This is a genomic window from Arthrobacter sp. MSA 4-2 (assembly GCF_016405885.1).
Lineage (GTDB): Bacteria > Actinomycetota > Actinomycetes > Actinomycetales > Micrococcaceae > Arthrobacter_D.
This window is the reverse complement of the sequence record NZ_JAEKGC010000010.1, coordinates 1-114,380: the sequence shown is the minus strand read 5'-3', so window position 1 is coordinate 114,380 and position 114,380 is coordinate 1. Positions and strand designations below refer to the sequence as shown.

General features: G+C 67.3%; 105 protein-coding genes, 2 tRNA genes, 1 pseudogene and 1 riboswitch (1 of these 109 running past the window's edge). Of the genes and pseudogenes, 59 read left to right on the top strand and 49 right to left on the bottom strand.

Annotated elements, in window-relative coordinates:
- A protein-coding gene (gene pknB / locus I6N91_RS12520; protein ID WP_198813008.1) for a Stk1 family PASTA domain-containing Ser/Thr kinase crosses the window boundary here: on the top strand, positions 1-963 show its 3' portion. It extends 954 nt beyond the left edge of the window; only the last 963 of its 1,917 coding nucleotides appear in the window; its start codon lies beyond the left edge, outside the window; it ends in the stop codon at positions 961-963.
- 130 nt (positions 964-1,093) lie between these two features.
- Here pknB and I6N91_RS12515 read toward each other — a convergent pair whose 3' ends face one another.
- Positions 1,094-1,738: an aminodeoxychorismate/anthranilate synthase component II gene (locus tag I6N91_RS12515; protein WP_198813005.1), complete on the bottom strand. Its 645-nt coding sequence runs from the start codon at positions 1,736-1,738 to the stop codon at positions 1,094-1,096.
- 271 nt (positions 1,739-2,009) lie between these two features.
- Here I6N91_RS12515 and I6N91_RS12510 point away from each other — a divergent pair, with 271 nt between their 5' ends.
- Entirely contained in the window at positions 2,010-2,255 is a 246-nt protein-coding gene (locus I6N91_RS12510) for a cell division protein CrgA (RefSeq protein ID WP_198813002.1), read from the top strand.
- A 15-nt stretch (positions 2,256-2,270) separates the two neighbouring features.
- On the top strand, positions 2,271-3,287 hold the full coding sequence (locus I6N91_RS12505; RefSeq protein WP_198813000.1) for an SDR family NAD(P)-dependent oxidoreductase: 1,017 nt from the start codon (positions 2,271-2,273) through the stop codon (positions 3,285-3,287).
- A 394-nt stretch (positions 3,288-3,681) separates the two neighbouring features.
- Here I6N91_RS12505 and I6N91_RS12500 read toward each other — a convergent pair whose 3' ends face one another.
- Positions 3,682-4,551 (bottom strand): rhomboid family intramembrane serine protease, encoded by an 870-nt coding sequence (locus tag I6N91_RS12500; RefSeq protein ID WP_198812998.1) that lies wholly within the window; start codon positions 4,549-4,551, stop codon positions 3,682-3,684.
- A gap of 5 nt (positions 4,552-4,556) precedes the next feature.
- Complete coding sequence (locus tag I6N91_RS12495) at positions 4,557-5,099, bottom strand: peptidylprolyl isomerase (RefSeq protein ID WP_198812997.1); 543 nt, start codon at positions 5,097-5,099, stop codon at positions 4,557-4,559.
- 121 nt (positions 5,100-5,220) lie between these two features.
- Here I6N91_RS12495 and I6N91_RS12490 point away from each other — a divergent pair, with 121 nt between their 5' ends.
- The gene (locus I6N91_RS12490; RefSeq protein WP_233091807.1) at positions 5,221-6,150 is read left to right on the top strand and encodes a hypothetical protein; all 930 of its coding nucleotides are present in this window, start codon (positions 5,221-5,223) and stop codon (positions 6,148-6,150) included.
- Between the two features lie 93 nt (positions 6,151-6,243).
- On the opposite strand, the gene I6N91_RS12485 is transcribed toward I6N91_RS12490, so the two are convergent.
- From I6N91_RS12485 to dnaA, 12 genes are all read right to left on the bottom strand, one after another.
- Positions 6,244-7,158 (bottom strand): DMT family transporter, encoded by a 915-nt coding sequence (locus I6N91_RS12485; RefSeq protein ID WP_198812991.1) that lies wholly within the window; start codon positions 7,156-7,158, stop codon positions 6,244-6,246.
- A 122-nt stretch (positions 7,159-7,280) separates the two neighbouring features.
- Positions 7,281-7,353, bottom strand: a tRNA-Ala gene (locus tag I6N91_RS12480).
- A gap of 44 nt (positions 7,354-7,397) precedes the next feature.
- The gene (locus I6N91_RS17180) at positions 7,398-7,514 is read right to left on the bottom strand and encodes a DLW-39 family protein (RefSeq protein ID WP_210252841.1); all 117 of its coding nucleotides are present in this window, start codon (positions 7,512-7,514) and stop codon (positions 7,398-7,400) included.
- A gap of 37 nt (positions 7,515-7,551) precedes the next feature.
- Positions 7,552-7,625, bottom strand: a tRNA-Ile gene (locus tag I6N91_RS12475).
- 86 nt (positions 7,626-7,711) lie between these two features.
- Positions 7,712-8,239: a DUF3566 domain-containing protein gene (locus tag I6N91_RS12470; protein ID WP_198812988.1), complete on the bottom strand. Its 528-nt coding sequence runs from the start codon at positions 8,237-8,239 to the stop codon at positions 7,712-7,714.
- The gene (gyrA, locus tag I6N91_RS12465) at positions 8,236-10,893 is read right to left on the bottom strand and encodes a DNA gyrase subunit A (RefSeq protein ID WP_198812985.1); all 2,658 of its coding nucleotides are present in this window, start codon (positions 10,891-10,893) and stop codon (positions 8,236-8,238) included. The genes I6N91_RS12470 and gyrA overlap by 4 nt, the downstream gene beginning before the upstream one ends.
- A gap of 81 nt (positions 10,894-10,974) precedes the next feature.
- Positions 10,975-13,050: a DNA topoisomerase (ATP-hydrolyzing) subunit B gene (gene gyrB / locus I6N91_RS12460; protein WP_374058948.1), complete on the bottom strand. Its 2,076-nt coding sequence runs from the start codon at positions 13,048-13,050 to the stop codon at positions 10,975-10,977.
- A 240-nt stretch (positions 13,051-13,290) separates the two neighbouring features.
- Complete coding sequence (locus tag I6N91_RS12455) at positions 13,291-13,944, bottom strand: DUF721 domain-containing protein (protein ID WP_198812982.1); 654 nt, start codon at positions 13,942-13,944, stop codon at positions 13,291-13,293.
- On the bottom strand, positions 13,928-15,112 hold the full coding sequence (gene recF, locus I6N91_RS12450; protein ID WP_198812979.1) for a DNA replication/repair protein RecF: 1,185 nt from the start codon (positions 15,110-15,112) through the stop codon (positions 13,928-13,930). Before recF ends, I6N91_RS12455 begins: the two co-directional genes overlap by 17 nt.
- A 10-nt stretch (positions 15,113-15,122) precedes the next feature.
- The gene (gene gnd, locus I6N91_RS12445) at positions 15,123-16,019 is read right to left on the bottom strand and encodes a phosphogluconate dehydrogenase (NAD(+)-dependent, decarboxylating) (RefSeq protein WP_198812976.1); all 897 of its coding nucleotides are present in this window, start codon (positions 16,017-16,019) and stop codon (positions 15,123-15,125) included.
- Positions 16,020-16,067: 48 nt separating this feature from the next.
- Positions 16,068-17,192, bottom strand: coding sequence for a DNA polymerase III subunit beta (gene dnaN / locus I6N91_RS12440; protein WP_198812973.1), 1,125 nt, complete (start codon positions 17,190-17,192; stop codon positions 16,068-16,070).
- Between the two features lie 555 nt (positions 17,193-17,747).
- Complete coding sequence (gene dnaA / locus I6N91_RS12435; RefSeq protein ID WP_198812971.1) at positions 17,748-19,157, bottom strand: chromosomal replication initiator protein DnaA; 1,410 nt, start codon at positions 19,155-19,157, stop codon at positions 17,748-17,750.
- Between the two features lie 480 nt (positions 19,158-19,637).
- On the opposite strand from dnaA, the gene rpmH reads away from it, so the two are divergent.
- The 8 genes from rpmH (at position 19,638) to I6N91_RS12395 (ending at position 25,670) form a co-directional block, all read left to right on the top strand.
- Positions 19,638-19,775: a 50S ribosomal protein L34 gene (gene rpmH / locus I6N91_RS12430; protein ID WP_055854070.1), complete on the top strand. Its 138-nt coding sequence runs from the start codon at positions 19,638-19,640 to the stop codon at positions 19,773-19,775.
- Positions 19,776-19,859: 84 nt separating this feature from the next.
- On the top strand, positions 19,860-20,222 hold the full coding sequence (gene rnpA / locus I6N91_RS12425; RefSeq protein ID WP_198812969.1) for a ribonuclease P protein component: 363 nt from the start codon (positions 19,860-19,862) through the stop codon (positions 20,220-20,222).
- Positions 20,216-20,578: a membrane protein insertion efficiency factor YidD gene (gene yidD, locus I6N91_RS12420; protein ID WP_198813122.1), complete on the top strand. Its 363-nt coding sequence runs from the start codon at positions 20,216-20,218 to the stop codon at positions 20,576-20,578. The genes rnpA and yidD overlap by 7 nt, the downstream gene beginning before the upstream one ends.
- Before the next feature lie 6 nt (positions 20,579-20,584).
- Complete coding sequence (gene yidC / locus I6N91_RS12415; protein ID WP_120165924.1) at positions 20,585-21,547, top strand: membrane protein insertase YidC; 963 nt, start codon at positions 20,585-20,587, stop codon at positions 21,545-21,547.
- Positions 21,544-22,089, top strand: a complete 546-nt coding sequence (locus tag I6N91_RS12410; protein WP_198812967.1) for a R3H domain-containing nucleic acid-binding protein — start codon at positions 21,544-21,546, stop codon at positions 22,087-22,089. The genes yidC and I6N91_RS12410 overlap by 4 nt, the downstream gene beginning before the upstream one ends.
- On the top strand, positions 22,082-22,756 hold the full coding sequence (rsmG, locus tag I6N91_RS12405) for a 16S rRNA (guanine(527)-N(7))-methyltransferase RsmG (RefSeq protein ID WP_120165926.1): 675 nt from the start codon (positions 22,082-22,084) through the stop codon (positions 22,754-22,756). The genes I6N91_RS12410 and rsmG overlap by 8 nt, the downstream gene beginning before the upstream one ends.
- A 331-nt stretch (positions 22,757-23,087) precedes the next feature.
- Complete coding sequence (locus I6N91_RS12400) at positions 23,088-23,975, top strand: ParA family protein (RefSeq protein ID WP_198813120.1); 888 nt, start codon at positions 23,088-23,090, stop codon at positions 23,973-23,975.
- Between the two features lie 447 nt (positions 23,976-24,422).
- Complete coding sequence (locus I6N91_RS12395) at positions 24,423-25,670, top strand: ParB/RepB/Spo0J family partition protein (protein WP_374058949.1); 1,248 nt, start codon at positions 24,423-24,425, stop codon at positions 25,668-25,670.
- A gap of 2,853 nt (positions 25,671-28,523) precedes the next feature.
- Here the strand turns inward: I6N91_RS12395 and trxA are convergent.
- The 5 genes from trxA to I6N91_RS12370 form a co-directional block, all read right to left on the bottom strand.
- Positions 28,524-28,850, bottom strand: a complete 327-nt coding sequence (trxA, locus tag I6N91_RS12390) for a thioredoxin (protein WP_120165928.1) — start codon at positions 28,848-28,850, stop codon at positions 28,524-28,526.
- A gap of 19 nt (positions 28,851-28,869) precedes the next feature.
- Positions 28,870-29,916, bottom strand: coding sequence for a thioredoxin-disulfide reductase (gene trxB, locus I6N91_RS12385; protein ID WP_307843346.1), 1,047 nt, complete (start codon positions 29,914-29,916; stop codon positions 28,870-28,872).
- Positions 29,917-30,064: 148 nt separating this feature from the next.
- Entirely contained in the window at positions 30,065-31,606 is a 1,542-nt protein-coding gene (locus I6N91_RS12380; RefSeq protein WP_198812965.1) for an ABC transporter substrate-binding protein, read from the bottom strand.
- 83 nt (positions 31,607-31,689) lie between these two features.
- The gene (gene murJ / locus I6N91_RS12375) at positions 31,690-33,465 is read right to left on the bottom strand and encodes a murein biosynthesis integral membrane protein MurJ (protein ID WP_198812963.1); all 1,776 of its coding nucleotides are present in this window, start codon (positions 33,463-33,465) and stop codon (positions 31,690-31,692) included.
- Between the two features lie 34 nt (positions 33,466-33,499).
- Positions 33,500-34,030, bottom strand: coding sequence for an NUDIX hydrolase (locus tag I6N91_RS12370; protein WP_120165932.1), 531 nt, complete (start codon positions 34,028-34,030; stop codon positions 33,500-33,502).
- Between the two features lie 149 nt (positions 34,031-34,179).
- Between I6N91_RS12370 and I6N91_RS12365 the strand changes: the two genes are divergently transcribed.
- From I6N91_RS12365 to I6N91_RS12340, 6 genes are all read left to right on the top strand, one after another.
- Positions 34,180-35,622, top strand: a complete 1,443-nt coding sequence (locus I6N91_RS12365) for a CCA tRNA nucleotidyltransferase (protein WP_198812961.1) — start codon at positions 34,180-34,182, stop codon at positions 35,620-35,622.
- On the top strand, positions 35,619-36,269 hold the full coding sequence (locus I6N91_RS12360; protein WP_198812960.1) for a histidine phosphatase family protein: 651 nt from the start codon (positions 35,619-35,621) through the stop codon (positions 36,267-36,269). Before I6N91_RS12365 ends, I6N91_RS12360 begins: the two co-directional genes overlap by 4 nt.
- Before the next feature lie 449 nt (positions 36,270-36,718).
- Positions 36,719-36,964: a hypothetical protein gene (locus I6N91_RS12355; protein ID WP_133404269.1), complete on the top strand. Its 246-nt coding sequence runs from the start codon at positions 36,719-36,721 to the stop codon at positions 36,962-36,964.
- 96 nt (positions 36,965-37,060) lie between these two features.
- Complete coding sequence (gene mshA, locus I6N91_RS12350) at positions 37,061-38,308, top strand: D-inositol-3-phosphate glycosyltransferase (RefSeq protein WP_198812957.1); 1,248 nt, start codon at positions 37,061-37,063, stop codon at positions 38,306-38,308.
- Positions 38,309-38,331: 23 nt separating this feature from the next.
- Entirely contained in the window at positions 38,332-39,114 is a 783-nt protein-coding gene (locus I6N91_RS12345; protein WP_198812955.1) for a phosphatase, read from the top strand.
- Positions 39,115-39,126: 12 nt separating this feature from the next.
- Complete coding sequence (locus tag I6N91_RS12340; RefSeq protein ID WP_198812953.1) at positions 39,127-40,794, top strand: formate--tetrahydrofolate ligase; 1,668 nt, start codon at positions 39,127-39,129, stop codon at positions 40,792-40,794.
- A 173-nt stretch (positions 40,795-40,967) separates the two neighbouring features.
- On the opposite strand, the gene I6N91_RS12335 is transcribed toward I6N91_RS12340, so the two are convergent.
- Positions 40,968-42,053, bottom strand: a complete 1,086-nt coding sequence (locus I6N91_RS12335) for an inositol-3-phosphate synthase (RefSeq protein ID WP_159617404.1) — start codon at positions 42,051-42,053, stop codon at positions 40,968-40,970.
- A gap of 280 nt (positions 42,054-42,333) precedes the next feature.
- Between I6N91_RS12335 and I6N91_RS12330 the strand changes: the two genes are divergently transcribed.
- The 6 genes from I6N91_RS12330 to I6N91_RS12305 all read left to right on the top strand — a co-directional run bounded on the left by I6N91_RS12330 (position 42,334) and on the right by I6N91_RS12305 (position 51,270).
- A complete protein-coding gene (locus I6N91_RS12330) occupies positions 42,334-43,479 on the top strand; it encodes a peptidoglycan bridge formation glycyltransferase FemA/FemB family protein (RefSeq protein WP_198812951.1) in 1,146 nt (381 codons plus the stop codon).
- Positions 43,480-43,494: 15 nt separating this feature from the next.
- Positions 43,495-44,937 (top strand): NAD(P)/FAD-dependent oxidoreductase, encoded by a 1,443-nt coding sequence (locus tag I6N91_RS12325; RefSeq protein WP_198812948.1) that lies wholly within the window; start codon positions 43,495-43,497, stop codon positions 44,935-44,937.
- A 40-nt stretch (positions 44,938-44,977) separates the two neighbouring features.
- Positions 44,978-45,418 (top strand): DUF1810 domain-containing protein, encoded by a 441-nt coding sequence (locus tag I6N91_RS12320; protein ID WP_198812946.1) that lies wholly within the window; start codon positions 44,978-44,980, stop codon positions 45,416-45,418.
- Positions 45,419-45,624: 206 nt separating this feature from the next.
- Positions 45,625-45,726: riboswitch (glycine riboswitch) on the top strand.
- A gap of 159 nt (positions 45,727-45,885) precedes the next feature.
- Positions 45,886-48,747, top strand: coding sequence for an aminomethyl-transferring glycine dehydrogenase (gcvP, locus tag I6N91_RS12315; RefSeq protein ID WP_198812943.1), 2,862 nt, complete (start codon positions 45,886-45,888; stop codon positions 48,745-48,747).
- Between the two features lie 5 nt (positions 48,748-48,752).
- Entirely contained in the window at positions 48,753-49,859 is a 1,107-nt protein-coding gene (gene gcvT / locus I6N91_RS12310; protein WP_198812940.1) for a glycine cleavage system aminomethyltransferase GcvT, read from the top strand.
- 37 nt (positions 49,860-49,896) lie between these two features.
- Complete coding sequence (locus I6N91_RS12305) at positions 49,897-51,270, top strand: L-serine ammonia-lyase (protein WP_198812937.1); 1,374 nt, start codon at positions 49,897-49,899, stop codon at positions 51,268-51,270.
- A 45-nt stretch (positions 51,271-51,315) separates the two neighbouring features.
- Here the strand turns inward: I6N91_RS12305 and I6N91_RS12300 are convergent, their stop codons facing one another.
- Together I6N91_RS12300 and I6N91_RS12295 are read right to left on the bottom strand one after the other, a co-directional pair.
- A complete protein-coding gene (locus I6N91_RS12300; RefSeq protein ID WP_198812934.1) occupies positions 51,316-51,759 on the bottom strand; it encodes a MarR family winged helix-turn-helix transcriptional regulator in 444 nt (147 codons plus the stop codon).
- A gap of 102 nt (positions 51,760-51,861) precedes the next feature.
- Positions 51,862-52,668, bottom strand: coding sequence for an alpha/beta fold hydrolase (locus I6N91_RS12295; RefSeq protein WP_198812931.1), 807 nt, complete (start codon positions 52,666-52,668; stop codon positions 51,862-51,864).
- A gap of 93 nt (positions 52,669-52,761) precedes the next feature.
- Between I6N91_RS12295 and I6N91_RS12290 the strand changes: the two genes are divergently transcribed.
- Positions 52,762-53,487, top strand: a complete 726-nt coding sequence (locus I6N91_RS12290; RefSeq protein WP_198812928.1) for a response regulator transcription factor — start codon at positions 52,762-52,764, stop codon at positions 53,485-53,487.
- Positions 53,488-53,508: 21 nt separating this feature from the next.
- Here I6N91_RS12290 and I6N91_RS12285 read toward each other — a convergent pair whose 3' ends face one another.
- Positions 53,509-55,395: a glycerophosphodiester phosphodiesterase gene (locus I6N91_RS12285; protein WP_198812925.1), complete on the bottom strand. Its 1,887-nt coding sequence runs from the start codon at positions 55,393-55,395 to the stop codon at positions 53,509-53,511.
- 122 nt (positions 55,396-55,517) lie between these two features.
- On the opposite strand from I6N91_RS12285, the gene I6N91_RS12280 reads away from it, so the two are divergent.
- The 12 genes from I6N91_RS12280 to dnaB all read left to right on the top strand — a co-directional run bounded on the left by I6N91_RS12280 (position 55,518) and on the right by dnaB (position 67,662).
- A complete protein-coding gene (locus tag I6N91_RS12280) occupies positions 55,518-57,200 on the top strand; it encodes an ABC-F family ATP-binding cassette domain-containing protein (protein ID WP_198812922.1) in 1,683 nt (560 codons plus the stop codon).
- 114 nt (positions 57,201-57,314) lie between these two features.
- Positions 57,315-58,517 (top strand): MFS transporter, encoded by a 1,203-nt coding sequence (locus I6N91_RS12275; protein WP_307843345.1) that lies wholly within the window; start codon positions 57,315-57,317, stop codon positions 58,515-58,517.
- Positions 58,518-58,563: 46 nt separating this feature from the next.
- Positions 58,564-59,556, top strand: coding sequence for an ATP-binding cassette domain-containing protein (locus I6N91_RS12270; protein ID WP_198812919.1), 993 nt, complete (start codon positions 58,564-58,566; stop codon positions 59,554-59,556).
- Complete coding sequence (locus I6N91_RS12265) at positions 59,553-60,401, top strand: ABC transporter permease (protein WP_120165962.1); 849 nt, start codon at positions 59,553-59,555, stop codon at positions 60,399-60,401. Before I6N91_RS12270 ends, I6N91_RS12265 begins: the two co-directional genes overlap by 4 nt.
- Positions 60,402-60,532: 131 nt before the next feature.
- A complete protein-coding gene (locus tag I6N91_RS12260; protein ID WP_198812916.1) occupies positions 60,533-61,486 on the top strand; it encodes an ABC transporter ATP-binding protein in 954 nt (317 codons plus the stop codon).
- Positions 61,483-62,367 (top strand): ABC transporter permease, encoded by an 885-nt coding sequence (locus tag I6N91_RS12255; RefSeq protein WP_198812913.1) that lies wholly within the window; start codon positions 61,483-61,485, stop codon positions 62,365-62,367. The genes I6N91_RS12260 and I6N91_RS12255 overlap by 4 nt, the downstream gene beginning before the upstream one ends.
- Positions 62,368-62,461: 94 nt before the next feature.
- Positions 62,462-63,754 carry a M18 family aminopeptidase gene (locus I6N91_RS12250; protein WP_198812911.1) on the top strand — a complete coding sequence of 431 codons (1,293 nt, stop codon included), beginning with the start codon at positions 62,462-62,464 and terminating at the stop codon, positions 63,752-63,754.
- Between the two features lie 173 nt (positions 63,755-63,927).
- On the top strand, positions 63,928-64,233 hold the full coding sequence (gene rpsF, locus I6N91_RS12245) for a 30S ribosomal protein S6 (RefSeq protein ID WP_120165970.1): 306 nt from the start codon (positions 63,928-63,930) through the stop codon (positions 64,231-64,233).
- Positions 64,234-64,292: 59 nt separating this feature from the next.
- Positions 64,293-64,853, top strand: a complete 561-nt coding sequence (locus tag I6N91_RS12240; RefSeq protein ID WP_198812909.1) for a single-stranded DNA-binding protein — start codon at positions 64,293-64,295, stop codon at positions 64,851-64,853.
- Between the two features lie 116 nt (positions 64,854-64,969).
- Positions 64,970-65,209, top strand: coding sequence for a 30S ribosomal protein S18 (rpsR, locus tag I6N91_RS12235; protein ID WP_005273147.1), 240 nt, complete (start codon positions 64,970-64,972; stop codon positions 65,207-65,209).
- Between the two features lie 17 nt (positions 65,210-65,226).
- On the top strand, positions 65,227-65,676 hold the full coding sequence (gene rplI, locus I6N91_RS12230; RefSeq protein ID WP_159617422.1) for a 50S ribosomal protein L9: 450 nt from the start codon (positions 65,227-65,229) through the stop codon (positions 65,674-65,676).
- A 609-nt stretch (positions 65,677-66,285) separates the two neighbouring features.
- Entirely contained in the window at positions 66,286-67,662 is a 1,377-nt protein-coding gene (gene dnaB / locus I6N91_RS12225; protein ID WP_133404248.1) for a replicative DNA helicase, read from the top strand.
- A gap of 13 nt (positions 67,663-67,675) precedes the next feature.
- Here dnaB and I6N91_RS12220 read toward each other — a convergent pair whose 3' ends face one another.
- The gene (locus tag I6N91_RS12220; RefSeq protein WP_159617423.1) at positions 67,676-68,095 is read right to left on the bottom strand and encodes a MarR family winged helix-turn-helix transcriptional regulator; all 420 of its coding nucleotides are present in this window, start codon (positions 68,093-68,095) and stop codon (positions 67,676-67,678) included.
- Between the two features lie 187 nt (positions 68,096-68,282).
- The gene (locus tag I6N91_RS12215; RefSeq protein ID WP_198812907.1) at positions 68,283-69,182 is read right to left on the bottom strand and encodes a YsnF/AvaK domain-containing protein; all 900 of its coding nucleotides are present in this window, start codon (positions 69,180-69,182) and stop codon (positions 68,283-68,285) included.
- 488 nt (positions 69,183-69,670) lie between these two features.
- On the opposite strand from I6N91_RS12215, the gene I6N91_RS12210 reads away from it, so the two are divergent.
- Positions 69,671-69,997 carry a hypothetical protein gene (locus I6N91_RS12210; protein WP_198812905.1) on the top strand — a complete coding sequence of 109 codons (327 nt, stop codon included), beginning with the start codon at positions 69,671-69,673 and terminating at the stop codon, positions 69,995-69,997.
- Between the two features lie 326 nt (positions 69,998-70,323).
- Here the strand turns inward: I6N91_RS12210 and I6N91_RS12205 are convergent, their stop codons facing one another.
- Genes I6N91_RS12205 through I6N91_RS12195 form a run of 3 tightly spaced genes read right to left on the bottom strand, consistent with a single transcriptional unit; the run spans position 70,324 to position 72,214 of the window.
- Complete coding sequence (locus I6N91_RS12205; RefSeq protein ID WP_198812903.1) at positions 70,324-70,998, bottom strand: DUF3618 domain-containing protein; 675 nt, start codon at positions 70,996-70,998, stop codon at positions 70,324-70,326.
- Positions 70,995-71,447 carry a phage holin family protein gene (locus I6N91_RS12200; RefSeq protein WP_198812901.1) on the bottom strand — a complete coding sequence of 151 codons (453 nt, stop codon included), beginning with the start codon at positions 71,445-71,447 and terminating at the stop codon, positions 70,995-70,997. Before I6N91_RS12200 ends, I6N91_RS12205 begins: the two co-directional genes overlap by 4 nt.
- On the bottom strand, positions 71,447-72,214 hold the full coding sequence (locus I6N91_RS12195; protein WP_198812898.1) for a hypothetical protein: 768 nt from the start codon (positions 72,212-72,214) through the stop codon (positions 71,447-71,449). Before I6N91_RS12195 ends, I6N91_RS12200 begins: the two co-directional genes overlap by 1 nt.
- 571 nt (positions 72,215-72,785) lie before the next feature.
- Here I6N91_RS12195 and I6N91_RS12190 point away from each other — a divergent pair.
- From I6N91_RS12190 to I6N91_RS12170, 5 genes are all read left to right on the top strand, one after another.
- Positions 72,786-73,241 carry a DUF4383 domain-containing protein gene (locus I6N91_RS12190; protein WP_198812895.1) on the top strand — a complete coding sequence of 152 codons (456 nt, stop codon included), beginning with the start codon at positions 72,786-72,788 and terminating at the stop codon, positions 73,239-73,241.
- Positions 73,242-73,446: 205 nt separating this feature from the next.
- Positions 73,447-74,478 carry an iron-containing redox enzyme family protein gene (locus I6N91_RS12185; protein WP_198812891.1) on the top strand — a complete coding sequence of 344 codons (1,032 nt, stop codon included), beginning with the start codon at positions 73,447-73,449 and terminating at the stop codon, positions 74,476-74,478.
- Positions 74,475-74,726 carry a CDGSH iron-sulfur domain-containing protein gene (locus I6N91_RS12180; protein WP_198812886.1) on the top strand — a complete coding sequence of 84 codons (252 nt, stop codon included), beginning with the start codon at positions 74,475-74,477 and terminating at the stop codon, positions 74,724-74,726. The genes I6N91_RS12185 and I6N91_RS12180 overlap by 4 nt, the downstream gene beginning before the upstream one ends.
- A gap of 79 nt (positions 74,727-74,805) precedes the next feature.
- Entirely contained in the window at positions 74,806-75,555 is a 750-nt protein-coding gene (locus I6N91_RS12175) for a LamB/YcsF family protein (RefSeq protein ID WP_198812883.1), read from the top strand.
- Positions 75,556-75,583: 28 nt separating this feature from the next.
- Positions 75,584-77,179, top strand: a complete 1,596-nt coding sequence (locus I6N91_RS12170; protein WP_307843344.1) for a carboxyltransferase domain-containing protein — start codon at positions 75,584-75,586, stop codon at positions 77,177-77,179.
- A 93-nt stretch (positions 77,180-77,272) separates the two neighbouring features.
- On the opposite strand, the gene I6N91_RS12165 is transcribed toward I6N91_RS12170, so the two are convergent.
- Entirely contained in the window at positions 77,273-77,560 is a 288-nt protein-coding gene (locus I6N91_RS12165; RefSeq protein WP_198812880.1) for a MoaD/ThiS family protein, read from the bottom strand.
- Between the two features lie 10 nt (positions 77,561-77,570).
- Positions 77,571-78,665, bottom strand: coding sequence for an exo-alpha-sialidase (locus I6N91_RS12160; protein WP_198812879.1), 1,095 nt, complete (start codon positions 78,663-78,665; stop codon positions 77,571-77,573).
- 155 nt (positions 78,666-78,820) lie between these two features.
- On the opposite strand from I6N91_RS12160, the gene I6N91_RS12155 reads away from it, so the two are divergent.
- Positions 78,821-79,726 (top strand): DUF4031 domain-containing protein, encoded by a 906-nt coding sequence (locus I6N91_RS12155; protein ID WP_198812878.1) that lies wholly within the window; start codon positions 78,821-78,823, stop codon positions 79,724-79,726.
- Here the strand turns inward: I6N91_RS12155 and I6N91_RS12150 are convergent.
- Positions 79,723-80,082, bottom strand: coding sequence for a hypothetical protein (locus tag I6N91_RS12150; protein ID WP_198812877.1), 360 nt, complete (start codon positions 80,080-80,082; stop codon positions 79,723-79,725). The genes I6N91_RS12155 and I6N91_RS12150 overlap by 4 nt on opposite strands.
- A 257-nt stretch (positions 80,083-80,339) precedes the next feature.
- On the opposite strand from I6N91_RS12150, the gene I6N91_RS12145 reads away from it, so the two are divergent.
- The 3 genes from I6N91_RS12145 to I6N91_RS12135 all read left to right on the top strand — a co-directional run bounded on the left by I6N91_RS12145 (position 80,340) and on the right by I6N91_RS12135 (position 84,866).
- Entirely contained in the window at positions 80,340-81,734 is a 1,395-nt protein-coding gene (locus I6N91_RS12145; RefSeq protein WP_198812876.1) for an NAD(P)/FAD-dependent oxidoreductase, read from the top strand.
- Positions 81,735-81,838: 104 nt separating this feature from the next.
- Positions 81,839-83,221, top strand: a complete 1,383-nt coding sequence (locus I6N91_RS12140; RefSeq protein ID WP_198812875.1) for an APC family permease — start codon at positions 81,839-81,841, stop codon at positions 83,219-83,221.
- Between the two features lie 31 nt (positions 83,222-83,252).
- Positions 83,253-84,866, top strand: a complete 1,614-nt coding sequence (locus tag I6N91_RS12135; RefSeq protein WP_198812873.1) for an amidohydrolase — start codon at positions 83,253-83,255, stop codon at positions 84,864-84,866.
- 291 nt (positions 84,867-85,157) lie between these two features.
- Here I6N91_RS12135 and I6N91_RS12130 read toward each other — a convergent pair whose 3' ends face one another.
- Positions 85,158-86,210, bottom strand: coding sequence for an LLM class flavin-dependent oxidoreductase (locus I6N91_RS12130; protein WP_198812870.1), 1,053 nt, complete (start codon positions 86,208-86,210; stop codon positions 85,158-85,160).
- Positions 86,211-86,373: 163 nt separating this feature from the next.
- Between I6N91_RS12130 and I6N91_RS12125 the strand changes: the two genes are divergently transcribed.
- The 3 genes from I6N91_RS12125 (at position 86,374) to I6N91_RS12115 (ending at position 88,699) form a co-directional block, all read left to right on the top strand.
- A complete protein-coding gene (locus tag I6N91_RS12125) occupies positions 86,374-86,889 on the top strand; it encodes a MarR family winged helix-turn-helix transcriptional regulator (protein ID WP_198812867.1) in 516 nt (171 codons plus the stop codon).
- On the top strand, positions 86,886-87,551 hold the full coding sequence (locus tag I6N91_RS12120) for an NADPH-dependent F420 reductase (RefSeq protein WP_198812864.1): 666 nt from the start codon (positions 86,886-86,888) through the stop codon (positions 87,549-87,551). Before I6N91_RS12125 ends, I6N91_RS12120 begins: the two co-directional genes overlap by 4 nt.
- Before the next feature lie 80 nt (positions 87,552-87,631).
- Positions 87,632-88,699 carry an LLM class flavin-dependent oxidoreductase gene (locus I6N91_RS12115; RefSeq protein WP_307843343.1) on the top strand — a complete coding sequence of 356 codons (1,068 nt, stop codon included), beginning with the start codon at positions 87,632-87,634 and terminating at the stop codon, positions 88,697-88,699.
- A gap of 104 nt (positions 88,700-88,803) precedes the next feature.
- Here I6N91_RS12115 and I6N91_RS12110 read toward each other — a convergent pair whose 3' ends face one another.
- The 5 genes from I6N91_RS12110 to I6N91_RS12090 all read right to left on the bottom strand — a co-directional run bounded on the left by I6N91_RS12110 (position 88,804) and on the right by I6N91_RS12090 (position 94,863).
- Positions 88,804-91,374, bottom strand: a complete 2,571-nt coding sequence (locus I6N91_RS12110; protein ID WP_198812861.1) for an ABC transporter permease — start codon at positions 91,372-91,374, stop codon at positions 88,804-88,806.
- Between the two features lies 1 nt (position 91,375).
- A complete protein-coding gene (locus I6N91_RS12105) occupies positions 91,376-92,155 on the bottom strand; it encodes an ABC transporter ATP-binding protein (protein ID WP_198812858.1) in 780 nt (259 codons plus the stop codon).
- A 133-nt stretch (positions 92,156-92,288) separates the two neighbouring features.
- Positions 92,289-93,008, bottom strand: coding sequence for a response regulator transcription factor (locus I6N91_RS12100; RefSeq protein ID WP_198812855.1), 720 nt, complete (start codon positions 93,006-93,008; stop codon positions 92,289-92,291).
- A gap of 48 nt (positions 93,009-93,056) precedes the next feature.
- Positions 93,057-94,277 carry a sensor histidine kinase gene (locus I6N91_RS12095; RefSeq protein ID WP_198812854.1) on the bottom strand — a complete coding sequence of 407 codons (1,221 nt, stop codon included), beginning with the start codon at positions 94,275-94,277 and terminating at the stop codon, positions 93,057-93,059.
- 67 nt (positions 94,278-94,344) lie between these two features.
- Entirely contained in the window at positions 94,345-94,863 is a 519-nt protein-coding gene (locus tag I6N91_RS12090; protein ID WP_198812851.1) for a GNAT family N-acetyltransferase, read from the bottom strand.
- A gap of 137 nt (positions 94,864-95,000) precedes the next feature.
- On the opposite strand from I6N91_RS12090, the gene I6N91_RS12085 reads away from it, so the two are divergent.
- Positions 95,001-95,546 carry an adenylate kinase gene (locus I6N91_RS12085; protein ID WP_198812848.1) on the top strand — a complete coding sequence of 182 codons (546 nt, stop codon included), beginning with the start codon at positions 95,001-95,003 and terminating at the stop codon, positions 95,544-95,546.
- A 16-nt stretch (positions 95,547-95,562) separates the two neighbouring features.
- Here the strand turns inward: I6N91_RS12085 and I6N91_RS12080 are convergent, their stop codons facing one another.
- Positions 95,563-96,210 (bottom strand): LysR family substrate-binding domain-containing protein, encoded by a 648-nt coding sequence (locus I6N91_RS12080; RefSeq protein ID WP_233091805.1) that lies wholly within the window; start codon positions 96,208-96,210, stop codon positions 95,563-95,565.
- Positions 96,211-96,262: 52 nt separating this feature from the next.
- Positions 96,263-96,442: pseudogene (locus I6N91_RS17610) on the bottom strand (LysR family transcriptional regulator); the annotation flags it as partial.
- Positions 96,443-96,551: 109 nt separating this feature from the next.
- Here I6N91_RS17610 and I6N91_RS12075 point away from each other — a divergent pair.
- Positions 96,552-97,607 carry an aldo/keto reductase gene (locus I6N91_RS12075; protein ID WP_198812844.1) on the top strand — a complete coding sequence of 352 codons (1,056 nt, stop codon included), beginning with the start codon at positions 96,552-96,554 and terminating at the stop codon, positions 97,605-97,607.
- 56 nt (positions 97,608-97,663) lie between these two features.
- On the top strand, positions 97,664-98,050 hold the full coding sequence (locus I6N91_RS12070; RefSeq protein ID WP_198812842.1) for a hypothetical protein: 387 nt from the start codon (positions 97,664-97,666) through the stop codon (positions 98,048-98,050).
- A 31-nt stretch (positions 98,051-98,081) separates the two neighbouring features.
- Here the strand turns inward: I6N91_RS12070 and I6N91_RS12065 are convergent, their stop codons facing one another.
- Positions 98,082-99,833 carry an MOSC and FAD-binding oxidoreductase domain-containing protein gene (locus I6N91_RS12065; protein ID WP_198812840.1) on the bottom strand — a complete coding sequence of 584 codons (1,752 nt, stop codon included), beginning with the start codon at positions 99,831-99,833 and terminating at the stop codon, positions 98,082-98,084.
- A 173-nt stretch (positions 99,834-100,006) separates the two neighbouring features.
- A complete protein-coding gene (locus I6N91_RS12060; protein WP_198812838.1) occupies positions 100,007-100,708 on the bottom strand; it encodes a hypothetical protein in 702 nt (233 codons plus the stop codon).
- A gap of 158 nt (positions 100,709-100,866) precedes the next feature.
- Between I6N91_RS12060 and I6N91_RS12055 the strand changes: the two genes are divergently transcribed.
- The 5 genes from I6N91_RS12055 (at position 100,867) to I6N91_RS12035 (ending at position 106,011) form a co-directional block, all read left to right on the top strand.
- Complete coding sequence (locus I6N91_RS12055) at positions 100,867-101,688, top strand: ABC transporter substrate-binding protein (RefSeq protein ID WP_198812835.1); 822 nt, start codon at positions 100,867-100,869, stop codon at positions 101,686-101,688.
- A gap of 71 nt (positions 101,689-101,759) precedes the next feature.
- Complete coding sequence (locus I6N91_RS12050; RefSeq protein ID WP_133404209.1) at positions 101,760-102,596, top strand: amino acid ABC transporter permease; 837 nt, start codon at positions 101,760-101,762, stop codon at positions 102,594-102,596.
- 2 nt (positions 102,597-102,598) lie between these two features.
- Complete coding sequence (locus I6N91_RS12045; RefSeq protein ID WP_198812834.1) at positions 102,599-103,417, top strand: amino acid ABC transporter ATP-binding protein; 819 nt, start codon at positions 102,599-102,601, stop codon at positions 103,415-103,417.
- An 85-nt stretch (positions 103,418-103,502) separates the two neighbouring features.
- Positions 103,503-104,945 carry a diaminopimelate decarboxylase gene (lysA, locus tag I6N91_RS12040; protein ID WP_198812832.1) on the top strand — a complete coding sequence of 481 codons (1,443 nt, stop codon included), beginning with the start codon at positions 103,503-103,505 and terminating at the stop codon, positions 104,943-104,945.
- A 133-nt stretch (positions 104,946-105,078) separates the two neighbouring features.
- On the top strand, positions 105,079-106,011 hold the full coding sequence (locus I6N91_RS12035; RefSeq protein ID WP_198812830.1) for a MurR/RpiR family transcriptional regulator: 933 nt from the start codon (positions 105,079-105,081) through the stop codon (positions 106,009-106,011).
- Here I6N91_RS12035 and I6N91_RS12030 read toward each other — a convergent pair.
- From I6N91_RS12030 to eat, 5 genes are all read right to left on the bottom strand, one after another.
- Positions 105,998-106,780, bottom strand: a complete 783-nt coding sequence (locus I6N91_RS12030) for a 3-oxoacyl-ACP reductase (RefSeq protein ID WP_233091804.1) — start codon at positions 106,778-106,780, stop codon at positions 105,998-106,000. The two genes, I6N91_RS12035 and I6N91_RS12030, sit on opposite strands and share 14 nt — an antisense overlap.
- 33 nt (positions 106,781-106,813) lie before the next feature.
- A complete protein-coding gene (locus I6N91_RS12025; protein WP_198812828.1) occupies positions 106,814-108,181 on the bottom strand; it encodes an aldehyde dehydrogenase in 1,368 nt (455 codons plus the stop codon).
- Positions 108,162-108,920: a gamma-glutamyl-gamma-aminobutyrate hydrolase family protein gene (locus I6N91_RS12020; RefSeq protein WP_307843342.1), complete on the bottom strand. Its 759-nt coding sequence runs from the start codon at positions 108,918-108,920 to the stop codon at positions 108,162-108,164. Before I6N91_RS12020 ends, I6N91_RS12025 begins: the two co-directional genes overlap by 20 nt.
- Positions 108,901-110,277 (bottom strand): glutamine synthetase family protein, encoded by a 1,377-nt coding sequence (locus tag I6N91_RS12015; protein WP_198812826.1) that lies wholly within the window; start codon positions 110,275-110,277, stop codon positions 108,901-108,903. Before I6N91_RS12015 ends, I6N91_RS12020 begins: the two co-directional genes overlap by 20 nt.
- 86 nt (positions 110,278-110,363) lie before the next feature.
- Entirely contained in the window at positions 110,364-111,794 is a 1,431-nt protein-coding gene (gene eat, locus I6N91_RS12010) for an ethanolamine permease (RefSeq protein WP_198812823.1), read from the bottom strand.
- 210 nt (positions 111,795-112,004) lie between these two features.
- Here eat and I6N91_RS12005 point away from each other — a divergent pair, with 210 nt between their 5' ends.
- On the top strand, positions 112,005-112,748 hold the full coding sequence (locus tag I6N91_RS12005; RefSeq protein ID WP_198812821.1) for a FadR/GntR family transcriptional regulator: 744 nt from the start codon (positions 112,005-112,007) through the stop codon (positions 112,746-112,748).
- Positions 112,749-112,810: 62 nt separating this feature from the next.
- Here I6N91_RS12005 and I6N91_RS12000 read toward each other — a convergent pair whose 3' ends face one another.
- Both I6N91_RS12000 and I6N91_RS11995 read right to left on the bottom strand, forming a co-directional pair.
- Complete coding sequence (locus I6N91_RS12000) at positions 112,811-113,302, bottom strand: MarR family winged helix-turn-helix transcriptional regulator (protein ID WP_198812819.1); 492 nt, start codon at positions 113,300-113,302, stop codon at positions 112,811-112,813.
- A gap of 134 nt (positions 113,303-113,436) precedes the next feature.
- Positions 113,437-114,012, bottom strand: a complete 576-nt coding sequence (locus I6N91_RS11995) for an NADPH-dependent F420 reductase (RefSeq protein ID WP_198812818.1) — start codon at positions 114,010-114,012, stop codon at positions 113,437-113,439.
- Positions 114,013-114,380 lie beyond the last annotated feature (368 nt).

The window sequence follows — 114,380 nt, the reverse complement described above, 5'->3', positions numbered from 1 at the left end:
GATGGATCCCCCGCCACCCGCACCATGGATCGGGTGCCCTCCTCCGGAGCCTCACCGCTCGCCTCCCTGACCCACCGTGAAGAGGACCTGCTCCCGGCACCCGGTGAGGACTACGACGACGGCGCGCACCGCAATTCTCGCCGCCGGGCTTGGATTGTGGTGTGGGTCCTGGCCGCCCTGCTTGTGGTTCTCGCGGCCGGCTATGCCCTCCTGTACTCCGTGGGCAGGACAGAGCCGGAGGCTCCACCCCGGATCGAGGTTCCCGCTGTAGCCAGCATGACCGAGGCCGACGGGGTCGCGACGCTTTATGAAGCCGACCTCATCCCGATCGTTGAAGAGCGCTTCCATGCCACGACGGAGGCGGGGCTGATCATTGACTCCGACCCTGCCGCCGGTGCGCAGGTGGAAGCCAAGTCCCGGGTGACCATCTCGATCTCCAAGGGTCCGGCCAACATCGCGGTACCCGAGGGGCTCGCCGGACTGACAGAGTCCTCGGCCCGGGAGGCCCTTGAGGCCGTCGGCCTCAAGGGCGGTGAAATTTCCGAGACGCTGAGCCCCGACATGCCGCAGGGCCGCGTGGTCTCCACGGATCCGGAGTCCGGGCAGTCAGTCCCGGCCGGCAGCGCAGTAAACCTCGTGCTCTCAAACGGCAAGGTGAGCGTTCCACAGCTCATCGGGCTGACCCGGGCGGAGGCGGAGGCCGCATTGGCCGATCCCGCGGTGAAGCTGCCCTTCAGGGTGGAGGTCGCCGAAGACAAGGATGCGGAGCCCGGCACGGTCCTGGAGCAGAGCTCTCCGGCGGCCTCCGAGGTGAACCAGGGGACTGAAATTGTCCTCACCGTTTCCCGTGCGCCGGAGCCGGAGCCGGTCGAGGATCCTACGCCTGAGCCCGCCCCCGAGACGGAGACCAGCCCTCCGGGCTCGGGAAAACCAAGCGATAAGCCCAAGCCGAACGATCCCTGACCGCTGTACCGTGACCGCACAATACCGACCCCCGAACCCGGCGGGAAGAGTCCACGCGCCCCGGGAAGCCGGGCCACGGACAGCGGCCCGGTCAGTGAGTGAGGTCAGTGAGTGAGGTCAGTGATCGGGGTCAGCGGGAGATCAGTGGACTGAGCGTTGCGGCCTTCGCCGCCGCGCCCTCAAGCCCCAGCGACTCAAGCCAGGTGCCAAGCATCTGGTAGCCGCCCTCGGTGAGGACGGACTCCGGGTGGAACTGCACCCCGCACAGCGGTGCGGTTCGATGCTCCAGGCCCATGATGATTCCGCTGGCAGTGCGGGCCGTCACCTCGAGTTCGGCCGGAAGGTCCTCGCTGACGGCCGCCAGCGAGTGATAGCGGGTGGCGGTCAGGGGCGACGGGAGGCCCGCGAAGACGCTCTGGGAGGTGTGCTCGACGAGCGAGGTCTTCCCGTGCATCAGTTCCGGTGCGTGGGTCACCGTGCCCCCGTAGGCCTCGGCGAGGGCCTGATGGCCCAGGCAGACCCCGAGCATCGGCTTCGCATGGTCGCCGCACCAGCGGATGAGGTCGACGATGACGCCGGCGTCGGCGGGCGTGCCGGGGCCGGGGGACACCAGGACGCCGTCGCGGCTCTCGGCCAGGGCCGCGGCTTCGGCGAGGGTGACGTCGTCGTTCCTCACGACGGTGGTCTCCGCCCCGAGTTCCTGAAGGTACCCCACGAGGGTGTAGACGAAGCTGTCGTAGTTGTCGACGACGAGAATCCGGACTGAATCAGCCATTTCACAAATGCCAATCGTTGCTGGGTGATAGATCCAATTGTGTCACCGTCCAGACCTGCCGACAGCATCGGGGCCGTGGAACGGGGCACTGGACGCGTCTTCCGGCGCCGGCCCTGCAGTCCCCGCCCCGACCGCTGGATTCTTGGTTAGAATCGACAGCAGGAACCGTGCCCGCGCCGGAGTCCGCTCGAGCCGGCGCGGAAAATCGTCGGGCGGCCCCGCCGCGCCATTGAAGGCCGGCCGTTCCCGCCCGGCCCGTCAAGGAGGATAAGTGCCCGAGTCAAAGCCCCGCAGGAAGACCGCACCGGTCAGGACTGCTGTCGCAGCGGAGCCCAAGCCCAACCCGGTCTGGTACAAGCCGGTCATGTTCGGGCTGATGATCCTTGGCCTGCTGTGGATCATCGTCTACTACATCTCCGAAGGCACCCTGCCCGTGCGGTCCTGGGAAGGACTGAATATCGTCGCCGGCTTCGGTATTGCGATTATCGGGTTCCTCATGACCACGCGCTGGCGCTGACGGAGCCGATGTCCGGTGGGGACGCGCGCCGGCCCTCCTGAGGGGACGCCCGCGCCCGGGGACGTCGTCGTCATCACCGGAGCCTCAAGCGGAATCGGCCGGGCCACGGCCCACGCCTTCGCCGGAAACGGCGCCCGGCTCGTCCTCGCCTCGCGCTCGCCCGAGAGCCTCGGAGACGTCGTCGCCGAATGCGCCGCGCTCGGCGCCCGGGCCGTAGCCGTTCCCACCGATGTGACCCGTGAGGCCGACGTCGAGGCCCTGATGGAGGCGGCCCTGCGCGCCTACGGGCACGTCGACGCCTGGATCGGGTGCGCGTCCACCTACAGCTATGGGACCTTCGAGGACACACCGTCAGCCGTCTTCCGCCGCATCGTCGAGACCACGCTCTTCGGCCAGGTGCATGGAGCCCGCGCCGTCCTTCCGCACTTCCGCGCACAGGGCCGCGGCACCCTCGTCCTCGTGGGCTCGGTGTTCTCCAAGGTCTCCGCTCCCTATATCTCCCCGTATGTCACAGGCAAGTTCGGGCTGCTCGGCTTCGCCGAGGTGCTGAGGCACGAGTACCGGGACGCTCCGCAGATTTCCATCTGCGCCGTCCTGCCGGCCACCATCGACACCCCCATCTACCAGCATGCCGCGAACTACACCGGCCGGGAGGTCCACCCTCTTCCCCCGGTGGTTGCCCCTGAACGCGTCGCCCGCGCCATCGTGCGCACCGTGCGCCGTCCGCGGCCGGTCCGGGTGGTGGGACGCCTCCAGGGCGCCGCTATCCCGCTCGCCCGCTTCCTGCCGGGCCTCTACGCCCGCTGCATCCACCCCCTGATGGACATCCTGGCCCTGCGCCGGGAGTCGACCTCCCCGGCCGCCGGGACGGTCTTCGTATCCGACCCCTCGACCAACCGCGTGACCGGCGGGTGGCGTACCGCGGGCGCGCTGCGGTCCTGGCCGTACGGCCTACGGTCCGCCCGACGGCGGAAATCTCCACCGCGTGGAGGCGCCGGAGAACCGGCCCCACCGAGCGGGACCGGGGCCTGAAACCCCGTCTCTACAGCACCGGCCTCCAGGGGTGCCGGGAACGCGTCCGCCAGGAGCGCCGGCCCAGGGGGATGGGGATCTAGGGAGGCCGCTGTGGACAGAACGCGGGGCGTGGGGGAAATCTAGCTCCGGACCCTTAGTGACAGCAGTCACTTTTGTCCCAATATTCCCTGTACACACGTTGTGCACTAAGTTATCCACAGGTGTGGAGAAGATTGGGGGAAATCCTCCCGATCCGCCGAGTGCCGCCCCATTGTTATCCACATCTGTGGAATTACATGTGTGTAAGTTTTCCCCTGTGTGGATAAACCCTGTGGATAAAGCGAAGGGATCCGGCGGCCTGAGCGGCAGCCGGATCCCTTTCCGGTTCGTTGTGCACAGCGTTCGGGGCGGCCTAGACCGTGATGAGGACCGATCCAAGGAAGGTCAGCACGGCGAGGACAGCCGTCACCGCCCCCACCCCACTCCACTGAAGGGCCGGGCGCAGCCGGCCGCGGGGCACGTAGGCCAGCACGGCCGCCACGGCGGCCCCGGTCAGCAGGCCGCCCAGGTGGGCCTGCCAGGCGATGCCCGGCACGACGAAGCCCAGCACCCCGTTGACGGCGATAAGGACGAGGATCTGGCGGACGTCCCCGCCCCGCTTCTTCTGGATGACGAAGAGGGCACCGAAGAGGCCGAAGACCGCGCCGGAGGCTCCCACGACCGGCTGGAACGGGTTGCTCAGCAGCAGGACCCCCACGGAACCGCCCAGCGCGGAGAGCAGATACAGCGCCAGGAAACGGGCGCGCCCGAGCGCCGGCTCCAGTGACTGGCCCAGGATCCACAAGGCGTACATATTAAAGGCGATGTGAAGCAGGAAGTTGGGCGAGTGGAGGAACGCGGCGGTAAACATCCGCCACGGCTCGGCGTCGATGGTCCCGGCATAGCCCGCGGTGTAAAGCGGGGCATACTGCAGCGACGCCGTCAGGCCCGGGACGGCCATCTGGAGCAGGAACAACAGGACACAGGCGCCGATGAGGACGACGGTGACCACCGGCCGGCCGGAGGTGGCCGCGCCGCCGAAGGCGGTGGTGGTCTTGGGGGTGTTGCGCGCCTGTTCGGCGATGCAGTCGACACACTGGATGCCCACGGCGGCCTGGCGCTGGCACTCCGGGCACGCCGGCCTGCCGCACCGCTGGCACCGGACGTAGCTGATGCGGTCGGGGTGCCGCGGGCAGACCGGCGCCTCCTGCGACGGACTGCCCGCGGGGACTCCGTAGGACACGGAGTCTAGAGCTGCTCTACGGTGATGCTGCTGACGACGACGTCCTCGAGGGGCTTGTCGCGCATATCGGTGCCGATCGCGTTCAGCTTGTCCACGATCTTCCGTGAAGCCTCGTCGGTGACGTCACCGAAGATGGTGTGCTTGCCCTGCAGCCAGGTAGTGGGCACCGAGGTGATGAAGAACTGTGACCCGTTCGTTCCGCGTCCGCCCTGGATCCCGGCGTTGGCCATGGCCAGCTTGTAGGGCTCGTTGAAGTCGAGCTCGGGGTGGATCTCGTCATCGAACTTGTATCCCGGGCCGCCGATGCCCTGGCCCAGCGGGTCCCCGCCCTGGATCATGAAGTCTTTGATGATGCGGTGGAAGATAGTTCCGTCGTACAGCGGCTTCGAGGTTTCCTCACCCGTCTGCGGGTGGGTCCAGGTAATCTCGCCCGTGGCGAGGCGCACGAAGTTCTTCACCGTCTTCGGCGCGTGGTTGCCAAAGAGATTGACAGCGATGTCGCCGTGGTTGGTGTGGATGGTGGCCTTTGCGGTTGGAATAGCAGTCATGGTGCCATTCTTCCACGGGGTGCCCGCCAAAAATCTGGGAGAGAAGCATTCCGCGCACAGTGAAAACCTTGGAATCCTGAGGGATGAATAGCAAGGCCTGCGGATAGCACGTAGGCTGACCATGACGAGTCACGATCTCCTGGAGGTACTTGTGAAGAAGAACGAAAAGACCGCGCCCGGATTCGAAGAAGGCGTTCTGGCGGGCATCGCGGCCGCCCGTGGCTGGGCAATCCCCTATGTCGGCGCCGCCTACGGCTGGACGAAGCCCCGTTGGGACAAGGGGGTGCAGACGGCCTCTCCGATGATTCAGGAGAGCATGAGGAAGGCCGCGACCGGGGTGTCCACCCGATACGCCACGGTCAGCCCCCTGATCCAGGAGCGGCTGGACCGGGTCGGACCCCGGATCACCCAGGTGATCGACACGACCACCCCGAAGGTTCAGGAAACTCTCGGCAAGGCCGGTCCCGCCCTCACCTCGGCCAAGGGGAAGGTTGTTGACGGCTACATCCCCGCGCTGTCCTACAAGCTCGGCGAGGCGGCCGATTCGGCGTCCCGCTCGGTTGCGGTCGCCACCATCCCGCCGGCGGTCGCCTCCATGGTCACCCGCGTGACCGGAGACAAGAAGGCAGCGCGCAATGCCCAGAAAGCCTTCGTCGCAGCGGGGCTGCAGGCCTCGAAGGAGCTGAAGAAGCGCCAGCAGGAGCAGGCCAAGAAGGGCAAGGGCTGGCTGATCGTCGGAATCATCGCCGCGGCGGTCACCGCCGGCGTTGCCGCCTGGCGTGCCTCCAAGCCCGTCGAGGACCCGTGGAAGACGCCGGCCCCAGTGACCCAGAGCACCACCACCCCGCCGTCGACCACGACGACGCCGGTCACTCCGACCACGGCAACGACGACAACCACCACGGCCACCACGGGAACCGGAACCTCGGGTCCGGACCTGACGGCCGCATCGGAGCAGGCAAAGGCCGCGAACAAGAAGGTCAAGGACGCTCCCGTCGATCTCTCCGACACGGCCAAGCACGCCGCGAAGCCGAACGACGCCACCAGCTAGGACCTTAACGATCCTGCGGGAGCGGGAAGGGCAGCCGGATACCGGCCGCCCTTCCCGCTCCCTTTTGGTTAAACGCACCCTCTGAAGGCGGCCTCAGTCCCCGCCGAGCGCCGGCGGTGCCTCGACCGGCCGGGCGGCCGTGCGGCCCGCCGGGCGGGAACGTGCCTGCCCGCGGACCACGACGGCGAGGCCGACCAGGATCAGCAGCAGCCCCGCGTAGGTTCCCGCCGGGAGCTGCTCGTCGAGGAAGACCGCGGCAAGGAGCGCGGCACCGGGGATTTCGAGGAGGATGATCATCGAGATCACCAGCGGGCTCATCACGGCGAGCAGATGATTGAACACGCTGTGGCCCATGATCTGGGCCACGAGGGTCACCCCGAGGATCCCGAGCCAGGCCGCCGGTGAGAATCCGGTCAGCGGCTGGCGGAACAGCAGGCACATCACGAGCAGGATGACGGCGCACCCACCGTAGCAGAGGGTGGTGTACGTCCCGGTGGACATGGTGCGCCGGGCTGTCGCGCCGGCCATCTGGTAGATCCCGGCGAGGGCACCTCCGGCCAGGGCGAGGACGTCACCGAGGATCGCCTGGCCGGAGAGCTGCAGGTCGAATCCGGTGATCACGACGACCCCGGCGAACGCGATGGTGAGCCCGGTGACCACCACGCCCGGAGGCCGTGACCCACGCACGGCGTTGAACAGGGCGATCCAGGCCACCTGGAGGCAGACCAGGGCGGTCGCTGCGGCCACCGACGTCAGCTTGAGTGAGGTGATGAAGCAGGCGAAGTGGAGGGCCAGGGCCGTCGCCGCGGTGAGGAGGCTACGGAAGTCAGACCGGCCCAGGGCACGGAACTCGGCGCGTTTTGAGACAGCCGCGGGTCCTCCCATGATCAATGCGCCGATCGAGTTGCGCCAGAACGCGATGGCTAGGGCCGGCGCCGCCGTCGCGGCCATAATGGGCCCGGACGCCGACACACCGAGGACGCCGAGCACCGAGAGGAAAATGATCACCCTGCAACCCTAGAGCAGCCGAAGGATGCCACGGTACGGAGGCGGGAGGGAGGCGGGAGGGAGGTGCGGCGGCCGGAGACAAAGAAAAACCCCGGTCCGTAGACCGGGGTTTTTCCCTTCGGTGGAGGCACGGGGACTCGAACCCCGAACCCCCTGCTTGCAAAGCAGGTGCGCTACCAATTGCGCCATGCCCCCGTGATGAGCCTCAGCCGGTTCGATCGAACCGCTGCGGCCCGGAGCTATCCGACCTCGTCGGTCGCTTTGCTCCAGACTGCCTTTTCCTTCTCTGAATCCTGCCACCGCTTGTAAACCAAGACGCCTGCTGCAGCAGCTGCGGCAATCAGCAACTTCTTCACATTCGTCTCCTAGCAGTTGCCTGCGGTGGTGGATCCGTGGGCGTACCAGGACTTGAACCTGGGACCTCTTCGTTATCAGCGAAGCGCTCTAACCGCCTGAGCTATACGCCCCGATACCTCATCGGGCCGAGATACGACTTTACAGCAGGAACTCGGCAAACCTCAAATCGCCGTCCCCGGCCCGATGCCCAAAAACCTTAGTCGTCGGTAAGGGTGACGCCGATACCGCCGACAAGGGCCGAGGAAATGTTGTACAACACGGCCGAAAGCATCGCCAGGGCCGTCAGGAGCACCACATTGACGACCGCGATGATGGTGGCGAAGGACACAACCTGTCCCAGCGAGGCGAACTGCCGCAGATCGAAGCCGCCGCTCTCGGTGCCCGCGATCTCACGCAGAAGGTCGTTGACCCCGTCGAAGATGCCGGTGAGGTCCAGGACGGTCCAGATCACGATGGCGGCGACCACCGTGACGATGCCGAGGGCGACCGACAGCAGGAAGGCCATCTTCAGCACCGACCAGGGGTCGACCTTGCTCACCAGCAGCCGTGCCTTGCGCGCCTTGGCCTTCGGGGCCGGCTTCACCAGTCCGGGCCGGGTCCCCGGTCTCGCCGCCTGTCCTGCCGAGGGCCGCTGCGCCGGGCGGGCCGGCGCGTTGACCCGCGGACCGCTTCCAGACGAACGCACCGTTCCGCTGGACCGCGGGTTTGTGTTGGCCGAGCTCACTCGCTACCTCCGTTTTCCGGCGACTCAGCATCGGGCTCAGCCGTTTCATCTGTCGACAACGGTACTTCATCGATGTCCGCCGACGAAGCGCCGCCCACCGTGCCGTCCGGCGCGACCTCAAGGATCTGTGCTTCCTCAACCGCGTCGTCATCAACGGCCATCGACCGCTCGCTGTTGCGCGCCACCCCGATAATACGGTCCTTCTTGTCCGGCTTGGCGAAGATGACACCCATGGTGTCGCGGCCCTTGGCCGGGACGCCGGTGACCGCCGAGCGGACGACCTTCCCGCCCTCCATCACCACGAGCACCTCGTCGCTCTCCTGGACGACGAGCGCGCCGACGAGGTCGCCGCGCTCCTCCGCGAGCTTGGCCACCTTGATCCCCAGCCCGCCGCGCCCCTGGACGCGGTACTCGTCGACCTTGGTCCGCTTGGCGAAACCACCCTCGGTGACGATGAAGACGAAGGAGTCGTCGCTGACGACGGCGGCGGCGAGGAGTTCGTCGTCGGCCCTGAATTTCATTCCGGTCACACCCGAGGTGGCCCGGCCCATGGGGCGCAGCGCCTCGTCGGTGGCGGTGAAGCGCAGCGACTGCCCCTTGCGGGAGACAAGCATCAGGTCATCGGATTCGGAGACCAGCTGGGCCGAGACCAGCTCGTCGCCGTCGCGCAGGTTGATGGCGATGACGCCGGCCGAACGGTTGGTGTCGTAGTCATCGAGCCTCGTCTTCTTCATCAGGCCGCGCTTGGTGGCAAGGACAAGGTACGGGGCCTGCTGGTAGTCACGCAGGTCCAGGACCTGGGCGATCGTCTCGTCCGGCTGGAAGGCCAGCAGGTTCGCCACGTGCTGGCCCTTCGCGTCCCGGGCGGCCTCGACCAGTTCGTAGGCCTTCGCCCGGTAGACCCGCCCGAGGTTGGTGAAGAACAGCAGCCAGTGGTGGGTGGTGGTGACGAAGAAGTGCTCGACGACGTCGTCGCCGCGCAGCTGCGCACCGCGGATGCCCTTGCCGCCGCGGGCCTGCTGGCGGTAGTTGTCACTGCGGGTGCGCTTGACGTATCCACCGCGGGTGATGGTGACGACCATCTCCTCCTCGGGGATGAGGTCCTCCATGCTCATGTCGCCGTCGTAGCCCATGAGGATCTCGGTGCGGCGGTCGTCGCCGTGCCGGTCGACGATGTCCTGGAGCTCGGTCGAGACGATGGAGCGCTGGACCTCCGGGGAGGCGAGGATCCGCTGGTACTCGGTGATCTCCCGCTCGAGCTTGTCGTGCTCGTCCTGGATCTTCTGCCGCTCCAGGGCGGCCAGGCGGCGCAGCTGCATGTTCAGGATGGCCGCGGCCTGGACCTCGTCGATGGAGAGCAGGGTCATCAGTCCACCCCGGGCGTCCTCCACCGTCTGGGAAGCGCGGATCAGGGCGATGACCTCGTCGAGGGCGTCGAGGGCCTTGAGGTAGCCGCGCAGGATGTGGGCCGCCTCCTCCGCCTTGCGGAGGCGGTAGCGGGTGCGCCGGACGATCACTTCGAGCTGGTGGGTCACCCAGTGCCGGATGAACGCGTCGAGGCTCAGGGTGCGCGGCACATTGTCGACGATGGCGAGCATGTTGGCGCTGAAGTTGTCCTGCAGCTGGGTGTGCTTGTACAGGTTGTTCAGCACGACCTTCGCCACGGCGTCGCGCTTGAGCACGATCACCAGGCGCTGCCCGGTGCGGCCGGAGGTCTCATCGCGCAGGTCGGCGATGCCGCTGATCTTGCCGTCCTTGACCAGGTCGGCGATCTTGATCGCCAGGTTGTCAGGGTTCGCCTGGTACGGCAGTTCCGTGACCACCAGGCAGGTGCGGCCCTGAATCTCCTCGACATTGACCACGGCGCGCATGGTGACCGATCCGCGGCCGGTCCGGTAGGCGTCCTCGATGCCGCGGTGCCCGAGGATCTGGGCGCCCGTGGGGAAGTCGGGGCCCTTGATCCTCACGATCAGCTCCTCGAGCAGTTCCTCCTTGGAGGCCTCGGGGTGCTGCAGATACCACTGGACGCCGTCGGCAACCTCGCGCAGGTTGTGCGGCGGGATGTTCGTGGCCATGCCCACCGCGATGCCGGAGGAGCCGTTGACCAGCAGGTTGGGGAAGCGGGACGGCAGGATTGTCGGTTCCTGGTTCTTGCCGTCGTAGTTGTCCTGGAAATCGACGGTCTCCTCGTCGATGTCGCGGACCATCTCCATGGCCAGCGGGGCCATCTTGGTCTCGGTGTACCGCGGGGCGGCCGCACCGTCGTTGCCCGGGGACCCGAAGTTGCCCTGGCCGAGGGCGAGCGGGTAGCGCATCGTCCAGTCCTGGATGAGGCGCACCAGCGCATCGTAGATCGCGCCGTCGCCGTGCGGGTGGTACTGGCCCATGACCTCACCGACGACGCGGGCGCACTTGTTGAAGGAACGCTCGGGGCGGTACCCGCCGTCGAACATGGCGTACAGCACCCGGCGGTGGACCGGCTTCAGCCCGTCCCGCACGTCGGGAAGGGCACGCCCGATGATGACGGCCATGGCGTAGTCAAGGTAGGACCGCTGCATCTCGGTCTGCAGGTCGACCTGTTCAACGCGGTCGGTCAACACCTCCCCGGCCAGGATCTCGTCGGGTGCGGCTCCGTCATTCGGCGTCTCGCTCATAAGTCCTTATTCCATTTCGTTCAAATGTTTACCGCGGACAGGGGCACCGGGCACCGGAACGAGCCGGCACCCGGTGGATCCCTAGATGTCCAGGAAGCGCACGTCCTTGGCGTTCTGCTGAATGAAGTTCCGGCGGGACTCGACATCCTCACCCATCAGCACCGAGAAGACCTGGTCGGCAGCGGCGGCGTCGTCCATGGTGACCTGGAGCAGCGTGCGGCGGTCGGGGTCCATCGTGGTTTCCCACAGTTCGGTGTAGTCCATCTCGCCGAGACCCTTGTAGCGCTGGATGCCGTTGTCCTTGGGCATGCGCAGGTTGTTGGCAAGGCCCTGCCGGATGGTCTCGTCGCGCTCCTTGTCGCTGTAGACATAGGCGTGCGGGGCGTTGGACCACTTGATCCGGTAGAGCGGCGGCTGGGCCAGATACACGAATCCGCTCTCGATCAGCGGGCGCATGTAGCGGAAGAGCAGTGTCAGCAGCAGCGTGGTGATGTGCTGACCGTCGACGTCGGCATCGGCCATCAGGACGATCTTGTGGTACCGGGCCTTCGCGACGTCAAAGTCCTCGCCGATGCCGGCGCCGAAGGCCGTGATCATCGCCTGTACTTCGCTGTTGCCCAGCGCCCGGTCGAGGCGGGCCCGCTCGACGTTGAGGATCTTGCCGCGCAGCGGAAGGATCGCCTGGGTCTCGGGGTTGCGCCCGCGGACGGCCGAACCGCCTGCGGAGTCGCCCTCCACAATGTAGATCTCGGACTTGGCCGGATCCTTCGACTGGCAGTCCTTGAGCTTGCCCGGCATTCCGCCGGACTCGAGCAGGCCCTTGCGGCGGGTTGACTCGCGGGCCTTGCGGGCGGCGAGGCGGGCCTGGGCGGCCTGGACGGACTTGCGGATGACATCGCGGGCGGGGCCCGGGTTCCGCTCAAGCCAGTCTCCGAGCTGGTCGGTGACGACCCGCTGGACGAAGCCCTTGGCCTCGGAGTTGCCCAGCTTGGTCTTGGTCTGGCCTTCGAACTGCGGTTCGGTGAGCTTGACGGAGATGACGGCCGTCAGGCCTTCGCGGATGTCGTCGCCGGTCAGGTTGTCGTCTTTTTCCTTGATGATGTTCTTGTCGCGCGCGTACTTGTTGATCAGCGTCGTCATGGCAGCACGGAATCCCTCTTCATGGGTTCCGCCCTCATGCGTGTTGATCGTGTTGGCGTAGGTGTGGACGCTCTCCGAATACGCAGTTGTCCACTGCAGGGCGACCTCGACGGCGATCTTGCGGTCCGTGTCCTCGGTCTCGAACCCGATGATGTCCTCGTGGATCACCTCGACCCGCTTTGAGGAGTTCAGGTGCCGGACGTAGTCGAGCAGCCCGTTCTCATAGAGGTACTCGACCTGGCGGTGCTTCGGGGTGTCATCCTCGGGCGCCTCGCCGGGCTCGTGGTGCTCCGTGATCTCGTCGGTCTCAATGTCAGCGCGCTCGTCGAGCAGGGTGATGCGCAGTCCCTTGTTGAGGAAGGCCATCTGCTGGAACCGTGCACGCAGGGTCTCGTAGTCGAACTCGACGGATTCGAAGATCGTCTCGTCCGGGTAGAAGGTCTGGGTGGTGCCGGTCTCCGAGGTTTCCTCGCCCCGGCGGAGCTCGCCGACCGGCTTGCCGCCATCGGCGAAGGACTGCCGCCACACGAAACCCTGGCGCCGCACCTCGGTCTCGACCCGCTTCGAGAGGGCGTTGACCACAGAGATGCCGACGCCGTGAAGACCGCCGGAGACCGCGTAGCCGCCGCCGCCGAACTTCCCGCCCGCGTGGAGGATGGTCATGACGACCTCCACGGTGGGCCGGCCCTCGGTGGGGTGCATGTCCACGGGAATACCGCGGCCGTTGTCGATCACGCGCACCCCGCCGTCCGCGAGAAGGGTCACCTCAATGGTGTCGGCATGACCGGCAAGCGCCTCATCGACGGAGTTGTCCACCACCTCATAGACAAGGTGGTGGAGTCCGCGGGGGCCCGTCGACCCGATATACATGCCTGGGCGTTTACGTACCGCCTCAAGGCCTTCGAGCACCGTGATATCGCTGGCGCCGTAGCTGTGGGAGGTCGCTGCGGAGAGGGCGGGAGACTCGCCAACCCCAATCTTGACATCGCTAGCGTTCAACTCGTTCTCGTTTGCCACAGGCGCAGTCGACTCCTCAATGTGTTTATGCGGGGGAAACCTCTTTATTCTACCCTGCGGCAGGGCTCAATCCCGCACAGACCCGCCTCTAGCGGCCAAGAATGGCGCTTTTAAGCCAACAGCAGGACGCCGGTAGGGGCCGTATACGTCGGAAAGGCTCCCGGGACCTCTACCCGCCGCTCACGCGATTTCAGGAGCGGGCCGGAATTTGCCGGCCGATCCGGCCGTCGGTGACGCCGGTCACCCGTAGGTGTCCCGCGGGCCGCGGCCCTTCACCGAGCGTCCGCCCTTGCGCCAGCTTGGGCCCGCCGGCCCCACCACCGAGATGCGGGTGACCACCTTGGGTCCAAGCTCGGCGTCGAACCTGCGCAGCAGGTCCGGACTGATCAACCGGAGCTGGGTGGCCCAGGCGGTGGAGTCGCAGCGGACCAGCACCGTGGTCCCGTCGAAACTCTCAGGATGGCAGTGGGAGGCGATTTCCGAACCCACGAGCTCGGTCCAGCGCGCCAGCACCGACCCCACGGCGACGGGGGAGTTCCAGCCGCGTTCGGCGAGCAGTTTGTTGAAGACCTTCCCGAGGCCTTCGGGATCCCGCCCGCCGTAGACCGGGGCCGGGGAGTAGCGGCGCCGGGAGGCCGCCGGGGCGCGGCGGCCGACCGGCACCCGTGGTGTGCCGCGGGACTGCGACGCATCCCGAAGCCGGTTCAGCAGCGCTTCCGGTGCGTTCTGCTCGACGCCGACGGGAAGCCCGCCGTCCCCGGCCGGGGTCCGGCCGGGCGCAGCACCCGGGGACCCGGGCTCCGCGCCGGCGCCCTCGTTCACCCCGTCCGCGGGCGCGTCCCCGGTGTCAGGTCCTGTGTGCCCGCTGCCCGATCCGTCAGCCTGCCTCGGCATCGATTCCTCCAGGAACGACGCGGAGCTGCCGCCCTGTCAGCTCCTCCGGAATGTCCCCGGGAACGGCGGCGGTGACAAGCACCTGCTCCGCGCCGGAGACGATCTTCGCAAGTTTTCTCCTCCGCTGAGTGTCCAGCTCCGCGAAGACATCGTCAAGGATCAGCACCGGGCTCGCGCCGGGGGTCTGGTCCTCCTCATTGAGCAGGTAGTAGGAGGCGAGGCGCAGCGCCAGGGCCATCGACCAGGTTTCCCCGTGGGAGGCGTATCCCTTGGCCGGGGCCGGTCCCAGCATGAGGCTCAACTCGTCGCGGTGCGGTCCCACCAGGGAGATTCCCCGGTCGAGCTCCTTCTTGCGGTGCTGTACCAGCGCCTCGAGGAAACGGTCTGTCAATTCCGCGGGATCCGCGCCGTGAAGTTCCCCGGCGCGGATCCCGGCGGCATCCGGGTCCTCGTCGTCGAACAGGCCCGCCACCGTGGCCCGGTAGGCGGCCGACGCCTCCTTCGATCCGTCGGTCAGCTGGGCGTAGGCCAGCGCCAGGTGCGGCTGGAGCCTTTCGACAAGGCCCAGCCGTGCGTAAAGGAGGCGTGCCCCGGTTTCGGCAAGGTGCTGGTCCCACACCTCGAGGGTTGCCTCGTGAGCTCCCGAGAACCGCCCGGCCGCCCGGGCGGATTTCAGCAGCGCGTTGCGCTGCTTGAGGACCCGCTCGTAATCGGCGCGTAGGGCGGCCTGGTGCGGAACCAGCGTGACGAGGACCTCGTCGAGGTAGCGCCGCCGGACGGCCGGATCGCCCTTGACGAGGGCGAGGTCCTCCGGAGCGAAGAGCACGGTCTTGAGGATGCCTGCGGCCGCCCTCGCCCGGACCGGGTTCGCCCGGTTGATCCGGGCGCGGTTGGCGCCGGCGGCATTGATTTCCACCTCGACGCTTGTCCGCTGCACCCCGCGGACAAGCTTCCCCCGCACCAGCGCCCTCTCAGCGGAGAAACCGATGAGGGGCTTGTCGGTGCTGACCCGGTGCGAGGAGAGGGACGCAAGGTACCCGATGGCCTCGACGATGTTGGTCTTCCCCACGCCGTTGGGTCCGACGAACACCGTCACGCCGGGATCCAGCCCGGTGTCGAGCTGGTGGTAGCTGCGGAAGTCGGTGAGCGATAGGTGCTCTATGTACACCGGCCCCCGCTCAGGCGGGATCCTGGCGGGCCGGGCGTACCGCGTGTCCACCGAACTGGTTTCGGAGGGCCGCGACCATCTTCATCGCCGGGGAGTCATCCTGCCGCGAGGCGAAGCGGGCGAAGACCGAGGCGGTGATTGCCGGGGTGGGCACGGCGTTGGCAATCGATTCCTCGACGGTCCAGCGTCCCTCACCGGAATCTTCGACGTAACCGGCAACCTTGGCGAGTTCGGGGTCGTCCTGCAGCGCGTTCACCATGAGGTCGAGCAGCCAGGACCGGACGACCGTTCCCTTCTGCCAGGCGGTGAAGGTTCCGGGCACGTCCTTGATGATGTCCTTGGCCTGGAGGAGTTCATACCCTTCGGCGTAGGCCTGCATGAGCCCGTATTCGATGCCGTTGTGGACCATCTTGGCGTAGTGTCCGGCGCCGATATCCCCGACGTGGACGAAGCTTTCGTGCCGCTCGCCCTCGGGCCGGAGCGCATCGAAGATCGGCATGGCGCGGGCGACTTCGGCGTCGCTGCCGCCGACCATCAGGCCGTAGCCGTTCGCGAGGCCCCACACACCGCCCGAGACGCCGCAGTCGAGGAAGGAGATGCCGTGCTCGGCGAGGAGTGCACCGTGGGCCTGGTCGTCCGTGAAACGGGAATTGCCGCCGTCGATGACGAGGTCGCCTTCCTGCAGTGAGCCCGACAGCTCGCGGATGACGTTGTCGGTCACAGCTCCGGCGGGAACCATCACCCAGATGATGCGGGGGGCCGGGACTGCGGCTACCAGCTCATCAAGGGAGGACACATCGGTCAGCTCCGGGTTCCGATCAAACCCGGTGACGGTTACGCCCCCACGGCGCAGCCGTTCCCTCATGTTGAAGCCCATTTTGCCTAGTCCGATAAGGCCAATATGCATTGCATCTACTCTTTCTACCGTGGGGGTCGGCCGGCGTAACGCCGGTCCTTACTGGTTCGGAAGCCGAACGGGCATCAGCAGGTACCGGTAGTCTTCCCGGTCCTCGCCTGTGGCTTCCTCCTGTGCCGACATGACAGCCGGTTTTGGCGGGGAAGTGAACGAAAAGCGCACGAACCTGCTGGGGAAGGCGCCGAGGCCCTCGCTGAGGTACTGCGGGTTGAACGCGACGGTGATGTCGTCGCCGTCAAGGGTCGCCTCGATGGCTTCGGAGGCCTGGGCGTCCTCGCCGGTGCCAGCGTCGAGGGCCACCTGTCCCTGGGTGAAGGCCAGCCGCACCGGGGTGTTCCGTTCGGCCACCAGCGACACACGCCGCACGGCCTCGACGAGGGCACTGGTTTCGACGGTGGCGTGGATCGGCGTGGTTTCGGGGAAGAGGGACCGGATCTTCGGGTAGTCCCCATCGACCAGCAGCGAGGTGGTCCGACGGCCGCCGCTTTCGAAACCGATCAGTTCGCTGTCATCGGAAAAGGCGATGTTCAGGTCGCCGGCGCCGCCGAGGGTCTTGGCGACCTCGTTGAGGGTCTTGGCCTTGACCAGGGCGCTGGTGGAGATGCCCGGTGTGGAAGGCTTCCAGGACACTTCCCGCAGGGCCAGCCGGTACCGGTCGGTGGCCAGGAGCGTGATGAGGTCGTCTTCGATCTCCATGCGGACGCCGGTGAGGATGGGCAGGGTGTCGTCGCGGCTGGCGGCGATGATCACCTGGGAGACGGCCTGGGCGAAGGCATCGCCGTCGACGACGCCGCTGACGGCGGGGAGCTTCGGCAGCTCGGGGTATTCGCCTTCGGGCATGGTGGCGAGGTTGAACCGGCTGTTCCGGCAGGTCAGCGTGACTTTCGAGCCGTCAGTGGCCACCTCGACGGGCGCCGAGGGCAGGCTGCGGCAGATATCGGCAAGCAGGCGCCCCGAAACGAGGATGGTTCCTTCCTCGCTGATGTCGGCGGGGATCTCCAGGCGCGCCGAGATTTCGTAGTCGAAGCTCGCCAGGGAGAGGGCTCCGCCCTCGGCCTTGATGAGCAGCCCTGCCAGCACGGGAACAGGTGGGCGCGGGGAAAGGGAGCGCGCTGTCCAGGAGACAGCCTCCGCGAGAACGTCCCGCTCAACTCTGAATTTCACGGAAGGAAGCCGCCTTTCACAAAGTACCTCTTGAGTACAACCACCGACATGGACGTACGTGGGCGGGGTCCGGTGTCTGTGCGGAAAGAGAATCCGGGAGGGCACCGTTGACCCCAACCCTGCTTGGAACACAGCTTAGCCTGAGCCGCCGGGTCCCGTGGATGGGTGCCATCGGAAGGGCCGGGGCCGGCCGGCACAACCGGGAGGAGCGACCCGGAACGGGTCGGGTCCGGGCCCGGACCGGGGTGCAGGAACACGAGAGTGTTATCTGAAGAACTTTTTGAAGTTTAAGGTTCGTAGTGTTAATAACTGCTGTGGAAACTGTGGATAAGTCCGTCCGCCGCCCGTAGTCCGCGGATCTGCCCTGTGGACAAGCTGTGCGTCCACAGGCCACCCTGGAAGCCGCCCCTGTGGGGGAAATCCTTGTCATTTCGCGGATCCACAGGGCAGGTGGGGGTTTTCCTCAGGTTCCGGCAGGTTGTTCCGGGGGTTATCCACAGTTGTGTCCACAGCTGTTAATTTCCCGCCCGTCGGGCGGTCCCCCGTCGGGCGGTCTCAGGCTTCCCGCTGCTTGTGTTTGATGCGGTTTGTCAGTTCGGTCACCTGGTTGAAGATCGCCCGCCGCTCGGCCATGAGTTCGCGGATCTTGCGGTCGGCATGGATGACCGTCGTGTGATCACGGCCACCGAGCTCCTGGCCGATCTTGGGCAGGGACATGTCGGTCAGTTCGCGGCAGAGGTACATGGCGATCTGCCGGGCCGTCACCAGGGTGCGGGTGCGGGACTTGCTGCACAACTCCTCGAGGCTGATCTGGAAGTAGTCGGCGGTCTGGGCCATGATCACCGTCGAGGTGATCTCCTGTGCGCCGTCATCGGAGATCAGATCCTTGAGCACTATCTCGGCCAGGTTCACGTCGACCGGCTGCCGGTTCAGGCTCGCGAAGGCGGTGACCCGGATCAGCGCACCCTCAAGTTCCCGGATGTTCGTTGCGATCTTGGACGCGATGTACTCAAGGACGTCATCGGGTGCGCTCAGGCTGTCGCTGATCGCCTTCTTGCGCAGGATGGCGATACGGGTTTCGAGTTCGGGCGGCTGGATATCGGTGAGCAGGCCCCACTCGAACCGCGACCGCATGCGCTCCTCGAAGCCTGAAAGCTGCTTCGGCGGCAGGTCCGAGGTGATCACCACCTGCTTGTTGTGGTTGTGCAGCGCATTGAAGGTGTGGAAGAACTCCTCCTGGGTCCGGTCCTTACCGGAGAGGAACTGGATGTCATCGATGAGCAGGATGTCCACATTGCGGTAGGTCTGCTTGAAGCTCGTGCCCTCATCGTCGCGGATCGAGTTGATGAAGTCGTTCGTGAATTCCTCGGAGTTCACGTACCTCACACGGATGCCGGTGTAGAGATGCCGGGCATAGTGGCCGATCGCGTGAAGGAGGTGGGTCTTGCCAAGGCCTGAGTCACCGTAGATGAACAACGGGTTGTAGGCCTTGGCGGGAGCCTCGGCGACCGCGACCGCGGCGGCGTGCGCAAACCGGTTCGATGAGCCGATGACGAAGGTATCGAAGATGTACTTGGGGTTCAGCCGGCCGAACTCATGGGAGTTGCTTGGCGGCGTCGGCGAGGGCTTCGGTTCTTCCCGCTGTTCCGGGGAGGGCGCCGATTCCGGAACCGGCTCCTCCTCGGCGACCGGAGTGAGATCGGGGTCGATGACGAACGCACACTGGATGTCCTCCCTGAACACTTCGTGCAGGGCTTCGTCCAGTGCAGCCTTCAGCTGGGTCTGGAGCACCTCGCGGGTCAGTTCATTCGGGACGGCGACCAGCATTGTGGTGCCGATCAGTCCCTGGGCCTGAGCCAGAACGACGAATCCGCGCTGCCTCGGAGTGACGCGATCGTCATGCTCAAGGGTTCGGATCACCTTCCGCCATGAGCTGCCGACGTCGTTGACCTCGTCCGTTTCCACCACAAATACCCCTCAAAGCTTCACAATCCGCACTTGAAAATGGCCGTAATCCACAGGGTTGTACACAGATGGTGGATAAACCGGCCCTGCCAAGACTAGAGGATGGAAACTACAGAAGATAGCGGTGAAACCGTGGACAAAGCAGGGCCCGGGACGGCCCGTCGAGGCATTCCGGCGCTACCCGGCGCGGTACGGAGGCCGCCGATTGTCCACAGGTGGATGTCCACAGGTGTGGATGATGCAGTGGATGGAGCCCGCCGCCGGCCGGTTTGACGCTGCTGTGTCCCGTCGCCTAACGTTATGTAGTCCTTTATGTCTGCATTTCGCATGCCATCACGACTGTTCCGGGTAGTAAGAGGCCTCGGATGCGTGCTGGCGTTTCGAGCGTTCTGCGGGTGTGCACCTTAATCGCGTCAGTCTGTTCTTCCCCCTTGTTGCAATGGGCCGGACGCATCTCAAGATCGTCTTGGAGTAAACACAGTGAGCAAGCGGACCTTTCAGCCGAATAACCGCCGTCGTGCCAAAAAGCACGGTTTCCGCCTTCGCATGCGTACCCGCGCAGGCCGTGCCATTCTGTCGGCACGCCGCAGCAAGGGCCGCACCGAACTGTCGGCATAGCGGTACAACCCTTTCCGCGATGAAGCCCAGCCTGGATCGCGCGGAGTTCGATACTTTTCCGGTTCCTTAGGAGAGGCATAGTCGATGCTCGCGAAGATCCACCGGGTGCGCGTCGCCGGAGATTTTGCACGGACCGTACGTTCCGGTGCCCGCTCAGGGCGCCGGAACGTCGTCTTATATGCCCTGCCCCGTCCGAGCGGGCCCAGCCGGTGCGGATTCATCGTCGGGAAGAACGTTGGGAACGCCGTGACGCGCAACCTCGTCAAGCGAAGGCTGCGTGCCGCGGCCGCGGCCTTCATCGCGCGCAACCCGCAGGGGCTCGACCTCGTGGTCCGCGCCCTTCCCGCTTCCGCCCTCGCGGGGTGGGATGATTTGAGCAGCGACTTCGATAAGGCGGCGGCCGGCGCGCTCCGGCGCTGCAGGGACAAGGGAGACACGGGATTGTGACGGCGACCGGACCCCGGTACTGGAGCCTCCTGCGCGATGCGCCCCGTGGCCTGCTGATCCTGCTGCTGAAGGTTTACCGGAGGATCGTTTCCCCCCTCTACGGACCGGTCTGCCGGTTCTACCCGAGCTGCTCGGCCTATGCACTTGAGGCGGTCACCGTCCACGGCGCCCTCCGGGGAAGTACGCTTGCGGTGAAGAGGGTCCTGCGATGCCATCCCTGGAACGACGGCGGCGTGGACCACGTGCCAGAGGGCGGCAGGATTTTTCCCGACGGGAAAGTGCCCGCGATAGTTGTGTTGAACCACCCGGTGATTCCGGACGATGACGAAGGCCGCCTGAGCGGTTCGAGGAGCTAACTGATTATGGATTTCTTCGGGACGATTCTGTTCCCCTTCCGGTGGCTGGTGTCCTGGATCATGGTGATGTTCCACGAGGGCTTCACCTTCCTGGGACTCGACGCGGCGTCGGGCTGGACCTGGACGCTGTCCATCATCGGCCTCGTCGTGGTGATCCGGGCGGCCCTGATCCCCGTCTTCGTCAAGCAGATCAAGGCCCAGCGTGGAATGCAGGCCCTGCAGCCGGACCTGCGCAAGCTCCAGCAGAAGTACAAGGGTAAGACCGACCAGCTCTCGCGTCAGGCAATGACGCAGGAGCAGATGGCCCTGTACAAGAAGCACGGGACCAACCCGTTCGCGGCGTGCCTGCCCATCCTGATCCAGATGCCGTTCTTCTTCGCCCTCTTCACCGTCCTGAACGGAATCTCGAAGGCGAGCAGGGAAGGCGAAGGCATCGGTGCCCTCTCACCCCAGGAAGTGCGGCAGTTCGACGACGCAACCATCTTCGGTGCGCCGCTGTCCTCAACCTTCCTGGGCAGCTTCGGCGGCAACATCAACCTGAGTGTGATCATCCTCTCGGTCCTCATGATCATCGCCATGACGGCCTCGCAGTTCATCACCCAGAAGCAGATCATGGCGAAGAACATGTCCGAGGAGGCGATGCAGAGCCCCTTCATGCGTCAGCAGAAGATCATGCTCTACATCCTTCCCCTGGTCTTCGGCATCGGTGGCATCAACTTCCCGATCGGTGTCCTGATCTACTGGACGACCACGAACATCTGGACGATGGCCCAGCAGTTCTACGTCATCCGGCGCATGCCTACCCCCGGCTCCCCGGCTGCCAAGGCCCTCGCCGAGAGGCGCGCCAAGAAGGGGCTCCCGGCTGTCCCGCTGCTCGGCGAGCGGAAGGGTGAACCCGTCGTCGAGACGGTCGCACAGCCTCGAGTCCAGCGGGTCCAGCCCCAGCGCAAGAAGAGGAAGAAAAAATGAGCATCGATAACGAGCGCCCGGAACCCGCGGACATCACGGAGGAGGACGGCGACGGCGCCTCCAAGGCCTCCCGCCTCGAGGACGAGGGCGATGTCGCTGCCGACTATCTCGAAGAGCTCCTCGACATCGCCGACATCGACGGGGACATCGACATCGAGGTCCGCAGCGGGCGCACCTACATTTCCATCGTCTCCGAGGACCGCAGCAACAACGGGCTGAAGGCCCTGGTCGGGCGCGACGGCGAGGTGCTTGAGGCGCTTCAGGAACTCACCCGGCTGTCCGTGCTGACTGCAACCTCGAACCGCTCCCGGCTCGTCCTCGACGTCGACGGCTACCGTGGTGTACGCGGTGACGAGCTCCGGAAGATCGCTGAAGACGCTGTGGCCGAGGCGAAGGAGTCCGGTGCCGAAGTAGTGCTTGAACCGATGAGCGCCTACGAGCGGAAGATCGTCCATGACGCCGTGGCCGAGCTCGGGTTCGTGAGTGAGTCAGAGGGCGAAGGCCCCGGCCGCCACATCGTGGTTTCCACCGCCGATGACTGAGGACCCTCAGGTCTCCGTCGGCGGAACGCCTCCGGCAGTGCTTCCCACGGACGCGGAACGGAAGGCAGCCGAAGCGGTGTTCGGCGAACGGTTCGCCCTGGCGGAGCGCTTTGTTGAGCACCTTGCCACCTCCGGCATCGAGCGCGGGCTGCTGGGTCCCCGCGAGGTCCCGCGGCTGTGGGGGCGGCATGTCCTCAACTGCGCCGTCGTCGCCGAGCTGATCGGGAACGGTAAGTCCGTGTGCGACGTCGGAAGCGGCGCGGGCCTGCCCGGGATCGCCCTGGCCATCGCCCGTCCCGACCTTTCCCTTGTGCTGGTTGAACCACTCGAACGCCGGGTGGCCTGGCTCAATGAGGTCGTCGAGGATCTCGGCCTCGATAACGTCTCGGTCCATCGGGCCCGCGCCGAACAGGCCGTCAAGTCCGTCGATGTCGATGTGGTCACCGCACGGGCTGTCTCGGCGATGTCCAAGCTGGCCGGCCTCACCATGCCCCTGCTTAGGGGCGAGGGCCAGGTCCTCGCCATCAAGGGCCGCAGCGCCGCCGAAGAAGTAGCCGACGCCCGGAAGGTCATCCGCCGCCTGGGCGGCAGCAGCGTCGAGATTGTCACGGCAGGCGAAGCCGTGCTGGAGGAACCGACGACGGTGGTCCGCATCACCGTCGGCTGATCCCGGCGTCGGCTGCGGGTCCTGGGCGGAGAGCCGGTGGCCGGATCGCCGCGCGGGAACGCCGGCAAGTTCAGGCAACCCGTTAGTCTTAGAGGTAACAGTGCCTGGCATGTTGGAAGTGAGCTACCGAGTGACTATGAAAGACACCGCATCTAAGCGGAACTCGACCTTGTTGGTTGCGGGATCGCCGCTGGCGGTAGGACTCGGGGAAATTCAACCGGAAGTGTTTGCAGATCCGGCGAACACCGGAATCGTTTCACGTGAAACAACCTTCTCACTGTCCGACTCCACGGATGCTCCGGCCAAGAAAAGCGGCAGGGGCAACAGCGTGATGGAAGCGATGGATGAATCCTCCCCGCTGGGTCGGGAGCTGGCCAGTGAGACCCGGCGGCGGGAGAAGCTGCTGGGCCGCGAGCTTCCGCGGCCTGAGTCCACGCGCGTGGTCACCATCAGCAACCAGAAGGGCGGAGTCGGTAAGACCACGACCACCGTCAACATCGCCGCCGCACTCGCCACCTCCGGCCTCAACGTGCTGGTGATCGACATTGACCCCCAGGGAAACGCGTCCACCGCGCTGGGCATCCCCCACCACGCCGAAGTCGACAGCATCTACGACGTCCTGATCGACGACCTGCCGTTGAGCCAGGTTGTGGCACCATGCCCCGACATCGACAACCTGATCTGTGCGCCGGCCACCATCCACCTCGCGGGCGCCGAAATCGAGTTGGTGTCCCTGGTCGCCCGGGAGCAGCGCCTGCGCCGTGCCATCGACGTGTACGCCAAGGAGCGCGCCGAAAACGGTCAGCCCCGCCTTGACTACATCTTCATCGACTGCCCGCCGAGCCTCGGACTGCTCACGGTCAACGCGTTCGTCGCGGCGCGGGAGGTTCTGATCCCGATCCAGTGCGAGTACTACGCACTTGAGGGACTGAGCCAGCTGCTGAAGAACATCGAGATGATCCAAAAGCACCTCAATGCGGATCTGGTTGTCTCAACGATCCTGCTCACGATGTACGACGGGCGGACCAACCTGGCCGCCCAGGTGGCCGCCGAGGTGCGGGAACACTTCCCGAAGCAGGTCCTGAAGGCAGTCGTACCTCGTTCGGTTCGAATTTCCGAGGCCCCAAGCTACCAGCAGACCGTTATGACCTATGATCCGTCATCGTCCGGTGCCCTGTCCTACCTTGAGGCCGCAGCGGAAATCGCCGAACGTAGTTAGCCTGAACGGGTGCCGGCTGAGCCGCCCCTACACTGTTCCTAGCGTCGTATGTCGCGAACTTAAGCCGTTCGCAATCTGAAAGGGTAACCAATGGCGGAAAAGCGCCGGGGTCTTGGCCGTGGTCTGGGGGCGCTCATTCCCAGCGCCCCTCCCGAAGAAACGGAGGTGTCCTCCGAATCCCTCAAGCAGTCCGGCCGTCCTGCCGACCTCTTCTTCACCTCCGGGCAGGGGCATGACGGGACTCCCGGGGCAAAGCGTGCGCAGCGGAGCAGCGGAATCAACAAGGATGCGTTGATCGCTCCGTCGCGCCGCAATGGTGGCAAGCCTGCAGCGAAGACCGCACCGCCGGCAAAGCGCGGCGCAGTCCCTCCGGCTGCGGATGCCGCAGAAACCACGACGGTGCCTACACCGGCCGAGGTTTCACGTGAAACCGGAGCCTCCCCATCGGTGGCCGACGCTTCCGCCGCGCCGTCGTCCGCCGCCCGCAGTACCGAAGCCAAGGGCCGGAAGAAGGCCGCGTCAGCCTCGGATGGTCTGGCTGGTGCCGACGCCCAGGCTGCTGCCAGACCGGAGCCCGAACAGGCGCCAGAGCGCGCTGACGCCCGCGGAGCGGCCGGTACGGCCGCGGACGAGCCCGAAGCTGTGGACGCTCCGCAGGAGGCTGAAGCCGCCGTTCGGGGCCCCGGGGAAGCCGCTGAGAGCCCCGCAGAGGCGGAAGCGGCGGCAGAAGTGGAGCCTGCAGCGGTTGGGGAGCGGGAAGCGCCCGTACAGGCAGAGATGCCTACCGGGAGCGGGACGCCCGATACCACCGCTGCGGCCGGGGACGCGGACCCCGCGCCGGCCGACGGAGTGGATGGCGACCCAGGAGGACTTCTTGAGGTTCCGGGCGCCCGGTTCGCGGAACTCCCGCTCGATGCCATCCACCCCAACCGGAAGCAGCCCCGTTCGGTCTTCGATGCCGATGACATGGCCGAGTTGGTTCACTCCATCCGTGAGATCGGGGTGCTGCAACCCATCGTCGTCCGCCCCTCGTCGGAGAAGGGCGATGCCCCCTACGAGCTGGTTATGGGTGAGCGCCGCTGGCGTGCCACCCGCGAAGCCGGGCTCGAACGTGTGCCAGCGATCATCCGGTCCACGGCCGATGATGACCTGCTGCGCGACGCGCTGCTCGAGAACCTTCACCGGAGCTCGCTCAATCCGCTTGAAGAAGCGGCGGCGTACCAGCAGCTGCTCGACGACTTCGGTTGTTCTCACGAGGAGCTGGCTGAGCGGATCGGACGCTCGCGCCCGCAGATCTCCAACACGCTTCGGTTGATGAAGCTCCCTCCTCTGGTTCAAAGGCGCGTTGCGGCCGGAGTATTGTCCGCGGGACACGCTCGCGCGCTCCTGGGTCTTGCGGACCAGGCCGACATGGAAAAGCTGGCCCAGCGCATCGTCGCCGAAGGCCTTTCTGTGCGGTCTACCGAGGAGATCGTGGCAATGAGCGACGGGCTCCGGAGGCAGACAAAGCAGACCGCGCCCCGTAATGCTGCGCGCCATGAACGTCTTGACTATCTGGCGACGTCGCTGTCAGACCGTCTCGATACCAGCGTGAAGATCACGCTCGGCGCCCGCAAGGGCAAGGTCAGCATCGAGTTCGCGAGTGTGGATGACCTCAACCGCATCATGACCGTGTTGACACCGCCTTCCAACTGACTGATGTCACACCCCATTGAACGCCGGCCCGTTTCACGTGAAACGGGCCGGCGTTTCGCGTGGTCGACCGATGTAGAACACGCGATCTCGTTCACCGCGCGAACGCGTTTCACGTGAAACTGTCCGCGCGTGGGTGACGCGCAAGCGCTGGGCCGCTGAGGATTACCCTATCCAGGGCCGGTGGTCAAAAGACGGGGGGCCGTCGGGATGCCTGACGGCGCATGGCAGACACCAAGGCCAGTACCCGGTGCGTCGGCGTACGCCGGCTGGTGCTGCTCGGGAGCCGGATCGACGCATCCGTTTCACGTGAAACCGACGCGAACGTGCGCCGACCTGCAGCTTGCGGACATCCCGACCCTGGGGAGATGGGCGAGAATTGCGTTAATAGGGCTCCTTGCGGGCCTCAACACCGCGTCACCACGGCTTTGTAGTGCAAGGTCCTATGCGCAGGGCCGTCCGGGTCCCGCACAGGAGCAGCAGGCGCTGTACGACCCATGCCGAGGGGCAGGTGTCCGTTTCACGTGAAACGCCCGGCGCACGCCCGCCGATCTGCGGCCCGTGGCTGCTCAGGCGGGTACTGAAGCGGGCGGAAGCCGCGAATAGTGGCGGATCCTGCAGGGCCGGCACTCCGCGTGCAGCTTGCCGCTGCCTTCCGAGCAGCATCCGATAGTTATCTTAGGGCGGGACCCAGGTCCGGCGGCGCTCCCTGACGCCACGATTCGACTCTAGATAGTAGTTGGCGGCTCACGACCGGGGGCTGGTGATGGGCGGTAGCGATTGGTTCGGGCGTCCTGCAGTTCTGCAGTAGCGGTCGACACCCGCTGTTTCACGTGAAACCTCCGCTCTCCACAGGTGCCCCGCACATCCACCAAGGTCTTCCCTCCTCGGCAGGGCGCCATCGGCGTCGACACGGCCCGTGCTTCCACTCGCTCAGTCTCGAGCCCAGCCTGGCGAATGACGAATGCCCGGATCAGGTGGAGCACGGGATCGGCGGAGCATCGGTGGTCGCTCGGTTTCACGTGAAACGGCGGTCGGGCGCGTCGAGGGAATCACCCACAGCTGCCTCACGGCCACTATTCCGCAGAGGGCCCGAAGTCATTCCGCCGCGGGCGGGACCTGTTCGCGATACCCGCCGACCCGCGATGGGCGTCGATCATGTGCAACTGACGGTCAATGGGCTGCTCCTCCGAGGAAGTCGAGTGCGCATGGCGCAAGCAACTTCTCGAGGGTGCCGACCTTGGCGTGCACCGCGATTATCGCGTTCGTTAGCCGCACCCGGGTACCGCTGGGGCTGATCCGCTTGCTTCTCACCGGGCCGCCTACTGGGGTAAATAGGTGTGCCTCTGTTGGACGCTACCGTCTTCGTTCTCGTGAGAGCATTTTTGCTTCCCTGCAGCCAGCAGTGAACGCCACCGGCCGAGGGCTCCTGCTGAACGCCTGCGAATTGTCCTGGCGTTCCTGTCTCGGCGAACACGGTTTGCCTTGGGGGACGAGCGAAAGCGGAAGGCTCACTCGAGTTGCCGTGGGGTTTCACGTGAAACAAGCTGTCGTAGGGAGCGTGAATCGGCCCAAGAGCCGCCTCAGCAAGACGGGTGCGATGGAAGTCTTCAGTGAATCGTCAATTCGAGTGTTCCTTGAGTCCGGATAGGACGGGTGTGCGGCGTTCTATGCCGACGCAAGAGACACGGGAAGAGCGGGTCCTCAGCCCTGCGCGAGCTCGCATGCAGCCGTGCGTTCGCGCCGGCGTGCCTTCGCGGGGTCGTGTATCGGCGAGGTCGTGCGCCCGTGTATTCGCACATCCGGACACCTGTCGGTTCGCGCACCTGTAAACGCCTGCATTCATGAGGTCGTAAACCCTGGACCCTAGCATCGTGGTCACTGCGGCACTCGATCTTAGCGGTCGCGTCGGTCGTCGATCAATCAGTGGCGGTGATACGGCTACTTGGCGAGTGTTCCACGTGAAACCGGAGCCAGCCGAGTCGGATGACTCGGACGCCCGTGCCGGACGCCGCGCCCCGCTGCCCCCTACCAGAGTCTCGGCACGCCCCAGTTGGGCGTTCACGTAACCACCGCCAACGCTAGCGTCCATCATTTGAGGGGGATACCCAGACCACGGTACACATTCCTCCTTCCCGGCCGGGTCGGTCTTCCGATCGGCGGATGTCGCTGCGCCGTGGCGGTGGGCTACGGTTCGCAACCATAATTGCCTCTTCTAGCAGCGTGGCAGATGCATGCTCGCATGAACGGTCTAGACGCAGTTTCACGTGAAACATGAGTGCGAGTCCGCCTGGGGTCCGGCAGGGCAGCGGTGGAGGCGCGCCGATACTGCCATTTGGAGGCTGCTTATCCACCGGTGCCTCACAAGGCTGCGCCACGCGCTTCCCCGGCGCCTTCGGCTCGCTGCCCCGGGTGGGGCGAGCTTCCAACTGTCCCGGCGGGCAGAGGCGCCCGGGTCCTCTCGCCGGGCCCTGCGGGCCGGGGCGCTCCGCGGCTCTCTCCGAGCCCGTGGCGGGCCAGGGCGGTTCATGACTCTCTCACCCTTGTTGGCGGGACAAGGCGGCCTTAGGCGCCGCCCTGGCCGGTGTCCGGACGGGAGGGCCGCGCCCCTCCCGGGCCCTGCTCGGCGCTCTCCTGGGCCGTTTGCTGGGCCGTCTCCTGAGCTCTCAGTTGGGCTCCCTCGTCGTGCGCCCGAACAGTTGGCATGGACCCCCGGCGGGCTCGGGTACCTGGCAGGCCGACCGCCTTGAGCTTCCCTGTTCCGTTCGAGGGGCGCTCGAGGATTGACCGGCAAAAGGAAAGGCCGGCCGTCCCTAGGGGCGGCCGGCCTTGTGAGCCTCGAAGGGCTACTGAGCCTTAGTTGATGAAGGCTGAGAATTCCTGCTCAAGAACCTGCTTGGGCTTGGCGCCGATGGACTTAGCTGCCACCTCGCCGTCCTTGAAGACGTAGACAGCCGGAATCGAGGTGATTCCGTACTTTGCGGCAATAGCAGGGTTGTCGTCGACGTTCACCTTGACGACGTCGATCTTCTCGGAGTGCTCTCCGGCGATCGCATCGAGGATGGGCGAAAGCATACGACAGGGGCCACACCACTCAGCCCAGAAATCAACTATTACCGGTTTCTGAGCCTGGAGGACGTCCGCCTCGAAGGTCGCTTCGCTGACATCTTTGGTAGTGCTCATTGGTATCTCCCTTTGTGGATTAGACGAAAGCCTGCTCGGACACGGCTTCAGCCGGGGGCGTGGGAACTGCGGCCGCGGTGCTCACGGCGTCGCCAAGGTCGGCCAGGTAGTGCTCGACATCAATGGCAGCCGCGGCTCCGGAGCCGGCTGCCGTGATCGCCTGACGGTAGGTGGGGTCGATGACATCGCCGGCAGCGAAGACGCCTGGCAGGGAGGTCTTCGAGGTCCTGCCAACGACGGCGATGGTGCCTTCCGGCGTCAGGGTCAGCTGGTCCTTGACCAGCTCGATGCGCGGGTCGTTGCCGATGGCGACGAACACGCCGGTGACGTCCAGATCGCTGGTCGCACCGTCGACCGTGCTCTTGAGCTGGATCCCGGTCACCTTGCTCTCGCCACGGATGCCGATGACTTCGGAGTTCCAGATGAAGCGGATCTTCTCGTTGGCCAGGGCGCGGTCCTGCATGATCTTCGAGGCCCGCAGGGTGTCCCGGCGGTGCACGACGGTGACGGAGCGGGCGAACTTGGTCAGGAAGAGTGCTTCCTCGAGCGCGGAGTCACCGCCGCCGATGACCGCGATGTCCTGGTTGCCGAAGAAGAAGCCGTCACACGTGGCACACCAGCTCACGCCGTGGCCGGAAAGGCGCTTTTCATCCTCAAGGCCCAGTTCACGGTACGCCGAGCCGGTGGAGATGATCACAGCGCGGGCCAGGAAGGTCTCTCCCGTCCCGATGGTCACCTTCTTGACCTCACCGGTCAGCTCGACGGAGACAACATCCTCGAACAGGATTTCGGTGCCGAAGCGTGCCGCCTGCTTCTCGAAGTTCTCCATCAGCTCCGGGCCGAGGATTCCCTCGGGGAACCCCGGGTAGTTCTCGACATCGGTGGTGTTCATCAGTTCACCACCGGCCTTGACGGAACTCGCGATCAGGAGCGGCTTCAGATTCGCCCTTGCCGCGTACACGGCGGCGGTGTATCCCGAAGGTCCGGATCCCACGATGATGACATCGTGGATTTTCTGCTCGCCTTCGGGGGTGCCGCCTGCTGCGGTCTGGGTTTCAGTTGTCACGTTTACGGTGAACCTTCCTATCTGGGTGCACGCTGCAGTAGCCTGCGCATGGATCTCCGCGGACCCCTAGCACAACCATGCTTATCCTCGGGTTATTCCGGGGGCGCGTCCGGGAGGAGGCGCCGTGCCTGGGCAGCCACCGCGCTTCCTAGGAAACGCCGATCTCCGCGATACGCAGTCCCCAGGGGAATTGCGCCTGAATGTTCGAGAGCCGGGGCAGCTGGGTGAAGTTGACGATCACATAGCGTGCCGTGGCCGGTCCGTCATCCCCTTCCGGAACTGGTGTGGTGATGGACGGCCCGGTGAAGCCTCCCTGAGCGATCTGCTCCGCTCCCTCCAAGGTGGGGGCGTCATTGAGCAGCACCGAGAAGTTTCCGCCGGTGCCGTTCAACTGGTCAATCTTCACCTCTGAGATTGTTGATTCCTCTTCGAGTTCGACCACGAGAGCGAGGCTCTGCGCCAGTCCGCCGAAGACATCATTGGCGTAGACATAGCTTCCCCAGAAGGTCGCCGGGTTGTTGTCCACGGTCAGGGGTAGGTTCGCGTCGTTCGGGGCGTCGAGGTTCTGGTTGCTGGGAACCAGCCGCGTCACGCCGGTGATGACAGGGGGAACCGTTTCCGCGGCGGGCTCCGCGGACTCGGTGGCAGCTCCGGAAGGCGGGGTGGATTCCGCTCCCTGTGTTTCACCACCGGTGGTCGTGGGGTCGTCATTGGCTGTCGGGTTGGACAGCCCGCCGATGGTTGTCGCGGCGAGGACCACAGCGATGATCAAAAGCAGCGACAGAACTGCTCCCACCAGGATCCGGGTGAACTTCCGGTTGCCTTCGGGGCGGTCGTCCTCGTACTCATCCCGGTCGTCGGCGTCCGCAGGAGGAGAGGCCGGGAAGCGGGAAGGAGCGCGCTCCGGCCGCCCGGCAGCAGCCGACGCTCCCAGGGCCGAGGCGCCGAGGGCGGCGCCAATAGTCCTGCCGGAACCCGATGCCTCGGGCTCACTGGGAAGACGGGTCACCTTCGGGTTGGGATCCTCCTGCCGACGGGAGTCCCTGCCAGCCGATCCGCGGGAGGGTTCGGGTGACCCCGCGGGTGGCATCGCCGGCGCGGGCGGGACCGGCCGGGAAGCCTTCGGGATGGACTCGGTACCGACGGCACGCTGTTCGGCGGTCCCTGCACCACCGGCGGTCACCGGCTGGGCATCCTCCGCTGTGGCTCCCGCCGCCGGCCGGCCGAACTTCTTCGACAGGTTGGCGAATGGTGAGCGGCGCTCGACGTGTTCCGTCTCCTCGTAGTGGTCCTCGTCGTAGGTCTCCGGCTCGGTGGACCGTGCCACCCCGAAGATTTCCGAACCCAGGGTGTCGGTGAAGAACGGTTCGATGTACGGTGCGTCCTGCTGCACGATCAGGTCCAGCAGGTCTGCGGCGGAGGCCCGGTTGGTGACGAGGTAGGTGCCGCCCTCGGTGATTCCCAGGTCGAGGACCTGGATCGATCCGGGACGCTCACCGGTTGCCACCTCGCGCGCGCTGGCGGCCACCTGGCCGGCGTTGGCGGGCGAAGCGACAAGGATGCTGACGGGGCGGTTCAGGACCTGGTCCACGCCATCGAGCACAAGGTCCTTGTCAGCAGAAGCCAGCACATAGGCGGTGACTTTGTATCGGCCCCCTAGCACTGAACCGACGTCTACTGCTTCTGGCACGTGTTCCTCCCGCTGCAAGCTGGCTGATTTTTACCCATGCTACCGGTCGACCGCCTGTTCCCCGGGTTACGGCGTCAGTTCCCTCACCGCTTAAACCGGGCGAGCAGCGGGGAAAGGAATTCGCTGAGCTCGCTGACCTTCAGGGCCTTCAGCGCTGCAAGGTAGATCAGGACCATCACCGTGCCGCCGACAATGAGGACGGCGGTCGAGTGCAGCACCGACTGCCAGACGAATCCGTCCGGCCGGTATGCGCCCGCCAGCCAGAGAAGGGCCGAGCCGCCGACGGCGGCGGCGATCCCGGCGAGGGTGAGCCGGACATGGACGTCGAAGATATGCCCGGCACCGTAACTGCCAATGGTCCGTCGAAGGAAGAAGTGGGTCACGGCCACCGCCACCACATTGCCCACCGAGTACCCCACCGCGAGCATCGGCACGATCAGGTCGGGCCGGAAGGCACCGGCGGTGAGGGCGAGAGCGACTCCCAGCACCGAGAGGATCAGCTGGATCTTCAGCGGGGTGACGACGTCCTCCCGTGCGTAGAACACCCGGTTGAGGAAGAAGTTCGCGCTAAGGAACGGCGCGCCCAGGGCCAGCAGCGCGATGATCACCGCGTTGATCGCGCCGCTCGCCTGGGATCCGCCGCTGAAAAGCATCCCCAGCGGTACGGCCAGGGTGAGCAGGGCCGCGGCTCCGAACACCGTGGCCACCCCGATCGTGCGCAGCCCGCGGGAGAGCGTGTCCCTGAGCGCCGCGACGTTGCCGTCGGCGTGCGCTGCCGCGAGCTGGTTGAACAGAACTGTGGCAAGGGAGACGGCGATGACGGAGTGGGGAAGGACATAGACCAGCGAGCCGATCTCAAGGTTCGCCAGACCCGCAATCGGCTGGGGCGGGGTGCGGTTGGCGTAGCCGGCGCGGGCCTCGGTGGCGATGGTAGCCACCCACTGGTTCACCAGGTACAGGCCGTTGCCGACCAGCATGGTGATGATGGTGACCGAGGCGAGCTTTCCGGTCTGGCCGAAGCCGACGCCCCGCCACCCAAACCGGGGGCTCAAACCCAGGCCCAGCCTCCTCAGCGGGAGAAACAGCACAAGCGCCTGAACGACGATGCCGAGGGTGGTGCCGCCGGCCAGCAGGAGGGTGTGGGTGAGCGTCCAGTTCTCCGGCGTGTGCCCGGCGGTGCTTTCCGGGCCCAGGACCACGATGAAGGCGGTGAGGAAGCCGATGGAGATGACGTTGTTGACCACGGGCGCCCAGGTATAGGGGCCGAACGAGCCGTTCGCGTTGAGCACCTGGCCGATGATGGCGTACAGCCCGTAGAAGAAGATCTGCGGCAGACACCAGTAGGCAAAGGTGGTCACGAGGGCCAGACGGGCACCGGAGACGTTGCTTACGAGGTCCGCGATGAAGGGGGCGGCGAGCGTCGCCAGGACCGTCAGGACCAGCAGCCCGCAGGCCGCAAGGGTGATGAGGCGGCTGATGTAGTCCGCCCCCCGGTCCTCCTTGCGGCTTGCCTTAATGATCTGCGGGACCAGGACGGCGTTGAAGACGCCGCCGGCGACCATCAGGTAGATGAAGTTGGGCAGGTTGTTGGCCGCAGGAAACAGGTCGGAGACCTGGCCTAGGGTGCCGATCGCCGTGGCAAGCAGCGCGACGCGGATCAGGCCGAGAAACCTCGAGACAAGGGTTCCGGCGGCCATGATGGCGCTGGAGCGGGCAGTGGTGTCTTCTGCCGTGCCGCTGCCACCGGATGCGGCGTCGCCGTTCCGTCCCGCGGCCGCGCCGTCAGGACGGCGCTGGGTGCGCCCGGCCAGCACGCCGGTGTCCTGCACCGGGATCGAGGCTGTGTTGCTTTCGGACATTGAGAACGTTCGTCTCCTTGCGTGACGCGGTGCGTCAGAGGTAATTGGGCAGGACCTCGCGGGCCAGATCCGCGATGCGCCGTTCGTTGGGGAACGAAAGTTTCCGCCCCAGCTCGTCAAGGGGCACCCATGCGACGTCGACCGCCTCATGGTCCGGATCGTTCTCGATGGTCAGGTGTCCGCCGGTGGCGACCAGGAGGAAGTGGTGAACCGTCTTGTGCACCCGGTGTCCGCTGACAGTGAACCAGTAGTCGATGCTCCCCAGCGCAGTGACGATGTCCCCGCGGATACCGGTCTCTTCCTCGATCTCGCGGACCGCCGCCTGCTCGCTGTCTTCCTGGTTCTCGGGATGGCCCTTGGGGAGGCACCATTCCAGCCTGCCGCCGCGGTTCAGGCGTGCGATGATCGCGACATTCAGGGTCCCGCTGGTAGTGTCCACGACGATCCCGCCCGCAGACACCTCCTCCACCGTGGGCAGCTGGTGCTGCGGTGCAGGCGTGCCCGGGCTTCCCATTGACACTGTCAACGGGGTGCGTTTAGGTGCACTTGGAACGGGTCGGTCCATGCAGACCACTCTAACGATCTTTAACGGCGGGCAATGACGACGGCGGGCCGGACGGGCCGGACCGGATAGGGCCGCCGGCGGGCCGGAGCGGGGGCGGCGGGCGGCCCCGACATGGATTTTGGCCCCCGATCTGGCACGCTTAAGGGACTATGGTGCACCCGTTGGACAAATCGACCCTGACCACGCCGCTCCCGCCGGTCGTCACCGAGCTGGGAGAGCTCTTCAGCCAAGCCGGCTACGAACTTTCACTGGTCGGGGGACCGGTCCGCGACCTTTTCCTGGGCCGGACCTCCCCGGACCTCGACTTCACCACCAATGCCGATCCGGACCAGACCCTCGCCGTGATCCGCGGTTGGGCGGACGCCCACTGGGAGATCGGGCGGGCCTTCGGCACCATCGGGCTGCGCCGGGGCTCCCACCAGATCGAAATCACGACCTACCGCGCCGACGCGTATGACCCTCGTTCAAGGAACCCGTCCGTGGCCTTCGGTTCGAACCTCGAGGAGGACCTGCTCCGGCGCGACTTCACCATCAACGCGATGGCCCTGACCCTTCCGGCGATGGAGCTCGTCGACCCCTTCGGCGGGGTGAAGGATCTGCACGCCGGCGTCCTGCGCACCCCGGGCGCGCCGTCGTCGTCGTTCTCCGACGATCCGCTGAGGATGATGCGCGCGGCCCGCTTCGCCTCCCAGCTCGGAGTGAGCGTCGCCCCGGAGGTGGCCGAGGCGATGACGGCCATGGCGGAGCGGATCGGAATCATCTCGGCCGAACGGATTCGGGACGAACTCGTCAAGCTGATTAACGGCCGCGCTCCCGTCCGCGGCATCGACCTCCTCGTCGAGACGGGACTGGCCGATCACGTGCTTCCCGAGGTGTCCGCGCTGCGGCTCGAGATCGACGAACATCACCGGCACAAGGACGTCTACCGGCACTCCCTCACCGTCCTCGAGCAGGCCTGCGCGCTGGAGACCGACGAAGACGGGTCCGTTCCGGGACCGGACTTCGTGCTGCGCTTCGCAGCGCTGCTCCATGACATCGGGAAGCCGGCCACCCGGAAGTTCGGCCCCGGAAACGCCGTCAGCTTCCGCCACCACGACGCGGTAGGCGCGAAGCTGGCCGCCCGCCGCATGCGCGCGCTGCGCTTCGACAACGACACCATCAAGGCCGTGTCCCGCCTCGTCGAACTGCACATGCGGTTCTACGGCTACGGTGAGGCCGGCTGGACCGATTCAGCCGTGCGCCGTTATGTGACCGATGCGGGGCCGCTGCTGGAGCGGCTCCACCGGCTGGTCCGCTCGGATGTGACAACGCGCAACCGGCGCCAGGTGGAACGGCTTGCCTTCGCCTACGACGACCTTGAGGCCCGCATCTCCGCTCTGGCCGAACAGGAAGAACTTGCCATGATCCGCCCCGACCTTGACGGCGCGCAGATCATGGCCCTCCTCGGAATAACACCTGGCCCGGTGGTGGGGCGCGCCTACCGCTATCTCCTCGAGGAGCGCATGGAACACGGACCGTTGGACCCGGCAACCGCCGAGGCCCGGCTCCGCAGCTGGTGGTCACACCAACCTGAATCAAAGGAGACACTATGAGTCCGCTCTCAGGGGCAGCCCAGCCCGATCCCACCCCCGCAGGCACCCCGCTGCCGCGGCTGTGGCTGCTACGCCACGGCGAGACCGAGTGGTCCCGGGACGGAAACTACACAGGTCTCACGGACCTGCCGCTGACGCCGTACGGTGAGGAGCAGGCGCTTGAGGCCAAGCGGCACCTCGCCGGCATCGAATTCGACCTGGTGATGAGCTCACCCCTCCAGCGTGCCGTCCGGACCGCAGAGCTGGCCGGATTCCCCAAACCCGAGATCGTTCCGCACGCCCACGAATGGGATTACGGGGACAACGAGGGCCGCAACAGCGCCCAGGTGCGCCGGGAGAACCCCGACTACCTGATCTGGAAGGACGGCGCCCCCAACGGAGAGACCCTTGAGCAGGTTGCGGCACGGGCCGACCGCATCATCTCGCGCGTCCAGGCCGGCTGCCACACCCCGGCGGATCAAGACCCTGATGCTCCGCCGGTGCAGAACGCCCTGCTGGTGGCACACGGACATTTCCTCCGCGTGGTGGCTGCCCGCTGGCTGGAGTTCGCTCCGGTGGAGGGGCGGCGGTTCGTGCTGGGCACGGCGGCTGTCTGCTCCCTGGGCTGGGATAAGCACACCCCCGCCATTGTTCAGTGGAATCTCTAGGGCGAAATAAACCGAAAAATTTTAGAATTAATTAGTTCGACCCCTATGCCGGCGCCGCCGCATGGGGTAGATTGACTGTTGAGCCACTGGTCCTCCGGGACATTCCCCAGAGAGGGCCAGGGCCTACGGTTCTATTGGTTATCTTTCGGACAGGAGGTAGGAATTGTGAATAACATGTCGAGCGGCCTTCTGACCCGCGGACCCAATCCGACCTTCGTCATCCGCGGCCACTAGCAGCTCCTGCGCCTGCGCGGCCCCCTTCCGGGGTAGTCCAACCCCTCTGAACGGCAGCCTTCTTTCCGCTGCCCCTCCGGGGTTTTTTCGCGCCGCGGAATACCAGTTCTATCCCCTTTAATTTCCCTTGCCGAAGGATAACCGTGTCAAAGTCCCAATCCCTTTATGGCCAATTACCGTCGAATGTTGAAATACCCAAGGCTGGACAATTCATCATGTCCGGATCATTCACCGTCCTTCCCGCTGTGCCATCCGACGCGGTCAGCCCCACCTCCCTCGGTGGCCGACAGGGCTCGACGGCCATGCCGGGCTTCCATCGGAAGCGGAAGGTGAAGCGTACGCTCAGGGCGCTGCGGCGGAATGTTGCCCGCTGGCAGCAGATCCAGGGCCCGGAGGCGGGATCCGCACGCGACAGTGCGGACCGCTTCCTCCTGCCCCAGCACTTCCTGAACATCCGGTGAGCACCGGCCTCCCGGCCGGAGGAATGTGGAGGCGTCCCTCGGCGTTGTATCGTTCAAGACGCTAGTCGCAAGCGGACCATGGGGAGAGGAGGAACGATGCCCCCCGTGAGACGTGTGGCGATGTTGTCCCTTCATACCTCCCCCCTCGAACAGCCGGGAGCCGGTGACGCCGGCGGCATGAACGTTTACGTGCGTTCCGTGGCGCTGGAGTTGGCGAGGGTGGGTGTCGAAGTCGACATCTTCACCCGAAGGACGGGCGAGGAGCGGCCCTCCTGGGAAGAGATGGCGGACGGCGTCCGGGTGCATCACCTGGCCGCCGGTCCACCCCACCGCCTTCCGAAGGAAGCCCTTCCCCAGCTGACCGGGACCTTCACGGCGGCCCTGACCGAAGTGGCAGGCGCCCTGGCCGGCGGCGGCGTCGACGTGCTTCACTCCCACTACTGGGTGTCCGGAACGGTGGGCCTGACCGTCGGGCGCAAGCTGAAACTGCCCCTCGTCCACTCCATGCACACCATGGCGAAGGTCAAGAACCTCAGGATGAAGAACCTTGGCACGGCGGAACCGCCGGTGCGGGTCAGCGGTGAGCAGGCCGTCGTCTCCGGCGCCGCACGCCTGATCGCGAACACCTCGACGGAGGCCTCGGAGCTGGAATCCCTCTACGGGGCGCACGCCGAGAGAATCGACGTGGTGGCCCCCGGCGTCGACCTCGAAACCTTCAATCCCGGCTCGCGTGAGGTCTCCCGGTCCCTGCTGCAGTTCCCCCAGCGTTCCTTCCATGTCGTGTTCGCGGGACGAATCCAGAAGCTCAAGGGACCGCAGGTGCTGGTGGCCGCCGTGCGCGAGCTCGTGGAGCGCCGTCCCGACATTCCCCTGACCGTCAGCATCCTCGGCTCCCGGAGCGGCTCCGACGCCCTGAAGCTGCAGCCGCTGATCGATGACGCCGGGCTCCACGACATTGTGCGGCTGTACCCACCGGTCAGGGCCGCCCAGCTCGCCCACTGGTTCCGTGCGGCCGATGTCGTCGTCATGCCCTCCTACAGCGAATCCTTCGGACTTGTGGCGCTCGAGGCGCAGGCCTGCGGCACGCCGGTCCTCGCCGCCAATGTGGGCGGGCTGCCCCAGGCCGTGAGCGACGGCCGGACGGGCCTGCTCGTTGACGGCCACTCCGCCGGGGGGTGGTCGGCCGCCCTTGAGAGGCTGTTCGACGACACCGCCTACCGGGAGGCTCTCGGGCGCGGTGCCGCCGTGCATGCGCTCGCCTTTGGCTGGCAGCGCACCGCCCTGCTGACGGCCCAGAGCTACCGCACCGCCGTGGAGCGCTTCTCCTCCGTTGCGGCTCGGTGATCCGGCCGCCCTAGGATAGGACGGTGAACCGCGAAGAACTTGCCAGCTACCTCGATTCCGTCCGCATCACCGGGGAGGTGGCCACCCCGCGGGAGAACAACCTCGACCACATGCGCCGATTCCTCGACGGGAATGAGCACCTCGAGTTCGGCGTGCGCACCACGCACCCCTGGACCTTCGAGGAGGTCCTCACCCTGATGCACGAGAAGGTCGGCACCAGCGCCGACCCGTCCCACACCACCGGCCAGGACACCATCGACGCCGCCAAGTGCGTGGCCGCGCTCGACCGATTCGCCGACCGGCTGGGCCGCTCCGTCCGGGCCGGGGAACGCATCCTCTTCGCTACAGGCCATCCCGGGGGTCTCCTTCCGGTCCACGCAGCCCTCGCGTCGGCCGCCGCACAGGCCGGTGCCGAAGTGATGGAAATTCCGCACGGGATCCGGTTCCGGGAGGGGGACGTCCGCCAGGTCCAGGGGGTCCTGGCCTGGCACCAGCACGGGAACCTGATGCACACCCACTACCCGCAGCCGATGCGCCTCGTGCTCGAGTCCCTCGCCGCCGCCGGCCAGCCGGGACCCGAGCTCGTGGTCGCCGACCACGGCTGGGCGGGAGAAGCCGCAGCCGCCGGCGTGCCGGCACTCGGATTCGCCGACTGCAACGACCCCGGCCTCTTTGTGTCCGAAGCCGAAGGCCAGCTCGAGGTGGCCGTCCCCCTCGACGACAATGTGCCGCCCGTCCTGTATGTGCCGATGACGGAATACGTTTTGGAGCGGGCAGGGCTCGCCGGAGCGCCGGCACTGCGCTGATAGGTTGGCCCCATGAGCGACCTGGAGATTGCGCGCCGCGCGGCGATCCGACCCATCGAGGAAATTGCCGATGCGGCGGGGGTCCCACGGGACGCCCTGGAGCCCTACGGCCGGTACAAGGCGAAGATCGATCCCACCCTGCTCGCGGATCGGCCCGGGCGGCCCGGGCGGGTTGTGCTGGTGAGTGCCATGAGCCCAACCCCCGCCGGCGAGGGGAAGTCGACCTGTACCGTGGGGCTCGCCGACTCCCTCGCCCGGGCCGGCCAGAACGTGATGATCGCCCTGCGGGAGCCTTCCCTCGGCCCGGTGCTGGGGATGAAGGGAGGCGCCGCCGGCGGCGGATACTCGCAGGTGCTGCCCATGGACGAGATCAACCTCCACTTCACCGGGGACTTCCACGCCATCACGTCGGCGAACAATGCGCTCGCGGCGCTCGTGGATAACTCAATTCACCAGGGCAACCCGCTGAACATCGATCCGCGGCGGGTCACCTTCCGGCGGGTCCTCGACATGAATGACCGGTCCCTGCGCAGCGTAGTCGTGGGCCTCGGCGGTCCGGCGGAGGGCACGCCCCGTCAGGACGGCTTCGACATCACGGCCGCCTCCGAGATCATGGCGGTGTTCTGCCTGGCCACCGACCTCGCCGATCTCCGGGAGCGGCTCTCGCGCATCACCTTCGGCTACTCCTACGACCGCAAGCCGCTCACCGTCGCCCAGCTGGGGGTCGAGGGGGCGCTGACCCTGCTGCTGAAGGACGCCTTCAAGCCCAACCTCGTCCAGACGATCGCCGGGACCCCCGCCCTGGTACACGGCGGGCCGTTCGCCAATATCGCCCACGGCTGCAACTCCGTGGTCGCCACCCAGACCGCCCGGCGCCTGGCCGACATCGTCGTCACCGAGGCCGGTTTCGGCGCCGACCTGGGGGCCGAAAAGTTCCTCGACATCAAGGCAAGAGCGGCCGACGTCGCACCCGACGCCGTCGTGATCGTGGCCACCATCCGCGCACTTAAGATGCACGGCGGCGTGGACAAGGCGGACCTGGCTGGACCGAATGCCGCGGCGCTCGAGGCGGGCACCGGTAACCTGCTGCGGCACGTCCGCAATGTGGAGAAGTTCGGATACTCCCCGGTCGTGGCGATCAACCGCTTCGCGACCGACAGCGACGCCGAGCTCGACTGGCTGCTGGGCTGGTGCGCCTCGCAGGGCATCGCCGCCGCCGCCGCCGACGTGTGGGGCCAGGGCGGCGGCGGACCCGGGGGAGACGACCTGGCCGCGGCCGTCCTGGCCGCCCTCGACCAACCGACGGACTTCCACCATCTGTACCCGCTGGAGCAGCCGGTGGAGGAGAAGATCCGGACGATCGTGCAGGAGGTCTACGGAGCCGACAATGTCGACTTCTCGGTGCCTGCGCTGCGCCGCCTCGCCGAAATCGAGGCGAACGGCTGGGGTGGACTGCCGGTGTGCATGGCCAAGACCCAGTACTCGTTCTCCGATGACGCAACCAGGCTCGGAGCACCCAGCGGGTTCACGGTGCACGTCCGGGACCTCATCCCAAGGACCGGCGCCGGATTCATCATCGCCCTCACCGGAGCGATCATGACCATGCCGGGGCTGCCGAAGGTCCCCGGAGCCCTCGGAATGGACGTCGACGCCGACGGCAACGCGGTCGGGCTCTTCTAGGCCCGTGCCCGCCGACCGGCCCGATCGGCTGCCCGCCTCGCCAGGCCTGCCGGGCGGTCAGCTGCGCTCAGTGGTCGGAAACGGGCCGGCCGGAGATTAGCCCGCCGTGCCTTAAACGATCCGGCCGCCTGCCTGAACCAGGAAGACGGCCGGGACCTGCCTTGGGTCGGAGCCTAACGCTCGATGTCGCCGCGGATGAACGCCTCGACCTTTTCGTGGGCGATGTCATCCGCGTACTGCTCCGGCGGGGACTTCATGAAGTAGCTCGACGCCGACAGGATCGGTCCGCCGATTCCCCGGTCGAGGGCGATCTTCGCCGCCCGGATCGCGTCGATGATGACGCCGGCGGAGTTGGGGGAATCCCACACCTCGAGCTTGTATTCGAGCGACACCGGGGCGTCACCGAAGTTGCGGCCCTCGAGGCGGACGAACGCCCACTTCCGGTCGTCGAGCCAGGCCACGTAGTCCGAGGGGCCGATGTGCACATCGTCGGCGTGAAGTTCGGCCTTCACGTTCGAGGTGACGGCCTGGGTCTTTGAAATCTTCTTGGACTCCAGGCGGTCGCGCTCGAGCATGTTCTTGAAGTCCATGTTGCCGCCGACGTTCAGCTGGTACGTGCGGTCCAGGGTCACGCCGCGGTCTTCGAAGAGCTTCGCCATGACGCGGTGCGTGATGGTCGCACCGATCTGGCTCTTGATGTCGTCGCCGACGATCGGCACGCCGGCAGCGGTGAACTTGTCGGCCCATTCCTTGGTCCCCGCGATGAAGACGGGCAGGGCGTTGACGAAGGCCACGCCTGCGTCGATGGCGCACTGCGCGTAGTACTTCGCGGCGTGCTCCGAGCCCACCGGCAGGTAGCAGACGAGGACGTCGGCCTTGGTGGCCTTGAGCTGGCCCACGATGTCGACCGGTTCCTCGTCCGATTCCACGATGGTCTCGCGGTAGTACTTGCCCAGGCCGTCGAGGGTGTGGCCGCGCTGCACGATCACGCCGGTCGGGGGGACGTCGGCAATCTTGATGGTGTTGTTCTCGCTGGCGCCGATCGCTTCGGCGAGATCGTGGCCGACCTTCTTGCCGTCGACGTCGAAGGCCGCGACGAACTGCACGTCGCTGACGTGGTAGTCGCCGAACTTGACGTGCATCAGACCGGGGACCTTGGCCGACGGATCCGCGTCCCGGTAGTAGTGCACGCCCTGTACAAGGGACGCGGCACAGTTACCGACGCCGATGATTGCCACCCGGATGGGGTTAGTTCCCACAGTTCTCCTCAAAATGCCCGCTGAAGTGTAATTGGCCCGTTCAGCCCCGTAAGGGAGGGTCGGGCAGAGAATGTCCAGTCTACGTCCATTTGGACGTATGCCGGTTGGACTCTATCAACGTTGGAGGCTCCCCGTTCACCGTCACCGGTTCCGGCGGGCCGCGGCGGGGTCGAAGTCCACCGCCGGATCCTGCCCCGGAGGCTCCGGTGCGGGCCCCGTTAATGCCGCTGATGCCTCGGGTAGGCTGGGGCGAGCACGGATTCCCAGCGAAAGAACCCACGTGAGCGCAGCTTCATTCCGATACGAAAAACTTGGCCCGGAGGACTTCGACCGGCTCGTCAGCGGGTACCCCGACGTGGTCGTTCCGCTTGAGCAGACCCCGGACTGGGCCGGGTTCGAGACCGCCCTGGGCCGCCGCCCCTACGGGATCTGGGCGTACTACGACGGCGAAACCCTCGTTGCCGTCGCCAGCTACCTCCTCATCCAGCGGCGTCTGAGGACCTCCCTTGTGGTGGTCAACGGGCCCGTGTGGTTCGCGGAACGGACGCCGGCCGCCGAACGCACCCTGATGACGACTGTCCTTGCGCAGTTCGCGGCTGACCCCGGGGTCGATCCGCTGTATATACGAATGCAGGTATCGACACCGCAGCCGCCCGCGGAAGGCCCCCTGGAGCACGGCTGGTTCGAGCGGGAGATTGTTGTCGATCTCACGCCGGAAGAAAAGGGCCTGTTCCGAAGCTTTAAGCCCAACGCCCGTAACAGCATCCGTCGTGCCCAGAAATCCGGGGTGGAAGTCCGAAGTATTCCTCATGAGCTATGGAGTGAGACCTTCCGGCAGGACCTTTTTCCGATCATGAGGGAGACCGCCGAACGCGATGGATTCGAAAGCTTCGCGTCCGACTACTACGAGACCCTGCTGACCGAACTGGGGGACTACCTCCGCCTGCTTGTCGCCTACCTCGACGGAAAACCGGTGAGCTGGCTCATCACGAGCGAGTACCGGGGCTCCGCGGTCTACTACTTCGCGGGCAGCACCCAGCAGGCGCGCAAGATCTTCGCGCCCTACCTCCTGCTCTGGGAAGCCTTCCGGGAGCTCAAGGCCGCGGGCAACCGCTCCTGCGCCCTGACCGGCATCGTCAGCGAGAACTATCCGCAGCTCGCCAATGTCACCACCTTCAAGCGGAACTTTTCCAAGAACGTCGTCGTGGTGCCCACGACGTATGACCTCCCCGTGAAGCCGCTGCAGTACCGGGCCCTCGCCGCGGCCCTCCGCGCCCGGCGGAGCCTGCCGGGAAAGGTGCGGGCTGCGCGGAAGGCGCTGGCCGCGGCGCGCGGCACCACCGCCGCCAAGGTCAGGCCGGTCACCGCCGCGCCCGCCCACCCTGGCAGTGAAGCTCAGCCCGGCACTGGCGCCCGGCCCGCCTGAGGAAAGTGAGAACCGATGGTTGACGTCGAGGTTGTCGGTTCGGGGCCCAACGGGCTCGCAGCGGGCGTCGTGCTGGCCCGGGCCGGGCTCAGCGTACGCGTGCACGAATCGGCGGCGACCGTTGGAGGCGGATCGCGCACCCTCCCGCTGATTGAGGAGGGGGCGGTCCACGACGTCTGCTCGGCGGTCCACCCCATGGCGCTTGCCTCGGAGTTCTTCACCTCCTTCGAACTTCGCCGCCGCATCGGGTTCGCCATCCCCGAGGTGTCCTACGCCCACCCGCTCGACCACGGGAGGGCGGGAATCGCCTACCGCAGCCTTGAGCGGACCGCGGCGGAACTCGGAGCTGACGGCCCGGCGTACCGGCGGCTGATGCAGCCCCTCATCGATTCCCGGGACGGCATCCTCGCGCTGACCCTGAACCACCTGCTGCGCGTGCCGAAGAACCCGCTGGCCGCGGCACGGCTAGCGGCGGCAGTACTCGACCAGGGCTCGCCGGCCTGGAACCGGCGGTTCCGGGGCGAGGAAGCCCCGGCAATGTTGACCGGGGTCATGGCGCACCCCGTCGGACCGCTCCCCTCGCTCACGGCCGCCGGAGCCGGAATGGTCCTCGGCCTGCTTGCGCACGCCGGCGGGTGGGCCATCCCCGTCGGCGGCTCCCAGGCGATTGCCGACGCCATGGCCCGGGACATCGAAGACCACGGCGGCGAGATCATCACCGGTTCCCGGGTGCGCTCCCTCGCGGAGCTCGGCGGTGCCCGGGCCGTCCTGCTGGACATCGCCCCGCCCGCGCTGGTGGAGATGGCACGGGGACGGCTTCCAGGAGGGTACGCGCGTGCGCTGCGCAGGTTCCGCTTTGGGAACGCCGCCTGCAAGGTCGACTTCCTGCTCTCGGGCCCCGTGCCGTGGACCAATTCCGAGGTCGCCCGGGCCGGCACCGTCCACCTTGGCGGAACCCGGGCCGAGGTGGCGGCGGCCGAGGAGGACGTCAAGGCTGGGCGCCACCCGGAGCGCCCCTACGTCCTTGTCTCCCAACCGTCATTGTTCGACCCGACCCGGGCGCCGGCCGGCCGGCATACCCTCTGGACCTACTGCCACGTGCCCCGCGGCTCCACGACGGATATGACCGAAGCCATCACCGCCCAGATCGAACGCTTTGCCCCCGGCTTCCGCGACCTGATTCTCGACTCGCACTCCTCGACGGCCGCCCAGCTCGGGGAGTACAACGAAAACTATGTCGGTGGCGACTTCGGCTCGGGCGCCGTCGATCTGCGCCAGATGATCGCCCGCCCAGTGCTGGCGGCCCACCCGTGGGCGACCCCGCTGAAGGGGGTCTACCTCTGCTCCCAGTCGACCCCGCCCGGGCCCGGCGTCCACGGCATGGCCGGATTCCACGCCGCGAAGCTTGCCCTGCGGCGCGAGTTCGGGCTGGAAATGCCCGAACTGGGAATCGGCTGACAGTCCATTCACCGCATACGAGAACGCACAGGAGGCCCCAATGGACGCTAAGACCGCAGACGACCCCTACCGCCTGGAACGGTTCGTCACCGCCCAGGATGCGGGCGGCACCTACCCGCGGGCCCTCGGCGAAATCCGCGCCGGACGCAAGCAGAGCCACTGGATGTGGTTCGTCTTTCCCCAGATCCAGGGCCTTGGGAGCAGCGCGACGGCCCGCGAATTCGCCATCTCCTCCCTCGCCGAGGCGCGGGCCTATCTCGCCCACCCCATCCTCGGGCCTCGGCTACTCGAATGCGCCGCCGCTGCCGCCGCGCTGCCTGGGCACAGCGCGGAAGCGGTCTTCGGCGGCATCGACGCCCGGAAACTGCATTCGAGCGCGACCCTCTTCCACCGGGCCGCCCCCGGGGAGCCCGTGTTCTCCGACCTCCTCGCGAAGTACTTCGACTCACTGCCCGACTCCGCCACCGACGAACGCCTCTAAGCAGTGGTCCTGTGCGGCGACACCCGCCGGCGCGTCCGGAACGGGACAACCTGAACGGCACAACCTGAACGGGACAACCTGAACGGGACAAGAGGGTAGGCGCTGCAGGGCGGCGGCCCGGGGCGCCGCCGCCCCGGGCGCCTTTGCCCGGCCGGGGGTTGCCAAGGTAGGATCGTTGTGGTTTCGACCACAATTTCATATGCCTTTGACCTGCAGCGGGAGAGTCCTGCCGCGCATATCCACTCGGCAGGCGCCGTAGGAGCAAATCCTCCCCAGGAATCTCTCAGGCCCAGTACCGCTGCGGTTAGGCAACTCTGGAAAGCAGCGCACCGGCCCCGAGGGCAGGCAGCGCTCACCGAAGGTGCAAGCAGGCACGGAGCCCTGCGGAAACTCTCAGGTCCAAGACACAGAGCGGGGAGGAACTCGAAAAGGGACGCGCTTCCAGCGCTTGAACGTACGGAGTTTCCATGACCGCCCATGCCGACCTGGCTTCAACCTTCGCCGACCGCCACATTGGTCCGCGCACCTCCGACGCCGCACAGATGCTGTCGGTCCTCGGATACCCCAGCATCGACAAGCTCGTCGATGTCGCCGTTCCGGCAAGCATCCGGTCCGCCAAAGCCCTTGATCTTCCTGCTGCGCTCAGCGAGCCCGAGGTGCTGGCGCAGCTGCGCCGGATCGCCGGCCGCAACCGGACCGCAGTGCAGATGATTGGCCAGGGCTACTTCGACACCGTCACCCCTCCGGTGATCCGCCGCAACGTCCTCGAATCGCCCGCCTGGTACACCGCCTACACGCCCTACCAGCCGGAGATCTCCCAGGGCCGCCTCGAAGCCCTCCTCAACTTCCAGACCATGGTCCAGGACCTCACCGCCCTCGACATCGCCAACGCGTCCCTGCTCGATGAAGCCTCGGCCGTCGCCGAGGCCGTGCTGCTGATGCGCCGCTCGGGCAAGAACAAGTCAGGGCGCACCGTCCTCGACGCCGACTGCCTCCCGCAGACCGTCGCGGTGGTCCGCGGCCGCGCCGAGGCGCTGGGCTTCGAGGTGGAGATCGCCGACCTCTCCCAGGGCCTGCCCGAGGGCGACATCAACGGCGTCGTTCTCCAGCAGCCCGGTGCCTCCGGTGCCCTGCGCGACCACACGGCGGTCATCGCCGCCGCCAAGGAGCGCGGGGTCCTCGTCACGGTGGCCGCCGACCTGCTGGCCCTGACCCTGATCACCGCCCCGGGCGAGCAGGGCGCCGACATCGCCGTCGGCTCCGCCCAGCGCCTTGGCGTTCCGCTGTTCTTCGGTGGACCCCACGCCGCGTACATGGCCGTGCGCAAGGGCCTCGAGCGCATGCTGCCCGGCCGCCTGGTCGGGGTGTCGAAGGACGCCGACGGTGCCCCCGCCTACCGGCTGGCCCTCCAGACCCGCGAGCAGCACATCCGCCGCGAAAAGGCGACGTCGAACATCTGCACCGCACAGGCACTGCTGGCCATCACCGCCAGCATGTACGGGGTCTACCACGGCCCCGAGGGCCTCAAGGCGATCGCCGAGCAGACCCACCGACGCGCCGTCGACCTCGCCGGCCGGCTGACCGCCACCGGAGCGCAGATCGTCCACGACACCTTCTTCGACACCGTGCTGGTCCGCGTGCCCGGCCGGGCCGCTGAACTCGCGGACCGCGCCGAGGAGCTCGGCTACAACCTGCGCCGGGTCGACGCGGACCACCTCGGCATCTCCTGCGATGAGACCACCACCGAGGACCACATCGCCGCCGTCGCCGGCGTGTTCGGCACCGGCAGCGACGCCGGTTCCGGGGCATCGGACACCGGGACCCGGATCCCGGCCGGACTGCGCCGCACCTCTGCCTACATGACCCACCCGGTGTTCTCGCTGCACCGTTCGGAAACGGCGATGCTGCGCTACCTGCGCCGCCTCTCCGACCGCGACCTGGCCCTTGACCGCACCATGATCCCGCTGGGCTCGTGCACCATGAAGCTCAACGCCACGGTGGAGATGGAAGCGATCTCCTGGCCCGAGTTCGCCTCGATCCACCCGTTCGCGCCCACCGCGCAGACCGAGGGCTGGCGCGAACTCATCACCGACCTCGAGGAGCGCCTGGCCGAGATCACCGGCTACGCCAAGGTGTCCCTGCAGCCCAACGCCGGCTCACAGGGTGAGCTCGCGGGCCTGCTCGCCATCCGCGGCTACCACCGCTCGCGCGGCGACGAGAACCGCACGGTGTGCCTCATCCCCTCCTCGGCGCACGGCACCAACGCCGCCTCCGCCGTCCTGGCCGGCATGAAGGTCGTTGTCGTGGCCACGGCCGCCAACGGCAATATCGATCACGACGACCTCAAGGCGAAGATCGAGCAGCACGCCGAGAACCTCTCCGCGATCATGATCACCTACCCCTCAACCCACGGTGTGTTCGAGGAGGATGTCCGCTGGGTCTGCGAGCAGGTGCACGCGGCCGGCGGGCAGGTCTACATCGACGGCGCGAACCTCAACGCCCTCGTGGGCCTGGCCAAGCCGGGTGAGTTCGGTGGCGACGTCTCGCACCTGAACCTGCACAAGACCTTCTGCATCCCGCACGGCGGCGGCGGCCCCGGCGTCGGGCCGGTCGCCGTGGCCGAGCACCTCATCGACTTCCTGCCCGGGGACGCGAACCGGGACATCACCACCGACGAGGCCGCCGGCGGCGCCCCCGTGTCGGCGTCGATGTACGGCTCGGCCGGAGTCCTTCCCATCTCCTGGGCGTACGTGGCCCTGATGGGCGCCGAGGGCCTGACCAGCGCCACGGCGCACGCCCTGCTCGCCGCGAACTACATCGCCGCACGCCTCACCGAGCACTTCCCCGTGCTCTACACGGGCGCCCAGGGGCTGGTGGCGCACGAGTGCATCCTCGACCTGCGCCCGCTCACCGCGAAGACCGGGGTCACCGCCGAGGATGTCGCCAAGCGGCTCATCGACTACGGCTTCCACGCCCCCACGCTGTCCTTCCCTGTGGCCGGAACCCTCATGGTGGAGCCCACCGAGTCGGAGAACCTCGCCGAGCTCGACCGGTTCATCGACGCCATGATCGCCATCAAGGGCGAGATCGACCGGGTCGCCGACGGCGAGTGGACCGTCGAGGAAAGCCCGCTGCGCCAGGCCCCGCACACCGCCACCACGCTCATCGGGGACGACTGGAAGCAGTCCTACCCGCGCGAGCTCGCCGCGTACCCGCTGCGCTCGCTGCGGCACGACAAGTACTTCCCGCCGGTCCGTCGCATCGACGGCGCCCACGGCGACCGCAACCTGGTGTGCTCCTGCCCTCCCATCGAAGCCTTCGAGGACTAAACCCAATGCCCAAGCAGACCCCGCTCTACACCCGGCACGAAGCCCTCGGCGCCTCCTTCACCGATTTCGGCGGCTGGCAGATGCCGCTGAAGTACGGCAGCGAGCTCGAAGAACACCACACGGTGCGCCGCGCCGCCGGCCTGTTCGACCTCTCCCACATGGGGGAGGTCCTGGTCACCGGACCCCAGGCGGCCGAGTTCCTCAACTACGCGCTCGTGGGCAACCTGGCGGTGATGCCGGTGGGGAAGGCGAAGTACTCCCTCATCTGCAACGCCGACGGCGGCGTGATCGACGACCTCATCACCTACCGCCTGGCCGAGGACCGCTTCCTTGTGGTGCCCAACGCCTCCAACGCCGACACCGTCGCGTCGGAGCTGCGCGACCGCGCCGCCGACTTCGACGCCGTGGTGGAGGACCAGTCGGAGACCACCGCCCTGGCGGCCGTCCAGGGGCCCAACGCCGAGGCGATCCTGCTCACCATGGCGGCCCCCGACGACGCGGAGGCCATCACCTCGCTGCGCTACTACGCCGCCGTCGAGGTCGAACTGGCCGGGGTGCCGGTCCTGCTGGCACGCACCGGGTACACCGGCGAGGACGGATTCGAGCTGTTTGTCGGCAACTCCTTCGCCGTGCGCGTCTGGGACGCGGCCCTCGAGGCCGGTGCCGGCCACGGCCTGATCCCCTGCGGCCTTGCCGCCCGGGACTCCCTCCGCCTCGAGGCCGGCATGCCGCTCTACGGAAACGAGCTCGGCCTCTCAACCAACCCCTTCGAGGCTGGCCTCGGCCCGGTGGTGAGCCTCAAGAAGACCGAGGACTTCGTGGGCCGCTCCGTCCTGGAGCCGTTGAAGGCCACCGGGCCGGCACGCCGCCTGGTCGGGCTGCGCGGCACCGGCCGGCGCTCCGCGCGCGCCGGGTACGACGTCGTCGTTGACGGCACGGCCGTGGGCACGGTGACGTCGGGGCTGCCCAGTCCCACCCTCGGCTACCCGGTGGCACTGGCATACGTCGACTCGGCCCTCGCGGAGCCGGGCACCGAAGTCCAGGTCGACCTCCGCGGCCGCCCGGAGCCGTTCACCGTCGTGGAGACACCGTTCTACAAGCGCGCCAAGTGATGCCGATCGACGGCTCCACCTCACCAGGGGGACTTCAGTGACCATCAGCGCATTCGACCTATTCAAGATCGGCATCGGCCCGTCCAGCTCACACACCGGCGGGCCGATGACGGCCGCCTACCTGTACACGGAACTGCTGCGGGAGGAGGGCCTGCTCGGGCGGGTCGACCGCCTCCAGGTTGAGCTCTTCGGATCACTCGGCGTCACCGGGCACGGTCACGGCACGGTTAAGGCGATCCTGCTCGGCCTTGAGGGAAGCCAGCCCCATCTCGTCGATCCGGCCACCGCCGACGAACGGGTGGGACGCATCGGCGAGCTCAAGTCGCTGCGGCTGGCCGGCGAACGTGGAATCGGCTTCGACCCCGACCGGGACCTCATTCTGCACCGCCGGCAGCGGCTGGAATATCACACCAACGGAATGCGTTTCCAGGCGTGGGATGCCGCGGGAACGCTGCTTCGGGCGCGCGACTACTTCTCGGTGGGAGGCGGATTCGTCCTCGACGAGAACCAGATCGGCGTCGAGACGCAGCCCGGGCCCGAGGTAGTCGTGCCCTTCCCGTTCAATACGGCCGACCAGCTGTTGGAATTATGCCGCAAGCACGATATGTCGTTTTCCGAGATCGTGCTCGCCAATGAGCAGGCCTTCCGGAGCGAGGAGGAGGTTCGGGCGGGCCTGCTGCAGATCTGGGAGGTCATGCAGGACACCATCCGCCGGGGAACCAGCACCGGCGGTGTCCTGCCCGGGGGACTTGCCGTGCGGCGGCGGGCCGCTCGTCAGCTGGAACTCCTCGAGAAGGCCAACGATCCCGAGGACCGGCTCGGAACCATGGAATGGGTCACCCTGTTCGCCCTGGCGGTCAATGAGGAGAACGCGGCCGGCGGCCGCGTGGTCACCGCGCCCACCAACGGCGCGGCCGGCATCATCCCGGCCGTCCTGAAGTACTACGTCGACTTCGTTCCCGGCGCCAGCGACGACGGCGTCGTACGCTTCCTGCTGGCCGCCACCGCCGTCGGGTCCCTGTTCAAGAAGAACGCGTCCATCTCGGGCGCGGAGGTGGGATGCCAGGGCGAGGTCGGCTCCGCCTGCGCGATGGCGGCCGGCGCCCTGGCCGAGGTGCTCGGGGGCACTCCGGAGCAGGTGGAAAACGCCGCGGAGATCGGGATCGAGCACAACCTCGGTCTGACCTGTGATCCGGTCGGCGGGCTGGTGCAGATCCCCTGCATCGAACGCAACGCGGTCGGCGCGATCAAGGCCATCACCGCCGCACGGATGGCGGTGCGCGGCGACGGGCAGCACCACGTCTCACTCGATATCGCCATCAAGACGATGCGCGACACCGGGGCGGACATGATGGACAAATACAAGGAGACGGCCCGGGGCGGACTCGCCCTGAACGTCGTGGAGTGCTGAGCTGGCAGGTTCCGCTCAGCCGGCTCGAAGACTAGACGGCAGGGCCTAGACAGCGGTGGGAACCGACTTGCTCCGCTGCGGGGCGAGCTCGACGACGATGTCGCGCAGGAGTCCGCGCAGCTCCTCGGACTCAAGGCCCTCGCCCTTCATCAGGGACCGCTCGATGTCCTGGGCCCGGGCCAGGGCCATCAGCCCCGCCGCGGTGATGGTGATGCGCTGGCTGCGGCGGTCGCGGGTGTCGCGGATGCGGGAGATGAAGCCCTGCCGCTCGAGCTTCTCCAGCGTCTTGCCGATGGTCTGGGCCTGGACATGCACGGCCAGGGCGAGCCGCGCGCCGGTCATGGTGCCCTCACGGGAAAGGACACCCAGGGTGGTGTAGCCCGCGTGGGTGATGCCGATATCGAGGAGTCGTTCGTTCCACGCATGGTCCACCAGCCGGGCGGCGGTGGTGAGGAGACGGCTCGTTGACCACTCGTTCAGGTTTGGCATGACGGTACTTCTTCCAGACGCTAGTAAATCCCTATATCTCCACTATGAACCTAAATCTTCAAGTTTTCCCTGTGATCCACCCAAAGCTTTAAGCAAGGGTGCTTAGGAATTGGGGTGCACGGGTTCCGGACCCGGAGAGTCGCCGACCCCGGAGCGGTGGCCGGCGAGAAAGGCCCGGATGGCGTCGGCGACCGCCTCAGGAGCGCCCTGTTGGGCGACATGCGGCTGACCGGGAATCTCCGTGAAGGACCCGTTGGGCGCGGCCTCGGCGAGTTCCCGGCACCAGGGTTCACGCGCCACCGGATCCCGTGAGCCACGCATCACCAGCACGGGGCATTCCACGGCGCGGAGGGCGGTTTCGAGGCGGTACTCCATCATGGGGCGCACCGTTTTCAGATACCAGCGCAGGCCGGTCCGCAGGTAGTCGGTGATGACGATGAAGTTCGCCGAGGGAAGTTCGCGCAGCGAGTCGTGCCCGAGCGCCGCCGCCTGCCGCCAGACCGACCGGCGCCGCCGGTCCACCACCGGCCCGATCAGCACGACCCCCGAGACCCGCTGAGGATCCCGCACGGCCGTCGCCGCAGCGATCTGGGCGCCCATCGAATGCCCCACCAGGATGCAGGGAGCCACCCCGGCTTCGGCGAGCAGGTCCGACAGCACGGCGGCGTAGTCCTCCACCGAGAGGGTGGGGCCGGGGGACGGGTTGGGCCCGAAGCCTGGAAGGTCCACCGCATAGGTGTCGGCGGACGCGGTGAGCTCTGCGTGCAGGCGGTCAAGGTAGCGGTGCGACATTCCGATGCCGTGGATCAGGACAAACGGCGGCTCGGCGCTGCCGGCGGGCCCGGGCGAGGAGTGGATGCGGAGGGTGTGCCCGCGCAGGCGGACAGTCGAGACAGTGCGAGAGACCATCCGGTGAGTCTAGCCCGGCGTTCCACCCGCTAAAGTTCAAGGAATCCTCAAGTTTGGACAGCGGCTCCTCGAATTTTCTGGCAAGGTATTGCTATGCCCGATATCCATGAACTACGCACCGCCCTCATCGTCGAGGACGACGAGGACATCCGGGAGCTGCTGGGCACGGCGCTGCGGTTGAAGGGATTTTCGATCCTCGAGGCGGCGACCGGGCACGAGGGCCTGGCGAAGGTGCGCGAGCATCAGCCCGACCTGATCACCCTGGATTTGAACCTTCCCGACCTCGACGGGGTCGAGGTCTGCCGCCAGTCAAGGGCGATGAGTGACGCCTATATCGTGATGGTGACCGCACGCCAGGACGAGATCGACCGGCTGCTGGGCCTGGAGACCGGCGCCGACGATTTCATCGGCAAACCGTTCAGCCCGCGCGAGTTCACGGCCCGCGTCTCGGCCATGTTCAGGCGGCCGCGCACCGGCCCGGGCGCTGCGGGCAACGGCAGCCCCTCGTTGCTGCGCCACAACGGACTGCTGATGGATGTCGAGGGACGCACGGTGAGCCTCGACGGCGAGGAACTGGCCCTGACGCGGATCGAGTTCGACCTCCTCGAGGCCCTGCTCGACGGCGCGTCGCGGGTGTGGTCCCGCGAGGCACTCCTCGACCGGGTGTGGGGGGACGGCTGGGCGCTCGACCACCACCTCGTGGAGGTGCACATCCGGAACCTCCGCCGGAAGCTCAGCGACGACACCAGCAATCCGCGGTTCATCCGCACGGTCCGGGGCGTCGGCTACCGGTTGATTCCGCTGACACCCGTGCGCTGAGGCCGCCGCGGCCGACCCGCTCTACAGCAGGCTGAGCTCGTCAAGGGCATCACGCAGCCCCGGCGCGCTTCCCCGCTCGTCGTCGATGCTTTTCCGTTCGCTTTGAACCACATCGGGCCGGTCGGTGATGATTCCGTCGACCGGCACCCGCAGGAACGTCCGGATGGCGTCGGGGTCGTTCACCGTCCACACCCACAGCTCCTTGCCGCGGCCGCGGGCGAGGGCGGCGAGTTCCTCGGTGAAGAAGGACTGCTCCACCACGAGGAAATCGCCCGGCTCCCCCTCCAGGGTGCCGACATTGGCGGCCACGGTGTAGCCCACCCGAAGCCCGGGCCGCTTCTCCTCGATCTCCTGGACCACCTCGCTGCTCAGGGAATGGTAGATGTGATGGCCGGTGGCGCCGATCGAATCGAGCTCCGCCAGGAGCCGGTCCACCACCTGGGGCGATTCATGCCCGTGCAGCTTGAGTTCGATCAGGAGCTTCACGCCGAGTTCCTCGGCCCGCAGCACGTAGTCGATGAGGGAAACCATGGAATCGCTGTATCCGCCGACGCTCACGTCGATCGCCTCGGCCTCGGCCAGGGTCAGCTCGTAGGTGTTCACGTTGAGCCCCGAGACGATCCACAGGTTGACGTCGTGGCTGAGGATGAAGCGCCCGTCCCTGGTCTCCTGGGCGTCGATCTCGACAAAGTCGGGTCGCACCCTGGCCGCCGCCTCGAGGGCGCCGATGGTGTTTTCCACGCCCCCGCCGACGAACCCGCGGTGGGCGATGATCTTGGTGGACCCGGAGTCGGCCGGCACGCTTCCGGCCGCCGGGAGGATCGACGCCGACTGGACGGCCGTGGCTCCCATCACCGTCAGGCCGAGGACCACAAGGGCCGCCTGCCGCCGCCCGGAGCGGCCCCGCCGGTGGGGTGCGGGGGGCGCGGGGGCAGACGGGGGTGCCCCGTCGGGAAGGCCGGTGCGCCGGTTGTTGTAGGCGGCGGTCAGGGCGTGGAGGATCACGACGAGCGCGAAGCTCAGCACCACCGCGGAGCCGACATTGGCGATGCCGTAGCCGGCGGCCGCCACGGCCGGGGCGATGGGCGGGGCGAAGCGGTCCGCCAGGGCGGCTGCAAGCACCACCGCCTCGGTGAGCAGGGTCGAGAGCGCGCCGGCGCCGGCGGCGACGATTCCGATGGCGGCGGCAATCCGCCAGGACTGGCGGCGGGTCGCGGCCAGGCTGCCGGCCACGGCGCGGCCCGGTGACTTTCCTTCAATCACCAGCAGCGGGAAGGTGAAGATCAGGCGGAGATTCACGTACAGGAGCACCGCAAGGAGCGTCCCGTACAGGGCGGCACTCACCGGGGCCTTGAGCATCTCGCCGCTGATGAACAGCGGCACGGCGATGCCGCGGGTGACCGTGGAGAACAGCCCGAATCCGCCCAGGGGCATGACCAGCAGGACATAGACGATCAGCAGGGGCGACTGGTAGTGGACCACCGCCCGGATGGCCCGGGCCACGTCCTCGACCACCGGCCGGAGTTGCAGGGGCAGGGCGCACTGCTGGCGGTGGACCAGCACGATCAGGGTGACAAGCTGCACGCTCACCACCGCGAGGGCGGCGACCACCAGCAGGATCATCAGCAGGAGCGCCACGGGGTGCGCCAGCACCATCCCGAGGTTCTGGTCGCTGATCCGGGGCAGGCCCGATGCGGCCAGGACGAGGCGGAAGAGTGCCGACAGGGCCGGAAGCGCCAGCAGGATGGTGGCGCCGTTGAGGACCAGGGAGGCGAGCTGGAGGGGAAGGAACCCCCTGAGCGCCTCGGTCAGGGCCTTGCGCAGGGACGTCCGCAGGGGAAAGGACGCCGATGGCACGCGGGTTTCGGGCGCGCCGGTTGAGCGCCCGATCCGCTTGGCCATGTACATCTCGCATATCCCTTCGGGTCTCCGGAGCCCCGGAGCGCGCGTCGGTGGGCCGCCAGCGGAGCATTTACGGAACCACTCTAGGCGCAGCGGGGCGCCGCGGGGACCGCCGCTAAACTTTAGGGGTGGCTCACCTCGACGTTTCCAACATTGATTATTTCCTCTCCGACGGACGGCAGCTGCTCAATGCGGTCTCCTTCCGGGTCGGGGAAGGCCACAAGACTGCCCTGATCGGACCCAACGGCACGGGCAAGACAACGCTCCTGCGGATCATCGCCGGAGACCTGACCGCCGACGAAGGGGCGGTCACCCGCTCGGGCGCCCTGGGGATCATGCGCCAGTTCGTGGGGCAGGTGCGCGATGACACCACCGTCCGCGACCTCCTGGTCTCCGCCGCGCCGCCGGCCCTCGCACGGGCGGCGAAGGCCGTCGATGACGCCGAGCTGGCCATGATGGAAACCGATGACGAACCCACCCAGATGCGCTACGCCCAGGCGATCGCCGACTGGGGGGACAGCGGCGGGTATGAGCTGGAGACCACCTGGGACGAGGTGACCATGGCGGCCCTCGGCATTCCGTTCGACCGCGCCCAGCACCGGGCGGCATCCACCCTCTCCGGCGGTGAACAAAAACGCCTGGTCCTCGAAGCGCTCTTCTCAGGTCCGGACGAACTGCTCCTGCTCGATGAGCCGGACAACTACCTCGATGTGCCCGGCAAGCGGTGGCTCGAGACGAAACTGGCCGAGTCGCGCAAGTCGGTGCTCTTCGTCAGCCACGACCGGGAGCTGCTAGCCAACGCCGCCACCCGCATCGTCACACTCGAGCCCGGCGTCCTCGGGGCGTCCGCCTGGACCCACGGTGGAGGATTCGAAACCTATCTCAAGGCCCGGCAGGACCGGAATGCGCGGTTCGAGGAGCTTCGGCGCAGGTGGGACGAGGAGCACCTGAAGCTCAAGGAACTCGTGAACATGTACAAGAACAAGGCCGCGTTCCGATCCGATATGGCCAACCGGTACCACGCGGCGCAGACGCGGCTGGCGAAATTCCTTGAGGCGGGCCCGCCGGAGGCCCTTCCCATGGAGCAGAACGTGTCGATGCGGCTGCGTGGAGGACGGACGGCGAAACGGGCGGTGGTGGCCTCGAAACTGGAACTGACGGGCCTGATGAAGCCGTTCAGCACCGAGATCTGGTTCGGCGACCGGGTCGGCGTCCTGGGCTCCAACGGGTCCGGCAAGTCGCACTTCCTGCGGCTGCTCGCCGGTGGCGGGACCGACCCGGACAAGGAACACCAGCCGGTGTCCGACGTCGACATCGCAGAAGTGCCGCACGAGGGGACGGTCAAGCTCGGGGCGCGCATCCGTCCGGGATTCTTCGCCCAGACCCATTCGCGTCCGGACCTCCTCGGCCGGACCCTCCTCGACATCCTGCACCGCGGCGATGAGCACCGCTCGGGCCTGGGACGGGAGGCGGCCTCGGCCGTCCTCGACCGGTACGGTCTGGCGGGACAGGCCGAACAGCGGTACGACTCGCTCTCCGGCGGGCAGCAGGCGCGGCTGCAGATCCTGCTGCTCGAACTCTCCGGCGCCACCCTGCTGCTGCTCGACGAGCCGACCGACAACCTCGACCTGCACTCGGCCGAAGCGCTCGAACACGCCATCGACGCCTTCGAGGGAACCGTCCTCGCCGTCACCCACGACCGGTGGTTCGCCCGCAGCTTTGACCGGTTCCTCGTCTTCGGCTCCGATGGAAAGGTCTACGAGACCAAGGAACCCGTCTGGGATGAGGGGCGGGTCGCCCGCGCCCGCTGAGCCAGCCGCCGGACGCCGGTGGGCCGGTTCGTCCCTGCCGGTGGGTTTCGTCCCGGCCGGAGGTGAGGGCGGACCGGTTTGAAAGCCACCGAAGTACGCGGCTACGGTGGCAGGGTGAACCCCAACCTGAAGTCCGCCGTCTGGGCCACCTTCGCCATCTTCGGACTCAACGGCCTTGTCTTCGCGAGCTGGGCCGCCCGGATCCCCGCTGCTTCGGCAGCACTTGAGCTCAGCTCGGGCCAGATGGGTGCGCTGCTGCTGGTCGGGGCGGTGGGTTCGGTCCTGTCCCTGCCCCTTGCCGGTTTGATCTCGGCACGCGTCGGCACGGCGAACACCGTGCGGGTCGGAGGGGCCGCGGCGGCGCTCGCCGCGGCCACCGTCGCCGCCGGCCTGCAGTTCCAGTCGGTGCCGCTGACCGGGGCGGGACTGTTCCTCTTCGGTTCGGGCGTGGCGCTCTGGGACGTCGCCCAGAACATCGAGGGCGCCGACGTCGAACGCCGGCTGCGGCGCACCATCATGCCGCGCTTCCACGCCGCCTTCAGCGGCGGCGCGTTCCTCGGGGCGCTGCTGGGCGCCGGCCTTGCCGCCGTCGACGTCGACCTGCCGGCGCACCTGGTGGCCGTTGCGGTCCTGTCCCTGGCCGTGTCCCTGTGGATGCCCCGGTATTTCCTGCCCGTGGCTGCGCCCGGGCACACCGCGCAGGCGCCAGTGGCGGGCGGCAGGTTCTCCGCCTGGCGCGAGCCGCGCACGCTGCTGATCGGACTCGTGGTGCTGGGTGCCGCACTGACGGAGGGCGCCGCTAACGACTGGGTGGCCAAGGCCACCGTGGACGGGCTGGGCAGCAGCGAAAGCGTCGGGGCCCTCATGTTCGCCGTCTTCGTCGCCGCAATGACCCTCGTCCGCTTCGTCGGCGGGGGATACATCGACCGCCACGGCCGGGTCCGGGTGCTTCAGGCGAGCCTCGGAACCTCCCTCGCCGGCCTCCTCCTGTTCGTGCTCGCCCCCAATGTCCTCCTGGCGGGGGTGGGGGCCGTGCTGTGGGGTGCCGGGGCCGCACTGGGCTTCCCTATGGGCATGTCCGCGGCCGCCGATGATCCGCGCCACGCCGCCCTGCGGGTCTCCGTCGTCTCGACGATCGGCTACACGGCCTTCCTCGCCGGTCCGCCCCTGCTGGGCTTCCTCGGTGACCTCGTCGGGATCCGCACCGCCCTGCTCGCCGTCGGCGCCGCAGTTCTTGCGTCATTCCTCGTTGCCCCCGCCGCCCGCGAACGGGCCAGCGAGGAGCACACGGCAATTTTGGATAAGGACAGAACCTGACCTGATTGGTGCGGGGTTGGGGGAGTGCACGCCTAAGCTTTTCCGCATGACAATGATTGAGGCCTCCGGTCTGAAGAAGACCTACCGCTCAAAGAGCGGCCCGGTCCATGCCCTTGCCGGGATGGACCTATCCGTGCCCCGAGGAACGGTGAAGGCGCTGCTCGGCCCGAACGGCGCCGGGAAGACCACGGTGGTCAAGGTGCTGACTACGCTGATCCGGCCCACCGAGGGCACCGCCCTGGTCGACGGAATCGACGTCCTTTCCAATCCGAAAGCTGCCCGCCGCATCATCGGTGTCTCGGGGCAGTACGCGGCCGTCGACGAGAACCTCACTGGGTTCGAGAACCTTGAAATGGTGGGCCGGCTCTACCACCTGAGCGCCCGCGAGGCCAAGCGCAGGGCTCAGGACCTGATCGAACAGTTCGAACTCACCGAGGCGGGCAACCGGCCGGTCAAGGGCTTCTCGGGCGGCATGCGCCGCCGGATCGACCTCGCTGGGGCACTGGTGATCAACCCCAAGGTGCTCTTCCTCGACGAACCCACCACGGGGCTCGATCCGCGCAGCCGCCTCTCCCTCTGGGGGATCATCAAGAACCTGGTCAGCGACGGCACCACGCTGCTGCTCACCACGCAGTACCTCGAGGAGGCGGATCAGCTCTCCGACGACATCGCCGTGATCGACGGCGGCCGCGTCATCGCCGAGGGAACGGCGGACGAGCTCAAGGCGCAGATCGGCGGCCACCGGGTGGTGGTCACCCTGGTGAACCCGGCCGACGCCGGAGCGGCTCGGGAAATCCTCGGCCGCCACGGTGACGGGGAGGCCACCGTTGGAACCGACGGCCGCACCGTCGAGGTGGGCGTGATCAACGGGCCGCGGGCCCTGCAGTACGTCCTCGGCGACCTGGGGCAGGCAGGAGTCGAACTCCACGATGCCGGCATGCGGCGCCCCAGCCTCGATGATGTCTTCCTCAAGCTCACGGGCCGGCACGCCGAAAACACCGATGAGAACGTCCCTGCTGAGAAGGAGAACGCGAAATGAGCGTCCTGGCCCCCGAAAACCGGCAGGCCCGGCCCGCGCCCGAGCCCGGCGCCGCCTCGATGTGGCTGTCCGACGGCTGGACGGTCACCAAGCGCAACCTGACCAAGCTCAAGCGGTCCCCGGACATGCTCGTCTTCGCCGTGCTGCAGCCGATCATGTTCGTGCTGCTGTTCAGCCAGATCTACGGCGGCTCCATCCAGGTCCAGGGCACCGACTACACCCAGTACCTCATGGCCGGGATCTTCGCCCAGACCGTGATCTTCGGCTCGACCTTCTCCGGCTCGGCGATGGCCCAGGACCTCAAGGACGGCATCATCGACCGGTTCCGGACCCTGCCGATGAGCTCCTCGGCGGTCCTGGTCGGACGCACGAACAGCGACCTGGTGCTCAACGGCATATCCATGCTCATCATGATGGCGACCGGGTTCGTCGTGGGTTGGCGGGTGAACGCGCCCTTCAGCAGTTTCCTTGCCGGCATCGGGCTGCTGCTGCTGTTCTCCTATGCCTTCAGCTGGGTCATGGCCCTGCTGGGCATGAGCGTGAAGTCACCGGAGGTCATCAACAACGCCTCCTTCATGATCCTGTTTCCGCTCACGTTCATCTCCAACGCGTTCGTCCAGAGCCAGACCCTTCCGGCGCCGCTCGAGGCGTTCGCCAACTGGAACCCGGTCTCCGCGCTGGTCCAGGCGGCACGGGAGCTCTTCGGCAATGTCGGTTCGGTGCCCACCCCGGATGCCTGGCCCATGCAGAACGCCGTGCCGACGGTCCTGATCGGCGCGATCCTGATGCTGCTGATCTTCGTTCCGCTATGCATCCGCAAGTTCGCCTCGATCAGCTCCCGCTGAACGCTTTCTCCGCACCCGGTCAGGCGGATTTCATCCGCCTGACCGGCGCGGGCGGTTTCTCCCCCTAGAGTGGCAACAGGGGGCCCTGCCCGACCGCGCCTCCCTCACCCGGCAATCCAGAGGACGTTCCCATGATCGAGGCCCAGGGCCTGTTCAAACGCTACGGCGACAAGACGGCCGTCAACGGCATCTCCTTCACCGTCCACCCCGGCAGGGTCACAGGGTTCCTTGGCCCGAATGGCGCCGGAAAATCAACGACGATGCGCATGATCGTCGGACTCGACACGCCGAGCGCCGGCTCCGTGAGCGTGAACGGCCGCCGGTACGCCGAGCACCGGGCACCGCTGCGGGAGGTGGGCGCACTGCTCGAGGCGAAGGCCTTCCACACCAAGCGCAGCGCCTACAACCATCTGCGGGCCATGGCCGCCACCCACGGGATCCCCAACAGCAGGGTGAACGAGGTCATCGAGATGACCGGGCTGGGCCCGGTCGCCAAGAAGCGGGTCGGCGGATTTTCGATGGGGATGGGCCAGCGCCTCGGGATTGCCGTGGCGATGCTCGGCGACCCGCAGACCGTCATCCTCGACGAGCCCGTCAACGGGCTCGACCCCGAGGGCGTCCAGTGGATCCGGCACCTCGCCCGCGGCCTCGCAGCCGAGGGGCGGACCGTCTTCCTCTCCTCCCACCTCATGTCCGAGATGGCGATGACGGCGGACCACCTGATCGTGATCGGACGCGGCCGGATCATCGCCGATGCCCCGGTCTCCGAGATCCTGGCCGGCCGGGGGCAGCTTCGAACCCGCGTCCGCACCGACCGGCCCTCGGACCTGCTGGCGGCGCTCCGCGGTGACGGGACGACCTCGACGTTCCTCGAGCCCGACCTGCTCGAAATCACCGGCCCCGATCCGCGCCGGATCGCCGAGGCGGCCCTGCGCCAGCAGGTGCTCGTGTACGAACTGACCCCCCTGCAGGCCTCCCTCGAAGAGGCGTACATGGAGCTCACCGCCTCCGAAGTCGAATACTCCTCGCACGACCTGTCCCTCGGTCCACCGGCCCAGGGTGTTTCCGAAGGAAGCCGATCATGAGCACCTCGACGTCAACCCCCGCCGCCCCGGCCCGGGCCCGCCGCTCCGACGGGCCCCGGCTCAACTTCGGGCGCGTGCTGAGGTCCGAGTGGATCAAGGTCACTACGGTGCCCTCGACGCTGATCCTGCTCGCGAGCACCCTCGTGGTGATGGTCGGCCTGGCCGCCCTGTTCGCCTGGTCCCTCCAGACGGGCCAGGCCCAGCTCGACTCCGGCGGACCTCCGCCGCAGATGGGCCCTCCAGGGGAGCCCCTGCCGGACTTCGGCGACCTCGCCCGCGGCGCTCCCTCCTCGGGAATCATCTTCGGACAACTCCTCATCGCCTCCCTCGCGGTGGTGCTCATCGCCTCGGAGTGGGCCACCGGGATGATCCGGTCGACCATGGTGGCCGTCCCGAAACGGGTGCCGGCCCTGCTGGCGAAGAACGTCATCGCCGCCGCTGTCTCCTTCCTGATCGGGGCTGCCGCCGCGCTCCTGTCCTATCTTGTCGCCCAGCCCATCCTGGCCGTTGAGGATCTCGCCTTCGCCCTCTCGGACGACAACATCGTGGCGAGCATCCTCAACACCGGCACCTACCTTGCCCTGATCGCCGTGATCTCCATGGGGATCGGCACGCTGCTGCGCAACACCGCGGGCGGGGTCGTGACGGCCGTCGGGCTGTTCTTCGTCCTTCCCGTGATCGTGGTGAACCTGATCTCCGGACTGGCCGACTGGATCCCCGACGCCGCGCGCTTCCTGCCGACCAACGCCGGGGAACGGCTCGTCGCCGTCACCGCCGAAGAAGGAGCGCTGACCCAGCTCGAAGGCGGCCTCGTGATGGCGGCCTGGGCCGTCGTCCTGCTCGTCGCCTCGCTGCTGGTGACCCGCAGGCGCGACGTCTGACGCAGCCCCGGACCGGCCGGTTTCCGGCCGGTCCGGGGCCCGTTGGGCGGGCCCGGCCAACGGAACCCGGCCGTTCTCTGATTGAATCGAAGGCATGTCCGACGCACTGACCCACATTCACGACCTCGGCGCGTATGTCAGCGCCTCCCCCTCGAGCTTCCATGCCGCGGCCGAGGGCGGCCGGCGGCTTGAGGCCGCCGGTTTTGTCCGCCTGCTCGAGGAGGAGGTCTTCCCCGCGGAGCCGGGCAGCTACTTCGTGATCCGGGACGGAGCGCTGATCGCCTGGGTCCTCCCCGCGGACGCGGGTGCCACCACCGGCTTCTCCATCCTCGGCGCCCACACCGATTCGCCCTCGTTCAAGCTCAAACCGAAGCCGACCACCGGCCGGCACGGATGGCTGCAGGCCGGCGTCGAGGTCTACGGCGGGCCCCTGCTGAACTCCTGGCTGGACCGAGAGCTCACGCTCGCCGGGCGCATCGTCACCCTCGACGGTCGGGAGCACCTCGTCGACACCGGGCCCCTGCTGCGCTTTCCGCAGCTGGCGATCCACCTCGACCGGGCCGTCAACGACGGACTCGCCCTGGACAAGCAGCAGCACATGTTCCCCGTGTGGGGCCTCGGGGATCCACGGGAGGCGGACCTGCTGGGCCTTGCCGCTTCGACGGCGGGGATCGACCCGGCCGACATCGGGGGTTTCGACCTCGTGGCCGCCGATACGCAGACGCCCCGGGTCTTCGGCGCCGAGGGCGCCTTCTTCGCCTCGGGCCGGCTGGATAACCTCACCTCCGTGCATGCCGGGCTCGCCGGCCTGCTCGAGGCGGCCGCCGGGAAGGAGAAGGGGCGCCCCATCGCCGTGCTCGCCGCCTTCGACCACGAGGAGGTGGGAAGCGCCTCCCGCTCGGGGGCCAGCGGACCCTTCCTGGAAGACATCCTGCTGCGCATCTCCGGTGCGCTGGGGGCGAACCTCGAGGACCGGATGCGCGCCCTGGCCGCCTCCTTCTGCATCTCCGCCGACGCCGGCCACGCCGTCCACCCGAACTACGCCGAACGGCACGACCCGGCCAACCACCCCGTGCTCAATGGCGGCCCGCTGCTGAAGATCAACGCCAACCAGCGGTACACCACCGACGCCCACGGAGCCGCGCACTGGGCGGTCCTCTGCGGCGAGGCCGGAGTGCCCTACCAGGAGTTCGTATCGAACAACTCCGTTCCGTGCGGCTCAACCATCGGGCCGCTGACCGCCACCCGTCTCGGCATCCGCACCGTCGACGTCGGCACGCCCCTGCTGTCGATGCACTCGGCCCGCGAGATGTGCGGGGTTGGGGACCCGGAACGGCTGGCTCGCGTTCTCTCCCGGTTCTTCGTCCGTCCCGCGAGCCAGTCCTGACCGAAGCCCCGATGGGCGCCGTTCCGCGCAGGGCCCGCTATCCGGTAGTATTGGCAGGTCTGTGCTGATTCCGGCGGCCGGGAAATCCCGTCCGCAGCGGCCAGGCCAACGCTAAAGAACCTCCTGTTACGGAAAGGCCGTGACCGTTTAGCCCAAAGGAGGTGGGTTCACACATGCGTGCATATGAATTGATGGTAATCATCGACCCCGACGTCGAGGAACGTACCGTCGAACCAACACTCGAGAAGTTCCTGAATGTCGTCCGCAACGGCGGCGGCACCGTGGACAAGGTGGATATCTGGGGACGCCGGCGCCTCGCCTACGAAATCCAGAAGAAGGCCGAAGGCATCTACGCCGTCGTCAACTTCACCGCTACCCCTGCTGTGGCAGCCGAACTTGACCGCCAGCTTGGTCTCAACGAGACCATCATGCGCACCAAGATCATCCGCCCCGAGGAGCAGAAGGTTACGGCCGAGTAGTTCGGCCCCTTTCCACTGAACCTATCCCGCCCCGGCGGGACGTGACCCAAGGAGGCACCATGGCAGGCGAAACCACAATCACGGTCGTAGGAAATCTCACCAACGACCCCGAGCTTCGTTTCACGCCGTCCGGCTCGGCGGTGGCGAACTTCACCATCGCATCGACGCCGCGGACCTTCGACCGCCAGTCCAACGAATGGAAGGACGGCGAAACGCTGTTCCTCCGCGCGTCGGTCTGGCGCGAGGCTGCCGAGAACGTTGCGGAGACCCTCACCAAGGGAACCCGCGTGGTCGCCCAGGGCCGACTCAAGTCACGGTCGTACGAAACCAAAGAGGGCGAAAAGCGCACCGTCATGGAGCTTGAGGTGGACGAAATCGGTCCCTCCCTGCGCTATGCGTCGGCGAAGATCAGCCGTACCCAGCGCTCAGGCGGTGGCGGCGGAGGATTCGGCGGCAACAGCGGTGGCGGCGGAGGATTCGGCGGGAATGCCGGAACCAACTCCAACTGGGGCGGCGGTCAGCAGGCCCAGCAGCCCGCGGACGACCCGTGGGGCGCACCCGCAGGCGGCGGCTCCCAGGGCTGGGGCAACGGCCCGGATTCGTCCGAACCTCCCTTCTAGGCTCTCCCGAAGTCAGGGCCCGCTCCGTCCCGGAGCCCCTGACTCCAAAGATTTACCCTGCACATCCCATCCCGCAGAACAGTTCTGCGGGCTCCAATAGATCAAGGAGCACCACGATGGCTAAGGCTGAACTCCGTAAGCCCAAACCAAAGTCCAACCCCCTGAAGGCCGCTGACGTCACCGTCATCGACTACAAGGACGTAGCCCTGCTGCGTAAGTTCATTTCCGACCGCGGAAAGATCCGCGCCCGCCGCGTCACCGGTGTCACCGTCCAGGAGCAGCGCAAGATCGCCCAGGCAATCAAGAACGCCCGCGAAGTTGCACTTCTGCCCTACTCCGGCGCCGGCCGCGGCTAAGGGAAAGGAACCTTTTCATGGCAAAGCTCATTCTGACCCAGGAAGTAACCGGCCTCGGTGCCGCAGGGGACGTCGTCGAGGTGAAGAACGGTTACGCACGTAACTACCTTCTGCCCCGCGGCTTCGCCCTGATGTGGACCAAGGGCGGCGAGAAGCAGGTCGAGTCGATCAAGGCCGCGCGTTCTGCCCGCGAGCACGCCTCACTCGAGGATGCCCAGAAGCAGGCTGCTGCCCTCTCGGCCAAGCCGGTCAAGCTCACGGTCAAGGCAGGCGACTCCGGCCGCCTGTTCGGCACCGTCAAGGCCGACGACGTCGCCAAGGCAGTCGAGGCCGCAGGCCTTGGCAGCATCGACAAGCGCAAGGTTGAACTGCCGGCCCACATCAAGTCGGTCGGCTCCTACCAGGCGAATGTCCGTCTCCACGAAGACGTCGCCGCCGTGATCGATCTGGACGTCGTCGCGGGCTAGTTCCGCCTGTCCAGCAGTACGCCCAAGGGACCCCCGCCACCGGCGGGGGTCCCTTGTCGTTAACCGCCGGTTGCGCTCTCCATCGGTGTATCCGCCGGGTCTGGGAGATATGCACGTTTCGTGATCGAGGCCGCGACCGCCGGAGAGTTCCATCCGGCCCTGGCTATTGATCCTCACCACAGCCGCGGGCGGCCCCGCAAGGGTCTTGGCATGCCATGGAGGGGCCGGGCGGCATGCCATCGGCGACCTCCAAAGCGGGGATGTCAACATGCAACCTGTGGATGAAGGTTCCGGGGAAATTACTTTTCCTCCACAGGCACTGGATAAAGTTTGCGCATGTCAGGGGCGGTTTTGTGGGAAAAATAGTTTGTTGTCCACAGGCTTCTCCACATCCTGTGCACAAGACACGCCGCGGAGTCCACAGGTAATCCACAGGGCCTGTGGGGAGCGCGCTTGGTGCGGTGCCCGGCGGGGGCTAGCGTTGCGGAGGATCCCTCACGAATGGGAGTGCCGGGTGATACATCTTCAGTAACCGACCCCGGCCCAGCCGGTCAGCCAGAGGGCTGACAGGCTGCCGAGGGGAGAGCTTAACGGAAGAAGGCGGCGCCCGTGTCCTTGGCACATGCAGACTCATCACAGGACACCCGGTCGCCGGAGTTTGCCCGGACTCCTCCCCAGGACCTGGTGGCCGAGCAGTCGGTGCTTGGCGGCATGATGCTCTCCAAGGACGCCATCGCGGACTGCGTCGAGGTGCTCCGCGGCATCGACTTCTACCGGCCCGCCCACGAGAGCATCTACGAGGCGATCATCGACCTCTACGGCCGGGGCGAGCCGGCGGACGCCGTGACCGTCTCTGACGAGCTCACCAAGCGTGGCGAGATCTCCCGCATCGGCGGGCCCGCCTACCTCCACACTCTCATCCAGTCGGTTCCCACGGCCGCCAACGCCGGCTTCTACGCCGAGATCGTCCGCGAGCGGGCCGTCCTACGCCGCCTCGTCGATGCCGGCACCAAGATCGTCCAGCTCGGCTACTCCAATGACGGAGAGGTCGATGACATCGTCAATGCCGCCCAGGCCGAGGTGTATGCCGTTGCGGAGCGGCGGACGGCCGAGGACTACGTCGCGCTCAAGGACATCATCGAAGGCACCGTCGACGAGATCGAGTCCGCAGGGCACCGCGGGGAGGGCATGACGGGTGTGCCCACCGGCTTCTACGAGCTCGACGAACTGACCCAGGGCCTCCATGGCGGCCAAATGATCGTCGTCGCCGCGCGTCCGGCCATGGGTAAGTCGACCTTCGCGCTCGACTGGGCGCGCTCGGCGGCCATCAAGCACAACCTCACAACTGTTTTCTTTTCCCTCGAAATGGGGCGGAACGAGATCGCGATGCGCCTGCTCTCCGCGGAGGCGACCATCGGCCTCCAGGATCTGCGCAAGGGAACCATCAAGGACGAACAGTGGGGCAAGATCGCCACCACCATGGGACGCATGAATGACGCGCCGCTGTTCATCGACGACAGCCCCAACATGTCCCTGATGGAGATCCGCGCGAAGTGCCGGCGCCTCAAGCAGCGGCACGACCTCAAGCTCGTGGTCCTCGACTACCTCCAGCTGATGTCCTCGGGGAAGCGGGTCGAATCACGCCAGCAGGAGGTTTCGGAGTTCTCACGTGCGCTCAAGCTGCTGGCCAAGGAGCTCAATGTCCCGGTGGTGGCCCTGTCCCAGCTGAACCGTGGCTCGGAGCAGCGGACCGACAAACGCCCCCAGGTTTCGGACCTCCGCGAGTCCGGCTCGATTGAGCAGGACGCCGACATGGTAATCCTGCTGCACCGCGACGACGTGTACGACAAGGAATCGCCCCGGGCCGGCGAGGCCGACGTCATTGTGGCAAAGCACCGTAATGGCCCCACGAAGACGATTGTGGTCGGCTTCCAGGGCCATTACTCGCGCTTCAACAATATGGCGGCGGACGGCGGAGGTTTCTAGGCTCCGGGCCTGCCTACTTGTGCGGTCCCAGCTCGTTGATGACGGTCTGGAGCCGGTTCCGCAGATCCTGCGAGGCAAGCCCATCCTCGGGCATCAGCTCGTGCTCGATGTTCTGGGCCTTCTCCAGCGCCTTCAGGCCCGCCGAGGTGATTGTGATGCGCTGGCTGCGCCGGTCTGCAGTATTCCTTAACCGGGTTACCAATCCGCGCTTCTCCAGGCGGTCAAGTGTCCGCCCGATCGTCTGCGCCTGGACGTGGACCAGCTGCGCCAGCCGAACGCCGGTCATGGTGCCTTCTCGGGCCAGCACCCCGAGGGTCGTCAGACCCGCGTGGGTGATTCCGATGCTGAGCAATTTCTCGTTCCAGGAGTGTTCCACGATCCGGGCGGCGGTGGTCAGGAGGCGGCTGGTCGACCATTCGTTCAGCTCCGGCATAAGGGAGTGTCCTTCCACTTGGTGGTTGCGGTCGTCCTACCTACCACTCTAAACAAATGTGGAGTAAATAGGAAGCATACTTATTATCCCTGCCCCTGATTGCCCCGCGGGGCGGAGGGCAAGGCTGTGAACGGGGAAAGGCCCGGAGCGCGCTGCTCCAGGCCTTTCCCACCCGTCGGCTGTCCGATTAGATCCGGCCGTCGCGGCGGTCCGAATCGTTAAGGCCGTTCCTGCCGTCTCCGTCCACGTCGATCTGCTCCTTGCGGACCTCCTCGTTGACCGTGTGCTGCTCGGTCACCGTCTCCTTGTCGAGGCGCACGCGCTCGACGGGTACGGCTTCCTTCTGGATGACCGGCTGCTCCTCGTGGAGGATCACTTCGTGCTCCTCCTCGCTGATCGCCGGGCCGTCCATTGCGGCTCCAACGTTGGCGTCGGTGATGGGCTCGCGCTCGATGCGGACCTCTTCGCGGCTCACGGGGATCGTCTTGGTGACGTTCTCGGTGACGATGTATTTGCGCAGCCGGGCCCGGCCGGCCTCGCGGCGTTCGGTGCCTACGCGCAGCTGCTCCTCGGAAAGGGTCATCGCGTCGTCGGTGGTGGGCCCGGAGGTGTCGTGGCCGACGGTGTCCCGGCGTCCGGTCTCAACGTGGTCCGAGTCCCGACGGTCGGTGTCGACAAAGTCGGTGTCCCGGCGATTGGTATCCGTCGTGCCCGTCGCCAGGCCGGCGGTTCCCGTGGTCCCGGTGGTGTCGGTGTATCCGCCGCCGGTGCCGCCGAGCTCATAGTGGCGGTAGAGGCGGTCCTCCTCCTCCGGGCTGAGGTTGCCGTCAGATTCAATGCGCGGCGCGTCCTTGACCTGGGCCTTGGAGTAGGGGACGCGCACATCATGTCCGGCGACGTCGGCACCCTGCAGCGGGACGAAGGATTCGGAGGTACCGAACAGGCCCGTCTTGGCCGTGACCCAGCTGGGCTCGCCCGTCTGGTCATCGAGGTAGATCTGGCCGATCGAGCCGATCTTGTCGCCGTCGGATCCGAGGACGTTGCCGCCGCGGCTGAGGATGGTGTCGATGTTTTCCTGGGTAATCATGTCGTTCTCCTTCTGCTGTAGCTCATGTGAGGGGTACTGAAATTTCCTGGCTCTGAGGTCAGCGGTGATGGGATGTTTCGAACTCTCCCCCCAAGGGACCACCGGCCTCTAGAGTAAGCACACTTAGTAGTTAATTGAAAGCCTGCTTAGCTTTTATTCCGAAAAAGTTCGACGCGGACCCACCGGAGCCCGCGGCTTCCGGTGCGGCGTGCTTCGCAAATCCCGGGCGTTCTCCGTAGAATCGAGGGCAGGTCCAGCCAAAGGCCACGGAGAATCCCCGCGGGAGATTCCCGAACTTTCCGGCTGCCGTTTCGGCCTGTGGAGGATTCCGGGCCGCTCTGGTGGGGCGTCGGAAGCGATGCGTTGACGCCCCCGTCTCTTCAGGGTTGTTTGCGACTGTGCTTCCGGCGGACCTTTTTCTGTGCCCTCGCTGATCCTGCCCTGCCCTGCTCCAGCGCCCGCTCCGGGCGAAAACCGAAAGGCCCGCTATGCCCGACTTGGACGACGAGCGCATCAAGCGCATCATGGTCGCAGCAGCCGACCTGGAGAATGCCGAATTCGAACGCGACCGGCTGGCGCTGGTGTGCCGGGAGGCCGTCGAGCGCGCGCTGGAAGCGGGGGTGAGCGCCGAGGACGCGGCTGCGGCCGCCGGCATTGCCGAGCGCGACGTGGAGCGGCTCGTGGGAGCGCCGCAGGCCGACGAGGTCGTGCCGCTCCTGACAGCTCAGCCCGTACCGCCCGTAGTAGCGCCCGTACAGCCCGTTGCGGCGCCCGTGCCGGTGGATGGGGGCGGAATGGCCGCCGCCGAGGGGTAGGTACCCGGGCGGTACGGGCACGGCCGCGGGCAGAACTCTGCCCGCGCTGGAACCGCCGCGGGGGTCGAGGGCTTCGAACGGGTGGTGAAAACCCAGGACAGTGCCTTCTTCGGCACCGACCTGGCCGAAAGGCTGCGGACCCTTGAGGTTGAGGCCTGCCGGCGCTCTCCGGAGAGCCGCGCCTGCAGGCGCTCAAGTCCCCGCCTTGGGGTGGCGGCACAGCGGACGGGATAACCATAGGGATACGAGAAAGGGGAGGGCGCGTGCGCCCTCCCCTTTCTCGTTGACGCGGCCTGCACCCTAACGGGTCCACCCGTCGGTTCCTCTTAGAACCCGCGCGAGCTCGAGCTGGAACTGCTGCTGGAGTCCTGGACCTGGCTCTTGGCATCCTGAGCCTTGTCCTTGACGTCGGAGGCGGCCTGCTGGCCCTCCTGCTTGACGTTCTGGGCGGACTGGGCTGCGGTCTCCTTGACGGATTCCATTGCCTCCTGCGCCGGCTCCTTGAGTCCTTCGACAACCTCCTTGGCGGAATCGGCAACACCGCTGGCGAGCGGAGCGGCCTGCTCCTTCAGCGCCGAGGCGGCCTGCTTTTCCTTTTGGCTCGCCGGGATCAACGAGGCCGTCAGCAAGCCGGCACCGAAGGCGATGAGGCCTGCGGCGAGCGGGTTGCCCGCAGCTTTGTTAGTGAGCTGGCGTGGTGCGTCCTGCACGGCGTGGCCGGCCTGCTGTGCGGCTGACTTCGCCGAGCCGGTGGTCGAGCCGGCCTTGTCGGAGACACCGGACTTCAGGTCGTCTGCCTTGCCCATCACGTTCGACTTCACGTCGTCTGCTTTGCCCATCACTGAATCCTTGACGTTGCTGAAGGTGTTCTTGACCTTCTCGGTCTGGCGGTGTGCGATGTTGGACGGGTTGACCTTATCGGCCACAGCGTCAACGTCGGTACCAAGTTCACGGCGGGTGCGCTCGATGTCGGCGCGGATTTCTTCTGGAGTCTGGCTCATGGGGTCTGCTCACCTGGTTTCAGTGTTGGCGGAATTTCCTTGATGGTTTCGGCCGTAGTCGGCAGGCCGCGGATCTGCTTCATTTCCTTCTTGCCCTTTGCCGCCAGGATCGCGGCGATGATGCCCCAGATGACCGCGACGATGACTGCGGCCCATCCGATCGGCATCAGGACATCCAGTCCCCACATCAGGGCGAGGGACAGGAACAGGAGCACGAAGTGTCCTCCCACGGCGGCGCCGGCATACATTCCGGCACCCTTGCCTGCGTTCTTCCCCGACTCGGTGAGTTCTGCCTTGGCGAGGGCAACTTCCTGGCGCATCAGCGTCGAGAGGTTGCGGGTCACGTCCGAGAGCAGCTCCCCCACCGAGTTGTTGGCGGCCCGCTGTTCAGCCTCCGAGGGAGGCGGCGGAGCGGCGGAGTGGGCTCCGCCGGTGTATGCGTCGCTCATTAGCGCAGATCCCTTTCATCAGGAAGCGTGCCCACGGGCGGGGTTCCCGGGGGAATGGTCGGGTAGTCGGAGGCCGGGTCGACGAAGGCCGGTGAGGTCTCGGCGACATGGGTTCCGCGTGAGGTTTGAGGCATGGACGTCGTGGTGCCGGCGTAGGCCGGTGCGCCGTAGCCGTAATCAGAGCCCGGAGTTGTGCCGAGGCGGTCCTGGTCCGACTTGGCGTCGGCCTGGGCTCCGGTCAGGCCGCGGGTGAGGCGGCCCACCACGAGGCCCGCTCCAGCGGAAATAGCGAGGAAGGCTCCGGGGCGGCGGCGAGCGAAGCCCTTGACGTCCTCGAGGATGTCGGAGGCGTCTTTGTTCTCAAGCCAGCCGGCGACGGCGTTGGTCCGCTGTGATGCCTGCTGTACCAGGTTGGAGACCATCTTGTTGTCGGACTTGTCCGCCATGGAGCGCAGTTCGTCGCTGATCGAACGCAGGCCCTCGGTCGCCTTCTGCTGCTGCGCGCCGGCCTGGCTCTTGAGGTCCGAGCCGAGTCCGCTGACGAGGTTCTTTGCCTGGGTGCCGGCTTCTGCGGCGACGTTCTTTGCTTCCGAGGCGGCGGTCTGCGCTACGTGCTGCGCGGCGCCTGCGCCCTCCTTGCCGACCTCCTTGGCCTGACCCTTGGCGACCGAGGTGGTCGACTCGCCGGCCTGGGTGCTGCCGGTCTCGTAGTCAGTGCCGGTCGTTGACGGAACCAGTGGATCCTGCGGCCAATTCTGCGTAGTCATGTTACTTCCTTACGTTGATTTTGCCGGTGAAACGGTTGCTCCATCGTGTAAGCGATGCGCTCGTCCGGCGGTGTGCGCCTGACTTACTTCCTAAAGCTAAGCATGCTTAGTTTAATCGCGCAAGCCACCCCGGGGGATTCCCGCAAGTTTTAAATAAGTACGCTTATTATCTTCCGGAAATGCTAATCATAGGTCTAGCGTCAAGGCAAGAGGTCCGGCAGGGCGCCCGCGCCCTGATGCGTGTGCTGCACGACCGGGCCCATGATGGGGAGGAGGCTGCTCGTGTTCTCTTACATGCCGGGGCTCCGGCGCAGGACCGGTGCAGACACCCCCGCGGAACTCGCCGCAGCTCCAGGCGCCCGAATGCGGTGCCGTTTCCAGGACCGGACGGCCGACGGCGACGGATCCGCCCGCCGCGACCGGCCCGCATCCGACTCACATCGCCCCCCGGGACGCTCGTTTTCCGCAGGCCCAGCGAAATCAGGCCGCTGGGGAATGCGGCGGGGCACCGCGGAACAAGCCGGGCCCGAAATAGCAACACCTCAACATCAACCAGAGAAAGGGAGAGGCAATGACATCGAACAATAGGGTGGCCACGGGGAAGACCGCCGTACAAAAAGCGGCTCAGGCGGTCGGGGCGGTATTCGTCCTGGTCGGAATCCTCGGCTTCATCCCGGGCATCACCACCAACTACCCGTCCCTGGCATTCGCCGGGCACCAGTCCGGGGCACTGCTCCTCGGCCTGTTCCAGGTCTCGATCCTCCACAACATCGTGCACCTGCTCTACGGAATCGCCGGCCTTGCCATGGCGAAGACGGCGTCGGGAGCGAAGAACTATCTGCTGTGGGGAGGAGTGATCTATCTGATCCTCTGGCTGTACGGCCTGTTCATCGATAAGACCTCGGCGGCCAACTTCGTGCCGCTGAACACCGCCGATGACTGGCTGCACTTCGTCCTGGGGGTCGGCATGATCGCCCTTGCCCTGCTCCTTGGCCGCAATGCGAGCAGGACCTCGACCCGCCGGTAACTTCCTATCCGCCGTCGGCCGCCGCTGGGGGTGGTCGGCGGTCCCGCTGCCGGGGCATCCATCCATGTGGTGGGTGCCCCGGCAGTTCCCTGTTCCGGTCGGAACCGGCAGCCGCCGAAGGAAAACGAAGTATGCTTAGCGTTCAGTTGTGACCCGGCTCTCCGGCCTGAATCAGAAAGCCGGCCCGAAAGAGAAAGAGTGTTCGATGAAGCAGCCCACGGCGCGCGGAAATGTCAGCGCACTTCTCCTGGAGATCACCACCGGCGAGCCGCCCGCCGCGGCGCAGGTCCAGGACCTCGAGGACGCGGTGCGGAACGCGCTCGCCCGCACCGCCGACGTCGTCGTCGACGATGACCTCCAGCTGACCCTCTTCTGCCTCTACGAGCTTCACTACTCCGGCCTCGACGGTGCCGCTGAAGGCTGGGAGTGGGACCCGGGCCTGATCCGGGTCCGCCAGCTCATCGAGGCCGCCTTCGAGGAGCGGCTGCGTGGCGCCGTGGTGGTTGACGCGGCTCCGGAGCCCACCAGCGAGGCCGTGGCTGGTGAACTGTTCCGGATGACCGGAGAAGACACCGGCCCGAGCATGTCGCGCTTCGTGGCCAAGGAGGCAAACGCGGAGCAGCTGCGGGAATTCCTGATCCAGAAGTCGATCTACCAGCTCAAGGAAGCGGACCCCCACACCTGGGCCATTCCCCGACTGACCGGGCGTGCGAAGGCCGCGCTCGTTGAGATCCAGGCGGACGAGTACGGCGGAGGACACCCCGACCGGATGCATTCGGCGCTCTTCGCGCGGACCATGCGCGCCGTCGGCCTCGATGACACCTACGGGGCCTACATCGATGCGGCTCCTGCCATCACGCTCGCTTCGACGAACATGATGTCGCTGTTCGGGCTGAACCGGCGCCTGCGCGGTGCCATCGTGGGACACCTGACCGCGTATGAGATGACCTCCTCCCAGCCAAACCGCCTGTACGCCCGCGGCTTCGCGCGCCATGGTTATGGGGAGGACGCCACGGGATACTTCGAGGAGCACGTCGAGGCCGACGCCGTCCACGAGCAGATCGCCGGACGGGACCTTGCCGGCGGCCTGGTCGAGGCCGATCCCCGGCTGCTGGGAGATGTCCTCTTCGGGGCGGCGGCGGCCCTGCTCGTGGATTCCTGGATGACCCGGCACATAATGGACGCCTGGGCCGAGGGCCGCTCCTCGCTCCAGCCGGACCGGTCGTTCGCCGCATGAGCCCCGCCGATCCGGCCCCGCGCGCCGGGGACGCCCGCAGCGGAACTCCGGCTGCCTCGATCGTCGCCTGCCCCGACGGTCCACTGCTGGTCCGCGGTGAATTCGAGGTGGTCACCCCCGACGGCGAGGCGCTGCCGCGGACCCGACGCACCGTGGCGCTGTGCCGGTGCGGGGCCTCGGTCCTCAAGCCCTACTGCGACGGGTCCCACAAGCTGATCGGGTTCAAGACGGAGCCGCCCGCGCCATAGCTGCGCCGGTGCCGCATCCGCGCTTATGCTCGACCCGTGGCCGAATCCGGTCCCGGGCGCGAAGGGTGGCGGTGATCGAATGGATCTCAACAGCGACGTCGGGGAATCCTTCGGCAACTGGACCTTCGGCGACGATGCCGCGGTGATCCGGTCGGTCTCCAGCGTCAACGTGGCCTGCGGCTTCCACGCCGGTGACCCCACCGGCATCCGGTCAACCTGTGCGGCCGCCGCGGCCGCGGGCGTGACGGTCGGCGCGCACCCCGGCTACCGCGACCTAGCCGGCTTCGGGCGCCGGTTCCTTGACGTCGCGCCCACGGAGCTGACGGACGACCTCATTTACCAGATCGGCGCGCTCCAAGCTCTGGCCCGCGCCGCTGGCACCAGGGTTTCGTACGTCAAACCCCACGGCGCGCTCTACAACACCATCGTCCACCACCAAGGCCACGCGCGGGCGGTCGTGGATGCGGTGCGCGGGGTGGATGAAACCCTGCCGCTGCTGGTCCTTCCGCACTCGGAGATCGAACGCGCCGCCCGCGCGTCGGGCCTCCGGACCGTCATTGAGGCCTTCGCCGACCGTGCCTATACCCCTGAAGGAACGCTCGTCGACCGGCGTGAGGAGGGCGCCGTGCTGCACGAAACCGGTGAGGTCGTCGAGCACGTCCTGCGGATCGCCACCGAAGGCAGGATCCGTGCGGTGGACGGATCCTCGGTGGACATCGCCGCCGAAAGCATCTGCGTCCACGGCGACACCCCGGGGGCTGTGCGGATGGCCGCGGCCGTGCGCGATGCCCTCACCGGCGCGGGAGTGCCCGTCGCTGGATTCGCCTGACATGGACCCGGGTGTTCCCATCCGGGCCGTGGGTGACCGCGCTGTCCTCGTCGAGCTGCCCGGCCTGCCGGAGGTGCTCAGCCTGCAGGCGCAACTGGACGCGGAGCCGTCCGAGGGCCAGATCGATGTCGTGGCGGCCGCGCAGACCGTCCTGGTCACCGCCGGGTCTCCGCGGCAGGCCGCCGGGATTGCCCGGCGGATCCGCTCCCTGGACTTCTCGGTCCAGCCCCGGGCCGAGGAGGCCCGCATCGACATCGAGGTGGTGTACGACGGCGCGGACCTCGCGGAGGTGGCCCGGCACGCCGGGCTCAGTGAACCGGGCGTAGTCCAGGCCCACACCTCGCAGGACTGGACCGCCGCCTTCGCGGGCTTCGCGCCGGGATTCGCTTACCTGACCGGCGGCGACCGGCGGCTCGAGGTGCCGCGCCGGGCGTCGCCGAGGACGTCGGTTCCCGCCGGCTCGGTGGCCCTGGCGGGAGGCTACTCGGCCATCTATCCGCGTGAATCCCCCGGCGGCTGGCAGCTGATCGGGCGTACGGACGCCCTGCTGTGGGACCTTGGCCGGGACGTGCCGGCGCTCATCCGTCCCGGCAACCGGGTGCGTTTCACCGCCGTCCGGGAGTCGGTCAGCACGTCGGCGCGGCACGGCGCGGCGTCCGCGCCCGGTTCTCCGGCCCTGCCCGCCCGGCGGGGCCGCGGTGCGCCCCGGGAGATTTCCATCCCCGCTCCCGGCCCCGGGGCGATCGTCGTGGAGACGGGGCTGTCCAGTGTGCTCGAAGACCTTGGGCGTCCCGGATACGCGGCCCTCGGCGTGGCGGGTTCCGGGGCGCTCGACCGGGGCTCCTGCCGCCAGGCGAACCGGCTGGTCGGCAACCCGCACGGCGCCGCCGTCGTCGAATCGCTCTTCGGCGGGCTGGTCCTTGAGGCCAGGTCGGAACTGGTGCTGGCGGTGACCGGAGCGCCGGCACCCCTGGCGGTGGCCTCGCCCGGGGGGACCCGGCGGAGCGTCGACACCTGCGCTCCCTTCCTGCTGCGGGCCGGGGAGACGCTTGCGGTCGGGGCGCCCGCCGAGGGGCTGCGCACCTATACCGCGGTCCGGGGTGGCTGGGAGGCGGCCCTGGTCCTGGGGAGCCGGTCGACCGATGTCCTCTCCTGCCTCGGCCCCGAGCCCCTGGCCCGCGGCGGGTTCCTCCGCGCGGGCACCGCCCCCGGCAGCGCGGTGGGAAACCCGGAGCTGCCATCGACTGAGTCCCGGCCGGCGGTGCTGCGGATCGTGCCCGGGCCCCGGGCCGACTGGTTCGCCGACGGGGAACCCGCCCGCCTGTGCGCGGCACGATGGACCGTGACACCGCAGTCGAACCGGGTCGGCCTCCGCCTCGAGGGCCCGGCGCTGCGGCGGGTGAGATCCGGTGAGCTGCCCAGTGAGGGCGTCGTGCGGGGAGCCCTCCAGGTGCCGCCGTCGGGCCTTCCGGTGCTGTTCCTCGCCGACCATCCCGTGACCGGGGGATACCCGGTGATCGGCGTGGTGATCTCCGAAGACCTCGACCGGGCGGCGCAGCTGCCGCCCGGAGCTGAGGTCCGGTTCGAGGCGTCCCCCGGGCACTCGCCCTTCCCGGCCGGGTGAGGCCCTCCCATCGAGGACGCAGTATCTACTGCCCGAAGGCCCTCCGGCTGGTTGGTTCTGCACTCTCTCGATAAGTCGGGGCCGGTCCCAGGGTCAGCCCCCTGCCACCGACTGGATGACCATCACGGTGTCGCCGGGCTCCACCGGCGTTTCGAGGAGCTCCAGCCGGCGCACATCCTCGCCTCCGACATAGATATTCACGTAACGCCGCAGCGCGCCGGTCTCATCGCGGATCCGCCGCTCCAGCAGCGGCCTCCCTTCGGACAACCGGTCGAGGAGGCCTCCGACGGTCATCGGCGCGTCCGCCGGCAGCACCACCTCGCTGCGCCCCTCAACCAGCGGGCGCAGGAGGGTCGGAATCAGGACGCTGACGGATTCCACGGCGGAACGCTCAACCCGGGACGACGGCGGCGCGCACCGTGAGGACGTCGGGAAGGTGGGAGGCGACCTCAACGAAGGATTCACCCTCATCGGCGCTCGCATACACGCTGCCACCGCGGGTGCCAAAGTACACCCCGACGGGGTCGGCGGCGTCGACGGCGGCCGCATCGCGCAGCACGGCGTTGTACTCCCGGGTGGGCAGGCCGCGGTGCAGCCGGGACCAGGAACCGCCGCCGTCGTCGGTGCGGTGCACCGCGAGTTCGCCGTCCGGCGGGATCCGCTCGCCGTCGGCCTTCAGTGGAATCACCCACGCCGTGCCTGGCCGGCGCGGATGGGCGAGCATGACGAAGCCGAAGTCCGACGGCAGCCCCTCGGCGATGGAGGTCCACGTGTCGCCGGCGTCCGGTGTGGCGTAGACGCCGTGATGGTTCTGCGCATACAGGTGCCGCGGGTTTCCGGCATCGCGGGCGATCTTGTGCACGCACTGCCCGAACTCCGGCTGCGGATCGGGCAGGAAGTAGGCGGAGATGCCGCGGTTGCGCGGCTCCCACGAGGTTCCGCCGTCCAGCGAGCGGTAGACCCCGCCGGTGCTCATGGCGACGTGGATCGAATCATCGGCAGGGCTGGGGAGGACGGTGTGTGCCGCGGCCCCGCCGTACCCCGCGCCCCACTCACTGCGGTGCGGGTGGTCCCAGAGGCCGCGGTTGAGTTCGAAGTGCTCCCCGCCGTCGGTGGATTTCCAGACGGAGATCGGCTCGCACCCGGCCCACACCACACCCGGCCGGCTCTGGGAGTCCGGCTGGATCTGCCAGATCCGCTCGAGCGCGGCACCGTCGTCCGGATCGAAACCGATGCTTCCGCGTTCCGGCTCGGTCCAGGTGGCGCCCAGGTCGTCCGAGTGGACGACCGACGGCCCCCAGTGCTCGGACCGGGTGCCCACCAGGATGCGGGTGCGCCCGCCCCGCGTGTCGATGCCGACGCCGGGGACCTCCTGCATGAGGAACAGCGGATCGGACAGGGTCCAGGACCGGCGGTTCCGGCTGGTGGCCAGCCAGAGTCCCTTCTTGGTGCCGATGGCCAGCACCGTGGTCGCCTGGTCGTTCATGGCTGCCCCCAAATGGCTGCGTGAGCGGGATGTCGCAGGAACATTGGAAGAATGGCACACGCCACCGGATCTGTATAGGGTCGTCGGGCCCGTCGCGGTACCCGCCCGTTGCGGCGGCGGCATCCCGGGCCGGAACCGCTCACTAGACTTCCCTCATGGCCATCTTTATCGACCCGCCCCGGTGGCCGGCCCACGGCACCGAGTTCTCCCACCTCATCTCCAATGACTCGCTGGCAGAACTTCACGCCTTCGCGGCGGACGCCGGAGTGCCGGAGCGGGCCTTCGACGAGGACCACTACGATGTTCCGGCCCGCCGCTACGCCGATCTCGTGCGCCGGGGCGCGGTGGAAGTGAGCGGAGGGGACCTGACGCGGATCCTCGTCGCCAGCGGACTCCGGATACCGGCCCGCCGCCGCGCCAAACGCCTGCGGTCGGTGCTGGCCAGCCGGTGGGAGGCCCTCCTGCCCGGAACCGCGGACTTGGGGGCGGGCCTGGTGGAGCGGTGGAATGAGCCGCACCGCGCCTACCACGACCTCCGCCACCTGCTCGCGGTGCTCGAGGCGCTGGACACCCTGTTTGAGCCCGACGACGCCGGGCTGCGCCGGCCGGTGCTGCTGGCGGCGTGGTTCCACGACGCCGTGTACGCCGGGCAGGCCGGACAGGACGAGGAGGCCTCGGCCGCGCTCGCCGCGGACCTGCTGCGCGGAGTGCTGCCTGCCGCCGAAGTCTCCGAGGTGGAGCGGCTGGTGCTGCTGACCCGCACCCATGCACCGGCCGCCGACGACCGGGCGGGGGCCCTGATCTGCGACGCTGACCTTGCGGTGCTCGGCGGCAGCGGCAGGGACTACGACGCCTACGCCGCGGCGGTGCGCAGGGAGTACGCCCACGTCCCCGACGACGCGTTCACCGCCGGGCGGGCCGATATCCTCCGCCAGCTGCTGGCACTCGATACGCTCTTCTCCACCGACAAGGGCGCGGCACTCTGGAACGGGAGGGCCCGGGAGAATCTACAGGCCGAACTGGTCCGGCTGGAGTCGTCGGGAGCTTCCGCGGCCGGTTAACGTCCGGTCGGGCCGGCTCCGCCGTCGCCCTCGCGCGGCCGCAGCGGATGCTCACGCCAGTCGGGGGTTTCCTCCCGGCGGCCGTAGCCGGGACGAAAGAGTGGCTCATCGGGGTCCTCCACGGGACCCCTCGGCGGGGCCCCACGCCGGTGGGTGAGCCAGTAACCCCAGGCCAGCAGGGCCGCCGCGGCAAGGACCATCGCCATGCCGACCGCAAGGTTCAGCCCTGCCGTGGGGGCAACCGGGTCGCCTGTGGCGGCGGAGGTGGCAAATTCGGAGACGCCCTGCGGGACGAAGAGGGTGCTCGTAAGCAGCAGTGCCGCGCCGGAAACGTATTGTTTCACGCCGATTTTCATGATCTTCCCCTGGGTGTCGTGCCCGTGCTCCGTTGTTCCATCAAGCCTAGGTGATGCGGAGACGGCCGGTAGGCAGGAACGGCTCAGTGCAATGCCGGCCACCGTGAGTCACCGGGCGGAGCAGTACCCTCGACCCATCCTGGAGTCCGTCATCCGGGGAACATCTGCTTCCCAAACTCTCCGCAGTCCTCTACAGTTTTTCATAAATGAATGCCATTCATTTTGTGATCCAAGTCATTTCAACTCTGGAGAATCCCATGCGGACCATCACAAGCGACGTCGTCGTTATCGGCGCCGGACCCTCTGGGCTTACAGCGGCGCGCCAGCTGCGCCGGGCCGGCCATACCGTGACGGTCCTGGAAGCCCGCGACCGGGTCGGTGGGCGGACCCACACGGATGTCATCGAGGGCGCAACGCTCGAAGTTGGGGGCCAGTGGGTGTCACCCGACCAGACGGCACTGCTGGGGCTGCTCGGGGAACTTGATATGGAGACCTACTCCCGCTACCGCGAGGGAGAATCGGTCTACATTGGGGCGGACGGAACGCCTGTCCGCTATACCGGCGAGATGTTTCCGGTTTCCGCCGGCACGCAGGCCGAAATGGCGCGTCTCATCGACGTCCTTGACGCGCTCGTCGGCCAGATGAACGTCAAAGCACCCTGGGAGCACCCGCAGGCCCGTGAGCTCGACACCATCTCGTTCCATCACTGGCTGCGCCAACAGTCGGACGACGAGGAGGCCTGCAACAACATCGGCCTGTTCATTGCCGGAGGCATGCTCACCAAGCCCGCCCACGCCTTCTCCGCGCTTCAGGCGGTCCTCATGGCGGCATCCGCCGGATCCTTCTCCCACCTCGTTGACGAGGACTTCATCCTCGACAAGCGGGTGGTGGGCGGCATGCAGTCGGTCTCCGAACGGATGGCCGCCGAGCTCGGAGAGGCCGTCCTCCTCAACAATCCCGTGCGCACCCTGCGCTGGTCGGCGTATCCGGACGGACGAACCGAGGTGACCGCCGAGGCGGACAACGCCACCGTGCGGGCCCGCTACGCCGTGGTAGCGGTGCCGCCGAACCTGTATTCGCGGATTTCCTACGTGCCGGCCCTCCCACGCCGGCAGCACCAGATGCACCAGCATCAGTCCCTCGGGCTCGTCATCAAGGTGCACGCTGTCTACACGACTCCCTTCTGGCGCGACAACGGCCTGTCGGGCACCGGATTCAGCGCAGGATCCATCGTGCAGGAGGTCTACGACAACACCAATCACGGCGACAGCCGCGGAACACTCGTCGGCTTCGTGTCGGACGAGAAAGCCGACGCCATGTTCGAACTCGAGCCCACCGAACGCCGGCAGCGGATCCTCGAATCGATCGCAGGCTTCCTCGGGCCCCAGGCGCTTCATCCCGAGGTGTACTACGAATCGGACTGGGCGTCGGAGGAATGGACCCGCGGTGCCTATGCCTCCAGCTATGACCTCGGCGGCCTGCACAGGTACGGGCGCCACCAGCTCACCCCGGTCGGGCCCATCCACTGGTCCTGCTCGGACCTTGCGGCGGAGGGGTACCAGCACGTCGACGGAGCGATCCGCATGGGCCAGCTCACCGCCACCCAGATCATCGCGGCCCTTGCCGCCCAAAGCGCTGCAACCATCCACTAGACAGCGCACGGCGGCGCCCCCTGCCCATCAGCCCCGGTGGATAGCCGTCGACATCCCATCGAACGCACAACTGACAGGTAGATCGAGGAGTTCTTGTGGAAGGAATGAATACCCGTGGATCCAGCGCCGCAGCGGCGCCGGAACGGGAGCAGGCCCTGCGCCGGGTGATGGGAACCCCCGCGCTGGTTATTTTCGGGCTGGCCTATATGGTCCCGCTCACGGTCTTCACGACCTACGGTCTTGTCACGACCCTCACCGAGGGCCACCTGCCGGCGGCGTACGTCGTCACCCTCGCAGCAATGATGTTCACGGCACTCAGTTATTCCTTCCTCGTCCGGGTCATACCTTCAGCCGGATCGGCCTACAGCTTCACCCAGCGCATTTTCGGGGGTCATGTGGGTTTTGTGACCGGGTGGACGCTGATGCTCGACTATCTCCTCCTCCCGCTCATCAACTACCTCCTGATCGGCCTGTACCTGAACGCCCAGTTCCCCTCAATACCGATGTGGGTGTTCACCGTGGCAGCAATCGCCTTGGTCACCGTCCTTAATATCGTTGGAATCTCGGTCGTGCGGAATGCGAACCTGGTCCTCGTCGGCATGCAGATCGTCTTCGTTGCGGTGTTCATCGTGCTGACAGCCGGCAGCATCTCCACGGGCCAGTCGCTTCTCACGCCGTTCTTCTCCCCTGACCTGCGGCTCGGCCTGATCCTGAGCGGTTCGGCGATCCTCTGCCTTTCCTTCCTTGGCTTCGATGCGGTTTCCACAATGTCCGAGGAAGCGAAGGACCCGCGGCGCACGGTGCCGCGCGCCGTCCTGCTGACCACGCTGATCGGCGGAGCGATGTTCATTCTGGTCTCCTGGGTGGCCCACCTTGCCTTCCCGGACTGGCAGGAGTTCACCGACCCCGATGCGGCCGCCGTTGAAATTATGAACAGCCTTGGCGGCAATGTCATGGCCGCCTTCTTCCTCGCCGCCTACATCGCCGGATGCGTCGGATCCGCCATGGCGTCGCAAGCAAGCGTTTCACGCATCATGTTCGCGATGGGGCGCGACGGGGTGATTCCCCGGTCCGTCTTCGGCCGGGTCAGCGAGCGCTTCCGCTCTCCGGTCGGGGCGATCCTCGTCGTGTCGGCCGTCTCCCTGCTCGCACTTGTCCTTGATCTTGGAACGGTGGCATCGGTCATCAGCTTCGGCGCCCTGTTTGCCTTCTCGCTGGTGAACCTTGGAGCCATCAAGCACTTCCTCATCGACCACGGCCGGAGGAGCGGACGCGACCTGCTCAAGTACGGGCTGGTCCCTGCCGTCGGATTCCTCCTGACGGTGTGGCTGTGGTTCAGCCTTTCGGCATCGGCCTTCGCCGTGGGTTCGATCTGGCTGGTGGCCGGGGTCGCCTATCTCGTCGTCCTGACACGCGGTTTCCGGCGCCCGCCACCTCAGGTCGACCTCGACGAGAAAACAGTCAGCCCGGCCACGACCAGTGCCTGAGCGCTCCGTCCACGATGAAGGAGTGGATCCCATGAAGGCCGACCTGATCGTCCTGGCCCGGACGGTCCACACGCTGGACGGCGGCATGCGGCCGGTCGAGGCGGTGGCCGTCCGGGACGGAATCATCACGGCGGTCGGCAGCCGGGAGGACGCGGACGGATGGAGGGCCGCCGACACTGACGTCGTCGATTTCGGTGCCGGAACCCTCACCCCGGGTCTCGTGGACGGACACCTCCATCCCGTGATGGCGCTGGACACCGTCCGGGGCTGTGACCTGTCCAGCGTGCAGACGATCCAGCAGCTGCGGGAAGCGCTGCACCGTGAGGCAGCCGCCCAAGGGCCGGGGGAGTGGGTGTTCGCCTGGGGGTTGGACCCCACGGTTTTCGGATCGGTGCCGCTGCACCGGAAGGTGATCGACGACGTCCTTGGCGGCCGCCCCTGCCTGGTGAGGATCTTCGACGCCCACTCGGCCCTGGCCAGCAGCAGGGCGCTGGCCGCAGCGGGAATCGACGGCCCGCGGACGGCCGACACGGCCCCGGGCATCGTGTGTGATGACGCAGGGAACCCTACCGGTCTCCTTCTGGAGTGGGACGCGATCAGCGCTGTCACCTCGGCCATGCCCGAAGACGACTTCGAGACGCGCAGGACGCGGCTCAAGGAGTTCCTTTGGGCCCTGTCCCGGGCCGGGCTGACGGCCGGGCATGTCATGGACCTGAATAAGGACTCGCTTGAGCTTCTGGAGGCGCTCGAACTGGACGATGAACTGCCGGTCCGTCTCTACTGCGCCCCGTGGTGCATGCCGGGAAGCACAGAAGCCGATCTCGGTGCGATCGCCGATCTCATGCAGCTCAGCGGCCGGCGGTGGTCCGTCAACGCGGTCAAGTTCTTCATCGACGGCACCATCGACAACGGCACTGCATGGCTCTCCTATCCCGACGTCAACGGAGAATCAGCCGCGCCGTTCTGGCCGGATCCAGCCGACTACACCAAAGCCGTTCACTATTTCGCGTCCCGCGGCATCCGGACGGCGACCCATGCGATCGGTGACGCCGGAATCACCCATGCGCTGGACACCATCGCGTCGATTCCGTCCTCGGCGCCTGCCGTCATCCACCGCATCGAGCACATCGAAACGGCCTCCGATGAGGTGATCCGACGTTTCGCCGCCGCGGGGGTGGCGGCGAGCATGCAGCCCACCCACTGCACCCACTACACGCGGGCCGACCACAGCGACAACTGGTCGACCCGGCTGGGTGACGGCCGCGCGGACCAGGCGTGGCGCTGCCGGGACCTCCGGGAGGTTGGGGCGACCCTCGTCCTCGGCTCCGATTGGCCCATCGCGCCGTTCGACCCCCTCCCGATCCTGGCCGACGCCCAACTGCGGCGCCGGCACGACCGCCCCCTCGATGCGGCGGTTGGGGCGGCCCAGGCCCTCACGCCCCTCCAGGCGCTCGAAGGCTACACAACCCATGCCGCCCGTGCCGCAGGGCTTGCCGAGGTCGCCGGATCCATCACCGTGGGCAAGCGCGCGGACTTCACCGCGTTCGAATGCGATCCCCTGGCGACACCGCCCGAAGCGCTCGCCGCCAGCAGAGTCCTTGGCACCGTCGTCGGCGGTGTCGTGCAGTTCACCGACGGGCCCTAGTCCGCCGTACCAGCAACACGAGGAGCACCATGACCCGCCACCAACCCACAACCCGCCACACCGAGGCCCGGGCCCTTGCGATACGCAGCCAGGGCGAAACCGCCCCGCAGCGCGGGCAGGGCACACGGGATGCGCTGCAGTGCGCTCCAGGCTGCGCTTTCTGCACCGGCCCGGAAACGGACTGACCCGGTCCGATGTGATCCGGCGAAATCATCCTGGCTGCTGATGCCTGACCTCCGCCGGCTCCGCCCATGACGCATCTGCCCCCAATGGGAGTCGGCACGCCGGGTCTCAGGAACGGCCCAGCGCGTCCCGGACCCGTGGGGCCACTTCGGTGCCGAAGAGGCGGATGTTCTCAAGCAGGACGTCGTTCGGCATCGGCCCCAGCCCGTACTTGAGGTCGAACCGGTTCACTCCCAGTGCCTTCATGCTCCGAACAATCCGCCGCGCCACCGTGTCGGGGGATCCCACATAAAGCGAGCCGACGGCGATCTCCTTCTCATAAAATTCCCGGGTGATCGGCGGGAAGCCGCGCTCGTAGCGCGCCTCCAGCTGGAAGGTTTCGTACGTCGGCCAGTACTCCTCGATGGCCTGCTCGTCGGTGGCCGCGACATGGCCGGTGGAGTGCAGCCCGATCGGGAGCTCACCGAAGCCCGCCTCGGCGGTCGCCTGCCGGTACAGCTCGCTCAGCCTGGCAAAGCGTGCCGGATTGCCGCCGATTACGGCAAGCATCAGGGGGAAGCCGTACTGCGCCGCGCGCACCACCGACGCCGGGTTACCGCCGACTCCGATCCAGGTGGGCAGGGCGCCGGCCGTGGTCCGCGGGAAGACCTCGAGGCTGTCCAGGGCAGGGCGGGTGGTGCCGGACCAGGTGACCGGCTTCTCGGACCGGAGCCGGGAGAACAGCTCAAGCTTCTCCTCGAACAGGCGGTCATAGTCCTCGAGGTCGAAGCCGAACAGGGGGAAGGATTCCTTGCTGGAGCCGCGGCCGAGAATCACCTCGGCCCGACCCTGGGAGATGGCATCGAGGGTCGCATACCGCTGGAAGACGCGGACCGGATCATCCGAGCTCAGGACCGTGACGGCTGAACCGAGCCGGATGCGGGAGGTCTGGCCGGCGACGGCCGCCAGGACGATATCGGGCGCGGAGAGCGGCATCTCCTCGACGTGGTGCTCGCCAAGGCCGAAGAAATCGAGGCCTGATTCCTCGGCGACAACACCTTCCCGCACCAGCGCGTGGATGCTGCGGGGCTGGCTGAGCAGCTCTCCGTTCCTGTCCCTGGTCACGTCGCCAAAACTGTCGACGCCGATCACGATCGGATACTGCTCGAGGATGTTAGCCATTTCATCTCCAACGCTTTGTGCCGGTAGTTGATGTATCAACTACAACGACGATAGGGCGGAATTAGTGGACGTGTCAATAATGCGCCGGCCTCCCGGGGCGAAGTTGACACATCAACTATCTCAGCGTATTGTGGATATGTCAACCAAACCTGGAGGGAACGTCATGGCTGCTTACAGCGCCGCGAAGGAAAACCGGAGCCACCATCCAGCCCGTCGAAGCCCCACGGGCACCGAGCTCGCCATCTGGCGCAGGCTCCTCGATACGACGGCCGAACTCCGGCGCCGCATGGCCACCGTCCTGAGCGCCTCAAACCTCTCAGGCCAGGACTACGAAGTTCTTCTGGCGCTGGTCGAGGCCGACGGCCGCCAGGTGCGGTCCTCGGAGCTTGCGGGGGCGATCAATTGGGAACGCAGCCGGCTCTCCCACCACATTGGCCGGATGGAGAAGCGGGAACTGGTGCGCCGCGAGGAATGCCTGACGGACAATCGGGGCGCCTTCGTCCGGCTTACCGACGCCGGAGCCGACGCATTCCGGCGGGCCTCCGTGCCGCAGCTGCAGGCGGTGAAGGAGCACTTCGCCGACGCGCTCACCCCGGCACAGCTTGAGAACCTCGCCGACATCCTCGACTCACTCCAGCGACACTTCCAGTCCGATTCCTCCAAGGAGGACCCACGATGACCAGCCCTACTTCAACAACCACCCTGCCGCGGATCGGAATCCTCGGAGCAGGCCATGTCGGCCCGGCCATCGGCCGGGTTGCCATCAAGGCCGGCTATCCGGTCTCCATCGCCGGGTCCGGTGACCCGGCGAAGATCGCCCTCATCACCCAGATCCTCGTTCCGGGAGCGAAGGCCGACTGGCCCGCGCAGGTGGCGGCCGAGGCCGACATCGTCATCCTGGCGATCCCGCTGCACAAGTTCAGTACCTTCGACCCGTCCCTGGTGGCGGGCAAAGTGGTCGTGGACCTCATGAACTACTGGGCGCCTATCGACGGCACGCAGCAGCTGTTCGAGGACCCTCGCTACGGCAGCAGCGAAATCGTCCAGCGGCACCTCAGCGGGTCCCGGGTGGTCAAGTCCTTCAACCACGCCGGGTACCACGAGATCGAGGCGGACCGCCGGCCGGCCGGCGCCGCGGATCGACTGGCGCTCGGAGTGGCAGGGGACGACCGGGAGGCGGTGGAGCTGGTCGCCGATTTGGTGGAGAACATCGGCTATGACGCCGTCCTGCTGGACAGCCTCCACGACGGTCGGATCCTCGAACCCGGCGGGCCGGTCTTCGGCGCTTCGCTCAATAAGGAGCAGTTCGCGCAGGCCCTTACCGAGAAAACCGCGGCGTAGGCCGCACCGCTGTCCGCGGTAGCACCGCTAGGGACTCCGCGGGACTACCCGCACCCTCCACCCAGATAAAAGGAACAACCGTGAACGACTCACCAAGCCTGCGGACGGGCTTTCCCCTGACCTTTGGACTCGACACCTTCGGTGATGTCCATTCCGACGAGAACGGGACCCTCAATTCGCACGCCCAGACGGTCCGCAACATCGTCGAGCAGGGCGTCCTTGCGGACTCCGTGGGGATTGACTTCTTCGGCATCGGCGAGCATCACACCTACGACTACCCGCTTTCCGCCGGCGACCTGGTCCTCAGTGCCATTGCAGCGCGGACCAGGGACATCCATCTCGGCTCCGCCGTCACCGTGCTGAGCTCCGATGATCCCGTCCGCGTCTTCCAGCGGTACTCCACGCTGAATGCGCTGTCCTCGGGGCGGGCCGAGGTGATCCTGGGCCGCGGTTCGAGCATCGATTCGTTCCCGCTCTTCGGCTACGACCTCAGCGACTATGAAGTGCTCTTCGAGGAGAAGTCGGAACTGTTCGCCGAGCTGCTCAAGGGAAGCCCCGTCACCTGGACCGGCACAACCCGCGCGGCGCTCAAGGACCAGGACGTCGTTCCGCACCTCGAGGCTGAGCCGTTCCCCACCTGGATCGGCGTCGGGGGAAGCCCGCAGTCGGTCGTCCGGGCCGCCCGCCACGGGTACAACCTCATCCTTGCCATCATCGGTGGGTCGCCCGCCCGCTTCCAGCCGTTCTCCAACCTCTACCTCGAGGCACTTGAGCACTTCGAGCGCCCGGCCCAGCCGATCGGCGTGCATTCCATGGGCCACGTGGCCGCGACTGACGAGCAGGCCCAGGAGGAGTTCTGGCCCCGGTACCTCGCGGTGATGAAGCACGTGAGCAAGACCCGCGGGTTCGCCATTCCAACCCCGGAATCGTTCAAGCACGAGATCGGCCCGCACGGCGCTATCTATGTCGGCTCCCCCGAGACGGTGGCCCGCAAGATCGCCGCCAACCTTCGGGTCCTCCACGCGTCCCGCTTCCAGCTCAAGTTCGGTATGACGGGCCTGGCGCACACCGCGGTGATGAACAACATCGAGCTGTACGGCACCAAGGTGATCCCGCTGGTCCGGGAGATCCTCGGCAGCGAATCCTGAAGCTTCGCCACGGCGCCCCGGCCCTGCTCCGCGGTCCTCAAAGGCGAGGACCGCGGAGCAGGGCCGGGGCGCCGTGGCGTCGACCGTTGAACCGGTGGCCGGCCTCAGTCGGCCGCCAGACCGGCCACAGGGGAGAGCCGAGCGGCCCGGCGGGCCGGGAGCACCGAGGCGAGGAGCCCGGCAGCGACCGCCACGGCGAGTACCGCCGCGATCTGCCCGACCGGCAGGGACAGTTGAACGGTGGCAAGCTCGCGGAGCGCCGACTGTGCGCCGAGCACTCCATAGCCAATCCCGAGGACGGTGCCGAGCAGTGCGGCGACGCCGGCGATCAGCACCGCCTCGACGGCCAGCATGCCGCGCAGCTGCGCCTTGGTCAGGCCGAGCGCGCGGAGCAGGGAGTTCTCCCGGCGCCTCTCAAGCACCGACAGAGACAACGTGTTGGCAACGCCGATCAGGGCGATCAGCACCGCCACCGCGAGCAGCGCGGTCACGATCAGCAGCAGGAGATCGATGATCTCGTTGTAGGCGACGCGCTCGATGGCCGATCCGGAGACCTGGTATTCGGGCACCCCGGTCACGGCGGCGAGCTGCGACTTGACCTTCGACACGGCCGGCCCGTCCAGCCCGTCGTCGAGCTGCAGCCAGAACGTCGTGCCCAGGTAGTCGGCGAGGGTTCCGTTGGCTGCAGCCTGGCCGGAGCTTTCCCCGGTGCCCCCGATGAATGCGTCCAGGGCGTCCGGCGGGGTTCCACCCAGCCGCTCCGCGGTGGCCTCGGTGATCAGCGGCACGAAGAAGGTCGAGTCCGTCGCCGTGACCGGCAGCGTCGTGGGCCCGTTCGCCCCCTTGAGGGTGATTTCGGGCTGCTGCAGCGTCTGCGGCGCCAGGACAATCCCGTCTGTCAGGACCGTATCCTGGGAGCGCAGGACGGCGGCCAGTTCCTCCGGATCGGCGGCGTACACGAGCCGTCCGCCATCCGCGTCACTTGTCAGCACCACCGGGGTCAGTTCCACCGCTGACTTCACGCCTTCGACCCCCAGGAGGGTCTGGGCGTCCGCCGTGCCGCCCGGAGTACGGCCGGCCGCCCCGGACGCGCCGAGGCCGGAGACCTCGACGTCGACGGCGAAGTTTTCGGCCAGCTCGGCGTCGAACGAGGTCCGGGCGGTCTGCGCCCCGACGATCATCATGGTCACCAGGGTCACGCCGACGATGAGGGCCGAGGACGAGGCGGTGGTCCGTGCCGGATTCCGGACGGCATTGAGGGACGCGAGCTGTCCGGCCACTCCGAGGGGCCGGGCCAGCCGCCCGACAGCGGCGACGCTGAAGGGAACGAAGAACGGCGCGAGAAGGACGACGCCGAGGAAGGATAACCCGCCGCCGGCGACGGCCGGAACCAGCCCGGCGGACGAAGCGCCCAGTGCCAGCAGGCCTCCGCCCGCAACGACTGCCAGAAGGCCGGCGGCGAGGCGCACCTTGCCGCCCCTGCTCTTCGCGTCCGCCGGCCCGCTGGGGCGCAGCGCGGCCAGGGGGGCGACGCGGGTGGCGGCCCGCGCCGGGACGACGGCGGCGATCAGGGTCATCAGGACACCCACCGCCAGGCCGGCCACCACGGCCGACGGCGGAACAGCGAGGACAGCGACCGAACCGACGTCGGTCCGCCGGGCCAGGCCCACGAGAACCGCGAGCACCCCGACGGCGAGGAGCACCCCGAGCGCAGAGGCCACCAGCCCGACGACGCCGGCCTCGATGAGCACCGACCTCCGGATCTGCCGGCGTTCCGCGCCGATGGTGCGCAGCAGGGCCAGTTCCCGGGTGCGCTGGGCTACGAGCACGGAGAAGGTGTTGGAGATGACCAGGCCGGCGACCAGGACGGAGACGGCGGCGAAGGCAAGCAGGATCGCCGTGAGGATGTCGTCCCCATTCGAGAGGGAGGCGACGTCCGCCGTGGTCTGCTCGGCCGCAGTGCGCACAATCACGCCTTCCCGCTGATCCGCGGGCAGGTCGTTGAGGGCAGCTGAGGCGGCCGCCGCGACGGCGGCAGGATCCGCATCCGGCGCCACGGCCAGCTGGATGTGGCGCACGATGGTATCGCCGCCGGTAGCTGCCCGCACCAGGGAGGCCGGCGCGAGGACCTGGACGGTGTCGGCGAGGTTCGGATCCGGGCTCGGGGCCGTCAGGCCGGTCACCGTCAGGGCTCCGGCCGGGTCGGTGGAAGGCCCTCCGGCGTCGATCGCCACGGTGTCACCGGGGGCCACCTCCAGACGGGCGGCCGAGGCGCTGTCAAGGGCCACCTCATTCGGCCCCGACGGCGCGGAGCCCTGGGTCACCTCGGCGGTGTCCAGTTCCCCCGGCGCCGTGCTGGTGAGCGCGGCGGACGAGGTGCGGGATCCCGTAGTCAGCTGGGCATAGGCCCGTTCGAGACCGTACACGGCCGTCACCTCGGGGAGGGCTTCGAACGTGCCTACGGCCGCGGGTGGAACTCCCAGCCCCTCGGGTCCGGAGACCACGAGGTCCGCTTTCGCGTACGAGGCTCCGATGCTCGCGCCGAGGGTCGCCTTGGTGGTGGCACCGACGGTGAGGGCCGCGGAGACAAAGGCCACGCCGAGCATCACGGCGAGGCCGACGGCGATGAAGCGCCGGGCGTGGACGCGCAACTGGGCCAGGGCTACCTGCAGCACGTCAGGCCCCCAGCTTCGCGAGGGCGCCGAGGATCGCCTCGGGAGTCGACTGCCGCAGGTCACCGACGAGGGCCCCGTCCTTCATGAGGACCACCCGGTCGGCGTACGAGGCCGCGACCGGGTCGTGGGTCACCATGATGATGCTCTGGCCCATCTCCCGTGAGCTGCGGCGCAGCAGGGACAGCACCTCCGCCCCGGTGGCCGTGTCGAGGTTGCCGGTGGGTTCGTCACCAAAGATGACGTCGGGGCGGGTCAGGAGGGCCCGGGCGACGGCGACGCGTTGCTGCTGGCCGCCGGAGAGCTCGTGCGGCCGATGGGCGAGCCGGTCGGTCAGCCCCAGCGTCGAGGAGACCTGCTTCAGCCAATCCCTGTCCACGGAACCGCCGGCGAGGGCGACGGGCAGGGTGATGTTCTGCTCGGCGGTCAGGGTCGGCACCAGGTTGAAGGCCTGGAACACGAATCCCACCCGCTCACGGCGCAGGCGGGTCAGGGCGGCGTCGGGAAGGCCGGTGATCTCGGTCCCGCCGATCCACAGCTGACCGGCATCGATACTGTCAAGGCCGGCCAGGCAGTGCATCAGGGTGGACTTGCCGGACCCGGACGGGCCCATGATCGCGGTGAAGCGCTCCCGTTCGAAGTCGAGCGAGACGTCCCGGAGGGCGTGTACGGCGGTTTCACCGCGCCCGTAGCTTTTGGATACGCCGCGGGCGGCGACGGCGCCGGTCGGGGTGGGGGAGATTGAACCCGCAGGGGGCACGGGAGAATTCATTGCGATGGTCATGATTCCACGTTAGGTGCCGCGGGCACCGGCCGAATCAGCGCAGGGGTGGAGCTTTTGGACCGGATTTCATACCAGGGGATGACACCGGGACCGCTGCTCCCACCGCAGGAAGCCCCGGCGGAAGCGGCCCCGGTTAGGGGCGGACGATACCCATCTCGTAGGCCATCACCACGGCCTGCACGCGGTCCCGCGCTTCGAGCTTCGAGAGGACACGGCCCACGTGCGTCTTGACCGTGGCCTCGGCAAGGAACAGCGTTGAGGCGATCTCCGGATTCGACAACCCCTGGGCGATCAGTTCGAACACCTCGCGTTCGCGGGGCGTGAGCCGGGCGACCGCGGCGGCATGGGCGTCGTGGGTCGGAGAGGGCCGGCGCAGCAGCGGTGCCACATGGTCGAGCAGGCGGCGCGTCGTCGATGGGGCGATGACGGCGTCGCCCCGGTGCACCGTCCGGATCGCCTCCAGCAGCTCCTCGGGCGGCGCGTCCTTGAGGAGAAATCCGGACGCCCCCGCATGTATTGCCGAAAGCGCATATTCGTCGAGGTCGAACGTCGTCAGAACCACGATGCGGGGCCCGGCTCCGGCAGTGCCGGCCTCCGCGAGAATGCGCCGGGTCGCCTCGATGCCGTCCATGCCGGGCATGCGCACGTCCATCAGGACGACGTCGGCACGGGTGACGGCGAGCGTCCGGACCGCCTCCTGCCCGTTGGCAGCCTCGCCGACCAACTCCAGGTCGGGCTGTGAGTTGATCAGCATGGCGAATCCGCTGCGCACAAGGTGCTGGTCATCGACGATCGCGACCCTGATGGGGACGGCCGCCTGTCCGGGCGGTAATTCTCCTGCGGTGGTGTCCATTAACGTTCTGCTCCTGTCGTCGGGAATCCGCCGTCGCTGCGCACGGGCCTATGCCTCGGTGTAGGGGAGGAAGGCCTCAACGCGGAAGCCTCCGCCGCTGCGCGGCGCGGCCGACACGGTGCCGTCGTAGAGGCGCACCCGCTCACTCATTCCGGTGATGCCCAGCCCGGCTCCTGCGGTGGCGGGGTCGGCCGCCGCACCCCGGCCATCGTCGTCGACGGTGATGCTGAGCCCGCGGGGGCCATAGCTGAGCGTGACCTCGGCGGTCGTTTGGGGTCCGGCGTGCTTGAGCACGTTGGTCAGCGCTTCCTGGACCACGCGGTAGGCGGTGAGTTCGGCGCCGAGGGGAAGCGGCCGCCGTGGCGTGTCGATGCGGCGGCAGGACACGCGGATGTCCGCCCGCCGCACCGACCTGACGAGGGAATCGATGTCCTCGAGAGTGGGCAGCGGACGCGTAGACGCGCTTTCGTCGCCGCGGAGGACGCCGAGCAGGCGCCGCATCTCGCGCAGCGAGCCGCGTCCGGTGTCCGCGATGGTGCCCAAGGTCTGCGCCGCAAGTTCCGGTTGCTGCGCACTGGCGTACCGTGCGCCGTCGGCCTGGGTGATGATCACCGAGAGGGAGTGCGCGACGATGTCGTGCATCTCCCGGGCGATGTGGCTGCGCTCGTCGGCGGCGGCAAGGTCGCGTTCCTGCTGGCGCTCGACCTCAAGGCGCCGGGTGCGGTCTTCAAGGGCCTGATAGGCCCGACGCCGCGACCGGGCAAGGTCCCCCATCGTCCAGGCCAGGAGTACGAGCGACTCGAAGAGAATCAGCGAGATCAGGAACAGCGACCCGCCTCCGCCGACACCGAATAAGGTCAGCGACCCGCCCCCGCCGAGACCGAGGATCTCCCCGTACCGCACCAGGCCGGCCGCGGCGCCAAGCAGAGCGAACCCCAGCCCGCCGAGGCTCGCCCAGCGCGGGGCGTAGGCGGCCAGCGTGTAGACGGTGATCAGGATGACGATCTGCGCCGGAACCGGGTCGATTCCCGCCAGCAGCTGCAGCACCGAGACCCCGGCGACGATGCCGGCCGAGAGCAGCAGCCGGGACCTGCGCCAGGCCAGCGGTGCCACCAGGGCGAAAGTCACAGGGATGAGCAGGGGATCTCCGGCCACCCCACGGGCGGTGAGCTGCAGGATCAGGAGCACGAGCAGTCCCAGTGCGAGGCAGGCGTCGACCGTGCCGGGATGCGCGCGCACCCAGCGCGCGAGCCGGAGGTGGAGGTCCATGAGGTTCAACTCTAGGCCCGGCGGGGCCCCTGCTGCATCCGACCCAGGGTGGACATCGCACGCTTCGCTAGGTGCGCAGCCAGCGGTTCAACTGAACCGCCTGGCCGCGGTGCGTACCGGGATGGGAGCCCGTGTTCCGAAAGCCGGCTCGTTCGGCGACGCGTTCGCTGGCGGTGTTGCCCGCCATGGTCTCCAGCGCGACGGCGGAGAAGCCCTGCGAGGACAACCACTGGGTAAGGAGGCGCACCGACCCGGTGGCCGCGCCCCGGCCACGGCCGGCGGGGGACAGGACATAGAAGAGCTCGGGTTCGGCGCCCTCAACCTCGGCCATCCCCGCAGTTCCCACGGGCAAACCGTCGAGAAGGACCGCATACCGGCCGGCGAGCCGCTCCCGGTGACGCTCCTGGGTCCGTGCGATCCGCCGCCGGGCGTAGTCCTCGTCCATGTCCGCCGGGTAATACGTCCACGCGGGCACGTCGGGCACCCGGCTCAGCTCGTATTCGAGCCGCCAATCGTTATCGGTCAGGGCCCGAAGGGAAACACTCTTGTCACGGAGCTCGCCGGGCAGCGGGACGGGGAAGGCCATAAACCGATCATTGCATCGACGGCGGAGGATCGGAACCGGTCCGGCGGCAAGCGGCCGTGACGCACAAGAGCCGGTGCCGGCGGGTTTCCCCCTCGCGGGGCCGACCGGTGGTGGAATCGCACGCTACATTGGAGCCCATGGCTCCCGCTCAGCGCGTCGTCTTCCACGGGCTCACGGGCAGCGGAAAGTCCTCGGCCGCCCGCGCCTATGCCGCGGCCGCCCGGCTCCCCGAATACTCGGCCGACGATGATATCGGGTGGCTTCCGGGCTGGCAGAACCGGCCTCCCGAGGAGCAGCGCCGCATCGCCGCCGGTATTGCCGCGCAGGAGCGCTGGGTCATCGACAGCGCCTATTCGGGCTGGAGGGACATTCTGCTCGCCCGGGCGGACCTCGTGGTGGCGCTCGACTACCCGCGGTGGCTCTCCCTGTGGCGCCTGATCCGGCGGACAATCCGCCGGTGTGTGACCCGGGAGGAGGTGTGCAACGGGAACACCGAGTCCTTCCGCCGGGTGTTCACCCGGGATTCGATTCTCCTGTGGCACTTCACGGCGTTCCCCCGGAAACGGGAGGCGCTCGAAAGGATCAAGGCCGACCCGGCCATGCCTCCCGTGATCTCGTTCCGCCGTCCGGCGGACCTCGACGCCTGGATCGATCAGGTCGGACGGGACGCCGCCGGCGCCTGATGACTTCCTGCCGGAGCTATCCCAGTTGTTCGTCGACGGCGCGCACAAAGGCGGCGACGAGGGAACGTCGGTCGGTCCGCCGCCAGGCCAGCGCCAAGACGGCCGGCGGCAGGCCGTCGACCGGACGGATGCTGACCTCGGAACGGCTGTAGAGATGCGCGTTGCCCTCGGACAGCAGCACCACCCCGAGCCCGGAGGCGACCGCCTCGAAGACGGCGTCGGGGGTCTCGGCGGTCGCGCCGATGACCGCAGGCCTGCCGTTCCGCTCCGGTGCGGCGATCCAGAAGTCCCGCAGGGTTCCGGCTTCGGGGGGCAGGGCAATGATCGGTTCCTCGAGCAGGTCGGCGAAGGCGACCCGTTCCTGCCGCGCCAGGGGATGGTCGGACGGCAGGGCGACACACCGCCGTTCCCGGACGATGGGGAGGACGTCAAGATCGTCGGAGGGCGCGGGCAGCCACAGGAAGGCGACGTCGCTGGTTCCGTCGTCGAGCCCGGCGCTTGGGTCGCTCCAGCTCACGAGCCTTAGGGAGGGGATCACGCCCGGGCTCAGTTCCCGGAACCGCGCCAGCGCGCTCTTTTGCAGTCCGCGGCCGACGGCGGTCTGCATGCCGATGACAATCCGGCCGGCCGTCGCCGCGGTCCGGAAATCTGCCGAGTGCCTCATCCCAGCGGGCGACGATGTCCCTCGCGGCGGCGACCAGGGTCTGCCCGGCAGCGGTGAGCACCACCCCGCGGGGATGCCGGTCGAGGACGGGAAAGCCCAGTTGTCGTTCGAGCGAGCGAAGCTGCTTGGACAGGGCCGGCTGGGCGATGAACAACCGCTCGGCGGCCCGCGTGATGCTCTCCTCCTCTGCGACGGCGATCAAGGCCCGGAGGTCGCGCAGGTGAACGTCCATACGGGAAGGATATGCCGCATCGGCATACCTGCTGGTCTTGGTGGCCGAACCTCCCTCGGATGCACTCTGGAGTCGGTCATCCAACCGGTCATCAGGAATAGGAAACATCATGAACCTCAACGCATCCACCGCAGCCGCCTCCGTCGATTCCACGGCGCCGGCCCCTTCGCCCGGTGCCTTCCCGCTGCCGGCCCGCGCACTCGGACCGCTCCGGGTGCCGGCCATCGGATTCGGTGCGATGGTCCTCAGCCCCGGAATGTACGGCGAGGTCGACGAACCACGGGGCGTGCGAGCCCTCCAGGCGGCCATCGACGCAGGGTCTACCTTCATCGACACCAGCGACGGCTACGGTCCGGACGGGCACAACGAGCGGTTGGTGGGCAGGGCCATCGCCGGACGGAGGGAGGACGTCGTTGTCGCCACCAAGTTCGGCTTCCGGATGCTTCCCGGAGCCGAACCGCACCGCTTTTCGGTGGGGTTCACCTTTGGTGAACTGGCAGTCAATGCCGATCCCCGGTATGTCCGTGCCTACGCCGAACAGAGCCTGCGTGAACTAGGAACCGACTACATCGACCTCTACTACCCCCATTTTCCGGACCCGCGGATTCCGATCGAGGAGACCGTTGGGGCGGTGGCCGACCTCGTCGACGCCGGGCTGGTGAGGTCTATTGGTCTGTCGAACGCCACGGCGGAACACCTCCGGGCCGCCCACGCCGTCCACCCCATCACTGCCGTGCAGACCGAATGGTCGATGTGGCGTCCCATCGACCCCGAGTTGTTCCGGGCCGGGCGCGAGCTTGGCGTGGGATTCGTCGCCTGGTCCCCGCTCGGAGGGGGATTCCTAACCGGCAGCGTCACCCGGATCGACGACGGCGACTTCCGCCGCAACGCTCCTCGTTTCTCGGACGAGAACCTGGCGGTGAACAACGACCGCTTCGCGCCCATCCGGTCAACCGCCCACGAACTCGGCCTGACCCCCGGTCAGCTGGCCCTGGCTTGGCTCCTCGCCCAGGATCCGGCGGTTGTGCCCATCCCCGGAAGCCGCACGCCAGCACACATCCTGGAGAACGTCGACGCCGCCAGGACTCTCCTGCATCCGGACACCCTCGCCCGCCTCACTACCGTCCTCGGCGGCATCTCCGCGGCCGGTGCGACCCTGCTCTGACGACTGCCCGCCGACGGTGTAGCCTCGAACCGACCGCCACGAGGACGAGGGAATGAATGCCGATGATCGCCCTGACCGAACCGGCCGGCTGCGGCAATGCACCCCGTCAGCTTGTCATCCGGGACCTCGTGCTCGCCCTCGCCGAGGTCAACGGGTCGCAGCTGACCGAACTGCTCGCCGAGAAGGTGCGCTGGGACCTGGCCGGCGCTGGGACGATCGAAGGAGTCAGCCAGCTGACCGACAGGCTCTCCGGCCAGGGCGAAGTGGCCACCATCGAGCTGGCGTCGATCCTGACCCACGGTAGGGAGGGCAGCATCGATGGCGTCCTGACCTTTCGGAACGGACGGAGGCAGGCCTTCTGCCACGTGCTGAGGTTCGCCTCGGCAGTGAAGACGGCCAAGGTCACGGAGATGAGGAGCTACCTGGTCGACCTGCCGGGCTGAAGGCCCGTGACGGAGCGGAGGGAGCTGGTGCTCAGCTGTCGAGCACGAGGTCTTCGGTGGGCCGGGCGCAGCAGATGAGTGCCTGGCTGTCGGCCGGAGTTTCGAGGGGATCGGGCTGGTAGGCCACCTTCCCTGAGATGACCGCCGTGAGGCAGGTGTGGCACACCCCGGTGCGGCAGGACCACCGGGTGGGCACGTCACAGGCTTCGGCCAGTTCGAGCAGGGACGTGTCGCCCGCGCGCCACAGGGCGGTGAGGCCGCTTCGGGCGAACGTCACCGCGGGCCCGGTGCCGGGCTCACCGGCGGGCTGGTGCGGGGGAGCGGTGGGGGCATCGACAAGGCCGGGATTGATCGGCGGCAGGGTGCTGAACAGTTCGGAGTAGATCAACCCGGCGTCGACGCCGAGGTCGGTGAGCGCATCCGTCATGCTGCCGATGAAGGCGGGCGGACCGCAGAGATAGGCCGCCGCGCCCGCGGGAACCCCCAGAGCCCGAAGCTGGTCGACGGTCGGCCGGCCGCTGAACGAGTCCGCCACGGGAGTCGCTGCCCGGGTGTAGAAGATGGCGCTGTGGGCGTGGGGAAGCCGGTTCAGGTGTCCCCGCACCTCCGCGGCGAAAACGTGCTCGCTGGGGTTCCGGGCGACGTGGATCCACCAGATCTCCCTGTCGCTGCCGGTGCGGGCGAACTCCTGGAGCATTGGGACCAGCGGGGTCGCGCCGACCCCGGCCGAGACGAGGAGCGCCGGACCCGTTCCGGCGTGGAGCCGAAACTGCCCGCGGGGGGCGGCAACATCGATGGTTCCGCCCACCAGCACGCCCCCGTGGAGGTAGCGGCTCACCAGGCCGTGTTCCTCCTGCCTCACGCTGATCCGGTAGGTGTGCGGGTCGGGGGCGTCAGAGATGGAGTAGCTGCGGACGGACACTGCCTCGTTCACGGACACGCGGAGGGTGAGGTACTGGCCGGGGATGATCGGTCCCAGTGGAACGTCGTCGCCCGCGCGAAGGTACACCGAGGTGATGGTCGGGGTTTCGGGGACGGTCTTCGTGATCGTCATGGGGCGGAATCCGCTCCAGCCGGGCTCCTCGACGGGCGCCCCGGTCACAGTGGCCTTGGCCAGGTCGGTGTCCAGCAGGTCCTGGAAGGACTGCTGCCAGCCGGGGCTCAGGGCCGGAATGTCAACGGCCCTCCGCAGTGCGTCCTGCGAGCGGTTCGGAAGGTACAGCAGCGCGTCGGTCTCCGCGACCGTCAGCCGGTGGGGCCCGTTGAGCGTTCGAAGAATCGGGTCACCGGGGCGGACTTCGCCCTCGGTGATAACCCGCAGGTAGAACCCGGGACGGCGGTGGTCCACCAGGAGTGCGGGCATCCGCGGTTCCCCGAGCCGCATGCCCACGCGGAAGCAGGTGACGCGGGGCTGGGTCACCTCGAATTCCGCCTCCCCGATGCGGTAGCGGTCCCCGATGCACACTTCGTCGTCGGGCAGCCCGTCGATGGTGAAATTCTCACCGAAGGAGCCGGGCGTCAGATCGCCGCGGCCGAGGAAGCCGGACCAGTGCTCGTAGGACTGCCGCTGGTAGACCAGCACCGCCCGCTGCTCACCGCCGTGCCCGTGCAGGTCGCCCTGGCCGTCACCGTCGATATTGAGCCTGCGGACCATCAGCGGCCGCTCCACCGGGCTCTTGTAGACGCCGGTGTGCACCGTCTTTCCCTGCCAGGAGACGCCCTTGGGGACTCCAACGTTCAGTGACACCAGCCTGCCGCAGGCCACGCCCTCGACCTCCGTCATGGCGGAAAGCCTACGTCGGGCACCGACCGGTCACCAGAGCCGCCCCCTATGGGATGGCCGGTGCTGCGGCCAGGGCCGCGCGGTTCCGCGGAAGATACGTGCTCGTTGCTGCGGCCGCGGCGGTAGATTACAGTAACGCGTCACGATCGGCGGTGCCCAGCGCCGCGCGCGGCTCAATTCGTCCCGCCGTCCGGGGATTCGGATCCCGCAAGGGCCTCTTGAATCCTGTCGAGAGTGGCCGTCCGGCCCGCCACTTCGACCCGCCCATCAGCGGCTTGAAGGGGGAGGATCACCACCTCGGGCCCAAGGCTGTTGAACTTGTCCCACCTGCTCGGTGCGAAGCGGGCGGCACCGGCGGAAGGCCGCAGGCCGATCCTGATTGGGTTCCCTCGGTGGATGGTCGTTGTCCCGAGCACCGGCTGGAAGGTCAAGCCACCCGCTGTCGGCGTCACTAGGCCGTAGTTCCACTTTCGAAAACCGTCCCCTTTGGGGGCCTCGGGGCGGCGGATAGAACACACAAATTGCCCTCGCTCTGCAACCCTCCGCAGGGACCGGCGCTGCCAGCGGACCACGAATGCCATAGCGATCGCGAGGGTGATGGTGAAGAAGGCCGCCGACAGTGCCGCATCGGCCGGCGCCTCTCCGAACGCCACCTTGAGCAGGAAGTAGAGGACACCACCGGCTAGGAAAACCAGGGCGTAAGACAACCGCCGGCGCATTTTAGTCATGCCTGACTGTAAGGGGCGGTTCGGCATGCGAACAGGATCCGGGCCTATGACGGGTTCGACAGGCGTGCCTTCCAGTTCTTGAATCGAATCATTCTTCGGATTCGGTTTGCTGCTCAGGGTAAATGAGTTCATACTCGATTCACGCACGATGTGACCGTCCCCACACCGGGGGCGGCCAGGGTCCCGGGACCGACAACGACGGGCGGCTTCCGAAGCCTCCTCCGCGATGGAAAGCCCCGGAATGCCCGCTGTGCCAGCCAATTCCGCCTCGGCCGACCCACGTCCGGCCAGCACGAAGGAGACCCATGCAGTTGCACGGAAGGTCCAAATTTGCCGCCCTCGCCGCGATGTGCGCGTTGGCGCTCACCGCCTGCGGAAGCCCGTCCGCCGCCGCCCCGGATGCCTCGGCAGGCAAGGCCGACGGCGTCTCCCTCGTCGCCCCGGGCAAGCTGACAGTCTGCACGCACCTTCCGTTTGCCCCTTTCCAGGTCAACGATGATTCCGGTAAGACCGTCGGGTTCGACATCGACCTGGTCAACCTCGTGGCGAAGCGGCTCGGTGCCCAGACGGCCATCATCGACACGCCCTTTGAGGGGATCAAGTCCGGCGAGGACATGGCCACCGGCAAATGCGACATCGCCGCCGCCGGCATGACGATCACCGACGCCCGGAAGGAAGCAATCCTTTTCTCCGAGCCGTACTTCGATGCGACCCAGGCCCTGCTGGTCCCGGACGGCGCGGACGTCAAGTCCCTCGAGGAGTTGGAGGGCAAGAAGCTGGGCGCCCAGTCGGCCACCACCGGCCTCGACTACGCGCAGGCCCACCCCGAGTGCGGGTGCGAAATCATCGAGTTCCAGGACCTCGCCTCACTGACGCAGGCACTGATGACCGGTCAGGTGGACGCAGCCATCAACGACCTGCCCGTCTGGACCGAGGCGCTGAAGACCAACCCCGGCAAGGCAAGCATCAGCACCCAGTTCGACACCGGGGAGCAGTACGGCCTCGGTATGAAGCTGGGCAACACGGCGCTCAAGAAAGTCGTGGACGAGGTGCTTGCGGAGGCCAAGAGCGACGGCAGCTACGACGAGATCTACAAGGAATGGATCGGGGACGTTCCGAAGAGCTGATCGGCCCGCCCGCGGCGGCCCCGGCCGCCGCGGGCCGGAACCGGACCACGTGCAGCACCAGTGAGGAAACCATGAGCACACAGACCACCTATCCCGCCACCGAGGTCGCAGCGCCGCGGCTGACACGCCGGCAGAGAGCCCGCCTCTCCCTCGGCGTCCAATACGCCCTCGGGATCGCTGTCATCGGCCTCCTGGCGTTCATGACGGACTGGGCAACCTTCAGCGCGGCCTTCCTGAGGTTCGACATCCTCGAGCGGATGCTGCCGCGGGTGATCCTCATCGGCCTGGTGAACACCATCATCTACGCGGCCCTTGCCTTCATCTTCGCGTTCGTCGTCGGGCTGCTGCTGGCCGTGATGAGGCTGAGTTCGGTTGCGGCCTACCGGTGGTTCGCCGGCGCGTACGTCGAGTTTTTCCGCGGGGTACCTGCCCTCGTCGTCCTCTTCATGGTCGCCTACGGCATCCCCAACGCCTTCCCGGGGTTCCAGTTCCCCGGCGACAAATACGGCATGGTGATGGTCGGCCTCGGCATCACCGCGGCCGCCTACATGGCGGAGACCTTCAGGGCCGGCATCCAGGCCGTCCCGAAGGGGCAGCTTGAGGCGGCCCGCACCCTCGGCATGAGCCACACCCGCACGATGGCGACGATCGTCATCCCGCAGGCCTTCCGGGTCGTGATCCCGCCGCTCACCAACGAAATGATCCTCCTGGTCAAGGACTCGTCTCTCGTCTACGTCCTCGGGGTCACGGCCGCACAGTACGAACTGACGAAGTTCGCGCAGGACTTCCTGAACCGCTCCGTGAACGCCACCCCGCTGATCGTCGCCGCCCTTTGCTACCTGGCGATCACCCTTCCCCTGTCCGGCCTCGTGCGCAAGCTCGAAGCCCGCTACGCGAAAGCACGCTGACCATGCCTACCCAACCGATCCCGGCACCAGGCTCGCACGCCATCTCGATCCGCAACCTCAAGAAGAGCTTCGGCTCCAATGACGTACTCAAGGACATCTCCCTCGAGATCGAACCCGGGGAAGTCGTCTGCATCATCGGTCCCTCCGGCTCGGGGAAATCGACCCTGCTGCGCTGCGTCAACCTCCTGGAGGTCCCGACCTCCGGAACCGTCCTCGTCGGGCCGGACGAGGTGACGCACCCCGATGCCGACCTGGACCGCATCCGCCGGCGCATCGGCATGGTGTTCCAGTCATTCAACCTCTTCCCGCACCTGACCGTCCTCGAGAACCTCACCGTTGCCCAGATCAAGGTCCTGAAGCGGCGCAAGGAGGACGCGATCGCTACCGCGCGCCTCAACCTGCACCGGGTGGGCATGTCCCATAAGGAAGATGCGTACCCCGGTCAGCTTTCCGGCGGCCAGCAGCAGCGCGTGGCGATCGCGCGGTCGCTTTCGATGGAGCCGCAGCTCATGCTGTTCGACGAACCTACGTCGGCACTTGACCCCGAGCTTGTCGGCGAGGTCCTGGCCGTCATGAAGTCGCTCGCCAACGAAGGCATGACCATGGTCATCGTCACCCACGAAATGGCCTTCGCCCGTGAGGTCGCGGACCGGGTGGTCTTCATGGACGGCGGCTACATCGTCGAGCAGGGGCTCGCCCAGGAGGTCATCGGCAACCCCCAGGAGGAGCGCACCCAGTCCTTCCTGCACCGGGTCCTCAACCCGATGGTCATCGACGCCGCCGAGGTCATCGAAGCGGAAGAGCTCTCGACGGCTTCCTGACCCCTCACCGGTGCCTGGCGAGGCGCGCAGGTACGGAAGGGGGAGCCGTGCAATCACTGGACACCGGAACGAGGCACACACAGATATGACGATCGAACAGACAGTGGCGCCGGCCGCGTCGCCCCTGGCGCCCCGGTGGCTTGAGGCTCCCTCCGACCTGAATGCCCTGCCCTCCAAGCTCTGGGCAAGCACCGTGAGTCGGTCGGCGCCGGGGGAGCTGACCATCGCCGGCGTCGGCGTGACGCAGCTGGCCCAGGAGTTTGGGACCCCCGCCTACGTGGTGTCCGAAGACGACTTCCGGCAGCGGGCGCGCGCGTTCCGCACGGCCTTTCATGAAGCCTTCGCACCGCTGTGCGGCGGGGCCGACGTCTACTACGCCGGCAAATCATTCCTCTGTGTCGAGGTGGCGAAGTGGGTGGCCGAGGAAGGGCTGCGGCTGGACACCTGCTCGGGCGGTGAGCTGGCACTGGCGGCCCGGGCGGGCATCGAGGGGGCGAAGCTCGGCCTGCACGGCAACAACAAGTCCGACGCCGAACTGATCCGCGCCCTCGAGATGGGGGTTGGCCGGATCATCGTCGACAGCCTCCAGGAACTGGCGCGCGTCGGAGAACTCGCCCGGGAGCGCGGCACCACCGCGCCCGTGCTGCTGCGGCTCACCCCCGGTGTCCACGCCGAGACGCACGAGTTCATCGCAACGGCGCACGAGGACCAGAAGTTCGGCCTTTCGCTGGCCTCCGTCGACGGGCGGGCGTCCGCCGCCGAGACCGCGGTGGCGGCCGCCCTGCAGGACGCGGGCATCCGGCTCCTGGGAATCCACTGCCATATCGGCTCGCAGATCTTCTCGTCGGAGGGGTTCGCCCTCGCCGCCGAGCGCCTCCTGGAGTTCATCGCCGGGATGCGCACGAAGCACGGGCGCGTGCTCGAGGAACTGGATCTGGGCGGCGGGTACGGCATCGCGTACACCATGGCCGATCACCCGCAGGACCCGAAGGACGTCGCCTCGGCCATGGCCCGCGTGGTCGGCGATGCCTGCGGCCGACTGAACATCGAGGTTCCGCGGATCTCCATCGAACCCGGGCGCGCCATCGTCGGCAGTTCAACCTTCACCCTGTACGAGGTGGGGACGCTCAAGACCAACGCCGTCGAGCACGAGGGCGGCCTGTTCCCCCGGCGTTACGTTTCCGTCGACGGCGGCATGAGCGACAACCCGCGGCCCCTGCTGTACGGAGCGGACTACTCCGCGGCCCTGGCCTCCCGCAGTTCGGGCGCCGACGCGTCGCTGTCGCGGGTGGTGGGTCGGCACTGTGAGAGCGGGGACATCGTCGTCCGCGATGTCTACCTGCCCTCCGACCTGCGCCCCGGGGACCTCCTCGCCGTGCCCGGGACGGGGGCCTACTGCTGGGTCCTCTCAAGCAACTACAACTACACGCCCCGCCCTCCGGTGGTGGCAGTCTCCGGAGGCCGGGCGCGCCTGATCGTCCGGGGCGAGACGGAGGACGACCTGTTCCGCCGCGACGTCTGGTCCTGAGGACCCGTGATTCGCCCGACGCGGGAATTTTTCCAAAGGAATCGGCATGGAGGCAGGGATCGGAAAGTAGCATGACTTCCAGTTCCGGGCGGCCGGGCCAGTGAGGTAACGGATGCATCGACGGAGGTAGGGCATGTCCGAGCAGGAAGCTCCAGCGGGTCTTCCCGTGTTCGAAAGCATCCGACGCCAGCTGTCCGAGATGTCGGCCGCCGAGCGCAAGGTGGCGCGCACCCTGCTCGGCGGGCCGGCGGCAACGGGGCTCGCATCCTCGACCAAACTGGCGCGCCTTGCGCAGGTCAGCGGGCCCACTGTGATCCGGTTCGTGAACCACCTCGGCTACGCCACCTATGCCGACTTCCAGGACGCGGTGAAGGTCGAGGTGGTCGCCCGGGTGACGACGCCGGTCGAACTGTACCCCGAGGCGCCGAGTGCCGGGGGCGGTGCGCTCGACGACTTCTCCGCCACCCTGGGCTCGGCGATCTCGGACACCCTGAACCGCCTCTCGCCGGAGGACCTCGCGGCGGCGGCGGAGCTCCTTGCCGATCCACGCCGGAAGGTGCTCGTGTTCGGCGGGTGGTTCAGTTCGTCCCTGGCCCGGCACCTCGCCGCCATGCTCCAGGAGCTGCGGCCGGGGGTGGAGTTTGTCGACGAGGCGCGCACCCAGCGGGTGGCGGCCCTGTGCGATGCCGACAAACGCACGACCGCCGTCGCCTTCGACTTCCGGCGCTATGAGGCCGAAACGGAGAAGCTCGGCCGGGCGCTCGTCGACCAGGGTGCGAAACTCATCCTCTTCACTGACCCGTGGCTGTCCCCCCTGGCGGATGTGGCGAGTGCGGTGCTGCCCGCTTCGGTGGGAACACCACGGCCTTTTGAGTCCTATGTGTCGAGCATGGCCGTGGTGGAGGTCCTCACGGCTCGGGTTGTCGACCTGACCTCGGCGGCCTCCCGGGCCCGTTTCGAACGCTACGGATCGTTCGTCGACACCCTGGTTCCCCATTGGGAGTACCGGCGGGGGATCGACGCCGCGGAACCGGCCGCTGGAACCTCAGGGGTCACTCGGGAGTGACGTATGCTCCGGAAATCCCGCCGTCGACCAGGAAGGTGGAGGCGGTGATGAACGAGGCATCGTCGCTGGCCAGGAAGGCAACGGCGGCGGCCAGTTCCTCCGGTTCCGCGAATCGGCCAACCGGAACGTGGATGAGGCGCCGGGCGGCTTTCTCGGGGTCCTTGGCGAAAAGCTCCTTGAGCAGGGGGGTGTTGACCGGGCCGGGGCAGAGCGCGTTGACCCGGATCCCCTGCCGGGCGAATTCGACGCCGAGTTCACGGCTCATGGCGAGGACTCCGCCCTTGGAGGCGCTGTAGGAAATCTGGGAAGTCGCCGCTCCCAGAACAGCGACGAACGACGCCGTATTGATGATCGAGCCTTTGCCCTGGGCCTGCATGTAGGGGAGGGCGTATTTGCAGCAGTAGAACACGGACGTGAGGTTGACTTCCTGCACCCTGCGCCACGCCTCGATGCCGGTGTCCAGGATCGAAGCGTCCGCCGCCAGGGCGATTCCTGCGTTGTTGAAGGAGATGTCCACCCGCCCATAGGTTTCGTTGGTCACGGCGTAGAGGTGCTTGACCTCCTCTTCGCTTGTCACATCGACCTTCACGAAGAGGCCCCCGACCTCCTCGGCGGCGCGCAGGCCCGAGGTCGGGTCGACGTCGGCGATGACGACCCGGGCTCCCTCCGCGGCGAACCTGCGGGCGGTCGCCAGCCCGATGCCGCTGCCGCCGCCGGTGATCACGGCGCTGCGGCCTTGGAGGCGGTGGGAGATGATCTGCTGGGTCATTCGGAATTCCTTATGCTGGCGTTGGGTTGGGCGTCAGGGCCCGGTGGCTAGAAAAACGTTTTTTGTCTCGGTGAAGGAGTCGAGGGCGTCGGGCCCGAGTTCCCGGCCCAGCCCCGACTGCTTGAAACCTCCAAACGGCGTGGAGTACCGGACCGACGAGTGGGAGTTGACCGACAGGTTCCCCGACTCGAGCCCGCGGGCCATGCGAAGCGCCCGTCCCACGTCCCTCGTCCAGATCGACCCCGAGAGCCCGTAGATTGAATCGTTGGCCAGTCGAAGTGCGTCGGCTTCGTCCCGAAAGGGAACCACGGCGACGACCGGTCCGAAGATTTCCTCGTGCATCACCCGGTCCCCGGGGGAGGGGGTCAGGACCGTCGGCGGAAACCAGAATCCTTTGCCGCCGGGGGCCTGCCCCCGGAAGGCGATCGGTGTGCCGGAGGGCACGAAACCGGAGACCGCTTCGCGCTGGGCGGCGGAAATCAGCGGACCCATGAAGGAGGCCTCGTCCTGCGGGTCGCCGACCTTCAGGGACTTCACCACCGGTTCGAGCAGCTCAAGGAATTTTTCGTACACGCTGTGTTCGACGAGGATCCGAGAGCGCGCGCAGCAGTCCTGTCCGGCGTTGTCGAAGGCCGCTCCGGGAGCCGCCGTTGCGGCTGCCTCAAGATCGGCGTCAGCGAAGATGACATTGGCGCTCTTGCCGCCAAGTTCCAGGGTGACGGGTTTGACCTGGTCGGCGCAGCCGGCCATGATCCGCTTGCCCACTGCGGTGGAGCCGGTGAAGACTACTTTCCGCACGGATGGGTGGGTGACGAACCGCTCACCCACCACCGAGCCCTTGCCCGGAAGAATTTGCAGTACTCCCTCGGGCAGGCCCGCTTCCCGGGCCAGCTGCCCGAGCCGCAGCGCGGTCAGCGGGGTCAGTTCGGCAGGCTTCAGGACCACCGTATTGCCGGCCGCTAGTGCGGGGGCGAACCCCCATCCGGCGATGGGCATTGGGAAGTTCCACGGCACGATAACCCCTACGACGCCGAGGGGTTCATGAAAGGTGATGTTGACCCCTCCTGCGACGGGAATCTGCTGGCCGAGATGGCGTTCCGGTGCGCCGGAGTAGTAGGCGAGAACGTCCCGGACGTTTCCGGCCTCCCAGCGGGCATTGCTGATGGTGTGACCCGCGTTGCGGACCTCCAGCCGGGCGAGATTCTCCAGATCGGCATCAACCGCCGCGGCGAAACGGCGCAGGAGCAGAGCCCGGTCCGCCGGCACGACGTGGCGCCACGTCTCAAAGGCCCGCGCGGCTTTGTCGATGGCCCGGTCGGTGTCTTCAAGGCTGGCCAGGGCAACGGTTTCGATAACCTCTTCGGTGGCCGGGTTCAGTACGTCAAACGTGCTGGTCGACATGGATGCCCTCCGTTCGTGTCCTGCGGTAGGTGCGCGCGGCTTCGATGAATCCTTCGAACAGCCGCAGGTCGTCGGGGTTCTGCTCCGGGTGGAACTGGACGCCGAGAACCCACCCGCCGGACGTCGTCTCGACGGCTTCGATGGTGCCGTCGGCTGCTGACGCGGTGACTCGGAGGCCAGCGGCGACCTGGTCGAGGGCCTGATGGTGGTAGCAGGGGGCCGAGGCCCGCGGTCCTAGGAGGTCCTCGCTGATGCTTCCGGGTACGGTGGCGAATTCGACCTCGCCGAACACCCCGGGTGCCGGCTGGTACCGGGCCTCCGGGTTCACCTCGGGGATGTGCTGGATGAGCGTTCCGCCGAGCGCGACGTTGAGCACCTGGGCTCCTCTGCAGATGGAGAACAGGGGCACTTCCGCAGCCAGGGCGGCACGCGTCAGGGACAGGTCGTGGAGGTCCCGGGAGGGTTGGGCCCGGGTCTGCACGTGTGGTGCGGCACCGTAGTGCTCCGGGCCGACGTCGGTCCCGCCCGAGATGATCAGGCCGTCGAGCAGATCAACAATCGATGGATCGGTGCCGACGGGTGGCAGCAGGACTGGCGTGCCACCTGCAGCCGCCACCGCCTGGACATAGGTGCCCGGGAGGAGTGCGGCATCGGTCTTCCACACCCCCCACTCGGCCTCCTGGTAGTAGGTCGTCAGCCCGATGCGCGGCCGGTGTGCGTCAGAGGCGTTCGAAGACACGCTTGCGCTCCCAGTCGGTGACGACACTGTCGTAGGCCTTCAGTTCGACGTCGGCGGCGTGCAGGTAGTGCTCCACCACCTCGTCGCCGAAGGATTTGCGGGCGATCTCGCTGGCGGCCAGCAGGGCACGGGAGTCCCGCAGGGTTGTGGGGATCCGGTCAGCGCCTGACTGGTAGGCGTTCCCCTTGGTGATGGGTTCGAGCGGGAGTTTGTTTTCAATGCCGTGGATGGCCGCCGCGATGAGCGAAGCGGCGGCGAGGTATGGGTTGACGTCTCCACCGCCCACGCGGTTCTCCACCCGGAGGCCCCGTCCATGCCCGACCACGCGCAGAGCGCAGCTGCGGTTGTCCAGGCCCCACGCGATAGCGGTGGGAGCGAAACTGCCCTCGACGAACCGCTTGTAGGAGTTGATGTTGGGGGCCAGGAAGTAGGCCATTTCTTTCATTGCGGCCAGCTGGCCGGCGACGAAATGCTCCATGACCGGGCTGAAGCCGTGCTCGCCGTCTCCGGGCAGAACGGGGTTCCCGTCCAGGTCGGTGAGGCTGAAGTGGATGTGGCAGGAGCTGCCCTCGCGTTCGTTGTACTTGGCCATGAACGTGATGCTTTTGCCCTGTTGGGCGGCGATTTCCTTGGCCCCGTGCTTGTAGAAGGCGTGGTTGTCGCAGGCGGTCAGGGCCTCACGGTACCGGAAGGTGATTTCCTGCTGTCCAAAATTGCACTCGCCCTTGGACGACTCCACGACCAGGCCGGCCTTCTCCATTCCCGTGCGGATGCTGCGGATCACCGGCTCGAGTCTTGCTGTGGCAAGGAGCGAGTAGTCAACGTTGTAGCGGGAGGCGGGGGTCAGCCCGTCGTACTTCTTGTTCCAGGCCTCCTCGTACGTGTCATCGAACATGATGAACTCGAGTTCGGTGCCGATGTGGGCGCGGTAGCCCAGGGCTTCAAGCCGTTCGATCTGGGCCCGGAGGATCTGCCGGGGGGACTGGCTCACAGGGCGGTCATCGAGCCAGAGGATGTCGCACTGCACCATCGCCGTTCCCGGCAGCCAGGGAACGATCCGCAGCGTCGCGACGTCCGGCCTCAGAACCATATCCCCATAGCCATTCTCCCAGGACGACATCGCGTACCCGTCGATGGTGTTCATCTCCACGTCCACGGACAGGAGGTAGTTGCAGCCTTCCGCGCCGTGACCCAGCACATCCTCAAGGAAGGACCGTGCCCCGCAGCGCTTGCCCTGGAGCCGACCCAGGGAATCCGTGATGGCGACCACCACGGTGTCGATTTCACCGGCAGCAACCTTCTCCCTCAGCTCTTCGACGCTCAACGATGCCTTGGGATTTGCTGTTTCATGAGTCATTGGATATCCGTCGCTTCGGTCCTGGTTAGTGGATTGGTCGGAGCAAGCCGACAGGCGCGGCGCTCAGGGATTAGTTCGTCAGTGCTTCACTTCTTCAGTTCCGCTTCGGCAGCGGCGAGTCGTGCGAACTCCTCCTCCGGCGCGCCGGTGACGATGCGGTGACGGCTGTAGAACCAGTAGTAGAGGAGCGCGGCGCCGAAAATTCCCGCCGTGATCGAAGCTGCAAGGACATCGACCACGAAGGTCGCGACGACGGCGACGGCGGCCAGGACCAGCGCTACGGAGGTCGTCACGACGCCGCCCGGTGTCCGGTACCCGCGGGGGAGATCCGGTTCCTTCCGGCGCAGCACGATGTGGGAGAGGTTGAGCAGGACGTAGGAGACGGTGGCACCGAAGACGGCGATGTTGATGAGAAGCCCACCGTTGCCGGTGGCCGCGGCCAGAATGAACCCGATGGTGCCGGGAACGATCAGCGACCAGTAGGGAGTGCGCCGCTTACCCGTCAGTGACAGCCACCGGGGAAGGTAGCCGGCCCGTGAGAGTGCAAACAACTGCCGCGAGTACGCGTAGATGATCGAGAAGAAGCTGGCGATCAATCCCGCCAGGCCCGCGTAGTTAACAAATTCGGCGAGGATCGAATTGCCGCCGTAGGCGAGGCGGAGTGCTTCTGGAAGGGGGTTGTCGGAGGTGCTCATGGCCTCCGACCCGGCAGCGCCGGGAACCAGGACGAGCATCAGGGCCCCGAAGACCACCAAGATCAGCATGCCGGCGATGATGCCGCGCGGCATGTCCCTCTTCGGGTCCGCGGTCTCCTCGGCGGCGAGTGGAACGCCTTCGATGGCGAGGAAGAACCAGATCCCGTAGACGAGGGCGGCGACGACACCGCTGATGCCCATCGGCAGGAATGCGCTGGAAGCCGGTGATCCGTCGGGAACGATGTCGAAGAGGTTCCCAACACTGAAGTGGGGAATGAGGCCGATGACGACCGCGAGCAGCGCGACGACGGCGATCGCGGTGATTCCGAAGATCAGACGGAGGGCCTCACCCACGCCGCGAAGGTGGATTCCAACGAAGATGGCGTACGCCACCAGGTACACAGGCCAGGAATTGGTCAGCCCGAAGAGCCCGAGGGCCTCAATATAACCGCCGATGAAGATCGCAATCGCGGCAGGCGCCACGGCGTATTCGATGAGTACTGCCATCCCGGTCGCGAACCCTCCCAGCGGGCCCAGCGCCCGCCGGGCGAAGCCATATCCGGCGCCGGCTGCCGGCAGGGTGGAGGACAGCTCGGCCAGACCGAACACCATGCAGGTATACATGATGCCCATCAGCACGAACGCAATCAGGAGTCCGCCCCAGCCGCCTTCCGCCAGGCCGAGGTTCCATCCTGCAAAGTCGCCGGAGATGACGTAGGCCACTCCGAGGCCGGCCAGCAGCACCCACCCGGCGGCCCCGCGTTTAAGCTGGCGCTGCTGGAGGTACTTCTGGTCCGCGTCCTGCCGATCCGAAGTTGACATGGCATTCCCTCACCTGAAGGCTCAATGGTCTGTTAATAGTCCATAAATTTTGGTCTAAGTGTGAGCGAGATCACGGTGCTCGTCAATAGGTCAGCAAAAATGCCTGAAAACTGTGAGTGACCAATCCATCTTCCGCTGGCGCAACGGTGCAGAATTGACCTACTGCTGATCGGGAATAGGCCTGATTTCGGACCAGAAAGGGATGGTGGCATGGGAGCCGAACTCTCCGAAGGTGCCGCCCGGTTTCTTCGCCCGGTTCGGCACGGGAACGCCTTCGAGGAAACGATCGAACGGTTGCTGCAAAACATCAAACTGGGAGTGCTCGCGGCGGGCGATAAGTTGCCTCCCGAGCGGGAGCTCGCCGATTTGCTGGGCGTATCACGCGCCACCCTGCGGGAGGCCCTGGCCGAGCTTCAAAAAGCCGGATATGTCGAGGTGCAGCGCGGCCGTTACGGTGGCACCTACGTTTCGCAGGGGCGGGCGCCGGAGTCCGGAGAGCTCCCGGATCCTGGTCCTGAGGAGGTGGAGGACGTCCTGATTTTCCGCGGCGTGCTCGAGCCGGCGGCGGCGTCCCTGGCCGCTAAGGCGAGGCTGTCCCCCTCCCAGCGCAGGCACCTGCTCGATACGCTAGCGGAGGTGGCGGGAGCGCCGGCCGAGGCGTACCGGCCTAAGGATGCTCGGTTCCACGTGGCAATTGCGGAAGTCAGCGGCTCGCCGAGCTTGGTTGCTGCGGTGGCTGATGCCCGTGCGCGGGTCAGCGACCTGCTGGACCGCATACCCCTGCTGGAGCCGAACCTTGAGCACTCCAACCGGCAGCACCAGAAGATTGTCGAGGCTATCCTGCGCGGGGACCACGAGGAAGCGTTCCGAGCCACCGAGGATCACCTGCAGGGGACGGCTTCGCTGCTTCATGGATTTCTGGGCACTTCCCGCGCCGATAGGGAATCCCCCTGAAACGGAGCGGGTGAAGCGGGGCGCCCCCAGCGCGGCCCGCCTGGGGGAGGATACGGTCGGGCCTAGCTATCGTCGCGGTGATACATCGGGGCCAGCTTGCCGAGCGGGTCGATCCGGCGCAGCAGGGCATCGCTGATCACGGCCAGCTGGGAGAGCTGCTCGGGCGTCAGGGCGTCGATGACATGGTGGCGCACCGTGTCAACGTGGCCGGGGGCGGTGGCGACGACCTTGCGCCGGCCCTCGGGGGTCAACCTGGCATTGGTGGCCCGCGCATCCTCTGGGCAGGGGAACCGCTCGATCAGGCCGCGGGACTCGAGCCGCCGCACAACGTGGGAGAGCCGGGGCAGCGTGGCGTTCGTCTGGGCCGCGAGGGAGGTCATGCGCAGGGTGTCTTCCGGAGCCTCCGAGAGCATGGCGAGCACGTAATAGTCGAAGTGAGTGAGGTCCGCGTCCCGGCGCAGCTGGGAGTCAAGCACCCCGGGCAGCAGTTCGACGACGGCGACAAACCGTTTCCAGGCGGCGAGTTCCTCTTCTGTCAGCCATCGGGTATCCACGGCTCTATTCTCGCAAGAAAGGGTGTGACCGATGACGCCGCCGCGCACGGCCCCTGCCTGCGGGTGCACGCACCGGGCGGCGGCCTGAACGGCTGCCGCCCGGATCCCTGGGCGCGATCGTCACGGGCGGACAGCTAGGCCTGAAGGGCGAAGCCGCCGGCCCAGGAGATCTTCTCGCCGGCGGCGAGGGTGATCTGCAGGAAGCCGAGCGCCTCCACTTCGCGGGCGCGGCGCAGCGAACCGGCGTCAACTGCCTTGAGTCCACCGCCCTTGATGATGTCCGCGAGCTGCGACTTTGCGTCAGCGTCGTCTCCGGCGAGCAGTACGGTGGTGGGCTGCCCGGCGATGTTTCCCTCAGCGAGGGTGGCGGCGAAGGTGGTGCTGAACCCTTTGACGACGCGCGAGTCCGGGAGCGCGGCCTGGATCTCGGCGGTGGCCGAGGAGTCCGCGGGCACGGTCAGGGAGTCGAACGTCGCGAAATCGAGCGGATTGGTAACGTCAACGACAATCTTGCCGGCGAACTGCCCGCCGCGCTGGGCCAGGATCGTGCTGACGGCGGGGTAGGGGACGGCCAGGACGACGATGTCGCCGGTGACGGGCTTGTCCGTGTCGCTGCTGCCGAGAAGTTCGGCTGTATTGCCGCTCTTCTCGACGATGCGGGCGATGGCCGGGCCCATATTGCCCTTACCGAGGATGCTTACGGTGGTCATGTCGACTCCTTCGGGTTTCCGCATCATTTGTTGATGCTACAAGTAATAACAGTTGTTACTACAACTTTTATTCCCCAGGGTCCTAAACCGGCTGTCGTGCGGATCGCGGGAATTATCTTCGGCCGCCCTAGGTTGATACGTGAACAGGATCAACAAGTCCTCTGCTAGGAGTAACGAGATGTCCTGCTCGTACTCCTCCGGCCGAAGCCGATCATCCCCAACGCACCCTCTCATTCACCCAACCAGTCAGGAACAGCACCATGGATTACAAGCTCGAACTCATCATTCTTCCCGTCGCCGATGTGGAGCGCGCCAAGGCGTTCTACGACAAGTTGGACTGGCGCCTCGACGTCGACATCCAGGGCGAG

Bases quoted from the DNA above. Each gene is read 5' to 3' on its own strand.
- I6N91_RS12515 (WP_198813005.1), bottom strand. From the start codon at position 1,738: ATGGCTGATTCAGTCCGGATTCTCGTCGTCGACAACTACGACAGCTTC.
- I6N91_RS12495 (WP_198812997.1), bottom strand. From the start codon at position 5,099: ATGACTGCTATTCCAACCGCAAAGGCCACCATCCACACCAACCACGGC.
- I6N91_RS12490 (WP_233091807.1), top strand. From the start codon at position 5,221: ATGACGAGTCACGATCTCCTGGAGGTACTTGTGAAGAAGAACGAAAAG.
- gyrA (WP_198812985.1), bottom strand. From the start codon at position 10,893: ATGAGCGAGACGCCGAATGACGGAGCCGCACCCGACGAGATCCTGGCC.
- I6N91_RS12455 (WP_198812982.1), bottom strand. From the start codon at position 13,944: ATGCCGAGGCAGGCTGACGGATCGGGCAGCGGGCACACAGGACCTGAC.
- gnd (WP_198812976.1), bottom strand. From the start codon at position 16,019: ATGCATATTGGCCTTATCGGACTAGGCAAAATGGGCTTCAACATGAGG.
- rnpA (WP_198812969.1), top strand. From the start codon at position 19,860: ATGCTCGCGAAGATCCACCGGGTGCGCGTCGCCGGAGATTTTGCACGG.
- yidC (WP_120165924.1), top strand. From the start codon at position 20,585: ATGGATTTCTTCGGGACGATTCTGTTCCCCTTCCGGTGGCTGGTGTCC.
- I6N91_RS12410 (WP_198812967.1), top strand. From the start codon at position 21,544: ATGAGCATCGATAACGAGCGCCCGGAACCCGCGGACATCACGGAGGAG.
- rsmG (WP_120165926.1), top strand. From the start codon at position 22,082: ATGACTGAGGACCCTCAGGTCTCCGTCGGCGGAACGCCTCCGGCAGTG.
- I6N91_RS12400 (WP_198813120.1), top strand. From the start codon at position 23,088: ATGGAAGCGATGGATGAATCCTCCCCGCTGGGTCGGGAGCTGGCCAGT.
- trxA (WP_120165928.1), bottom strand. From the start codon at position 28,850: ATGAGCACTACCAAAGATGTCAGCGAAGCGACCTTCGAGGCGGACGTC.
- murJ (WP_198812963.1), bottom strand. From the start codon at position 33,465: ATGTCCGAAAGCAACACAGCCTCGATCCCGGTGCAGGACACCGGCGTG.
- I6N91_RS12370 (WP_120165932.1), bottom strand. From the start codon at position 34,030: ATGGACCGACCCGTTCCAAGTGCACCTAAACGCACCCCGTTGACAGTG.
- I6N91_RS12365 (WP_198812961.1), top strand. From the start codon at position 34,180: ATGGTGCACCCGTTGGACAAATCGACCCTGACCACGCCGCTCCCGCCG.
- I6N91_RS12360 (WP_198812960.1), top strand. From the start codon at position 35,619: ATGAGTCCGCTCTCAGGGGCAGCCCAGCCCGATCCCACCCCCGCAGGC.
- I6N91_RS12355 (WP_133404269.1), top strand. From the start codon at position 36,719: ATGTCCGGATCATTCACCGTCCTTCCCGCTGTGCCATCCGACGCGGTC.
- mshA (WP_198812957.1), top strand. From the start codon at position 37,061: ATGCCCCCCGTGAGACGTGTGGCGATGTTGTCCCTTCATACCTCCCCC.
- I6N91_RS12340 (WP_198812953.1), top strand. From the start codon at position 39,127: ATGAGCGACCTGGAGATTGCGCGCCGCGCGGCGATCCGACCCATCGAG.
- I6N91_RS12325 (WP_198812948.1), top strand. From the start codon at position 43,495: ATGGTTGACGTCGAGGTTGTCGGTTCGGGGCCCAACGGGCTCGCAGCG.
- I6N91_RS12320 (WP_198812946.1), top strand. From the start codon at position 44,978: ATGGACGCTAAGACCGCAGACGACCCCTACCGCCTGGAACGGTTCGTC.
- gcvP (WP_198812943.1), top strand. From the start codon at position 45,886: ATGACCGCCCATGCCGACCTGGCTTCAACCTTCGCCGACCGCCACATT.
- gcvT (WP_198812940.1), top strand. From the start codon at position 48,753: ATGCCCAAGCAGACCCCGCTCTACACCCGGCACGAAGCCCTCGGCGCC.
- I6N91_RS12300 (WP_198812934.1), bottom strand. From the start codon at position 51,759: ATGCCAAACCTGAACGAGTGGTCAACGAGCCGTCTCCTCACCACCGCC.
- I6N91_RS12295 (WP_198812931.1), bottom strand. From the start codon at position 52,668: ATGGTCTCTCGCACTGTCTCGACTGTCCGCCTGCGCGGGCACACCCTC.
- I6N91_RS12290 (WP_198812928.1), top strand. From the start codon at position 52,762: ATGCCCGATATCCATGAACTACGCACCGCCCTCATCGTCGAGGACGAC.
- I6N91_RS12285 (WP_198812925.1), bottom strand. From the start codon at position 55,395: ATGTACATGGCCAAGCGGATCGGGCGCTCAACCGGCGCGCCCGAAACC.
- I6N91_RS12270 (WP_198812919.1), top strand. From the start codon at position 58,564: ATGACAATGATTGAGGCCTCCGGTCTGAAGAAGACCTACCGCTCAAAG.
- I6N91_RS12265 (WP_120165962.1), top strand. From the start codon at position 59,553: ATGAGCGTCCTGGCCCCCGAAAACCGGCAGGCCCGGCCCGCGCCCGAG.
- I6N91_RS12260 (WP_198812916.1), top strand. From the start codon at position 60,533: ATGATCGAGGCCCAGGGCCTGTTCAAACGCTACGGCGACAAGACGGCC.
- I6N91_RS12255 (WP_198812913.1), top strand. From the start codon at position 61,483: ATGAGCACCTCGACGTCAACCCCCGCCGCCCCGGCCCGGGCCCGCCGC.
- I6N91_RS12250 (WP_198812911.1), top strand. From the start codon at position 62,462: ATGTCCGACGCACTGACCCACATTCACGACCTCGGCGCGTATGTCAGC.
- rpsF (WP_120165970.1), top strand. From the start codon at position 63,928: ATGCGTGCATATGAATTGATGGTAATCATCGACCCCGACGTCGAGGAA.
- I6N91_RS12240 (WP_198812909.1), top strand. From the start codon at position 64,293: ATGGCAGGCGAAACCACAATCACGGTCGTAGGAAATCTCACCAACGAC.
- rpsR (WP_005273147.1), top strand. From the start codon at position 64,970: ATGGCTAAGGCTGAACTCCGTAAGCCCAAACCAAAGTCCAACCCCCTG.
- rplI (WP_159617422.1), top strand. From the start codon at position 65,227: ATGGCAAAGCTCATTCTGACCCAGGAAGTAACCGGCCTCGGTGCCGCA.
- I6N91_RS12220 (WP_159617423.1), bottom strand. From the start codon at position 68,095: ATGCCGGAGCTGAACGAATGGTCGACCAGCCGCCTCCTGACCACCGCC.
- I6N91_RS12215 (WP_198812907.1), bottom strand. From the start codon at position 69,182: ATGATTACCCAGGAAAACATCGACACCATCCTCAGCCGCGGCGGCAAC.
- I6N91_RS12210 (WP_198812905.1), top strand. From the start codon at position 69,671: ATGCCCGACTTGGACGACGAGCGCATCAAGCGCATCATGGTCGCAGCA.
- I6N91_RS12205 (WP_198812903.1), bottom strand. From the start codon at position 70,998: ATGAGCCAGACTCCAGAAGAAATCCGCGCCGACATCGAGCGCACCCGC.
- I6N91_RS12200 (WP_198812901.1), bottom strand. From the start codon at position 71,447: ATGAGCGACGCATACACCGGCGGAGCCCACTCCGCCGCTCCGCCGCCT.
- I6N91_RS12195 (WP_198812898.1), bottom strand. From the start codon at position 72,214: ATGACTACGCAGAATTGGCCGCAGGATCCACTGGTTCCGTCAACGACC.
- I6N91_RS12190 (WP_198812895.1), top strand. From the start codon at position 72,786: ATGACATCGAACAATAGGGTGGCCACGGGGAAGACCGCCGTACAAAAA.
- I6N91_RS12185 (WP_198812891.1), top strand. From the start codon at position 73,447: ATGAAGCAGCCCACGGCGCGCGGAAATGTCAGCGCACTTCTCCTGGAG.
- I6N91_RS12180 (WP_198812886.1), top strand. From the start codon at position 74,475: ATGAGCCCCGCCGATCCGGCCCCGCGCGCCGGGGACGCCCGCAGCGGA.
- I6N91_RS12175 (WP_198812883.1), top strand. From the start codon at position 74,806: ATGGATCTCAACAGCGACGTCGGGGAATCCTTCGGCAACTGGACCTTC.
- I6N91_RS12160 (WP_198812879.1), bottom strand. From the start codon at position 78,665: ATGAACGACCAGGCGACCACGGTGCTGGCCATCGGCACCAAGAAGGGA.
- I6N91_RS12155 (WP_198812878.1), top strand. From the start codon at position 78,821: ATGGCCATCTTTATCGACCCGCCCCGGTGGCCGGCCCACGGCACCGAG.
- I6N91_RS12150 (WP_198812877.1), bottom strand. From the start codon at position 80,082: ATGAAAATCGGCGTGAAACAATACGTTTCCGGCGCGGCACTGCTGCTT.
- I6N91_RS12145 (WP_198812876.1), top strand. From the start codon at position 80,340: ATGCGGACCATCACAAGCGACGTCGTCGTTATCGGCGCCGGACCCTCT.
- I6N91_RS12140 (WP_198812875.1), top strand. From the start codon at position 81,839: ATGAATACCCGTGGATCCAGCGCCGCAGCGGCGCCGGAACGGGAGCAG.
- I6N91_RS12135 (WP_198812873.1), top strand. From the start codon at position 83,253: ATGAAGGCCGACCTGATCGTCCTGGCCCGGACGGTCCACACGCTGGAC.
- I6N91_RS12130 (WP_198812870.1), bottom strand. From the start codon at position 86,210: ATGGCTAACATCCTCGAGCAGTATCCGATCGTGATCGGCGTCGACAGT.
- I6N91_RS12125 (WP_198812867.1), top strand. From the start codon at position 86,374: ATGGCTGCTTACAGCGCCGCGAAGGAAAACCGGAGCCACCATCCAGCC.
- I6N91_RS12120 (WP_198812864.1), top strand. From the start codon at position 86,886: ATGACCAGCCCTACTTCAACAACCACCCTGCCGCGGATCGGAATCCTC.
- I6N91_RS12105 (WP_198812858.1), bottom strand. From the start codon at position 92,155: ATGACCATCGCAATGAATTCTCCCGTGCCCCCTGCGGGTTCAATCTCC.
- I6N91_RS12100 (WP_198812855.1), bottom strand. From the start codon at position 93,008: ATGGACACCACCGCAGGAGAATTACCGCCCGGACAGGCGGCCGTCCCC.
- I6N91_RS12095 (WP_198812854.1), bottom strand. From the start codon at position 94,277: ATGGACCTCCACCTCCGGCTCGCGCGCTGGGTGCGCGCGCATCCCGGC.
- I6N91_RS12090 (WP_198812851.1), bottom strand. From the start codon at position 94,863: ATGGCCTTCCCCGTCCCGCTGCCCGGCGAGCTCCGTGACAAGAGTGTT.
- I6N91_RS12085 (WP_198812848.1), top strand. From the start codon at position 95,001: ATGGCTCCCGCTCAGCGCGTCGTCTTCCACGGGCTCACGGGCAGCGGA.
- I6N91_RS12080 (WP_233091805.1), bottom strand. From the start codon at position 96,210: ATGAGGCACTCGGCAGATTTCCGGACCGCGGCGACGGCCGGCCGGATT.
- I6N91_RS12075 (WP_198812844.1), top strand. From the start codon at position 96,552: ATGAACCTCAACGCATCCACCGCAGCCGCCTCCGTCGATTCCACGGCG.
- I6N91_RS12070 (WP_198812842.1), top strand. From the start codon at position 97,664: ATGCCGATGATCGCCCTGACCGAACCGGCCGGCTGCGGCAATGCACCC.
- I6N91_RS12065 (WP_198812840.1), bottom strand. From the start codon at position 99,833: ATGACGGAGGTCGAGGGCGTGGCCTGCGGCAGGCTGGTGTCACTGAAC.
- I6N91_RS12055 (WP_198812835.1), top strand. From the start codon at position 100,867: ATGCAGTTGCACGGAAGGTCCAAATTTGCCGCCCTCGCCGCGATGTGC.
- I6N91_RS12050 (WP_133404209.1), top strand. From the start codon at position 101,760: ATGAGCACACAGACCACCTATCCCGCCACCGAGGTCGCAGCGCCGCGG.
- I6N91_RS12045 (WP_198812834.1), top strand. From the start codon at position 102,599: ATGCCTACCCAACCGATCCCGGCACCAGGCTCGCACGCCATCTCGATC.
- lysA (WP_198812832.1), top strand. From the start codon at position 103,503: ATGACGATCGAACAGACAGTGGCGCCGGCCGCGTCGCCCCTGGCGCCC.
- I6N91_RS12035 (WP_198812830.1), top strand. From the start codon at position 105,079: ATGTCCGAGCAGGAAGCTCCAGCGGGTCTTCCCGTGTTCGAAAGCATC.
- I6N91_RS12030 (WP_233091804.1), bottom strand. From the start codon at position 106,780: ATGACCCAGCAGATCATCTCCCACCGCCTCCAAGGCCGCAGCGCCGTG.
- I6N91_RS12025 (WP_198812828.1), bottom strand. From the start codon at position 108,181: ATGTCGACCAGCACGTTTGACGTACTGAACCCGGCCACCGAAGAGGTT.
- I6N91_RS12015 (WP_198812826.1), bottom strand. From the start codon at position 110,277: ATGACTCATGAAACAGCAAATCCCAAGGCATCGTTGAGCGTCGAAGAG.
- eat (WP_198812823.1), bottom strand. From the start codon at position 111,794: ATGTCAACTTCGGATCGGCAGGACGCGGACCAGAAGTACCTCCAGCAG.
- I6N91_RS12005 (WP_198812821.1), top strand. From the start codon at position 112,005: ATGGGAGCCGAACTCTCCGAAGGTGCCGCCCGGTTTCTTCGCCCGGTT.
- I6N91_RS11995 (WP_198812818.1), bottom strand. From the start codon at position 114,012: ATGACCACCGTAAGCATCCTCGGTAAGGGCAATATGGGCCCGGCCATC.